This window comes from Paraburkholderia sp. J69-1, from assembly GCF_905220255.1.
In the GTDB taxonomy this organism is placed as follows: Bacteria; Pseudomonadota; Gammaproteobacteria; order Burkholderiales; family Burkholderiaceae; genus Paraburkholderia.
In genome coordinates this window covers 1-115,343 of record NZ_CAJMZG010000021.1, presented here as the reverse complement: position 1 = coordinate 115,343, position 115,343 = coordinate 1, and the positions used below count along the sequence as shown (strand labels likewise).

The 115,343-nt window shown below is 59.7% G+C and carries 101 protein-coding genes, 4 pseudogenes and 1 riboswitch (1 of these 106 running past the window's edge); of the genes and pseudogenes, 43 read left to right on the top strand and 62 right to left on the bottom strand.

The features are described 5' to 3' along the window. From U5A67_RS30980 to U5A67_RS30970, 3 genes and pseudogenes are all read right to left on the bottom strand, one after another. Positions 1 to 2,957: the 5' portion of a type VI secretion system Vgr family protein gene (locus U5A67_RS30980; protein ID WP_321817335.1), read on the bottom strand. Its footprint begins 706 nt before the window's first position; 2,957 of the gene's 3,663 nt are visible here — the first part of the coding sequence; the start codon lies at positions 2,955 to 2,957; the stop codon falls past the left edge of the window. Continuing rightward, complete coding sequence (locus U5A67_RS30975) at positions 2,948 to 3,541, bottom strand: hypothetical protein (protein WP_321817334.1); 594 nt, start codon at positions 3,539 to 3,541, stop codon at positions 2,948 to 2,950. Before U5A67_RS30975 ends, U5A67_RS30980 begins: the two co-directional genes overlap by 10 nt. A gap of 326 nt (positions 3,542 to 3,867) precedes the next feature. Continuing rightward, positions 3,868 to 6,588 (bottom strand): annotated as a pseudogene (locus U5A67_RS30970) (type VI secretion system Vgr family protein); the annotation flags it as partial. 441 nt (positions 6,589 to 7,029) lie between these two features. Between U5A67_RS30970 and U5A67_RS30965 the strand changes: the two are divergent. Both U5A67_RS30965 and U5A67_RS30960 read left to right on the top strand, forming a co-directional pair. After that, positions 7,030 to 7,290, top strand: a complete 261-nt coding sequence (locus U5A67_RS30965) for a PAAR domain-containing protein (RefSeq protein WP_027821146.1) — start codon at positions 7,030 to 7,032, stop codon at positions 7,288 to 7,290. Beyond that, on the top strand, positions 7,287 to 8,717 hold the full coding sequence (locus U5A67_RS30960) for a hypothetical protein (RefSeq protein WP_321817333.1): 1,431 nt from the start codon (positions 7,287 to 7,289) through the stop codon (positions 8,715 to 8,717). Before U5A67_RS30965 ends, U5A67_RS30960 begins: the two co-directional genes overlap by 4 nt. Positions 8,718 to 8,752: 35 nt before the next feature. On the opposite strand, the gene tssF is transcribed toward U5A67_RS30960, so the two are convergent. From tssF to U5A67_RS30940, 4 genes and pseudogenes are all read right to left on the bottom strand, one after another. Beyond that, entirely contained in the window at positions 8,753 to 10,585 is a 1,833-nt protein-coding gene (gene tssF, locus U5A67_RS30955; RefSeq protein ID WP_321817332.1) for a type VI secretion system baseplate subunit TssF, read from the bottom strand. Positions 10,586 to 11,492: 907 nt separating this feature from the next. Next, positions 11,493 to 12,518: a pentapeptide repeat-containing protein gene (locus U5A67_RS30950; protein ID WP_084162356.1), complete on the bottom strand. Its 1,026-nt coding sequence runs from the start codon at positions 12,516 to 12,518 to the stop codon at positions 11,493 to 11,495. Positions 12,519 to 12,543: 25 nt separating this feature from the next. Beyond that, positions 12,544 to 14,049 carry a hypothetical protein gene (locus tag U5A67_RS30945; RefSeq protein WP_321817331.1) on the bottom strand — a complete coding sequence of 502 codons (1,506 nt, stop codon included), beginning with the start codon at positions 14,047 to 14,049 and terminating at the stop codon, positions 12,544 to 12,546. A 191-nt stretch (positions 14,050 to 14,240) separates the two neighbouring features. After that, positions 14,241 to 14,534: pseudogene (locus tag U5A67_RS30940) on the bottom strand (contractile injection system protein, VgrG/Pvc8 family); the annotation flags it as partial. A 746-nt stretch (positions 14,535 to 15,280) separates the two neighbouring features. Between U5A67_RS30940 and U5A67_RS30935 the strand changes: the two are divergent. Further along, a pseudogene (locus tag U5A67_RS30935) lies at positions 15,281 to 15,796 on the top strand (contractile injection system protein, VgrG/Pvc8 family); the annotation flags it as partial. Between the two features lie 721 nt (positions 15,797 to 16,517). On the opposite strand, the gene U5A67_RS30930 reads toward U5A67_RS30935, so the two are convergent. From U5A67_RS30930 to U5A67_RS30920, 3 genes are all read right to left on the bottom strand, one after another. Further along, complete coding sequence (locus U5A67_RS30930; protein WP_321817330.1) at positions 16,518 to 17,546, bottom strand: tetratricopeptide repeat protein; 1,029 nt, start codon at positions 17,544 to 17,546, stop codon at positions 16,518 to 16,520. Positions 17,547 to 17,701: 155 nt separating this feature from the next. Continuing rightward, positions 17,702 to 19,069: a sensor histidine kinase gene (locus tag U5A67_RS30925; protein WP_321959776.1), complete on the bottom strand. Its 1,368-nt coding sequence runs from the start codon at positions 19,067 to 19,069 to the stop codon at positions 17,702 to 17,704. Then, on the bottom strand, positions 19,066 to 19,776 hold the full coding sequence (locus tag U5A67_RS30920; RefSeq protein ID WP_321817328.1) for a response regulator: 711 nt from the start codon (positions 19,774 to 19,776) through the stop codon (positions 19,066 to 19,068). Before U5A67_RS30920 ends, U5A67_RS30925 begins: the two co-directional genes overlap by 4 nt. A gap of 334 nt (positions 19,777 to 20,110) precedes the next feature. On the opposite strand from U5A67_RS30920, the gene U5A67_RS30915 reads away from it, so the two are divergent. Both U5A67_RS30915 and U5A67_RS30910 read left to right on the top strand, forming a co-directional pair. Next, positions 20,111 to 20,965, top strand: a complete 855-nt coding sequence (locus tag U5A67_RS30915; RefSeq protein WP_321817327.1) for a MipA/OmpV family protein — start codon at positions 20,111 to 20,113, stop codon at positions 20,963 to 20,965. A gap of 256 nt (positions 20,966 to 21,221) precedes the next feature. Continuing rightward, complete coding sequence (locus U5A67_RS30910; RefSeq protein ID WP_321817326.1) at positions 21,222 to 21,767, top strand: hypothetical protein; 546 nt, start codon at positions 21,222 to 21,224, stop codon at positions 21,765 to 21,767. A gap of 185 nt (positions 21,768 to 21,952) precedes the next feature. Here U5A67_RS30910 and U5A67_RS30905 read toward each other — a convergent pair whose 3' ends face one another. The 4 genes from U5A67_RS30905 to U5A67_RS30890 form a co-directional block, all read right to left on the bottom strand. Further along, the gene (locus U5A67_RS30905) at positions 21,953 to 22,195 is read right to left on the bottom strand and encodes a hypothetical protein (RefSeq protein WP_321817325.1); all 243 of its coding nucleotides are present in this window, start codon (positions 22,193 to 22,195) and stop codon (positions 21,953 to 21,955) included. 142 nt (positions 22,196 to 22,337) lie between these two features. After that, a complete protein-coding gene (locus U5A67_RS30900; protein WP_321817324.1) occupies positions 22,338 to 22,808 on the bottom strand; it encodes an RES family NAD+ phosphorylase in 471 nt (156 codons plus the stop codon). Further along, positions 22,805 to 23,305, bottom strand: a complete 501-nt coding sequence (locus U5A67_RS30895; RefSeq protein WP_321817323.1) for an antitoxin Xre/MbcA/ParS toxin-binding domain-containing protein — start codon at positions 23,303 to 23,305, stop codon at positions 22,805 to 22,807. Before U5A67_RS30895 ends, U5A67_RS30900 begins: the two co-directional genes overlap by 4 nt. 204 nt (positions 23,306 to 23,509) lie before the next feature. Further along, positions 23,510 to 23,725, bottom strand: coding sequence for a hypothetical protein (locus U5A67_RS30890; RefSeq protein WP_321817322.1), 216 nt, complete (start codon positions 23,723 to 23,725; stop codon positions 23,510 to 23,512). A 110-nt stretch (positions 23,726 to 23,835) separates the two neighbouring features. On the opposite strand from U5A67_RS30890, the gene U5A67_RS30885 reads away from it, so the two are divergent. Beyond that, positions 23,836 to 26,325, top strand: a complete 2,490-nt coding sequence (locus U5A67_RS30885; protein WP_321817321.1) for a TOTE conflict system archaeo-eukaryotic primase domain-containing protein — start codon at positions 23,836 to 23,838, stop codon at positions 26,323 to 26,325. Here U5A67_RS30885 and U5A67_RS30880 read toward each other — a convergent pair. Next, positions 26,322 to 26,726 (bottom strand): PIN domain nuclease, encoded by a 405-nt coding sequence (locus tag U5A67_RS30880; protein ID WP_321817320.1) that lies wholly within the window; start codon positions 26,724 to 26,726, stop codon positions 26,322 to 26,324. The genes U5A67_RS30885 and U5A67_RS30880 overlap by 4 nt on opposite strands. After that, positions 26,723 to 26,917 (bottom strand): type II toxin-antitoxin system VapB family antitoxin, encoded by a 195-nt coding sequence (locus U5A67_RS30875; protein WP_321817319.1) that lies wholly within the window; start codon positions 26,915 to 26,917, stop codon positions 26,723 to 26,725. Before U5A67_RS30875 ends, U5A67_RS30880 begins: the two co-directional genes overlap by 4 nt. A gap of 622 nt (positions 26,918 to 27,539) precedes the next feature. On the opposite strand from U5A67_RS30875, the gene U5A67_RS30870 reads away from it, so the two are divergent. After that, the gene (locus tag U5A67_RS30870; protein WP_321817318.1) at positions 27,540 to 28,496 is read left to right on the top strand and encodes a universal stress protein; all 957 of its coding nucleotides are present in this window, start codon (positions 27,540 to 27,542) and stop codon (positions 28,494 to 28,496) included. Positions 28,497 to 28,523: 27 nt separating this feature from the next. Then, complete coding sequence (locus U5A67_RS30865) at positions 28,524 to 29,765, top strand: MgtC/SapB family protein (RefSeq protein ID WP_321817317.1); 1,242 nt, start codon at positions 28,524 to 28,526, stop codon at positions 29,763 to 29,765. Between the two features lie 66 nt (positions 29,766 to 29,831). Here U5A67_RS30865 and U5A67_RS30860 read toward each other — a convergent pair whose 3' ends face one another. The 4 genes from U5A67_RS30860 to U5A67_RS30845 all read right to left on the bottom strand — a co-directional run bounded on the left by U5A67_RS30860 (position 29,832) and on the right by U5A67_RS30845 (position 33,445). After that, the gene (locus U5A67_RS30860) at positions 29,832 to 30,818 is read right to left on the bottom strand and encodes a zinc-dependent alcohol dehydrogenase family protein (protein ID WP_321817316.1); all 987 of its coding nucleotides are present in this window, start codon (positions 30,816 to 30,818) and stop codon (positions 29,832 to 29,834) included. Between the two features lie 30 nt (positions 30,819 to 30,848). Beyond that, a complete protein-coding gene (locus tag U5A67_RS30855; protein ID WP_321817315.1) occupies positions 30,849 to 31,304 on the bottom strand; it encodes a universal stress protein in 456 nt (151 codons plus the stop codon). A gap of 661 nt (positions 31,305 to 31,965) precedes the next feature. After that, a complete protein-coding gene (locus U5A67_RS30850; protein WP_321817314.1) occupies positions 31,966 to 32,424 on the bottom strand; it encodes a universal stress protein in 459 nt (152 codons plus the stop codon). Positions 32,425 to 32,482: 58 nt separating this feature from the next. Beyond that, the gene (locus U5A67_RS30845; protein ID WP_321817313.1) at positions 32,483 to 33,445 is read right to left on the bottom strand and encodes a 1-phosphofructokinase family hexose kinase; all 963 of its coding nucleotides are present in this window, start codon (positions 33,443 to 33,445) and stop codon (positions 32,483 to 32,485) included. Between the two features lie 150 nt (positions 33,446 to 33,595). On the opposite strand from U5A67_RS30845, the gene U5A67_RS30840 reads away from it, so the two are divergent. Then, entirely contained in the window at positions 33,596 to 33,820 is a 225-nt protein-coding gene (locus U5A67_RS30840; RefSeq protein ID WP_321817312.1) for a hypothetical protein, read from the top strand. A gap of 42 nt (positions 33,821 to 33,862) precedes the next feature. Here U5A67_RS30840 and phbB read toward each other — a convergent pair whose 3' ends face one another. Next, positions 33,863 to 34,609, bottom strand: coding sequence for an acetoacetyl-CoA reductase (phbB, locus tag U5A67_RS30835; protein WP_321817311.1), 747 nt, complete (start codon positions 34,607 to 34,609; stop codon positions 33,863 to 33,865). A gap of 288 nt (positions 34,610 to 34,897) precedes the next feature. On the opposite strand from phbB, the gene U5A67_RS30830 reads away from it, so the two are divergent. The 3 genes from U5A67_RS30830 to U5A67_RS30820 all read left to right on the top strand — a co-directional run bounded on the left by U5A67_RS30830 (position 34,898) and on the right by U5A67_RS30820 (position 36,939). Next, a complete protein-coding gene (locus U5A67_RS30830) occupies positions 34,898 to 35,920 on the top strand; it encodes an Acg family FMN-binding oxidoreductase (protein WP_321817310.1) in 1,023 nt (340 codons plus the stop codon). 388 nt (positions 35,921 to 36,308) lie between these two features. After that, positions 36,309 to 36,605 (top strand): c-type cytochrome, encoded by a 297-nt coding sequence (locus U5A67_RS30825; RefSeq protein ID WP_321817309.1) that lies wholly within the window; start codon positions 36,309 to 36,311, stop codon positions 36,603 to 36,605. A 169-nt stretch (positions 36,606 to 36,774) separates the two neighbouring features. Then, complete coding sequence (locus tag U5A67_RS30820) at positions 36,775 to 36,939, top strand: hypothetical protein (protein WP_321817308.1); 165 nt, start codon at positions 36,775 to 36,777, stop codon at positions 36,937 to 36,939. 97 nt (positions 36,940 to 37,036) lie between these two features. Here the strand turns inward: U5A67_RS30820 and U5A67_RS30815 are convergent, their stop codons facing one another. The 8 genes from U5A67_RS30815 to U5A67_RS30780 form a co-directional block, all read right to left on the bottom strand. Further along, the gene (locus U5A67_RS30815; RefSeq protein ID WP_321817307.1) at positions 37,037 to 38,074 is read right to left on the bottom strand and encodes a zinc-dependent alcohol dehydrogenase family protein; all 1,038 of its coding nucleotides are present in this window, start codon (positions 38,072 to 38,074) and stop codon (positions 37,037 to 37,039) included. 184 nt (positions 38,075 to 38,258) lie between these two features. Beyond that, positions 38,259 to 39,143, bottom strand: coding sequence for a potassium channel family protein (locus tag U5A67_RS30810; RefSeq protein WP_321817306.1), 885 nt, complete (start codon positions 39,141 to 39,143; stop codon positions 38,259 to 38,261). Between the two features lie 135 nt (positions 39,144 to 39,278). After that, positions 39,279 to 39,506 (bottom strand): hypothetical protein, encoded by a 228-nt coding sequence (locus tag U5A67_RS30805; protein ID WP_321817305.1) that lies wholly within the window; start codon positions 39,504 to 39,506, stop codon positions 39,279 to 39,281. Between the two features lie 16 nt (positions 39,507 to 39,522). Next, positions 39,523 to 40,173 carry a BON domain-containing protein gene (locus U5A67_RS30800; RefSeq protein WP_321817304.1) on the bottom strand — a complete coding sequence of 217 codons (651 nt, stop codon included), beginning with the start codon at positions 40,171 to 40,173 and terminating at the stop codon, positions 39,523 to 39,525. A gap of 76 nt (positions 40,174 to 40,249) precedes the next feature. Continuing rightward, positions 40,250 to 40,492, bottom strand: a complete 243-nt coding sequence (locus U5A67_RS30795; RefSeq protein ID WP_321817303.1) for a hypothetical protein — start codon at positions 40,490 to 40,492, stop codon at positions 40,250 to 40,252. A 180-nt stretch (positions 40,493 to 40,672) separates the two neighbouring features. Continuing rightward, the gene (locus U5A67_RS30790) at positions 40,673 to 41,362 is read right to left on the bottom strand and encodes a CBS domain-containing protein (protein WP_321817302.1); all 690 of its coding nucleotides are present in this window, start codon (positions 41,360 to 41,362) and stop codon (positions 40,673 to 40,675) included. 102 nt (positions 41,363 to 41,464) lie between these two features. Continuing rightward, the gene (locus tag U5A67_RS30785) at positions 41,465 to 42,766 is read right to left on the bottom strand and encodes a divalent metal cation transporter (protein ID WP_321817301.1); all 1,302 of its coding nucleotides are present in this window, start codon (positions 42,764 to 42,766) and stop codon (positions 41,465 to 41,467) included. A gap of 20 nt (positions 42,767 to 42,786) precedes the next feature. Further along, positions 42,787 to 43,437, bottom strand: a complete 651-nt coding sequence (locus U5A67_RS30780; protein WP_321817389.1) for a BON domain-containing protein — start codon at positions 43,435 to 43,437, stop codon at positions 42,787 to 42,789. A 238-nt stretch (positions 43,438 to 43,675) separates the two neighbouring features. On the opposite strand from U5A67_RS30780, the gene U5A67_RS30775 reads away from it, so the two are divergent. From U5A67_RS30775 to U5A67_RS30760, 4 genes are all read left to right on the top strand, one after another. After that, positions 43,676 to 44,509: a universal stress protein gene (locus U5A67_RS30775; protein WP_321817300.1), complete on the top strand. Its 834-nt coding sequence runs from the start codon at positions 43,676 to 43,678 to the stop codon at positions 44,507 to 44,509. A gap of 43 nt (positions 44,510 to 44,552) precedes the next feature. Beyond that, positions 44,553 to 45,359 carry a universal stress protein gene (locus tag U5A67_RS30770; RefSeq protein ID WP_321817299.1) on the top strand — a complete coding sequence of 269 codons (807 nt, stop codon included), beginning with the start codon at positions 44,553 to 44,555 and terminating at the stop codon, positions 45,357 to 45,359. 135 nt (positions 45,360 to 45,494) lie between these two features. Beyond that, on the top strand, positions 45,495 to 46,619 hold the full coding sequence (locus U5A67_RS30765) for a PAS domain-containing sensor histidine kinase (protein ID WP_321817298.1): 1,125 nt from the start codon (positions 45,495 to 45,497) through the stop codon (positions 46,617 to 46,619). Positions 46,620 to 46,702: 83 nt separating this feature from the next. Continuing rightward, positions 46,703 to 47,233 carry a cytochrome b gene (locus tag U5A67_RS30760; protein ID WP_321817297.1) on the top strand — a complete coding sequence of 177 codons (531 nt, stop codon included), beginning with the start codon at positions 46,703 to 46,705 and terminating at the stop codon, positions 47,231 to 47,233. A 45-nt stretch (positions 47,234 to 47,278) separates the two neighbouring features. Here the strand turns inward: U5A67_RS30760 and chrA are convergent, their stop codons facing one another. Further along, a complete protein-coding gene (chrA, locus tag U5A67_RS30755) occupies positions 47,279 to 48,514 on the bottom strand; it encodes a chromate efflux transporter (RefSeq protein ID WP_321817296.1) in 1,236 nt (411 codons plus the stop codon). A gap of 114 nt (positions 48,515 to 48,628) precedes the next feature. Continuing rightward, positions 48,629 to 49,000, bottom strand: a complete 372-nt coding sequence (locus U5A67_RS30750) for a hypothetical protein (protein ID WP_321817295.1) — start codon at positions 48,998 to 49,000, stop codon at positions 48,629 to 48,631. Between the two features lie 298 nt (positions 49,001 to 49,298). Here U5A67_RS30750 and U5A67_RS30745 point away from each other — a divergent pair, with 298 nt between their 5' ends. The 4 genes from U5A67_RS30745 (at position 49,299) to U5A67_RS30730 (ending at position 54,560) form a co-directional block, all read left to right on the top strand. Beyond that, positions 49,299 to 50,723 (top strand): MBL fold metallo-hydrolase, encoded by a 1,425-nt coding sequence (locus tag U5A67_RS30745; RefSeq protein WP_321817388.1) that lies wholly within the window; start codon positions 49,299 to 49,301, stop codon positions 50,721 to 50,723. A 158-nt stretch (positions 50,724 to 50,881) separates the two neighbouring features. After that, positions 50,882 to 52,885, top strand: a complete 2,004-nt coding sequence (locus tag U5A67_RS30740) for a PAS domain S-box protein (RefSeq protein WP_321817294.1) — start codon at positions 50,882 to 50,884, stop codon at positions 52,883 to 52,885. Continuing rightward, entirely contained in the window at positions 52,882 to 53,529 is a 648-nt protein-coding gene (locus tag U5A67_RS30735; protein WP_321817293.1) for a response regulator transcription factor, read from the top strand. The genes U5A67_RS30740 and U5A67_RS30735 overlap by 4 nt, the downstream gene beginning before the upstream one ends. A 278-nt stretch (positions 53,530 to 53,807) precedes the next feature. Then, positions 53,808 to 54,560 (top strand): helix-turn-helix domain-containing protein, encoded by a 753-nt coding sequence (locus tag U5A67_RS30730; protein WP_321817387.1) that lies wholly within the window; start codon positions 53,808 to 53,810, stop codon positions 54,558 to 54,560. Positions 54,561 to 54,708: 148 nt separating this feature from the next. Here the strand turns inward: U5A67_RS30730 and U5A67_RS30725 are convergent, their stop codons facing one another. Then, the gene (locus U5A67_RS30725; protein WP_321817386.1) at positions 54,709 to 54,996 is read right to left on the bottom strand and encodes a hypothetical protein; all 288 of its coding nucleotides are present in this window, start codon (positions 54,994 to 54,996) and stop codon (positions 54,709 to 54,711) included. A gap of 120 nt (positions 54,997 to 55,116) precedes the next feature. Further along, entirely contained in the window at positions 55,117 to 55,551 is a 435-nt protein-coding gene (locus U5A67_RS30720; protein WP_321817292.1) for an Hsp20/alpha crystallin family protein, read from the bottom strand. Positions 55,552 to 55,837: 286 nt separating this feature from the next. Between U5A67_RS30720 and U5A67_RS30715 the strand changes: the two genes are divergently transcribed. Then, a complete protein-coding gene (locus U5A67_RS30715; RefSeq protein ID WP_321817291.1) occupies positions 55,838 to 56,683 on the top strand; it encodes a universal stress protein in 846 nt (281 codons plus the stop codon). Positions 56,684 to 56,750: 67 nt separating this feature from the next. After that, a complete protein-coding gene (locus tag U5A67_RS30710) occupies positions 56,751 to 57,257 on the top strand; it encodes a universal stress protein (protein ID WP_321817385.1) in 507 nt (168 codons plus the stop codon). Between the two features lie 1,140 nt (positions 57,258 to 58,397). Here the strand turns inward: U5A67_RS30710 and U5A67_RS30705 are convergent. The 5 genes from U5A67_RS30705 to U5A67_RS30685 all read right to left on the bottom strand — a co-directional run bounded on the left by U5A67_RS30705 (position 58,398) and on the right by U5A67_RS30685 (position 61,641). Next, positions 58,398 to 58,631, bottom strand: coding sequence for a hypothetical protein (locus U5A67_RS30705; RefSeq protein WP_321817290.1), 234 nt, complete (start codon positions 58,629 to 58,631; stop codon positions 58,398 to 58,400). Between the two features lie 505 nt (positions 58,632 to 59,136). Next, positions 59,137 to 59,460: a DUF190 domain-containing protein gene (locus U5A67_RS30700; protein WP_321817289.1), complete on the bottom strand. Its 324-nt coding sequence runs from the start codon at positions 59,458 to 59,460 to the stop codon at positions 59,137 to 59,139. Between the two features lie 13 nt (positions 59,461 to 59,473). After that, positions 59,474 to 59,863 (bottom strand): fluoride efflux transporter CrcB, encoded by a 390-nt coding sequence (crcB, locus tag U5A67_RS30695; RefSeq protein ID WP_321817288.1) that lies wholly within the window; start codon positions 59,861 to 59,863, stop codon positions 59,474 to 59,476. A gap of 3 nt (positions 59,864 to 59,866) precedes the next feature. Next, positions 59,867 to 60,268 carry a DUF190 domain-containing protein gene (locus U5A67_RS30690; protein WP_321817287.1) on the bottom strand — a complete coding sequence of 134 codons (402 nt, stop codon included), beginning with the start codon at positions 60,266 to 60,268 and terminating at the stop codon, positions 59,867 to 59,869. Continuing rightward, positions 60,265 to 61,641: a voltage-gated chloride channel family protein gene (locus tag U5A67_RS30685; RefSeq protein ID WP_321817286.1), complete on the bottom strand. Its 1,377-nt coding sequence runs from the start codon at positions 61,639 to 61,641 to the stop codon at positions 60,265 to 60,267. Before U5A67_RS30685 ends, U5A67_RS30690 begins: the two co-directional genes overlap by 4 nt. Before the next feature lie 80 nt (positions 61,642 to 61,721). After that, a riboswitch (Fluoride riboswitch) is annotated at positions 61,722 to 61,790 on the bottom strand. A 468-nt stretch (positions 61,791 to 62,258) separates the two neighbouring features. On the opposite strand from U5A67_RS30685, the gene U5A67_RS30680 reads away from it, so the two are divergent. Together U5A67_RS30680 and U5A67_RS30675 are read left to right on the top strand one after the other, a co-directional pair. Continuing rightward, complete coding sequence (locus U5A67_RS30680) at positions 62,259 to 62,981, top strand: YafY family protein (protein ID WP_321817285.1); 723 nt, start codon at positions 62,259 to 62,261, stop codon at positions 62,979 to 62,981. Positions 62,982 to 63,015: 34 nt separating this feature from the next. Continuing rightward, complete coding sequence (locus tag U5A67_RS30675; protein WP_321817284.1) at positions 63,016 to 63,390, top strand: VOC family protein; 375 nt, start codon at positions 63,016 to 63,018, stop codon at positions 63,388 to 63,390. Positions 63,391 to 63,635: 245 nt separating this feature from the next. Here U5A67_RS30675 and U5A67_RS30670 read toward each other — a convergent pair whose 3' ends face one another. The 3 genes from U5A67_RS30670 to U5A67_RS30660 form a co-directional block, all read right to left on the bottom strand. Further along, the gene (locus tag U5A67_RS30670; protein WP_321817283.1) at positions 63,636 to 64,586 is read right to left on the bottom strand and encodes an alpha/beta hydrolase; all 951 of its coding nucleotides are present in this window, start codon (positions 64,584 to 64,586) and stop codon (positions 63,636 to 63,638) included. A 139-nt stretch (positions 64,587 to 64,725) separates the two neighbouring features. Further along, positions 64,726 to 65,283, bottom strand: a complete 558-nt coding sequence (locus U5A67_RS30665; protein ID WP_321817384.1) for a TetR/AcrR family transcriptional regulator — start codon at positions 65,281 to 65,283, stop codon at positions 64,726 to 64,728. 192 nt (positions 65,284 to 65,475) lie between these two features. Beyond that, positions 65,476 to 65,790, bottom strand: coding sequence for a hypothetical protein (locus U5A67_RS30660; protein ID WP_321817282.1), 315 nt, complete (start codon positions 65,788 to 65,790; stop codon positions 65,476 to 65,478). Between the two features lie 82 nt (positions 65,791 to 65,872). Here U5A67_RS30660 and U5A67_RS30655 point away from each other — a divergent pair, with 82 nt between their 5' ends. Together U5A67_RS30655 and U5A67_RS30650 are read left to right on the top strand one after the other, a co-directional pair. Then, on the top strand, positions 65,873 to 67,090 hold the full coding sequence (locus U5A67_RS30655; RefSeq protein WP_321817281.1) for a hypothetical protein: 1,218 nt from the start codon (positions 65,873 to 65,875) through the stop codon (positions 67,088 to 67,090). Between the two features lie 669 nt (positions 67,091 to 67,759). Then, positions 67,760 to 68,518 carry a TerC family protein gene (locus U5A67_RS30650; protein WP_321817280.1) on the top strand — a complete coding sequence of 253 codons (759 nt, stop codon included), beginning with the start codon at positions 67,760 to 67,762 and terminating at the stop codon, positions 68,516 to 68,518. Positions 68,519 to 69,175: 657 nt separating this feature from the next. On the opposite strand, the gene U5A67_RS30645 is transcribed toward U5A67_RS30650, so the two are convergent. From U5A67_RS30645 to U5A67_RS30600, 10 genes are all read right to left on the bottom strand, one after another. Beyond that, positions 69,176 to 69,706, bottom strand: coding sequence for a DUF4410 domain-containing protein (locus U5A67_RS30645; protein ID WP_321817279.1), 531 nt, complete (start codon positions 69,704 to 69,706; stop codon positions 69,176 to 69,178). A gap of 634 nt (positions 69,707 to 70,340) precedes the next feature. Beyond that, positions 70,341 to 70,622 carry a hypothetical protein gene (locus tag U5A67_RS30640; protein ID WP_321817278.1) on the bottom strand — a complete coding sequence of 94 codons (282 nt, stop codon included), beginning with the start codon at positions 70,620 to 70,622 and terminating at the stop codon, positions 70,341 to 70,343. 425 nt (positions 70,623 to 71,047) lie between these two features. Next, positions 71,048 to 71,422 (bottom strand): hypothetical protein, encoded by a 375-nt coding sequence (locus U5A67_RS30635; RefSeq protein WP_321817277.1) that lies wholly within the window; start codon positions 71,420 to 71,422, stop codon positions 71,048 to 71,050. Continuing rightward, entirely contained in the window at positions 71,413 to 72,219 is an 807-nt protein-coding gene (locus U5A67_RS30630; RefSeq protein WP_321817276.1) for a hypothetical protein, read from the bottom strand. The genes U5A67_RS30635 and U5A67_RS30630 overlap by 10 nt, the downstream gene beginning before the upstream one ends. Continuing rightward, positions 72,219 to 73,139: a hypothetical protein gene (locus U5A67_RS30625; RefSeq protein WP_321817275.1), complete on the bottom strand. Its 921-nt coding sequence runs from the start codon at positions 73,137 to 73,139 to the stop codon at positions 72,219 to 72,221. Before U5A67_RS30625 ends, U5A67_RS30630 begins: the two co-directional genes overlap by 1 nt. Next, on the bottom strand, positions 73,136 to 77,866 hold the full coding sequence (locus U5A67_RS30620) for an AAA domain-containing protein (protein WP_321817274.1): 4,731 nt from the start codon (positions 77,864 to 77,866) through the stop codon (positions 73,136 to 73,138). Before U5A67_RS30620 ends, U5A67_RS30625 begins: the two co-directional genes overlap by 4 nt. A gap of 85 nt (positions 77,867 to 77,951) precedes the next feature. Further along, positions 77,952 to 79,181: a hypothetical protein gene (locus U5A67_RS30615; protein ID WP_321817273.1), complete on the bottom strand. Its 1,230-nt coding sequence runs from the start codon at positions 79,179 to 79,181 to the stop codon at positions 77,952 to 77,954. 203 nt (positions 79,182 to 79,384) lie between these two features. Further along, positions 79,385 to 79,537, bottom strand: a complete 153-nt coding sequence (locus U5A67_RS30610) for a hypothetical protein (RefSeq protein ID WP_321817272.1) — start codon at positions 79,535 to 79,537, stop codon at positions 79,385 to 79,387. Between the two features lie 122 nt (positions 79,538 to 79,659). Then, complete coding sequence (locus U5A67_RS30605; RefSeq protein WP_321817271.1) at positions 79,660 to 80,709, bottom strand: NAD(P)/FAD-dependent oxidoreductase; 1,050 nt, start codon at positions 80,707 to 80,709, stop codon at positions 79,660 to 79,662. Continuing rightward, positions 80,679 to 83,198 carry a hypothetical protein gene (locus U5A67_RS30600; RefSeq protein WP_321817270.1) on the bottom strand — a complete coding sequence of 840 codons (2,520 nt, stop codon included), beginning with the start codon at positions 83,196 to 83,198 and terminating at the stop codon, positions 80,679 to 80,681. Before U5A67_RS30600 ends, U5A67_RS30605 begins: the two co-directional genes overlap by 31 nt. Positions 83,199 to 83,658: 460 nt before the next feature. Here U5A67_RS30600 and U5A67_RS30595 point away from each other — a divergent pair. After that, a pseudogene (locus U5A67_RS30595) lies at positions 83,659 to 83,825 on the top strand (ATP-binding protein); the annotation flags it as partial. Positions 83,826 to 84,113: 288 nt separating this feature from the next. Here the strand turns inward: U5A67_RS30595 and U5A67_RS30590 are convergent. From U5A67_RS30590 to U5A67_RS30540, 11 genes are all read right to left on the bottom strand, one after another. Further along, positions 84,114 to 84,260 (bottom strand): hypothetical protein, encoded by a 147-nt coding sequence (locus U5A67_RS30590; RefSeq protein WP_321817269.1) that lies wholly within the window; start codon positions 84,258 to 84,260, stop codon positions 84,114 to 84,116. A 230-nt stretch (positions 84,261 to 84,490) separates the two neighbouring features. Beyond that, a complete protein-coding gene (urtE, locus tag U5A67_RS30585) occupies positions 84,491 to 85,186 on the bottom strand; it encodes an urea ABC transporter ATP-binding subunit UrtE (protein WP_321817268.1) in 696 nt (231 codons plus the stop codon). A gap of 39 nt (positions 85,187 to 85,225) precedes the next feature. After that, on the bottom strand, positions 85,226 to 86,011 hold the full coding sequence (gene urtD, locus U5A67_RS30580; RefSeq protein ID WP_321817383.1) for an urea ABC transporter ATP-binding protein UrtD: 786 nt from the start codon (positions 86,009 to 86,011) through the stop codon (positions 85,226 to 85,228). Between the two features lie 84 nt (positions 86,012 to 86,095). Then, positions 86,096 to 87,292, bottom strand: coding sequence for an urea ABC transporter permease subunit UrtC (gene urtC / locus U5A67_RS30575; RefSeq protein ID WP_321817267.1), 1,197 nt, complete (start codon positions 87,290 to 87,292; stop codon positions 86,096 to 86,098). Between the two features lie 2 nt (positions 87,293 to 87,294). Further along, positions 87,295 to 88,914: an urea ABC transporter permease subunit UrtB gene (gene urtB / locus U5A67_RS30570; protein ID WP_321817266.1), complete on the bottom strand. Its 1,620-nt coding sequence runs from the start codon at positions 88,912 to 88,914 to the stop codon at positions 87,295 to 87,297. A gap of 75 nt (positions 88,915 to 88,989) precedes the next feature. After that, positions 88,990 to 90,291 (bottom strand): urea ABC transporter substrate-binding protein, encoded by a 1,302-nt coding sequence (gene urtA / locus U5A67_RS30565; RefSeq protein WP_321817265.1) that lies wholly within the window; start codon positions 90,289 to 90,291, stop codon positions 88,990 to 88,992. A gap of 191 nt (positions 90,292 to 90,482) precedes the next feature. Further along, positions 90,483 to 91,199: a GntR family transcriptional regulator gene (locus tag U5A67_RS30560; protein WP_321817264.1), complete on the bottom strand. Its 717-nt coding sequence runs from the start codon at positions 91,197 to 91,199 to the stop codon at positions 90,483 to 90,485. Positions 91,200 to 91,234: 35 nt separating this feature from the next. Then, the gene (uca, locus tag U5A67_RS30555) at positions 91,235 to 94,834 is read right to left on the bottom strand and encodes an urea carboxylase (RefSeq protein ID WP_321817263.1); all 3,600 of its coding nucleotides are present in this window, start codon (positions 94,832 to 94,834) and stop codon (positions 91,235 to 91,237) included. Between the two features lie 13 nt (positions 94,835 to 94,847). Continuing rightward, positions 94,848 to 96,692: an allophanate hydrolase gene (gene atzF, locus U5A67_RS30550; protein ID WP_321817262.1), complete on the bottom strand. Its 1,845-nt coding sequence runs from the start codon at positions 96,690 to 96,692 to the stop codon at positions 94,848 to 94,850. 646 nt (positions 96,693 to 97,338) lie between these two features. Further along, positions 97,339 to 97,671: a DMT family transporter gene (locus U5A67_RS30545; protein ID WP_321817261.1), complete on the bottom strand. Its 333-nt coding sequence runs from the start codon at positions 97,669 to 97,671 to the stop codon at positions 97,339 to 97,341. A gap of 32 nt (positions 97,672 to 97,703) precedes the next feature. Next, positions 97,704 to 98,816: an alanine racemase gene (locus U5A67_RS30540; RefSeq protein WP_321817260.1), complete on the bottom strand. Its 1,113-nt coding sequence runs from the start codon at positions 98,814 to 98,816 to the stop codon at positions 97,704 to 97,706. A 643-nt stretch (positions 98,817 to 99,459) separates the two neighbouring features. On the opposite strand from U5A67_RS30540, the gene U5A67_RS30535 reads away from it, so the two are divergent. From U5A67_RS30535 to U5A67_RS30460, 16 genes are read left to right on the top strand one after another with little or no spacing between them, the layout of a single operon-like run. Then, positions 99,460 to 100,512 (top strand): DUF6001 family protein, encoded by a 1,053-nt coding sequence (locus tag U5A67_RS30535; protein ID WP_321817259.1) that lies wholly within the window; start codon positions 99,460 to 99,462, stop codon positions 100,510 to 100,512. A 10-nt stretch (positions 100,513 to 100,522) separates the two neighbouring features. Further along, entirely contained in the window at positions 100,523 to 101,080 is a 558-nt protein-coding gene (locus U5A67_RS30530; RefSeq protein WP_321817258.1) for a DUF6031 family protein, read from the top strand. Positions 101,081 to 101,115: 35 nt separating this feature from the next. Continuing rightward, a complete protein-coding gene (locus tag U5A67_RS30525; protein WP_321959775.1) occupies positions 101,116 to 102,336 on the top strand; it encodes an aspartate aminotransferase family protein in 1,221 nt (406 codons plus the stop codon). A gap of 11 nt (positions 102,337 to 102,347) precedes the next feature. Continuing rightward, entirely contained in the window at positions 102,348 to 102,812 is a 465-nt protein-coding gene (locus U5A67_RS30520; protein WP_321817256.1) for a type II toxin-antitoxin system RatA family toxin, read from the top strand. A 1-nt stretch (position 102,813) separates the two neighbouring features. Continuing rightward, a complete protein-coding gene (locus U5A67_RS30515; protein WP_321817255.1) occupies positions 102,814 to 103,911 on the top strand; it encodes an SDR family oxidoreductase in 1,098 nt (365 codons plus the stop codon). Positions 103,912 to 103,956: 45 nt separating this feature from the next. After that, positions 103,957 to 104,955, top strand: a complete 999-nt coding sequence (locus U5A67_RS30510) for a fatty acid desaturase family protein (RefSeq protein WP_321817254.1) — start codon at positions 103,957 to 103,959, stop codon at positions 104,953 to 104,955. An 18-nt stretch (positions 104,956 to 104,973) separates the two neighbouring features. Next, complete coding sequence (locus tag U5A67_RS30505) at positions 104,974 to 105,492, top strand: dCTP deaminase domain-containing protein (protein WP_321817253.1); 519 nt, start codon at positions 104,974 to 104,976, stop codon at positions 105,490 to 105,492. Next, positions 105,489 to 106,088, top strand: coding sequence for a dCTP deaminase domain-containing protein (locus U5A67_RS30500; RefSeq protein WP_321817252.1), 600 nt, complete (start codon positions 105,489 to 105,491; stop codon positions 106,086 to 106,088). The genes U5A67_RS30505 and U5A67_RS30500 overlap by 4 nt, the downstream gene beginning before the upstream one ends. A 35-nt stretch (positions 106,089 to 106,123) precedes the next feature. Next, entirely contained in the window at positions 106,124 to 107,986 is a 1,863-nt protein-coding gene (locus tag U5A67_RS30495) for a PEP/pyruvate-binding domain-containing protein (protein ID WP_321817251.1), read from the top strand. A 15-nt stretch (positions 107,987 to 108,001) separates the two neighbouring features. Continuing rightward, complete coding sequence (locus tag U5A67_RS30490; RefSeq protein WP_321817250.1) at positions 108,002 to 109,180, top strand: hypothetical protein; 1,179 nt, start codon at positions 108,002 to 108,004, stop codon at positions 109,178 to 109,180. Positions 109,181 to 109,199: 19 nt separating this feature from the next. Further along, entirely contained in the window at positions 109,200 to 110,309 is a 1,110-nt protein-coding gene (locus U5A67_RS30485; RefSeq protein WP_321817249.1) for a hypothetical protein, read from the top strand. An 8-nt stretch (positions 110,310 to 110,317) separates the two neighbouring features. Next, a complete protein-coding gene (locus U5A67_RS30480; RefSeq protein WP_321817248.1) occupies positions 110,318 to 111,376 on the top strand; it encodes a hypothetical protein in 1,059 nt (352 codons plus the stop codon). A gap of 13 nt (positions 111,377 to 111,389) precedes the next feature. Then, entirely contained in the window at positions 111,390 to 111,974 is a 585-nt protein-coding gene (locus U5A67_RS30475; protein ID WP_321817247.1) for a hypothetical protein, read from the top strand. Continuing rightward, positions 111,971 to 113,593: an alkaline phosphatase family protein gene (locus U5A67_RS30470; protein WP_321817246.1), complete on the top strand. Its 1,623-nt coding sequence runs from the start codon at positions 111,971 to 111,973 to the stop codon at positions 113,591 to 113,593. Before U5A67_RS30475 ends, U5A67_RS30470 begins: the two co-directional genes overlap by 4 nt. A 53-nt stretch (positions 113,594 to 113,646) precedes the next feature. After that, positions 113,647 to 114,429, top strand: coding sequence for a TIGR01458 family HAD-type hydrolase (locus tag U5A67_RS30465; RefSeq protein ID WP_321817245.1), 783 nt, complete (start codon positions 113,647 to 113,649; stop codon positions 114,427 to 114,429). A 30-nt stretch (positions 114,430 to 114,459) separates the two neighbouring features. Continuing rightward, entirely contained in the window at positions 114,460 to 115,257 is a 798-nt protein-coding gene (locus U5A67_RS30460) for a phosphodiesterase (protein WP_321817244.1), read from the top strand. The last annotated feature ends 86 nt before the right edge of the window (positions 115,258 to 115,343 follow it).

Here is a 115,343-nt window from a genome sequence, read left to right as displayed (position 1 = left end):
GTGGTGGTGGCGGGTGAATATTCGATGTCGAACGTTCCCGAGGAGGCCGCGTAGGGCAACAGAATGCGCTGGCCTTGCTTGTCCAGGACCGCGTGTCCCGCTGCGTCCGTTTCGTAATAGTCGGCACTGCCCATGCTGACCGTGTAGTCGTTCTCCTTGACCGCCTGCAACTGCTGCGCACACACGCTGGGTTGCTGCGCGGGCTGCTTCGAGGGCGGCCCGGACAACTCGCTGCTCACGGGCACGTAGGGCTTCGTGCCGGTCGCGCCGGAGAGCATCAAGGCGAGATCCGATCCAGACGGGGCGTCCGCTGCGGGGGCCGCAGCCGCCGCCTGGGGCGCCGCCGCTGCGCCCGCCGTTGGCGTTGCCGCTGCCGCTGCCGCTGCCGCCGTTGCCGAACGCGCTGTCCCGCTGCCGGTGGCCCCCCCGGCAAGAAAATCGCACGCCTCGCCCGGCGGCGGAGAAATCGGCAGGACGGGCAAGGCGGGCGATGCGGACGCCGGGCCCGGGAACGGATGCGAGCCGGCTTTCACGGCGAACCGGCCAGGCGTCTCGATGGTGATGTCGGCACCTTTGAGCGTGATGCGGTTCGGCCCCTGCTGGAGCACGATGGCGTCTTGCGCCAGCACGTCGAGCCGCTCTTCGGTCGAGACGATCTGTACCGACTGATCTGCGAGAATCTCCATCGCGGCGGTGTGTGACTCAACACTGACCGGCCCCTGGCTCGCGATGGCCTTGAGGCCACCGGCGGCGCTGAACAGACTCACGGCGTCGTTCGATGCGCCCGCCACCGTTGCCCCCGCACCCAGATGCGCATCTCCCTGGGCAGTCAGGTGCACGTACCCGGCAGCATAGGCAACCGCGCTCGCCGGCGTGGTCAACGCGATGCTTTCCGGCGATTCCAGCACGACGACGGGCATCGCGAAGCGCTCCACCGGATCGCCGCCGTCGCGCTGCGTGGCGGTGGGCCGGGTCGCGCTCTGACCGTTGACAGCGCCCGTGTATTTGCCGTCTTGCTGCGGATCGATCGCCTTCAGAAAATCGGCCTGGGCGGCGTTGCCCGCGAGGCCGCCCGCCCGCGCTTCGGTCGCCGCACCATCGAGCCGCCCGGCCGTGCCGAGCGCCTGCTTCAACTGCCCCACGCTTTCACCGAGATCCATCTGCGTCGAACTCGCCTGCGCGCGCATGGTGCTCGACACGAGCACGCCCTCGCCCGCGCGCACCACGCTCCACCCTTGCGTGGCCAGTTCGAATCCCTCGCCGCGATACGCGCCGCGCACGGCGCCTTGCTGTGCGATCAGATAACCCTGCGCGAGTCCGCTGTTGGCGACCGTGTTGAGCACTTCGTGACGCGATTGACCGGATGCATCGTCCATTACCCAGCGGCTTGCGGACTGACCGTCCAGCGTCTGGGTCTGCAAGCCCGACAGCGTGCCCGGATGGTTCGCACGGCTCCCTTCGCCGGCGGCGAACGGTGGCTGGACGCGCCCGCCATAGACCTGCCCCAGCACGACCGGCATGTCGATGTTGCCGGAGTCGAAACTCACCACCACTTCCGCGCCCACGCGTGGCGTGAAGCTGTGCCCGAAGTTGGGACCGGCCGTTTGCTCGGCAAGACGCGCGACGACGCCCGATTGATGATTGCCAGGTGCGTGACCGGCCGGATTCGAGTGGCTCGCCGTATCGGTCAGCCCGCCTGGCAGCGGTGCCGCGCCGCGCATCCACGGAAACTGGATGCGCACCTGATGATCGCGCGTGCTGCTGACAACACTCCCCGGCTCGCCGACCACGATCGCGGTCTGCACGCCGTGTACCGTGGGCCGGTCCCGGTACGGCGGCACGATGGGCACACCAGCGGGCACCGCGACGAAGCGATTGCGGTAGTGCCCCTGCTCCAGTTCGCCGCGCTCGAGCAACTGTGCGATCTCGGCGCCAAGGTTGTTCACGGCCTCGTGTTCGATCGACAGCGGCACGAATTCGATCGTTCTGTCGAGATAGCCGGTCAGCGTATGCACCTTGCCCGTCTCCAGCGTGCGCGACGAGCCCTCGCCGTGATGAGTCAGTTTCGGCAAGCGCAACGCGTCCAGGCGTTGATCGGCGTAGCGCTGGGCAGCGTTGCTCGTGTCGAAGCGGCCAGCACGCTGACCATCGAAAATTTCCCGCACCGGCATGACCGGCGCGCCCTCTTCGGGAGGTTCATGCGCGTGTCCCGCGAGCGCCAGCAACTCGCTCGCTTTCCAGCTCGTCGCCACGACCCGGTCGGGCACGATCTCATGACGTTCGGTGAAGCGGGTCATCACGCCATCGGGATCGCCCACGTCCTGTTGATTGAACGCGATCGTGCTGCCATGGCCAAATTTGGCCCTGCGGTCGAACACCACGACCGTGTGCGCGCCCGACGGCGGCTCGCCGCTGTCCTGGGTGTGTTCGATGCGAAAGGACAAGCCCGCTTCCGCGAGCTGGCGCAGCACGAAGGAAAAATCGGTCTCCCGATACTGCCCTCGCAGCGCGAAGGTGCGCAGCGGCTCGCTGAGTTCGTAGCGGCGCAGCGCCTCGGGATAATCGCCGAACACGCGTTCGCAGATGCCCGCGGTATCGAGATCCACGAAATAGAGGCAATTGCGCCGCAGCCGCAGCAAGGCGAGCCAGGACTCCAGCGTGAGCCGGTAACGGGTGACTTCGCCATCGCTGTCCGCATAGGCGGCGTGCGTGATATAGCCGTTCCAGCAACGCTCGCCCGCGGCGCTCGCAAGTCGCAGGCGGGCGGCGCTGCCGATCAGCGGATTCAGGTCGAGGAACGGCTCGCTCGACAACACGTCGACTTCGAAGCGAAACGATTCGTTCACCGCTTCACGCCCGTGAAAGCGTTCGACCGCGAACTTGCCCGGCAAGGCGGTATCGATCTGGATATGACGGGTGGCCTGCGAATAGCCCGTTAATGCAGCGACTAGATCCATTTCGGTCCCCGTGTTCGTCCGCGACAGCGCGCGGCTGGTGTCTCTAGTATTTCGAGCAGCGACTTTTCATAGCGGGCAAATTTCAAGCCCTTGAGAAACTCAAGGATGTTGCCCTTGATGAAGCGGTTGAGGAACCGGACCATCTCGGCCAGCTTTCCGGACTCTTCGATCAACATGAGCATCACGGCGCGCAGCGCCGCCGCGAGTTCGTCGCCCACGATGCCGGTGACCGCCGCGCCCACGCCCGCGGCGACCGCACCGGCGGCCGCCATCGCCAGCGGCAGGGCCAGGGCCAGGGCGATCAGGCACGCGCACAACAGAATCCACTCGGTCACTTCCTTGCACCGCTCGGGATGTGTCGAAAGGCGCACGATGATGGCAATCGCATCTCGCGCGCTGGTGACGATCATCACGCCGGGCACGAAGTTCGCGAGCATTTCCGCGACGATCACGGAGAACGGCCGGTCGGGCACGAACTCGCCTAACAGAAAATCCTTCAGCCAGTTGAAGGTGGCGGCCGTGTCGCCGAGCACCTCCGTCCAGATCGCATCCAGCAGGCCGCTGCTGCTTGACGATTCGCTCATGCTGCGGCACCCGCATCGGAGCCGGCCGGCGTGCCGGTGTCGGCGATCGGCCCGGCGGTGACATCGATCGACTGAAACTGGCTCCAGTCGGAATCGGCCGTGATGGCCACTTCCGAGCGGGGCGCGGTCGTATCCGTCAGGTATTGGACTTTCGCGGTCGTGCCGACCGGTACGTCACCGATCTTCGCGTAACCATCCGCATCCAGCACGCCATGCCTGAGCGTGCCGTCGCTGAGCATCGTCCTGTATTCCACGCCGGGGCTGGGACGCCCATAGGGATCGACGAGGCGAAACTCCAGATCCGTCGGGGCCGCCGCGCCCTGGTGGAAATGCGGCATCGCGAAGTTATCGCTCCCGGGTCCGTCGAACGCATGCTCTGCCGCGTGGACGGTCAGCGCACCGGGACAGCCGAACGTGACATTGCCGCCTTCGATAGTCAGGTGCGCCCCGCCGCTCACCGCGAGGTGCACGGTCTTTTGCGCGGCGAGTTCGACATCCGCATCGATCGACGCCACCTTCAACAGGTCGCGCGCGCGCAGCGCGAGGGTATCGTGCTGGGCTTGCAGTTGCAGGTTGTCCTTGCCGGCAATCATGCTCAGACCACCGCTATTCGAGGCATCGGCGCCGGCCAGCCAGCCTATCCCCTGGCCACTGTGCACGCGCAGCGCCTTGTTGACGGCAATGTTGAGGTCGCGCCCGCTGCCCACGCTCAAGGTTTCCGCGGCGGCCCACTGCAGCGCCTGGCCCGCCAGCACGCCCTGGCCGCCTTGCGCCTCCAGCCCCAGCACAGCGTCTCCCGTGTGGGGCAGCGCCTTGTCCGTCGACCGGTTCGCGGCGTCGGCGACGGCTTGCTCGAAACCGTCGGCGCCAACCGTGGTGCCGAAACTTTGCGCGAGCGCGTCGAGCGGCGCGGCCTGGCGATTGATCATGGATTGCCCGGCGCTTGTCACGCCCCGTTGCGAGGCGAACGGCAGCGTCAGATGCGTCCCGGCGCTGCGGTCGAGCTTGCCCGCCAGCGCGATGTGCTGCGCGAGCAGCGAATGCAGCGCGGGGATGGCGCCCGCAGGCCGGCTGGCGCTCGACTTGTAGCTGCTGATCAGCACGCCGCGCTCGCCACGCACGGCGCCATATGCGTCCGAGCGCAACTCGACGCCCTGACCGCGAAAACTGCCGAGGTAGTTGTCGGCCTGGTAGCGTAGATGGCCGAGGTTGAGTTCGGTCGCGGCGTGCGTCGTGCTCATTTGCAGGCGGCCCATGCCATCGCTGTCGTCCGCCACGAGCTGGTTGGCGCTTTGCCCGTCGAAGCCGCGGCTTTTGAAGCCCGAGAGCGCGCCCGCGTGGTTGTGGCGGTTCGCGCCACCGCCCGCGCCGTGCCAGGCCGGCGCGTTGCCGCCCGTCAGATTGCCCTGGGCGCTCGTCGTCTGGTCCGCCGCCTGATGGTAAAGGGATTCGTCGAGGGGCTGCCCGGGCTGGCCGGCGGGCGTGGGCGCTTCGCCGCCCTCGCCACGGCCGTTGTACAGACCGCCAAGGATGATGGGCCGATCGATCAGGCCGTGATCGAACTGGACGAGCACCTCCTGGCCGATCCACTGCATCTGCTGCAAGCCATGTCCGTCGCTGGCAAGCCGCTGCATCGTGCGGGTCGGCCAGGTGCCGTTGTCGGTGTCGGCTTGCCAGTGAAAGCGCACCCGCAGGCGGCCCTGGCCATCCATGTGTACCGGACCGGCCGCACCCGGCGCCGACTCGCCCTGAGGCCCCGCCACGATCGCGGTCTGCGCGCCGAGCGCGGTGGCGACCGGATTCAGTCGTTGCCCCGTGCCGTCCTCCAGCGTGGGGCGCCACGCCTGTGTGCGCGGCACCGCTTCGAAGCGATTCGCGTAACCGCCTGCTCTCGCCTGCTTGAGCAGGCGCGGGTCGAGATCCGCGCACGGCAGGCCGCCGAGATTCTGTTCGAGCGCCGCCATGGCGGTCTGCGGCAGATTGTTGATGCCGACATGCTGCACTGCGCTCAGCAAGAACGCGTCGGGCACCTGCGTAGCGCCCCCAGCCTGCTCCCATGGCGTTCGGGTTGGCCGCAACGCCCGGCCGGATGTCGCAGTGTGCAACGTGCTGTAGCCCGTCCAGAAACGCGCCACCGAGACGATGGCCTCAGCCTGCCGACGAGCCGTGTTCTCGGCCTCGCGCAGGCTGGCGAACGCCTCCGGTCCAACGTCGTCGTACAGTTCGCGGCCACCGCGAGAATTGCCCAGGCTCGCCGCCGCTGTGGTCGACTGGTTGCTGCGGTAGTCGCTGCTGATGAGCGTGAGCCGGTCGGCCGTGAGCGACAGCGACTGGCCCATGCCGAGAATCGTATTGTCGGTAGCCGTCGTCATGTCGCTCAGGCGTTGCGGCACGCCCCCGAGCCGTGCGGAGGTCTCGTCCTCGGGGAGCTGGGTGCTGTCGTCGAAAATCAACAACGTATGGCCCGATGGTGCATCCCCGTCTTCGACGAAGCCAAAACCCAGGCCCGCCGCGGCAAGCAGATGGCGCACGAAATCGTAGTGACTGGACCCGCGGTACTGGACAACATAGCCGCGCGTACCCAACGACTCGATGCGCTGGTTCGCATCCGTCGTGAAACGCCAGCGCGCGATCGCACTGTAGTCGTTGAATACCTGCTCCAGGATCTCGGCCACCGTGCAATTGACGAAGGTGCGTTCGTCACGGCCATGCGCCAACGCCGCGAGCCATGGCACCAGTTGCAGGTGATAGCGGGCTAGGCCGCCGTCATAGCCCACGCATTCGGCCTCGGCGACCAGGCCGCTACGCGTCGTGGACGGCGCATCGCCCAACGTGGTGCGAATCGTGGCGCGCTGGCCCAGCATGGCCTGCAGGTCCAGCGACGGACTCGTCGCCAGCGCGTAAATGTCCCATCGATAGTTTTGGCAAAGCGCCTCGTCGCCCGTCCAGCGCTCGATCTGCATGGCCGCGAGCGGCCCCGCCCCTTCGAGCGAATAAAGACGATTAAATGTGCCAAACAAAGACGCGTATTGCGCAATAACGCTCATAAAGCCCCCGCTCCCGGGTTGCGACCGTATTTTATAAGTACATATTGCCGCATCCGGAATGCGCAATTGCATTAATCGGTCGATATGACCATCATCAACCACGTCTAGGAATCACTTACGGCTTCGGGACGGCAGTTTCAATTCTTTTCGGAGCCACATTCTAAATGAGGCTCCAATATTTGCGCTATTGGAAACCATCATTTTTCGGGAGCGTCGCCAGAATCGATGACGTATCATTTGTGCAGCGGGCGCGGGAGAATAGTATTTATGAATTCCGCATAAAAGATTGCCCATGCTTTGCAATACAGCGATTCGAATCTCGCCCATCGCGGCCATTATCAACCGGAAGAAGCGGAAGCAAGTAGAATCAGGGCGCTTTAAATCGGTCGATCAATCCAGATCCGGCAAGCGGGCAGATAGACAAAACGGGAAAACCAGCACATGGCACGTCCATTCATTGTCCTCGGCGACAAACACAGTCACGGAGGCACAGTCACGAGCGCGGCCGTGAACGCCAAAATCGCCGGCAATCAGATCGCTCGCCGCAACGACACGGTGAGCTGCCCCATTCACGGCCCCAATCACATAGCCGAAGGCGACGACACGGCCATTGTCGAAAACGAAGCCGTAGCCCGCGACGGTCATAAAACCGCCTGCGGCGCCACGCTGATTGCCAGTCAGACGAGCACCGGCGGCGCATGAGCGCCACGCAGCCGGCCGCAGGGCAAAGCCCGAGCCAACGATCGACGTTAAGCGGCGTCATGCCGATCGTGGCCATCTTCGTCGCGGTGTGGGTCGTCGCGCTCCTCTACTGGAAGACAGCCTCGCACGTGCCCGCGGCACGCGATCTGTTGCTATATGGCCTTGCATTGCCTACTCTCCTCGCCACGAGTTTCGGCCTCGTGCGCAAAGCGATTGCGCGCGAGGTTCCGCGTCCAGCCGCTGGGTCCGCTGCCGCGCCCGTCGGCGACGCACAGGCACAGGCACGGCCGTGCACGATCGCGCTGCTCGACTGCTGTTTGCGCTTGCCCGCCGGCATTACGCCCGAAGACGCGGGTGGCGCGGCGCGCGCCGCAAGCATCGTCGGTCTGCATACCGAATTGAAGCGCCGCAACGGCGTGAAGATTTTCGCCGCCAGCGTCGCTTCGATCGAACTCGACCAGTTCGACGAAACCCTGCTGGCCGAGGACCGCGCGCGCACGCTCGACGGTGAACAACGACGCGCGCTGCTACTCGCGGCTGAAGCACTCGACGAGTTGATGGAACGCCGCCCCATCGAACGCGACAGCACGGGCGGCAACGGACCCGGGAATGATGCGCGGGAAACCGCGCTGTATCGGCTGCATGTGGTGCTTCCGCAGCGCTGGCGAGCTCACGCGGGAACGCTCGCGGCATGGCTCGACGCGCGCCTTGCACGTGAGCGCTGGATGCCTCGCATCGAACGCGCGAGCCTCGTGTGCGTAACCGATCCCGTGCAGGCGCTTGCAGTGCTGGACGACCTGAGCGTCGCGCTCCAGAAGCAGCCTGCTTCCACGCCACACATCCTGCTGGCGCTGGACTCGACGCTTGGCCAGAGAACCGTGGACACGTTCGACAACCTCGGCCAGCTTTACGGACAGGCGCATCCCGACGGCCATGTCCTCGGCGAAGGCGCCTGCGCGTTGCTGCTCGCGCATCCAGACGCAACCGCCGCGGCCTCGGCGGCGCGCGTTCACCGCCTCGCTGCGGATATGCTCAGCAATCCTGCTGAACAAGCGGCGCAGCAACGCGGCGATACGATTGCGCAGTTGCTAGACGCGGCACGCAAACAGGCTGCGATGCCGGAACTGGAGATCGCGTCGTGCGCACTCGTGAGCGACGCTGATCAACGCAACAGCCGGCGCGCGGAAGTCACCAGCGTGGTGGAAGCGGGATGGCCGGACAAGAAAACGCGCGAGCACTGCCTGCACCTGGGTTTAGCGAATGGTGAAGTCCATGCAGCGCTGGCGTTGAGCACGATTGCGGTGGCCGGTGCGCACAGTCTTGCCGAACATCAACCGACTTTCGCACTTTCCAGCGCCGATGGAACCGCGCGCGGCGTCATGCTCGTCACCCCGCCGCCGATCCAGGCCGACGCACTTCCCGCCTAAGCGACGCCTGCCGTTGCCGAAACACGGATGCCGGATCAGATGAGATGGCTACGCCCTGAGCGGCGCGGGCAGCGCAACAATTCCACGCCGTCATCACCCGATAGCAACACCAATTGCGTAAAGCCGTTGCTCGAAATAGACACGCTCAACAGCGTGTCGAGCAATTGCGCGAAAGCATGCAGGCCAGTCTCGGCCAGATGACGTTCGTTGACGGTCACGCGTATTTCAAGGCCGCGCACGACACTGGCGACGGGCTTGTCAGATACCCACGCCGTCACGGCTCGCCCAGCCACATCGACGAGCGCCTCCGCCAGTCGTGACGAGCCGGTCAGGTCGTGAAGCCGCAGCAGATCGCGAAGGGGCTCGGCACCACCATTGAGCAGCAGCGCATGGAACGACAACTGCGAAATCAGCCTCCACAGCGCGCCACGTTCGTGCCGGAAATACCGTGTCTGCGTAGGCCGATGCAACAGCGAGATACGCCGTGCGAGCGTGCCCCCCTCGATCAATAGATCGCCATTCTCCGCGCCCGGAACAAGCTGCTCCGGCAAATCTCGATTAGTGCAGGTGAGGCGGAGGCCCAACCCGTTTGGCGGCGACACGGCTTCGATCTGTTCATCGACGAAAGCAAGCGCAAACTCGTGGCCCGGCAGCGTGCTGGCCATCAGCGGGTCGCGATGCGTGCGCCAATACAACGCCGAACGCGTGTCGTGAAGTCGTGAGTGAAGCGAGGGAAATTCGGTGACCTTTTCGCCCTCGGGAGTCGCGCTCACCTGCGATACCGAATCGACCGAATACACTTCATATGCATGAGCGTTTTGCTCGTCCACGAGGAGCGGAAAAGCGCCGGCCATCGACGACTCGTCCAGCCGCTTGCCGAGCAAGCCCGGCGTCTCGAACAAATTGACGACGGGCGTGCACCCTGGCGTCAGGTGCTGAGGGCCAAACGACTCCAGCAGGCTGGCGGCCTGCGAGTCGGCCGGAATGTCTTTCAACAGCACATGCAGCGTGAACACGCGACCGCCAAGACGGCCAGCCTGACGCAAGTCGCAATCGAAGAAACCGAATTTCTCAGGGAAAGCGAAGAATTCCGTCAATAGCGGATAAGCGGCGTCAACAGCCTCGGGACTGGGAATCAGGCTTTCATCGCGATCCAGACCCGCCATCGCGAATGGAACGCTGTCCAGTGCGATCCAGCGACCGGTTTGCGCCGGTTCGACATACGCGCAGAGTGCGTGAATGGACAACGCATCGCGCAGGGCGGCACTGAAAAGCGGCTCGCCGTGCGCGTACAGCCGGATTGAATCGAGCGTCAGGTCGGCAACCGACGCGTGCGCCGACTGAATGGCGAACGTCACCGAAATCTGCGCGCTGGCGTTGAGCGGCAAACGCAAAGACTGCGGTGTCTGTGCGATGCGCTGAAAGCGGGCGTGACTTATATGGAGCGGCGATAACGTGACGTCGAAAGCAGTCCGGAAAAAAACTTTCGTTCCCCGCACCGGAGGACTGTAAAGTTGGGTTCCACGCGCAATCACAATGGACGTGGACATTTGCGCCGCCCGACTGCCGTCCAGTTCGAAACTCGCGATCGAACACGATGGGAACGGTCTTAGGTAGTGCGGGTACAACGCCTCGATGAGTCCAGTTGCAAATTCGGGGTAGTCGTTTTCGATATGCTGCGATGCCCGCGCGCCAATCAATGCGCACGATTCGAAGAGCCGTTCGACCGACGGATCCTCGCTCACGCATCCGACTCCGCTCGACATCGACAAGCGGCTCGCCACCTTGGGAAAGCGCTCGACGAACGTTCTTGCCGCCTGTCGAAGCAGCGTCAACTCGCGTTCGTAGAAAGGCAGCAAACCATCCATGGACGACTTTACGTAGTGGTAGAGAACGTTGTGCAGGAACTCCGAGGCGATTAAATTTACTACAATCTTACAGGACAGTCCACGCTACGTACGATCAACTGAAATGATGTGGATACGATTGGCGCTCGAACATTTGTGAAGGCAAAGGGTACGCACTTACCAGAATTCGATCCGAAAAAGTCTTAAGTTGCGCCTCGCCAGAACGCACTCAGAAATCCCGCAACAACTCCGCGAACTCGAACGACACGCCGCATCGAGCGATGCTTCCACCGGACCTGGAGTGAACCGCCTCGCTCGCCGTCCGCGTTCCAGTTGCAAAACGCGGCGCCGCTAGTGACCGCTGGGGACAGGAGAGCTGCTGCTCGCTCCAGGTTCAGCCGGACGGTGAAAGTGGGTCGTCTACGGAGGTTCAAGGCCGGATCGCCACTGAGACTCGGGTGGGCGACCTCCTGGTTCCGGGTGCGGCCACAACCTGACGTTCAGCGAGCGGACGGAACTGACGTAGGAACGACTGCACTACTCCGCTAACAGCCATTGCTCGCGTGCAATGACGAACGGCTGCAATGGGTTGACACCGGTCCGCTGGCGCGATTGCAATACGCTCGCTATTAGCACGGACAAGGCTCTGCGCCAAATCCGCTTCGCAACGCGTCGATCAAAACCTCTGGCGAACGCCAGTCACAACAAGCAGTTGGTTGCCAACCCCAGCGGCTCCAGCAACTCCTGCGCAGCGGTGTACTGGCGTCCGAACGTCATTGATCCCCAGCCATCATCTAGAACAAATAGGCCGTAACACGGGTCGCAAAGCTTGCCTGTTCCAGTTGACATCGGAATCGGTTTCCCTCTCCTGTTGACGTAAAACTTGCCGTTCGCGGCCGCCGTACCTGTGACGGGCCGCCCGTCGGAATCAGCCCTGATCGGCAGAGTTGTAACTCCAGATCACGAGCCCCCAGTTAGTCGACTTGATGTCGGGAAACGTCTCCCCCCTATTGAAATAGCGACGCCCCTGTTCGCTCCCGAGGGCCGGGCTAACCCACCATCCGCTCTGCGGTACCACGTCGCCGGGCTTGCCCTTCAATTTCAACGAGGCGACCTGCTGGGCGGGTGCGCTCGAACCAGGCACAGCGGGACACCATTCGACGGCATGCTGATTTTCCGTACTGCATGCGGCTACTGCTCGGCGGGCCTCCGGCGTATCGTCGAACCGCGTCCGGTATGTCGTCTCACCCTGCAGCACATCACCGAATGTCCCGCCGAGAAAGCGCACCCCCGTCAAATCCGCGCCCCTGAAGTCGACTCCGCTCAAATCACAATTCTCGAACGCGGCATCGATCAACCGCGCGCCATCGAACCGGGTTGCCGTCAGTCTGCACTCGACGAAACGGGCCGCCACGAAATCGCATCGCGTCGTCGTGTTCCAGCGCCATTTATTCCGCTCTGCCAGCAAGCCTGAAAAATTGCACGCAGTCATTTCCGACGAATTCACGTCTCCGTCTGACATCGTTACACCAGAAAAATCGGAGTTACTCAACTGCGCATACCCAATGAATGATTTCCGGAATCGCGCATGGCGGAAATCGGCACCATCGCCATAGACTGGAATCATCTGTGCCAGATAGAACTCGCATCCCCTGAAAAATGTGCCATCAAGGATTGCGTCCTGAAACCCGACCTCATCGAACTGCGTGGCGTCGAACACCCCAAAGCCGAGATGGCTGCCGGCCAGCTCCAGGTTTTTGAGCTTTCCGCCTCGCAGCTCCGCGCCGCGTAGGTCGAGCGTCGGCGATCCATCCACAGGATGAGTCAGGGAGTCGCACAAGGGCACCCATGCGTCGTCAGGCGACGCGTCTTTGATCGCGTCGAGCATGCTCTTGTACTTCCCGGCCCTCCATCGATCGCGCAATTCCCGCACATCGGCGTCGTTCATCTGCATGCGATTTCTCCGAACATATCTGCTATTACCTTGGCAGCTCACGCGCCCTCAATTTCCCTCTGATCATCACCACTTCGTACACCTGCTCCACTTGTTCCGGCTTGATTCTTCCTGGCACTGCGATCTCCACCTCACCGTGCACGGCGTTGCCGCCGAAGCTGCCGTCGGGCTTACGTACGCGCCCCTCAAGTGCAGCATTCACGTCGTAGCCCTTCACGTTCTTCAACTCGATCACAAAACCGTCTTCGTCGGCCCACAAGATCGCTCCGGCCTGACCATCGGGCGTCGCCATCATGACCGTTGTACCGCGAAACGCGCGATCGGATGCACCGCCCGCGTGTTCAACCAGATCAATATTGTCACCCCGTCCGGGCAGACCTTCTGAGTAGATCTTTGCCGCGACCTCCCGGGCCGGCATCTGCGCATCGACGCCGAGCGTGGCTCGGTCGGCCCCGTGATACAACTTGTGGTAGAGCAGCGGCTTGATCTTAGCGCCGTTCACCAGCGCATACTCCTCGCCCGGCGTATGCACCTCCTCTATTTTCACGTTCGGCTGAGCGGAGGGCGGCGGCGGTACGTCCGGCTTGTCCTTTAGAGCCGGCGCGGAACCCGTCCTCGCGGTTCCACCAGTGCGGTCGGCACTATGCGCCGCCGGATCGCGAAGCGTCGCACCGGGCGTGTCGTGGATCTCCTGCTTGAGCGGTGCGACGGGTTGCGGCTTCGTCGCCGTCACCCCTGCGGAAACCACGTGGCTATCCTTTGGGGCCTCCTGCGCCAGCAGCCGGTCGAGGCGCTGCTGCAACTCTGCCACGGCCCTCGGAATCTGCTGGATGCCTTCCTGCTGTACCGCGTAGAACCGCTGCTCCCACACCGACAGCTTCTGGATCAGAGTCTGGACCGACTCCAGATGATCCGCGACCCTGACATCAAACACCCGCGCGCCCAGCAGCTTGCCGCGTACTTCCTGCGCGATGCCGATCAGTTTGCCCGTGGTCTGCTGAAGAATTTCGAGCAGCGACTTTTCATAGTTGGCAAACTTCACACCCTTCAGAAACTCGAGGATGTTACCTTTGATGAATTTGTTGAGAAAGCGGACCATTTCAGCCAGCTTCCCCGACTCATCAATCAGCATCAGCATCACAGCGCGCAGCGCCGCCGCGAGCTCGTCGCCCACGATGCCCGTGACCACCGCGCCGACACCTGCGGCAACCGTACCGGCAGCGGCCATCACCAGCGGCAACGCCAGAGCGATCAGACACGCACACAGCAGAATCCACTCGGACACTTCCTTGCGCCGATCAGGGTGCGTGGAGAGGCGGACGATGACGGCGACCGCATCGCGCGCGCTGGTGACGATGATGACGCCCGGCACGAAGTTCGCGAGCATTTCAGCGACGATCACCGAGAACGGTCGGTCCGGAACGAACTCGCCCAACAGGAAATCCTTCAGCCAGTTGAAGGTGGCGGCCGCGTCGCCGAGCACTTCCCTCCAGATCGCGTCCAACAAGCCGCTGCTTGACGAATCGCTCATGCCGTCGCACCCAGATCAGGATCGTTGCTATTGCCTGCGTCGGCTACGGGCTTGACTGTAACCTTGATCGACTGAAACTGGCTCCAGTCGGAATCGGTCTTGATACCGACCTCCGACCTGGGCGGGTTCTTGTCCGTCAGATATTGGACTTTCGCGCTGGTGCCAGCAGGTACACCACTAATCTTCGCGTAACCATTCGACCCCAACCGTCGCGCCGTATGCACGTAGCCGTTGTGGGGTTGGTACGACTTGTCGGATTGCTGAATCCACAACGTCACGGGCTGTGCGATCAGCGTCTTAAGCTCGATGTCCCCAGAGGTGGAAACCACGTCGACGGTGAACTCGAAGTGACGCCCGAGACTCGAGCGCCCCACCACCCGCTGCGGCACAAGCTTGTTCACGCCTAGTGGCGTGTCGAGTTTTAGCAGGCGGTCACTTTGCGATACGCCGCCGGTGATTGTGCTGACTAAGTCCTGCGTTCCCATGCCGCCCCGCCTTTTCTATTTTGTACCGTACACGCATCCGCGTTAGCGCGGAGATTTTACAAAATAATCCAAGGGGGAATCAATTTAATATCCAATTTAAATAATTAAATCGATGCAAACGCTATCGTGTCGAATAAATATTTTACGCAATCCGGAAAATATTTCTCATTTAGCTGCATTGGCACTGCGCGCATGGCAATATTTGCGTGACCAAAAACGATGGATGACGGCGTTGGGTCACTTATGCCCGTTGCATGTGATGCGGACCGGAGGCGAGCAGACGTGCTTGGTCGTATGACGTATTGCGGCCGATTCTGTTGAAAAACTCCCCACAACTAGTTGAGCGAGGTTTTCAGGGGTCTTCTTACGCCTCATCGATGCTCACGAAAGGCTTGTGGTGCGATCTGTTACGTCGAATTCTCGCGGGGTTGTCCCGCGGCACGTGAGAGTGAGTTTCTCAACAGAGTCGGCCAGTTTGGGACATTCAACGCAGGTGCGTAGATCGTTGATAATCGATCCCTGACCGACGGTCACTTTAACAACTCCGGCATCGTCATTCATTTGAATACTGGACACTCGCCTGAAAAATCGTTGAGAGGATTGCGTCAATATGCTAAGTGCATGCTCGAATTGCGAAAAAAAGGTATTAGTGCGCTGCTGATATCAGCTATCCGGCTGATTAATCTGAATGTTTGTAGAATCGTACGATAACGGGATGATTCGATCAGTTACCGATATGAGGCGGCATGGGTACGCAAGATATAATCGAGGCAATAACTGGCGGAGTCGCCCAGAGTGACCGCCTGCTGAAGCTGGATACCTCCATTGACAACAGCACGCTGGTGCCCCAGCGGGTTGTTGGTCATTCACGAATTGGCCGTCACTACGAATTTACGGTTGATCTCGTTTCCACATCCGGCACGATTGAGCTCAAGACGCTAATTGCCCAGCCCGTGACACTGTGGATCCTGCAGACCGACAAGTCCTATCACCCTCAATATGGATACGTGCACATCGCTCGTCGCCTCGGATCGGATAGCGGACTCACGAGCTACCAGATCGCGTTTGCATCGTGGATGCATTTCTTGCGCCACCGTAAAGACGCGCGAATCTGGCAGGACAAACCCGCCGACGGTATCCTGACAGATGTATTCAACATGCATCCGCAGGCTCAGGGCGCATTTCGCTTTGCATTGACTAAGCCTCTTCCATCGCGCTCGTTCTGCATGCAATACGAGGGCGACTGGAATTTCGTGCTCCGGGCCTCTACATCACTTCGTACATGAACTGGCGTCTTGCAGAGCGTCGTGGCGAGAAGGTGCATCGGTTGCCTTTGCGGATCACGACCATTCCGGAGACAGTCTGCGCGGCATTCTGCAAACCAGCGGGCTCTTCAGTCAGGACGGTGATCGACGCAATCAGGCACGTTGATTTTAGGCGTCGCGGTCAGAGTAGTGAACGCGCGGGATGATCCCGGGCCCTCCCTTCTTTGTGGAATGACCACTCGCCACCGGATAACGGCCACACCAAGCATCATGCACCGATCGACTGCTCCGGGTCGAGTCGCGCCGGTCAGCTAAACCACTCGCGTGCGCATCGATGCAAACCACATGCGTCCGTGCCCGGCCACAACCTGTCGTTCAGCGAACAGATGGAACTGTCATCGGAACGACCGCACTACATCCGCTAACGGCCATTGCTCGTGTGCAGCGATGAACGGCTGCAATGGGTCCGACTAAGGTCGACGGCGTTAGCACAAAAGTACGTCGGCGATTCAAATCGGGAGCTGTCGTAAATTTTTTGAGTTGACGCCAGTCAGAAGCGGTCTTTGTACGAAAGCATGTTTTTTGACGCAATTTCTTACTTTTTTTGCTTAGGGCTTTCGTGAAAGGTAACCGCTGGGAAGGTAAGGCGCTTGGGGAAAGCGATGCTACAAAGCTAGAAGCGCGCATTGCGATCAGACGAGGCTCAGCTTGCCCATTTTCACGAAAGATTGCCGCAACAGAACTTAAATTTCGCTCCAGACTTGCAAGGACAAGGCGAATTGCGTCCAACATTTTTCTCCTTAGTCGAAAGGAGAGGCAACAAACCACGTATGGCAATTTGCCGATCTGACAGCGAAGAATTCGATGCGCAAAACAGCCAATCAAGAAATCCCACCTTCAACGCGTTGAGAGTCAACGCATCGCCTGCTTGCTTCAGCTGTAGAGCAAAAATCCAGGCAGTCTCAGTTGTCTGAGGATGCTTTTTCCCCCATGAATCACTTTGCTTTTGGAGAATGCCAGTGAGCACGCGAAGGGTTTTTTTCGAGTCACCTTTGGCGGTAAGAATTGTCGATATGTTGTTAGCTGATCGTACCGTCTCAGGATTTTCAATGCCAAGTCGATGGAGTTGAACCTCTAGAACGTCTACAAGTAAACTGTACGCTTCATCGGCTTCACCATGCTCTAAAAGTACAAGAGAAAGGTTATTCATGGATGCGAGTCGGTCCCCATGCTCCATGCCCAAGATTCTATTTTGAGTCAATAAGACTGACTCAAGAACACGGCGAGCGTCAAAAAATTCTCCGCGAGCATGAAGGACTTCGCCAATGCTTCCCAAAGTCCGCAACGTATCTGGATGTTCAGGACCGAGGGTATCGAGCTGCGATGAAAGGATTTCCTGAAGCAGGTTGTGCGCGGACGGTAAATCTCCGAGGGCTCTCATTACGCCAGCGAGGTTCGATCGTGCTCGTAGAGCTTGGTGATCATCGGCCCCCAGCTTTCGATCGAGCGTCTTAGAAACGGTCACCAACAGATTCCGCGCGCCCTCGGTGTCACCAATCAAACACAACGCCCCAGCAAGGCTATTCATGATTGTTAAAGTGTCCGAGTGATCCACGCCTGATTCGTTTCGACTCCTCTCCAGTGACTGCTCAAGAATTTTCAGTGACTTCCCAACATCGCCCTTTGCAAGGAAGCCTATCGCCAGATCGTTGAGTTCGCCGATGCTAGTATTGGGCGCGTTGTGCATATAAAAAGGAGTTGACCATCTACTTCACAGAGTCCGGGTAATTCGATTGAGGGCATGCCGAGGGCTGCAATGCAAGCTAATTCGAGTGATTGCATACTTTGTGCGAGCGGCTATCGCTCGCGACTGCGATTTTGGTTTGAGACATCCTTTCAAAGCTATTCGATTGCTTTCTGACGTTTATCGATGATTGGAACCGTAATGTACACGGTCAGGCCTCCCTCTTTTCGGTTCGAAAGTACGATATTTCCAGAATGAGCGCGAATCACAGCAAGAGCAGAAGTCAAGCCAAGCCCCATCCCTCCCGTCAATCGGTTCCGAGATTGCTCGATCCTAAAGAACGGCGTGAATACCTTGTCTAATGCGTCAACGGGAATCCCAGGGCCGTGATCACTGATCGTCACGGATATCTCGAACTGCGTACAGACCAGCTCGACTTCGGCAGTCCCGCCATACTTCACAGCGTTGTCGATCAGGTTCATGCACGCCCGTCGTAGCGAGAATGGCCGACCACTCATCGCGAAACGATCCGGCCCAACGTAACTTACAGTCGCACCTTGGTCGCAATAGTCGTCCGCAATGGTGCGGAGAAGGCCCGCAAAATCGAACACGGTTGCGCCCTCATCCTTGTAGTCATCGCGAAAGAACGATAGGGCCGAGTCTGCCATTGCCTGCAAGTCGTCTACATCCCGAAACAGGCGTGCACGCTGCTCGTCGTCATCGATAAACTCCCCGCGCAAGCGGATTTTTGTGAGGGGAGTTCTCAGATCGTGAGACATGGCTGCAAGCATCAAAGTGCGATCATCTACGAATTTCCGTAGCTGCCCCTGCAGCGAGTTGAACGCAGCAATTGCGGATCGCAGTTCCATCGGCCCTGTCTCTGGCACTGGCTTCGCGCGCGGGTCGCCGCCAATACGGCGAAGCTCGTCCGCGAATTGCCTGATCGGTCGCGCCAGAAAGTAAGTGGCAAGTAACGAGGCTGCCAGAATCAGCGCCGTGACTGACAGCAGCATAGTTGCCAGTCTGGTCGGAAGCAGATTTCCCAAGCGTCGATGATTGGCGATAAATAGTACCCAACTTTTGTCGTCGAGTTGCACCGCCATGTAATAAGCGTTCGGATGCGAAATACGGTCGAAGGCGACCTCTTTGGCTAGCGGGTCAGTTGACGTGAATATGACGGATTCGCGCCCGCGCTCAGTACCACGAAATCGTTCTGCCATGCGCGGGTCCAGTTCGTGCAGTCTTGCCACATCAAACTGCCCAGCGATCGATGTTCCAGATGGATACCAGATTGCTTTGTCGGCAATTGTGATCGTATCGGCTAAGCGCTGCCGGAAAGCAGGGGGAGCCGCTTCGATCATACGGATTGCGTCGTCAGCACGGTCCAGTTCCGCTCTCTCGGCTGTAGAGGGGCCAGCAAGGTGATCAAAGAGAACGCTCAGGGCAAGTACGCTCATGATCGCAGCACCGACAGTCAACGCGATCCGCCACGCGATTGTGTCGGCCAATCGAAGTCGCATCTTCATCGACGGCGAACCATCGGCGTGAAGATATACCCGCCGCCGCGGACAGTTCGAATTACCGACTCAACATTAATATCCGTGTCCAGCTTTCGACGTAAGCGTGCGACCTGCACATCGATACTTCGATCAAAAGCTTCATAGCTTTCGCCTCGGGTCATATCGAGCAACTGATCACGCGTCAGCATTCGTTGCGCATGCTCTGCAAACACCAACAACAGATCGAACTCGCCACTTGAGAGGATCGTCAAGGTGTTGTCAGCCGATCTAAGCTCGCGCTTGGCAATGTCGAGTCGCCATCCCGCAAACGTCAGCACAGGTCTTGTCGTGCTGCTTATCATTGTGTCAGCTTGGGTGGTCCTGCGCAGGACCGCCTTTACCCGCGCAAGAAGCTCACGCGCGTCGAACGGCTTCACCAGATAGTCGTCAGCGCCGATCTCCAAACCCACAACCCGATCGACGTGATCAGCAACAGCAGTAAGCATGATCACAGGGATTTTCGACGTGGCGCGAAGTTGCCGACAGAGGCTGAATCCATCCTCTCCTTGCAACATTACATCGAGAATGACGAGGTCGATTTGCTGATGTTCGATTGTCTCAAAAAGACTTTCTCCATCGGTTGCCACGCTGACTTCGTGGCCGTGTCTCCTAAAGAACCCTGTTAGCAAGGACCTGATGTCCTCTTCGTCATCAACTACAAGAATGTGCGGCATAGAAGTCATTTCCAAATGCTAACTGAAGCGGCGCGCAGCCTGATTTCAGCTTGCTGTCACCTGTATTGCGGCGCTGACACATTGTTTCAGCACCGCAACATAGTGCACATCATATCTGCGATTTCGATCCGTAAGCTGCTAGCCCTTGTCCGAGCATTCGTCAGCGGAATTCCCACCGGGCGCACAAGGCACACACGGGCCTGGTCCAGCGGTATGGCGAAGGGCTTTCGCTGGCATGCACGACGACTATCCCTGACCAGAAGGCTTCTAGAAGGGACGGACCGGCCTTGCGGTTTTCGATGACTTACTTTCTGCGCAGCCTTAGGAGAATTACATGCGTTTTTTGAAGCGCCCCGCCAGCGTGGGACGTTTTGCCGCCTTGACTGCGGCACTGGCTGCAAGCCCTGCGTTCGCTCAAAGCAGTACGACACCGGCCGCTCAGGCATCAGCAAACACGAGCACAAACACGAACACGTTCGATGATACTTGGCGATACTCGCTTGGTTTCGGTGTATTTGAAACACCCAAGTACCAAGGTTCAAGCGCGACCAAATTCCAGCCCGCACCAATCGTTGGCGTGAGCTACGGACGTTATTTCTTCGGCTCTGTTGCGGACGCGAGCGTTCCGTTTGGTCTTGGAGCATTCTTGTATCGCGACGATCACTTCCGCGTGGGTGTCGCACTCTCGTATGATTTGGTCACTCCGCGTGACTCATCCGATGACTTCCGTCTACGCGGACTGCCCGATATCAATCGCACCCTTCACGCGACGCTTTTCGGCAGTTACAACCGCGACTGGCTTTCGGTCGTCGGCGCCGTGTCACAGGATGTAGCGGGTGAGAAGGAAGGTGCCACGGCTTCACTGGATCTGTTCGGACGTTACAGTCCAGCCAGCAAATGGATGTTGTCCGCAGGCCCAGGCATCACTTTCGGTAGCGCTGAATATAACGATACCTATTTCGGCATCTCCCCGCAAAACAGTGCTCGCTCGGGCCTGAATTCGTATTCGCCAGGTGCTGGCGTCACAGCACTTCGAATGACTGCGAGCGCTACCTACCTACTTTCAAGACATTGGAATCTCGGCACGCGCATTGTAGCGACGAAATTGCCGGGTGCCGTGGGAAACAGCCCGGTTGTGGAAAAGAAGACGCAGATGACATACGGTGTATTCGCCGGTTACGCGTTCTGATAAGCGTTGAAAAAATGCGACGCAAGAGTTATGCGTAGTCTCGGGTCTGGTGCACAACTCGTTACTGTAGAAATGCAGTAGCCACGAAGTTTAAACCTTGAAACGACGACCTGCGATCGCCGAGAATACACCGTTTCCTGCCCTATATCGCTATGGCTAAGACTACCTAGCGTTCACTGGCGTCAGAATTATCTCTAAAAAATCGACCGATTCTGGCGAGCCGGTGAACGTTAAATATCGTAACGAAATTCGTTCTATGCCCTATTTTCTTGAATTGGCAAAATTTTCATTTTTTTGGATCGAGGCGAAGTCAGCCATCACGAAATCGAAATTTCTAACATTCCATTGGATTTCAGCCGTGAGTGTTTTGTGTCTTTCTGCAGGGTGTGTGAGTAACGTCAATCTTCCCTCTATGTACATCAACGGTGCCTCGGTTCCAGCACAGAGAGTCTGCATTGAAGTGAACGAGCAGGTTCCTGTCAGTAACATCGTCTCCGCTATGCAGGTAGCACTTCATCAGCAGGGTGTGGACAGCAGTCTCTTCAGCCGAGGAACGGTTCCGCCGGAATGCCACACCGTATTGAATTATTCAGTGATACTCGACCATGGCGATGACGGAGAATCGAGAGACAATGAATATTGGTCGACAGTCGATATCAATATTCTTCAAGATGGGGTAGTAATGGCGTCGGCACATTATGAGGCGAACGAGTACAAGAGCCACTCCATTGCCTCGCATATGTTGATGGCAATGATTCGTTCAGTTGTTGAACCGGTTCACCATGAAGCCGGGATCAACTAACTTTTTGCGTCAGGACGGTAACGGGAAACGAAAAGAGACGCGGCGCGCAGGAAAATCCGCGCGCTGTGTGGCTAGCGACCACTGCTTCCACACCGAGACGGCACACTAAATCTCCCTTCAACTGCAAGAAAATCATCATGGAAACGCACAATGTTCGCTCAAGCAACCGTGTACCTGATGAACCCTTAGCGCTCGATGCGCCCAAGTTTCGCGAGACGTGACTTTATTGCTCCATTTGTGCGACCGTGCAGTACCGCCAGTGCGGCCACGTCGGTGCCCCCATCGTAGGCCTTGATGAGGCGGTCGTCCTCCTCTTGCGGCCACGAGGCGCCGGCGTTTTGCGCCTTTTTCTCAGTTCTCGACTGCGCTGCCGGTTCATCGGACAGATATCCCAATGCCTGTGCGGCAGCGAACAGTGCGCGGATCACGCCCTGCTGGTTGAATGGGCTCTAATCGCAGAGCACTTCACCTGTCAGTGGGTCGATACCGTCAGCGAGCGTTCGAATGATGGGCAGGGCTTCTTGGGGCGACATGATTTTCGAGCAGGATATACAGCGAATTGACCGAGGTTTAGCTGAACAGTCGCGGGTCAATCTTGAACGGCTCCTTGCGGATCACGCGCACGCTGGACATCTCGGAGTGCAGCGGATTGAGCATCAGGTTGAAGTCGGCCTGACATACTACAGACGGCACGCGCATAGCGAGTTGCTCACCGTGTTCAAGCCATTGCCGGCCGATCTCCGCTGTAGCGCCCGGATCGCGGCCGAGTTCAGCCCAGTCCGGCGGCAATTCGGGCTGGTAAGCGTTCTCAAATACGACGTCCGGCACATCGAGGGTGGCAAGCAAAAATCCCCCCGCCGGCAGCAAACCTGACAAATGCACCAACGTTTCGAGCACTGCCGTTGAAGCGTTGCAACAGGAATACAGCACGCGTCTGCCCTTCGGATTCCATCGGCCGCCCGCGATCGCCGCGCCGTTGCCACTGAGATCGTCGGCGAGATAGAGACCGGGCTTTTCCTTTGCGAGACGGAAAACCTTCATGCGGGAATGCTAAACGTGGCGCGAAGCAGGATGTCGCGGACACGGTCATAGCCGGGCTGTGAATCGAGCACTTCGAGCGGCCTCAGCCCCCCAAGCTCTGCGTTCGCACGCTGCATCCATTCCGCCGCCAGATCTGCTTCTTCAAACAATTGCGTTGCCTGTTGAAGAACGTATAGGACGCGCGCAACCCGATCCGATTCCGCGACCGACAGGCGTTCCTGATTTGCAATTTTGCGCAGGATGGTCGAGGTCGGAAGGCTCAAGCCAACTAGCAGCGTTTGCAGCGGGACGTGCAGCAGTTCCCTTGCCACCCGCTCCACGATGATCGATTCCATACCATCGCGAATCGTCTGGCGCTGCGCCAGCGCGTCCATTTTTTCGAAGATCTCGAAATCGTGTGGTTTAGTGCCGAGGCCGTTGGTGCCCACGTAGGGTCTTGCCGCGCGCGAGGCCGGGCGCTTGGCTGCCGGATTACCGGCGTGGGTGCGCGTTGCCATGTTGGTCGACTCCCATGTGGGATGAGTCTAATTCCCATATGATAATACTCTCTCATTGGAGCGACAAAAAATATCATATGAGAGCCGAGTTGGCGTGAAGCGAAGTATCGTGCTCTCGGTGCGAAATTTCCCCACAAAATAAAGCGTGCCACGGATGCTCAGGCGTCCTACTCCGTCGACTGTTTCTAGCTGACTTTGGGGCGCCTAATCCTCCGCATCGCAAAATGTACGGGGCTCACGCGAGCGCAGGGTATTGACCGACAAGGTTTCTGCGTGACCGGCAAGGTACCCCGTAATCATGTCAGCGCTCGCGGGCAGAAAGCCGCCCCATTCAACCTCGAAATGCCGAAGCGCCGACTGGTAACTGCGCTGGGTGTTTTCTCGCGTCGCGGCTTCGACGTCGCGATCGATGGCAGACATGGCTCGTGGGTAAAATCAGGTGATCTGAATCAGAGACGATGGTATGCAACAACGAACGTGCGCGCCAGCCGGCGTGCTAGATGGAAGCGAGGGTTTCGGCCGGTGAAGCGATGAACGAAGGCAAGCTGCTACAGGCAGACTGGGAAAATTTCACACGCGAGGAACTGCTCACGGAGCTCGTCCGCCTGCAGGCCGAAATCGCGCAGCTCACCGCCTTGCTGCCGGCGACGCTGCAGGCGCAGGCAAAGCCCGTGCGGGTGGCCAGGAACGAACCATCAGCAGCAGTGCGAAACACGGGCGCCCCCATACTTTCGCCCGAGCAGAAGGTAAAGCTCTTCCGGCGGCTGTTTCGCGGCCGCACCGATGTCTATCCGCTACGCTGGGAAAGCCGCAATTCCGGAAAATCCGGCTACGCGCCAGCGTGCGCCAACGAATGGCGCGCCGGGATCTGCGAAAAGCCACGCATCCGGTGCGCCGACTGCGGGCATCGTGTGCTGCTGACGCTGGACGACCAAGTCGTCTATACGCACTTGGCCGGCGATCGCACAGTGGGCCTCTACCCGCTGATGCCGGACGGCACCTGTTACCTGCTCGCTGTCGACTTCGACGAGGACGGCTGGCGTGAAGATGCGCAGGCGTTCCGGCAATCCTGCCTCGAGATGGATGTGCCCGTATCGCTCGAAATCTCACGTTCAGGCAATGGCGCTCACGCGTGGATCTTCTTCTCATCGGCCGTTGCCGCACGTGACGCGCGGCGGATGGGCTCAGCCATCATCAGCCACACCTGTACCCGCACCCGTCAGCTCGAACTGACGTCCTACGATCGGCTCTTCCCGAACCAGGATGTGCTGCCCAAAGGCGGCTTCGGCAACCTCATTGCCCTGCCGCTGCAGAAGCAGCCGCGCGAGCATGGCTGGAGCGTGTTTGTCGATGACCGCTTTCAGCCGTACGCTGACCAGTGGTCGTATCTCGCGTCCGTGCAAACCATGGACAGCCGCGACATCGAGGGGGTGATCTTTCGCGCCACGGGCGGTGCGCACCCGCTCGACGTTGCGTTCATCGCCGAAGAGGACCAGGCCGAACCGTGGAAGCCGCCACCCGCACAGCCGAAGCGGCTGGCCGGAACGATGCCGGCGTCGCTCACACTGACGCTGGCGAACCAGCTCTATCTTGAAAAGGCGCAGCTTCCACAGGCACTGCTCAACCGGCTCATCCGGCTGGCCGCCTTCCAGAATCCGGAGTTCTACCGGGCCCAAGCGCGCGGCTTCAGCGTATGGGACAAGCCACGCATCATTGGGCGCGCCGAGAACTGCCCCCGCCACATTGCATTGCCGCGCGGATGCCTTGACGACGTCATGACGCTGCTGCGCGATAACGACATCGTCTGCGACATCCGCGACGAGCGCGGCACCGGCGAGCCGCTTGCAATTCCATTTGCCGGGACGTTGCGCGATGACCAGCAGGCGGCCGTTACCGACCTGCTGCGACACGACACCGGCATCCTGCATGCACCGACGGCGTTCGGCAAGACCGTGACGGCGGCCGCGATGATCGTGCAGCGCGGCGTCAGCACGCTCGTGCTCGTGCACCGCCGGGAACTGCTTGACCAGTGGCGCGAACGCCTGCAGTCGTTTCTCTCACTCAACGCGCGCGAGATCGGCACGATCGGCGGCGGCAAGTCGAAGGCGACGGGCCGGATCGATGTCGCGATGCTGCAATCCGTGGCACCCGATGGTGCCCGCGGAGAGCTGTTGCGGCGTTACGGCCAGGTCATCGTCGATGAATGTCACCACGTCTCCGCGGATTCCTTCGAGGCGGTGCTCAAGGCCGTTCATGCCCGCTATGTTCTGGGTCTGACCGCGACTCCGGTGCGGCGCGACAGCCAGCAGCCCGTTATGTTCATGCTGTGCGGACCGATCCGGCATGCGGCGAAATCCCCGGCCAGCGCGCCGCAGGAGCTCGAGGCGTTCCCGCAAAGACTCACCTCCGCAGTGGGCGTCGCGGCCGACGCGCCAATCCAGGCGGTGTTCGCTCAGCTCGCGCAGGACACCCCGCGCACGCAGATGATCACGGCGGCTGTACGTGAACAGCACAGGCAGGGGCGGAATGTGCTGGTACTCACCGAGCGGACGGACCATCTCGAAAGCTTGCAGCAGATGCTGCAAGAAACGGTACAACCGCTGTTCGTGCTGCACGGTCGCCTCGGCCGGAAAGCGCGGGTGGCCCAGTTGGCTGCCCTTGACGCGCTGGCCGGTGACACGCCCCGCGTGGTGCTGGCGACTGGCAGGCTCGTAGGTGAAGGCTTCGACCATCCGGCGTTGGACACGCTGGTGCTGGCCATGCCAATTGCGTGGAGGGGCACGCTGCAGCAGTACGCCGGCCGGCTGCACCGTGAGCATGCGGGCAAGACCGGCGTACGGGTGATCGATTATGTGGATGGTGGCCATCCGGTGCTGCAGCGCATGTGGGAGAAACGCCAGCGCGGCTACCGGGCAATGGGCTATCAGGTCCGCACGCCCGGAGAAGATATCCAGCCTGAAACCGGTGGTGCATTCGTATTCCGTATCGCTTCTTGCTGTTTGCCGTCACCGGCACGTTAGTCGTCGCGCATTGCAGACTGAAGACCGAGGTGCTCGACGAACAGATCGAAATCCCGGTCGCTGAAGAGCAGCGGCGCACCGTTTTCAATGCACCACGTCCCGATCAGGGTATCGATGGTTTTGCGGATCGTTACGCCCTGCGCTCGCAAGATGCGATAATTCTGGGCCGCCTGAATGGCGTTATCCGGCCCCGCCAGCGAGACGACATCGAATCGCGTCGTCATCAGCTGCCGAGCGGTATTGAACGCCGACTCGGCGGCAAATCCCTGTAGCACCTCGGCGACGATTAGGTCGCCGGTGACCAGCAACTCCCGGCCCTGCAGGGCATCCAGTCGGCTGGCTTGGGGTGAAGCCTGCCCCCGGAAGTAATCGATCCACACGCTTGAATCAACGAGTATCACTGGTCGCGCCTCATGGCATCCAGGTCGCCTTCCCACGGTAATTTGCCGCGGAACTGGCAAATCTGCTCCTGCTGCTTGAGCCGGATGATCGTTTTCAGGCCAAGCTCGACCGCTTCACGTTTGGTCCGGATGCCCGTTACGGCAAGCGCTTCGGCCATCAACCGGTCGTCGATCTCGATATCGGTAGGCATGGCGCGCCTCGAAAATTTGTATAGACCAATTGAATGATACACATCAAACGCTGTGGTCGACGCTTCGGGTTGCGACAGCCAAACTTGACCAGCTCGACCAGCAATCCCCCGGAAAATGATTTATCTTCGGGATGGCGATGCCGATACTGGACACATGCAGGTCAAGCCGCCGCGGTCGAAACCGCGCGTTGACCCGCTATTAACGCACATACATCACGCGTTAAAACTGGAGTCGGTCATGTGTGTCGAGTCCGTATGCGATGCCCCGTCACCCATGCCGTCCTCCACGCAAAGACCGCCGATCCTGGTGCTTCCAGTGCATCGCGCGGGCGGCCCTGGGTGCCTGCCGACGCGCTGCTCGACCTGTTCGTTGCGCGCAGTCTGCATGTCGGCAGATCTTTTCCGCATCGAACTCCGGCAACTCGATACCGCCGTAATCACGACGCGTCATGTGCGGCGTGGCGAAGCGCTCTTTCGCACGCACGATGTTTTCCAGAGTCTCCCTATGTCCGTCGACCGAGCAATCGACCACTCAAAAAGCGTTCGGTTGACCTCTGTCAATCGTGGTGAGGCATCTGCGTTTCAATGTAGACGTACGACTTGTCTACCGATCGAGACAGCGATGATTGCCCATACGAATGACTCCATGTCGCTACCGGTGATTTCAAACATCCTGGTGGCGGTCGATGCCTCGCCAGCATCAGTTGCCGCCCTACAATATCTCCGTTCGCTGTTGCGATCAAATATGACCGTGCATATCGTGAGCGTGGCCGAAGACCCACGCTCATTCGCACCATTTGGATCATGGACTGGTCAGACTTTAGACGCTGCGAGGAGCGAACTGCGGCGGGATGCTGAAGAATCTGTCAACGCAGCGCGCTCATCACTGGATCAGTGCGGCGCGCGCGTCGAAGGAGAAGTCATAAATCTCTGCAAGGAAGGCGGCAACATCGTCGAGGTACTCAATGATGTTGCCAAGCGCTACGCGGCCGACCTGGTCGTTCTCGGCAGTCACCAGCATCGACGCCTGATACGCTGGGTTTTCGGGGAAGTTTGCGCACCATTCACGAATTTGCTGCGCTGGCCCGTGTTAATCATCCCAGCAGGGTACAAACCAGATGCCGATGAGCGGCCCTCACGCATTCTGTTCGCCACCGATGGAAGCAACGAGTCGTTCGCTGCTCTCCCAATTGCGGCTCGACTTGCTACACGACAAGCAAACTGGCGAGTGATCTACGTGGTCGACAGACTCCTGGCCTTTGGCACAGGCAGCCTTGAAACCCGTCTTGAGGACGCGCTCAGAGAGGTCGGAAATGTGGCCATCGCGAACGCGCTCGCCAAGCTTGCTACCTATCAACAAAGCGGATGGCACATCGAAACTGCCGTACTCCGAACTAACAGTTCATTTGACGACATCCCGCACGCACTTAATCGTGAAGCACTGCGATGGAATGCACAGCTACTCGTTGTCGGGACACACGGGCGCCGTGGTTTGACGCGCTGGTTACTCGGCAGTGTCGCGGAGCGCATGACAAGCCTAACTTCCACTCCGATGTTACTTGTACCGCCAGAAACGTAGTCGCATGCGACCAGTGAAAACAATGCCATGAACTCGCTGAACGCCGAATACATGACTTTTGCGGTTGCGCTCGGCATCGGTCTTCTCGTAGGCGCTGAGCGGGAACGTCGAAAGGGAACCGGTGCAACGCGAGCGGCTGCAGGCATCCGCACGTTCGTTGTCGTTGCCGTAGTGGGTGCGATCAGCATGCGCCTAGGCGGCACGCTGCTTACGGTCGCGTCAACCCTGGCGTTGAGCGCACTCTGTACAGCGGCGTACCTACGACCAAGCGACGATCCTGGACTCACAACTGAATCAGCGATGATTGCCACGTTGTTGCTGGGCGGGCTCGCCGTTGTCGACGCCACACTGGCGGCGGCGCTGGGAGTAATCCTGACAATCGTGCTCGCCGCCCGCTCACAACTGCATGATTTTGTAACGTCCAGACTGGGACGTAACGAAGTCTTCGATCTGCTAACGCTCGCCGCGTCTGCCCTGGTTATCCTTCCGATGCTGCCCGATCGCGCCGTCGACATCTTCGGCGCCATCAACCCGCAGACCGTATGGCGATTCGCTGTGCTGGTAATGTTGATCAGCACCATGGGGCACATTTCCCAGGTTGCCCTGGGGCCGCGCATAGGTCTCGCGTTCGCCGGGCTTCTGGGTGGTTTTGTCTCCAGCGTTGCGACAATCGCCGCAATGGCACGTCGAGCCAAAGCGTCTCCTGCCACCCCATTGCCAATGGCTGCTGCAGCCGCTCTGTCCTCCGTAGCAACACTCACCCAGCTATGCGCGGTCGTCGGCGTCGTATTCAAACCCCTGCTGCTCCCACTCGGTCCGTCGCTCGCTGCCGGCACCATCGCGTCGCTCGTCTTCGGTCTTGCCGTGACATGGTTCGCGTCCCGAAGTCCGGCCCAAGAGGCAATGGTCGTTGGACGCGCAGTCGATATCAAGGCCGCCCTGATCCTCGCTACAACGCTCATGATGCTTACGCTGGCCAGCGTGCTGCTAACGCGTTGGCTTGGTAACACGGGGATTGCTCTCACCGCAGCTGTCGGCGGCCTGGCAGATGCCCATTCCACGGCAGCCACCGTTGCATCTCTGGCGGCTCAATCGTTGATTACACCAAAAGAGGCGGTTCTTCCCGTTCTCATTACGGTAACGTCGAATGCATTGACGAAATGTGCGGTAGCGATTTCTCTTGGCACCCGCAAATTCGCGGTGATCGTGATATCCAGTCAAATATTGATCGTCGCAGCTGCCTGGGCAGCTTGGGCCATCGAGCACTAACCTGACTTCCGGCCACATGCGCAAGACACACACAAGACAAGCATTCAAATGCTAAACACAGTACGCTCAATCCATCGTCAGTACCGCCGCGCCGGTCAGCCTGCCTTCTCGCAGATCAGCAAGCGCCTGATTGGCGCTGGAGAGCGGGTATTCCGTTACCTGTATCAAGAGCTTGTGTTTTCCGGCGATGTTCATGAATCGAGTGCCATCTTCGCGTGTGAGGTTGGCGACGGATACGATGCGTCGCTCCCCCCATAGCCACGCATAAGGGAACGACGGAATGTCGCTCATATGAATACCCCCGCAGACTACCGTTCCGCCTTTTGCGAGCGCCCGCAATGCTACTGGCACAAGGTCACCGACCGGGGCAAATAGCAGCGCGGCATCGAGTTCGACGGGCGCGCGTTGATCGCTGCCGCCTGCCCAGACTACGCCGAGCCGACGTGCGAATTCCTGCGCCGCGACGTCGCCGGGACTCGTGAAAGCATAGACATCCCGACCCTGATGCAGCGCTACCTGTGCCACGATGTGGCCTGCGGCACCGAAACCGTAAATGCCGATACGCTCAGCGTCACCCGCCATCACGAGCGAACGAAAGCCAATCAGCCCGGCACACAACAATGGCGCGCCCTCAGCATGGCTGTATTGACGCGGCAAGTGAAGGCAATAACGCGCATCCGCGACAGTACGTGTCGCGTAGCCGCCGTCAATCGTATATCCAGTGAACCCTGGCGCGTCGCAAAGGTTTTCTCGACCATGAACACAGAACCGACAATGACCGCATGTATGGCCGAGCCACGGTACGCCCACGCAATCGCCAATAGCGAAACCCGTTGCGCCACGTCCGAGTGCTGCGACCCGACCGACGATTTCGTGGCCGGGAATCAAAGGTCGCTTCGGGCTCTCCAGGTCTGCTTCGATGACATGAAGATCGGTGCGGCATACACCGCACGCAGCCACGTCGATCAATAGTTGCCCCTCGCGTGGCGAGGGATCCGGCAACTGGGTTTCACAAAGGACAGGACTCTCGCCATCAAAGACCATCGCTCTCATGATTCACTCCCAGGCGCAGCGTCACGAGGTTTAGCAACGCACAATCAAAACTGGACACGGCGAAATGCGAAGAAACTCCTCGGCAACACTTCCCAGAACCGCCCTGCTCACCCCGTGCTTGCCATGGGTTCCCATGACAGCCAGATCAGATTCTCGCATTTGCGCGCAACGCTTCAGGCAACGAGCGATTGAGTCGGATTTCCCAAGCGTCTCGCCGATCTCGACAGAAACCGAAACGTCCTGTTCGATTGCCGCACGCCTTACGCCTTCCAGCGCCAGATGGCCATCCCCGTAAAGCACACGGCCGAGCGCATCCGGGTCGTAATAGCCTGAATAGGGAGCAACGCCCCATTTCTGCACGACATACACAGCATGCACGTGTGCGTGCGCGAGCGCTGCCAGTGCGATGGCTTCCTGTGCGGCGCAGCGCGCCGATCCCGCGCCGTCGACCGCCAGCAAAATGCTTTGATAAACAGACGATATCATCGCCTAGCCTCCACAGTGCACGGCGCAACATGACGCGCACGCCCACAATACAGGTGCTGTCCTGAACGCAACTGACCTTGGTCAACTGGCCGCCAAACGGATCCCGTTTTAGCAGGCTGCTCTGCGCGCCCCCAAAACTGGTGACCGACAGCCCGAGATCACGAACCGCGCGCCAGCACGGGAGCGAGCACTTCCGTCGGGCAAAATGAGATTGCAGTGGAGTAATCGATCATGAACGATTGCCTTTGAGCGCCGGGCGCTGCTGCAGCATCTCGGAAGCGTCCTGGAAATGCTGACCAACGTGAAGGAACATAAGTATGAAGTGCAGCTTGTCGGGGAACTGATCCGCAAGTATCAGTCGCTCGCACAGACGGCACTACTCGACCATGTCGCCCAGACGATGTCGCTGCGCGAACTCGAACAGCGCGCACTGCATGCATTTTGTCACTGGCCGGCGCTCCTGCTCGAAGACAGACTCGTTCGCAGTGCGCTGGCTTCCCCGGTCAGGCAATGGCTTTCGACGATTATGACGCCGGATGGGAGTTCTATTGCGCGGCCCTGGCGGCCGATGTACCGTGGCTCACAGAGGCCGCAGCCGATGCGACGATGTGAAAGGACACCGAAAGCTCACTCACCGGTGTCCTGGCCTTGGCGGCACTCGTCACCGCGTCACATCGCGTACGAGCAACACCGGGCATTGAGCGATGCGCACGAACTGCTCGGCGACGCTGCCGAGCAAAGCGCGTTTGACTCCACGCCGGCCGTGCGTGCCCAGCACGACGAGTTGCGCGCCATAGTTCGAAGCGTCGCGTTCCAGACTTTGCGCCACGCCGTCGCTCATGTTCTGCACTTCAAGCAGTCTTGTCTCGCAGGGCACGCCTGCTGCCTTCGCTTCGCTGCTGGCCGTCTCAAGCATCTTCAGGGCGTCCACTCGATACGCGTCGATCATCTCCGCCGGCACATAAGTCAGTCCCGTGCCTATGCTCATCAGAGACACGACATCGAGCACGTGCACGATCTGCAGGTGCGCCCCACACAGGCGCGCGATTTTCAACGCTTCGGCCAAAGCCAGCTTCGACGTTTCGCTGCCGTCATACGCCAATTCGATCTTCCCGTACATATTGGACTCCTCGCGGGACTTGGCCCCGCACATCAGGTTCTGTACCGCCATCGTCGCGTCAACTAGCGCACTGCGTGAGGGCTAATAAGCGCGCCACTTCGTCGGGGTCGCATAGCGCCGTGCCACTCGACAACAACGTTGCGGAGGCAGCGGCCTGCGCAAGACGCGCTGCATCCAGGAGCGAATCGCCGCGCCGCAACGCGACCACCAAGCCCGCAAGAAAGCTGTCGCCCGCACCCGTCGCACCGGCTACCGGCACCTGAAGCGCCTGAAGACGGATCGTCTCATCAGACGAAACGAGCAACGCGCCGCGGTCCCCCAGGGTCAAAGCAACAATCTGCGCCCGGCCGTCGTGAACGATCTGCCGGGCGGCCTTCAACCAGTCGGATTCGGTGGGCAATGGACTCCCGATCAGGCTCGCCAACTCGGCAAGACTCGGTTTCACCAGATAGACGCCTGCATCAAGCGCGAGGGAGAGTCCCGGCCCCGAGCTGTCCAGCACCACGCGCAAGCCTCGCTGCCTCGCGCTGCGGGCCAGCTCGGCATAGGCCCCTGGCGGCAATCCTGGTGGCAGACTGCCGCTCATCACCAAATAGCTTGCCGAGCCAGACGATCCGTGCGCGGCTTCGAGCGCATCAAGCACCATGAGGGCGGCCTGCCATTCCTCTTCGCTGACATGTGGGCCCGGCAAAACAAAGCGGAATTCGCGGCCGGTCGCACGCTCAGTTACCGAGAAGTCCTCGCGCGTTTCGCCTGCGATGCGCAAGCGCCGGCTCTGAATGCGTTCGTTCGATAGCATCTGCTCAAGCCTTGCGCCCGCAGCGCCACCGGCAAGGTAGAGCGCGAGGCAACGCGCCTGCGCACCGTCGAGGCGCGTCACCACGCGCGCCACGTTGATGCCCCCGCCTCCGGGATAGCAACGCGCCGGCTCGCAGCGCAGCTTATGGGTATCGACAATCCGATCTACCGCCGTCCAGACGTCAACGGCAGGGTTCAATGTGAGCGTCACGATCCCGGTCACCTTGCCTCCTTTGTGTAGGCATTCCCCTACACGCCATGAATTGGCCTTACTCCAGTTTCAGCCACGGCTCATTGGAAGGCACGCTGACGCGTCCCATACTGGAATCGTCGCCCCACCCGGTCTAAGCCGTTCTCCTAAAGGAGTGTTGACATGTCCTCCGTGCAGATGCATCAGATGAACGCTGCCGCGCTACCCGCCATTGCCGCGGACGATCCCGAAACCCTGCTGGCGCTTGCCCGCAACGCCGTCATGCTCGTCACGCTGGACGGCCAGATCGGGCGCGAAAAGTACCAGAGTGTCGCAGGGTCACTGCTGGCATTCCAGCGCTTCGCCGCTGCACTGCGCGACGCTCTTGAGATATCGTGTGCGCGTTGAGCCATTGAGTGATACGCGTCGTTCATACCGTCGCACAGACGGCTATTGCATATGCATGCCGCCGTTGACAGGAAAATTGGCCCCCGTCACGGACGCTCCGTCGTCTGAACAGAGGTAGGCAATCAGTGAAGCGACTTCTTCCGGCCGGCCAAGGCGCCCTACCGGAATCTGAGGCAGGATGCGCGTATTCATGATGTCCGGTGGCACGGCGGCTACCATTGCGGTCGCGAGGTAACCAGGCGAGACGGTATTGACTGTCACACCGCATTTCGCGACCTCAAGTGCGAGCGACATCGTGAAACCGTGCATCCCCGCTTTTGCCGCAGCGTAGTTCGTCTGTCCGAACGCGCCACGCGATCCATTCACGGAACCAATATTGACGATTCGGCCAAAGCCCCGCTCAACCATCCCCGGTAGAAATGGCTTCGTAAGATTGAAAAGACTGTCTAGATTCGTACGCAGCACCGTGTCCCAGTCAGGCTTCGTTAGCTTCAAAAAACTCGCGTCGCGTGTGATGCCAGCGTTATTGATGAGGACATCGACGCCATCGAACTGCGCCACGACCTTGCGCGCACACGCGATGCATGAGTCGTAGCTCGATACATCCAGTTCGAATGCATGGAACGTGCGCCCCGCTTCCCGTTCGTGATGCAGCCATGTCGCGACATGATCGTTTTGCTGCGAATGCGACACGACAACGATGAAACCCGCGTCGTATAGCCTGCGGCTGATGGCCTCCCCGAGCCCTCCCATACCGCCGCTAATAAAAGCAATCCGTTCCTTTCGCATCGCATGCTCCTTTCGGACGGTAGCCCGGCCGCGCGTCGGCTCGAGCGAGATATCGGTTCACTATAAGAACCGTTCCTCTCCAGCGCTTGATGTGCATCAACTGATATCGTGCGCATCAATCCGCGTGTGTGTGCCGAATCGAATTGACGTAGATCAAATCTGGTGGGGCAATCGCCCCTACACTGATTCGCACGCAGAAGGCGCTTTCCGATTGACGATTCAGGGCGCCTCTATTTCACAGCGAATTCAAGTCGTGCGCCCCGCGTCATCACACAGGTTCCAGACATCATGCTCGATACTACGCAAGCGTGCGCAACCGACCGTGTACCCAGCACGCTCGGCGACGACTGTCTGCGTTACGTCTTGCATCAGGCAACACTCGCCCCGTCGAACCACAACAGCCAGCCGTGGCGCTTCGTGACCGATCACGAGCGGATCCTGCTGTGCGCCGACAGACTGCGTGCGCTGCCAGTCGTGGACCCGTTCGATCGCGAGTTGACCATCAGTTGTGGATCTGCGCTTTTCAATATACGCGTGGCTCTCGCGAGCCTCGGCATCGGCTATGCGATCACCCTTTTTCCTTCGAGCCTCGATCCAGATCTGCTTGCCGACGTGCGTTTGATAAGGGATCGAACCGTCGGTGCTGAACTAGCTCCGCTTGCCAGCGCGATCGCGCTTCGTGTCACTACACGCCATCCGTATTCTGCGCAGCCTGTCCCCAAAGAGGTGGAGAACGCGCTGATCGAAGCGGCGCTCGCAGAAGGCGTCGACGTTGCCTGCGCGAGCGAGGCGAAAACGCGCGAGGCACTCGCAGACCTCGTCGCCGAAGGCGACAAACGCCAGTTCGCCAGCCCAGGTTTTAGACGCGAATTGGCGAACTGGATCCATCCGCGTCGCACTGGCGACGGCATGCCTGCGTATGCTGCTGGCCTGGGTTCCATGCTCGACTTCGCCACACCGCTGGTCGCTTCGGCGATCCGCACGTTCGATGTTGGCAACGGCGTCGCTGCGACCCATCGCAGCCTGGCGGCCGGATCCCCTTTTTTGCTCTGCATTGCGACAGGCATAGACGACGCACACGCATGGCTCGCAGCCGGCGAGGCTCTGCAACGCGTGCTACTGATCCTCACCTCGCATGGACTGTGCGCTTCTTATCTGAACCAGCCGATTGAAGCGACTGAACTGCGCACGCAGTTGAACGCACTGCTCGACTTGCCGAAGTCCGCCTTTCCACAAATCCTGCTGCGCATTGGTTACGGTACGCCTGATGCCGCATCGCCACGCCGCCCGTTAAACGAAGTCGTGAAGTAAAGCGTGGGAAAACCGACGGCCAAGGCTTCTACGCCTCATTCCGGCGAGAGCTGTGGCACCAGACGAATTAGCTTCATGGCAGCGACGTTGCCGCTGCTTATAAGGTGTTGGTACGGTGTACCTCGGCCCTGAGGTATGCGTGGATTTACGGCGCCGTCTTTTTTTACAAACCCGCGGCATTCGGGCCATGCCCATTTGACACATATCAATGGCGCTGAACCCATGCCTGACACCATGAACTGACGACTCGTCGCGCTAGTTTCGCTACCCATCCCCAGGGAGATGATCAATGTCACCCACCTCGCTTACAGTCGCAACTGCTCCGGCAACGCTGCCATTGCCGTCACGTTCCACCTTGATCCTCATTCACGCCATCGCGACATGCGCGATGGCGTTTCATGGAAGCACCGCGCACGCACAGCTTCCCGAACCGACCGAACTCGTCGATCAGCAGCACTGCATGTTTTGCCACACATCAGACGCGCCTTTTCTTGCGCCGTCGTTTCACCAGATCGCGCAACGCTACCGCGACAAGCCCGACGCGCGGCTAATGCTTGAGGACAAGCTTCGGCACGGCGGCAAAGCGCACTGGGGAGATATGGCCATGCCGCTACCGGCGGATCGCGGTGGCCCGCTTTCCGCCGAAGATGCACATACGCTGATTCGCTGGGTATTGAGCCAGTAGTCGCAGCATGCTTCACCGGCGTGCCAGCCGCGACCGTCACGCGCGGCTATCGTGCGTGCTCCAGCGGCTGCCTCCCTGCGTCTGCCCTACACTGCGGATCGATGCCGGCACGCCAGCGGTCTTGCTTAACGTGCCGACTTATCTCCTGCTAGGTTTCGAACGCATGCCGATGTCTCAGATCGACCCACACCATGCCTTCACGCAGCCCTTCCAGCAAGGCCTCGTGCTCGGTTTTGAAAGTAAGATGATGGACGAATGTATGTGTGGCCCGCTGCTGAGCCGCCTCATGAGCAACGACGATTTCGCACGAAAAACCGCCTTCGGGTGCGGGTGACGTACGGGCATCAACGCTCCAGCCCGTAGCGTCAATATGTCCATTGAGTGTCACAGTACCAATCTCCTGGCTGTGCGCGCGAACACCAACTCGCGCATCACATCTCGATAATCACTTTCAGCGCATGCGTATCGGCAGCGCGAGAGAAAGTCTCGTAGGCCTTTGCCGCGTCTTCGAATGCAAATCGATGGGTAATCAGCCGCCCTGGATCGATGCGTCCGGCGCACACCGTCTTGAGCAGCATCGGCGTGCTGACCGTATCGACGAGCCTCGTGGTGATCGTGACGTTACGATCCCAGAGTTTGTCGAGAAAAATAGATGCGGGTACGCCGTGCACCCCCACGTTAGCAACGACCCCGCCGGGAGCCACAAGTTGCTCGCAAAGCTCGAACGTCGCTGGCACGCCAACGGCCTCGATCGCGCAGTCCACGCCCACACCGGCCGTGAGTTTCATCACGGCAGCCGCCACGTCGCCCGCACGCGGATCGATGCAGTCTGTAGCTCCAAATCGCTTCGCGCACGCCAGTCGATTGGGATCCATGTCGATCATGATGATCTGCGACGGCGAATAGAATTGAGCAGTCAGCAACGCGGCCAGTCCGATCGGACCTGCGCCGACAATGGCAACCGCGCTGCCCGGTTCTACCTTCCCGTTGAGTACGCCGCATTCGAAACCCGTGGGCAGGATGTCCGACAGCATGACGAGCGCCGCCTCATCTACACCTGAGGGTATCCGGTATAGGCTCGTCTGTGCGTGCGGTGTGCGCACATATTCCGCCTGCGTTCCGTCGATGCGATTGCCGAGGATCCAGCCGCCCGTTTTGCAGTGCGAGTACATGCCACGGCGGCAGTATTCACACTGGCCGCAACTCGAAATGCACGACACAAGCACGTGATCGCCCACCTTCAGCGTCGATACGCCGTTGCCGATTTCGTGCACGACGCCAACACCTTCGTGCCCAAGAATGCGACCCGGTTCGCAGCTCGGCACATCGCCTTTGAGGATATGCAGATCGGTTCCGCATATCGTCGTCTTCGACATCTTGACGATCGCGTCACCCGGTTCCTGCAGGGCAGGAACCGGGTGCTCTTGAAGCGCGAACTTCCCCGGACCGTTGTAGACCAGTGCTTTCATGTTCCCTCCACGGAATTCTGGAACCCAGCCGCCGCGATTGCAGCCGCCCGCGCGTGCGTCACAAGCGCGGCGCCTGACTAATGATGATCGTCGATGGATCTGCCAAATTGATCTCGGTCAAGCACCGGGATATTCGAAGAAACCTGCCATGGGAGTCTGTGCTGGAAGCGCTCCTTCGCCCAGATCAGTCGGCTCGCTCAATCCCCTTTTGCCTCGCGCACGCGTTTGGCGCGACTTCGGCGCCATCGCGAGAAAATGTATTGCCTGGCTTCGCGGTGACGGCTGCGCGCAGGCTCCTGAATTCCCTGCGCAGTGCCCGGATGTCCTCATGGAGTGTCTTGATATCCCGATGCATCTCTTGCCTGAGCAGCCGCTCCTCCTTGCCAATGAGCCATGCTGCAAGTCCGGCAAAGACCAGCGAAAACATACCGTAGCCAAGCAATACGACGAAAACGGCGAAGATGCGTGACGCCGGCGACGTGGGCGCGATATCACCATACCCTACCGTGGCGCTGCTCTCGAATGCGAGCCACAGACCTTCGGCATAACTGTGCACGCGGGGTTCCAACGCGTAAAAGCCCGCGCCGCCGAGCAGAAGAACAACCGTACCAGCTACCGGCAACCACGCGAGCCGGTTCGGTTCGACGTAGATGCGCAAGGCAATCGCAATACGCAGCGCAACCATTGCCATGAACGCGAGCCTGAATATCCATTCGAAAGATGACCAGGGCGTCGCGCCACCGATCATGCTGAGTAAGGCCCCGCAAGCGATGGCGAGGTCAAACCCATAACGGCCGTGTAGCAGTTCGTGTGCGAGACCTGCCCTTGCCAATTTGACAAGCGCTGCTGAGCAGGCCGTGGCCATCACGGCGTAGAGCGAGCGGGCGAAAAGCAGCGTGGACTGCGATGTCGCGAGCAGTTCGATATAGAACGCGGGAATAGCGATCAGGCAACCCGTGAGGAACGCCCAATACGTAAATGACAGTACATGCGAGACGCTTCTCCTGTCCGAAGAATGGCCAGCTTTCGTTGTCGTTGCGTGGGCGCCACTATTCATTTGCGTGTTCATCGTTGAGCGAAACTTGCCGGGCTACGAACGGGGGGACAGCAACCCTGTCCTGTGTCTCCCCGTCAGCCCGCCGGGCAAGACTGCTCTCGATGCATTCCGCCACTATCGTGACAAGACACCCACGCACAATGCCGTTCATTTGCCCGCTTTGCGTCTGGCTATCAGATAATTGCATGAATCAGGCCGGTTCGCCGCGCCACACACCAGTCCAAATGGAAAGCCCGGCACGGCATGCCGGGCTTGACTTTCAGGGGATAGTAAATCTCCGTAGCGATGGATGATTAGTACACCAGCACAAATGATCGCCGAAGCGGTGACGATACCGAACGCCAACCGTTCGAAACGACAAAAGAAGCGGGACATGAAGCGTCTCGCGGCGTCAGATGACTCTCAGGAGATTCACGATTGTATGAACACCCTGCGTCGACCTGGCGGCGCCGTGTACGAGCTGGCGTTCTGCGTTGGAGGCAACGTTGCCGGTTAGCGTAACCGTGCCGCTGGTGATACTGATCTCGACGTGCCTCGCTTCCCGTTCGCTGTGTCGCTCTATCGCGGCACGAATTGCGCGCGCGATGTCTTCAGCGGAAGTCGCGCCGCGAATGCGGATGTTATTGCTCACTGCCGTCACGCCAAGCAAATGACCGATCGCCTGCTCAGCAGCATGACTCTGATATCCCAAGTCACACTCGCCAAGCAAGGTCACGTGGCCTTTTTCCACTTCAACCTGGATATTCTGATTGTTGACGCCAACCGTCCATTCAAGGATGGCGCGCACCGTATTCGCAATATCTTCGTCGCTGCGCGCTTCATCCCGATGGATGTGCACCTCCAGCTCGAGGACAATGCCGCGCACGCCGGCCACGCGCTCCGCTGCTCGCTGGATGGCCAGCTTTGCCGCGTAGCTTGCAGGATGGCCCGACAACGTAACGACGCCGTTCGACACCTCTACCCCGACTGCAGCGGGCTGGATTGACCGATCGCTGGCCAGTTCGGCTTCGATGTCACGTTTCAGTTCGAGGTCGGATTTCATGGAAGTCCACTCCTGATTGAGACATTATCGTCACGCCACCGGTACGGAGGCAAAGTGCCCGCGCACGAATTTCCCGTCACGGCTTGCCTGACGAGGGAAGCGTCGCGAATCTTTCGAGACGACCCAGCAAATCGACCGCCTCGCGCTCCAGAATCAGGTCACACCGCCATTCAGATATAAGTTGCCTGATTCTCGCCTGCCAATACGCTGGATCAGCGACTGGTCCCCACATGGACAGATAAGCCCTTGTCTGCTCCAGCATGGAGATTGCCGCCTTGATATGCGACAGGTCACGTTCAAGCTCAAGATAAGAGCGCATCCAGCGATTCCTCTCGGTTCGTTGGTCATCAGGTAGCCCGGTCAAAAATGCGGAATGCGAGCACGGCCCAATAACCCGGTCTGCCTCAGATTTGACCGGGATGAAGCGCCACATCGATTCCGCTCTTGCTTGCGCCCGCGCAGCATACGGGCACAGCCACTGCCCTGATGCTACTGGCCGTTACATCGGCGTGAAATAGGTGGGATAGCCCAAATGGTCTTCAACACCCTTGACGCCCATCACGCGTTCAGCGCTAACGCAGATTGCCCTGCGCTCTTCCTCCGACGTTACCGTCCCCCAGAGGTGGACTACACCATCCTTAACCACCACATTTTCTGCAGCCATCGCCCAGCGATGACCATCGAGCACTTGTAGCACGTGCTGGCGCAGCGCCTCATCTGAAGCGATCGCGTCTGAAGGGCCGTGCGCAGCATGCGCAAGGGCCTGCACAAGATTGGAGCGGCTCACGATCCCGAGTACCTTGCCGTCGACAACGACAGGCACCCGCTTGATGTGATGTTGTTGCAGGAGATCTGCCACTTCCGCAAGCGGCGTCGCCGGCAGGACACTGACGACGTTCTCAGTCATGACGTCACTGATTTTCAGCGCGTGCTCCTTCAGATACTCCGTCGCCAGTCGGCGCGTCGAATGGAGAAACTCTGCAAGCCACGAACGTTGCGGCTTGCCTGTGCCCGTTTCAACACGGTGCAGGAGGTCACCCTCGCTCACCATGCCGGCGATTTTTCCATCCTCTCCAATCACAGGCAGACCGCTGATGTGATGTGTGGTCATCAGATTGGCCGCGTCAAAAACGCTCGCCGAAATAGGCACCGAAACGACTTCCGTTGTCATGATGTCCGAGGCTTGCATGAGCATTCTCCGAGGGTCGAGTGGGTTCGTTACGCTCCCAATGTAGCGATCAGCCTGCTTTTTGCAATTGACCTCAATCAACCGACTCGCGCAGGAGCATCGTCAATGTGCGGCCAGCATCGCAATGGCGGCAACCCCCATCACCGCACTGCCCAGCCAGCCCAGTGCCCGGACCCGCCATCCCGCCGTAAAATTGCCCATCACGGACGGTTTCGACACCAGCAGGATGATTACCACCATGAGCGGCACAGCGACGACGCCGTTGATTACCGCACTGATGAACAGGGCTCGCATGGGACTGACCGGCGAATACTGCAATACGAGCCCGAGCATTACGCTTACCGCGATGATTGCGTAGAAGCCGCGGGCATCCGCTACCCGGCGCTCCAGACCTTCCTTCCAGTCCAGCGCCTCAGACAGCGCATAGGCTCCGGAGCCAGCCAGTACAGGCACCCCGATCATGCCGACACCGAATATGCCAGCCGCAAACAGCGCATAGGCGAAGTCCCCGGCAAGCGGGCGCAACGCGCTTGCGGCCTGCGCTGCCGTATCGATCCTCGTCACGCCGGCGACATGCAAGGTCACGGCGGTCGCGAGCATGATGAACCAGGCCGCGAGATCGGAGTAGAACATGCCGCTCCATGTGTCCCAACGAATGCGTCGCAATTCGGTCGGCGCGGCACCGGGATCGCGCACGAGCGGCGCGCCTTCGCGCGCGTTCTCCATATCCTCGATTTCTTCTGCGGCCTGCCAGAAGAACAGATAAGGGCTGATGGTCGTACCGAACACACCCACGATAACCGCTGCCGAGGACGAATCGGGTGTCAAGATCGGCCAGAACGTACGCAGAGCGACCTGGCGCCACGGTACGTGTACGGTAAACAGCACCGCGGCGTAAGCGAGCAGCGAAAGCGTAAGCCACTTAAGGAAGTGGACATATCGGTGATAAGGGACGAAAACTTGAATCAGAAGCGTGGCGAACACGAAGCAAGCCGTCATCGCATGGCGGTCAAGGCCGGTTACGAGCTCCGCGACCTCACCCATCGCCGCAACGTCTGCGGCAATATTCAACGTATTGGCGATGAGCAGGAGCGCCACCACGCCATAGAGTACGAACGGCGGAAATGCGGCCTTGATATTGGCAGCCAGCCCCCTGCCCGTGACACGACCGAGATCGGCGCACATTGACTGGATGGCAGCCATCAGCGGAAACGCCAGCGGCATCGTCCACAACAGCGCAAGTCCGTACTGCGCGCCGGCCTGAGAATACGTGGCGATGCCGCTGGGATCATCGTCGGCGACACCGGTGATCAATCCTGGCCCGACTTTGGCGAGTGGATGCGACTTCAGCCTGTCAAGACATGCCTTCAGGATGCCGGTCCGGGGCGCTTCATCAAGATCCATCGGCTCTTCTCCAGGCAGGCTCACTCTACAGTCAGGTCGTCGACCACTGCGCCTACACCCGGCGCGGCCCACGCCGCACCGCGCGCCACGGCGCGCTCCGCATACGAATGAACGGTTCCCGATAATGTCACCGTACCCTCGCGAACCGATACCCGGATGTGCCGTGCTTCGCGGTCTGCATGACGGTGCATGGCGTCCAGAATGTCTTTGCTGATTTTTTCCGGCTCGGCGAGATGCCTGACTTCGATCTGGTTCGAAACACCAGTTACGCCGCGCATCTGGGCGATCGCCCGCGCTGCCGCCCGGCTCTGCCAGGCATAATCGACCGTGCCTTTGAGCACGACATGGCCATGCTCGACCAGCACGCGCACCGCGCCCTCGCTCAAGCCTGTTGTCCAGCGCAACATGCTGTGCGCGAAGTTCGCGATTTCACCGTCGCCTCGAATTTCCTCTTCTGGCAGACGCACCACCAGTTCAATTGTGAGCGCCCGGACACCTCCGACGCGCTGGGCAGCCTGTTCGGCGGCAACCTTCTCGGCCAGACTCGCGAGATGGCCCTTGAGCGTCACGACACCATTCTCCACCTCTACGCTGATGGTGGATGCTGCCACGCCAGGTTCCCAGTCCAGTTCTGCTTGAACGTCCTGCTTGATCTGAAGATCGGATTTCATCATTGCCTCCATCAGGTCCGACAGATACCGGTTTTACGTGCCGAGCGTGGCATGGCCTTGCTTCTTTCGACTGATCTACGTCAATCTCCGTCATCACACTCGCCCGCTTTGCCACCACGAGTCACCCAACGGGAAAGGCTCGCGCCGGATTGATTCAGGTCAATTGCAGTCCCGCATAGACGCATAGAGTGAATCGCTAAGTACGCCGCGGGTCTTTCTTTCGCTGGGAGTGTCGATCATGGAGTACCGCAGCATTCTTGTTCACCTCGATAACAGCGAACGCGCACGAGTTTGCGTCGATGTCGCGCTGCAAGTGGCACAGCAACATCGCGCGCACGTGAGCGCCCTATACGCACCGGCATTGATCGAACACCGGCTGGACTACGTGTTCACGTTCGGAACCGAATATTGGGACCGGCAAATTCGTGAAGAAGATGATCGACGACGTGCCCTGGAACACTATTTCCTGTCGCGGCTCGCAGACTTAAAGCTCACTGGAAACTGGCACACGGCTCAGCAACCCGCGGCGCGGGAAATGATCGCGCGCTCCCGGTTAGCCGACCTGGTAGTGTTGCGTCAGAGCGATCCGGAAGATCCGAATGCATCCCTGGGCAACCGCTTTCAGACCCACGTCACCTTAGCGGCGGGCAGGCCAGTTCTATGGGTGCCATTTACCGGCAAGTTTCCGGGCGTGGGAAATCAGATCGTCGTTGCATGGGATGGAGGCCAGTCGGCCACGCGTGCGCTCTACGATGCCTTGCCCTTCATGCGGCTTGCACAACAGACCTCACTCGTCACATTCACACTCGAGAACAAGGAACGCGACCGTATTCCGGGTGCCGACATTGGACTCGTACTGGCCCGTCATGGCATTGCAGTTGAAGTGGCGGCCTTGCGTCCGCCTCCGACGGTTTCCGTTGAAGCCGCCTTGCTGTCGCGCGTGAAAGACAAGGGCTGTGATCTGCTCGTGATGGGCGCGTACGGTCACGCCCGGTGGAGGGAGATTCTGCTTGGAGGCGTCACGCACGCGGTGATGGGAGCGATGCCTGTTCCTGTTCTGATGTCGCATTGAGCGTATCCGCCAGAACGGCGCAAAGGTCTTGAGGGAAATGGCGATGGATTTCAAGAGTCTGCTTGTGCATCTCGACGACACCGAGAGATGTGCTGTGCGCGTCGCGCTCGCGCTCGATCTGGCCGATCGATTCAATGCGCATCTCGTCGGTCTTTATCTGCCCTTTTCGCCTATCGACGGCGCCGATGAGGCACGCGCCGCGGAACAACGCCGCGCCAATGCCCATGCGAGCTTTCTCTGCGCAGCCGAGCGCGCCGGCCGTATTGTCGAATGGCGCGCTCCCGAACCGGCCGACCTGCAGTGCGCAACGCTCCATGCACGTCACGCCGACCTGCTCGTACTCGGTCAACATGACGCGCAAGGCCGGTCCGTCAATGTCACCGGGGATTTCGTCACGGATCTGTTGATGACGTCTGCCCGCCCTGCCGTCATCGTCCCGTATGCCGGCGCATTTTCGTCATTCGCGCAAAACATCCTGATTGCCTGGGACGGCAGCCGCGAGGCGGCGCGCGCCACTTCGGACGCGTTGCCACTACTGGTTCGCGCTCCGCGCGTATCGATCGCTGTCGTTGCGCTTCCAGGCAGCACCGAGCTCGCACGGGCCACGGACGCTGCAATCGATGCGTCGACGTGGCTCGATCGCCACGGCGTTAGCGCCTCGTTCCACGAGAGCGTCTGCGAGCATCGTGTCGAAAGCGGCGTGACCCTGCTTAGCCGCGCAAGCGATGTAAACGCCGACCTGCTGGTCGCAGGCGCGTGGGCGCACTCGCATCTGCGCGAACGGGTGCTGGGTGGCGTCACCCGCACCCTGCTCGAATCCATGACGCTGCCAGTCCTGATGTCGCATTGAAGCATCGCCCTTTGGAGTGAGGCGCTCGCCTGTCGCGCATCTACGATCTCCTCCGGACTTTGGCCTACTATTGGCACTGTCGACGTGCAAACTACGTCGACTCCCGCATTGCCGCCAAAGTCACCGGAGCGCTTCATGCAAAGGGCTAAGCCGGCGTCCTGGTATGGGCGCAACAACAGCAATATCGCGATCGAGGAGCGCTATCGTCTGCTAATCGAATCTGTCCATGATTACGCGATCTTCATGCTGGAGCCGACCGGCTGTGTAGCCAGCTGGAATCAGGGCGCACAGCGAATCAAGGGCTATACGCCGGAAGAGATCGTTGGCGAGCACTTTTCGCTGTTCTACACAGCGGAGGACATCGCGGACGGCAGGCCCGCGCGACTGCTTGATGCCGCAGCGCGGCTGGGACGAGTGGAAGACGAAGGATGGCGCGTTCGGAAAGACGGTAGCCGTTTCTGGGCAAATGTCATTATCACGGCGGTCTACGACGAACATGCCGCGCTGGTTGGCTTTGCCAAGATTACCCGAGACCTGACAGAACGGCGCAGGCTCGACGAGCTTGAGCGCGCCCACATGACCTCGGCACTCGTGCAGCACGCGCGCGAAAACGAGCAAAAACGCCTCGCTCGCGAACTGCATGACGACCTTGGACAGCGGCTGGTTGCCCTGAAGATGGCGTTGGCCCGCCATCAGACTGAACTCCTCGAAACATCACCCGAGGCACATAGGGCACATCTGGCCTCACTTGGCGAAATCTCCGCGCAACTCGACGAGCTAACCGTCTCGGTGCGCCGCATCGCCGCCGACCTACGCCCCCTGCTCCTGGACGACTTTGGCCTGGAAGCCGCGCTTGAATCGATGGCACATGACTTCGAGCATCGTCACGGCGTGACGGTGCAGTGCGATCTGGACCCGCATATGCCGCAGCTCGATGAACCCGCCTCAACCGCGCTGTTTCGCGTCGCGCAGGAAGCGCTGACCAATATCGCACGACACGCCAACGCGCGCACCGTGACGCTTGGCCTGACGGGCAACGGTGCGATCATCAGGTTAAAAATCCGCGACGATGGTAAGGGTTTCGATACGCACGCGGCTGCGCGGCCCGACGCGTTCGGCCTGACCGGGATGCGGGAACGCATGCTGCAACTGGGCGGCACGCTTTCGATCGAGAGCGCGCCTGGAGCCGGAACGGCGATAGTGGCCGAACTTCGTTTGACAGCCGCACAGATTGTCCGGCTGACTGAACCCGGCGCTTGATTTCAGGCGCTTAATCTTCGGTTAAGTTGAGGTCTTCTAGAATCGCGCTTTCGACCGGCTTATTTTCCCAGGAGAGACTGGCCATGCAAAATGCCGCCGATTCGCGCTACGACAAGACCGCACGACTGCTTCACTGGCTCGTCGTCATACTGGTTGCGGCCCAGTTCGTGATTGGCTGGACGATGCCCGACGTACATCGCGATACAAAGCCCATTGGCGAAATCGCATGGCATCTGGGCGTGGGCACCGCGCTCATCGCCGTCATGGCAGGTCGTATCGTCTGGCGCGCGACTCACCAGCCGCCGACGCAAAGCATGCCCAAAGCGTTGCGCGCCGTCTCGGCTCTCACGCACGGCGCACTCTACGTGCTACTGCTCGCCGTGCCGCTGCTTGGCTGGATCAACGCGTCGTCGCGCACTTGGGTCGTCAAACTGGGCGGCCTCGTTGCGCTGCCTTCGCTTTCAGCGTCCGGCTCGTCGTTCGGGCATGCAATGGGCGATGTACATAGTGCGCTGGCATGGGTACTGCTGGTGCTAATCGGCTTGCACATCGCCGGCGCGCTCTATCATCGCTTTGTGCTCGGCGACGGCGTGTTACAGCGCATGCTGCCTTGAGTCATCTAGCCCGTCTGCGGGAGCACGTGAACTCGCGCAGCGCGCCTAGTTGAGCAAGGCGTTCCTCGCCATTCCCGCTAGCGTGCAAAAGAGTACGACCGCGAGGGGCGGGGACCTCCACTTCACCAATGCCACGAAGCCGCTGGCGGCGATCGCAAAATCAAGCGGCGAACGTACCGCACTTGTCCAAACCGGCGAATACAGGGCAAACGCTAGCAGGCCCACCACGGCGGCATTCACGCCAGCAAGCGCCGCCACTACGTGTGGACGCGTACGCATCGCCTGCCACCACGGCAGCGCCGCGACGACGAGCAGTAGGCCAGGCAAAAAAATGCCGATGACCGCTATGGCTGCGCCGTACCAATGACCAGGTCCTGTCTGACTAACCCAGCCGAGAAAGGCTGCGAACGTGAACAAGGGCCCGGGAACCGCCTGCGCAGCACCGTATCCCGCGAGAAACGCCGCAGGCGACACCCATCCCGATGCGACCGTCTGCTGCTGAAGCAAAGGCAGCACGACGTGGCCGCCGCCGAATACCAGTGCACCCGCCTGATAAAAGGCGTCGAAAAGGCGCCCCCCCTCGCTGCCCGAAGCCGCAAGCACCGGCAGGCCGGCGAGTAGGCCCAGATAAAGCGCTAGCGCCATGCCAGATACGCTGCGCGACCCTCGCCATCCAGAACCCTCTCCTGCCCCCGGCTCACAGGCCTTTGCCGCGGTCCCGCCACACAAGCCAATGCCGAGCAACGCTCCCACGGCGATCACCAGCACCGAGCCATACGCCGTAGCCAGTACCGCAAGCATCACGATTGCGAACAGCGCGATGCCAGCGCGACGACCGTCCGGGCAGAGCCTGCGCGCCATGTCCCAGACCGCCTGCGCTACGACAGCCACCGCAACAAGCTTGAGCCCATGCAAAGCGCCATCGCCTGCCCAGCCCCCCAAGTCCGGCGCTGCGGCCGCAAAGACGATCATCAGCAAGACCGAAGGCAGCGTAAAGCCGAGCCACGCGGCAAGGCCCCCGCGCCAGCCGGCCTTGAGCAGCCCGATGGAAAAGCCAACCTGACTGCTCGCCGGTCCGGGCAGAAACTGGCACATGCCGACAAGATCACTGAAGGTGTGCTCATCCAGCCAGCGACGGCGCTCAACAAACTCGCGACGAAAGTAGCCGATATGCGCAATCGGCCCACCAAAACTCGATATCCCCAGTTTCAGGAAAACGAGCAGAACCGCAATCGCCGAGTGCTCTCGAGTCGAGGGTACAGACGGGGTGTCGAGGGACATGAAGTGGCGCCAGTGTGTGCGAAATGAAAGAAGGACACCGGTCCGACAGCCAGGAGCATGCCGTTTCGCGTCCCACAGGGCAAGGCTGTCATCGTAACCGCTGCCGCCGGACGCTCAGCGCGCGACGCCCACCTCACGCGCAAACTCGATCTGAGCCTCACGTAATTGCGCCGCGCAGCTCCGATACGTCCAGCCCGGACCGCCGTCGACGCTGTACATACCGCGGCACAGTCCTTTAAGCCGGATGACGGTCGTCCCGTCGTCCGCAGTGCGTCGCGTCGCCCAGAAATACGCCACGCCAAACTCGTGAGGGATGCGGGTTTCGATGCTGATGTCGTCCAGGCGCTCGATCGGTGTCACGGAATGCCGCTGCACGAATAGACGCGCGCGGCCCCAAGCCTGCTCGCAAGCCGCGTAATCGGTGCATTCGACCTGCGCCTGCTCGCGAGCGGCCTCCAGATCGGCTTCGGCGCGTCGGAACGCCAAGCGGCTAGCGTCAGAGGCACACGCAGCAAGCGTAAGCGCCAGCACAAGGGAAAGCGCGAGTGAAGCACGCGGCATTTTCAGCGATTGCTCCCGCAGAGCCATGGTCGGGTTTCCACAAGAACCAGGCCGGGTCGGATTTGGCCGGTGCCTCCAATGTATGAGGGGCGGCCCGCTCGCCATTGATCTGGCTCAATTCATCCGGCAAGCGCACCTTGCTGACACAGATCAAACGCCCTTTCTTAAAGCGCGCTCCAATCGATCTCACTAGCGCCGCAAGGCGCGATGCGAGGAGAACATGATGAAGCTGACCTTCCTTGGCGCGGCGCAGACAGTCACAGGCTCGCGCTACCTGCTGGAAGCGGACCACAAGCGGGTGCTGATCGATTGTGGCCTGTTCCAGGGAACGAAAAACCTGCGTCTTCGCAACTGGGAACCGTTGCCCTTCGCGGCCGACACGCTCGACGCCGTCATCCTCACACACGCCCACATCGACCATTGCGGCTATCTGCCCGTTCTCGTGCGAAACGGCTATCGAGGACCTGTGTTTTGCACCCCCGGCACCGCAGATCTGTGCGATGTGATGCTACGCGACAGTGCCCGGCTGCAGGAAGAAGACGCAACGTTCGCCAATCGTCACGGGTTCTCCAAACACCATCCGGCGCTGCCGCTCTACACCACCGAGGACGTGGAGAGGACACTGCGTCTGGTCGGGCCTCGCGAATTCGACGAGCCCGTAGCGCTGAGCAACCGGCTGTCTTTTCGCCTCTTGCCCGCTGGCCACATTCTGGGAGCGGCCAGCGTCGTGCTGTGCTGTGGCCACACCGTGATCGCATTTTCCGGCGATCTTGGCCGCCCTGAGGATCCGCTCATGCGCGCGCCCGCGCCTCCCGCGCATGCGGACTACCTGGTGGTCGAATCAACCTATGGCGACCGCCTGCACGACGCAATCGATCCCGAGGACGAACTTGCAGCAATGTTTGCGCGTACCTTCGCGCGCGGTGGGATCGTGGTGATACCGTGCTTCGCGGTGGGTCGCGCGCAGGAGATTCTCTACTACATTGCACGGCTGAAAGAGGGCGGCCGCATGCCGAACGTGCCCGTCTATCTGGATAGCCCGATGGCGATCAGTGTCACCGACCTCTACCGCCGTCATATGGGTGAACATCGCCTGACTGTCTCTCAGATGCACGCGATCGACCATGCCGCATTTATGGCCCGCACGGTCGAAGATTCGAAGTCGATCGCCTCGCGCCGTGGGCCTATGGTCATCATCGCGGGCAGCGGCATGGCCACGGGCGGCCGCGTGCTGCATCACCTGAACCTGTACGCGTCTGACCCACGCAATACGATCGCGCTCGTCGGCTATCAGGCGCCCGGCACACGTGGCGCGGCTCTGGAATCGCATGCGCCAGTGATCAAACTGCACGGCGATTATGTGCGCGTGCGTGCCGAGATTTCTTCAATTTCATCCCTGTCCGCTCACGCCGATTATCGCGAGACCATCCGCTGGCTCGCCGGCATGAACTGTCCGCCAGTACGCACCTTCGTGACGCACGGCGAGCCGGCAGCGGCCGACGCGCTGCGTCGCCGAATCGTCGAGACGCTGCACTGGGATTGCAGCGTGCCGGAATATCGCGATACGGTGGAACTCCCTGAAGATCCGGCTCGCGAACACCCTTGTCCGCCCTGCGAATCAACGCACATCCCGGGCATGACAAACTGACCCGCCACAGAAGCGTGGCGCATCTGATCCTGAGGCCATAATATTGAGACGCACTGCATGTGTCCTCGTGCGCCGGGCAGTCTCACTCACGTTGCCCGTTTGCAAACAAATCACTCCCGACTCGCCTGCCCACGAGCACTTCGTTACAGACGGCTGCCATGACATGGGTCACTGATGCGCCACTGAAGGAGCAAAGCCGCCAGCCAGCAGTGGCGGCGGTCGCTGCGTTTGTTGTTGTATTCGCCCTCGCCGGGGCGGTAGCTGTGTTCGTCGCACAACAATGGCAAAGCGCTGCCGAGCAGCGCTTCGGTCGCCGCGCCGAAGCCCTGCGCGAATCCATTCAACTCTCGCTGATCGCCAATGAAGCCGTGCTGCGCGGTGCGAGAGCGCATCTTGCCCGGATGCCGCTGCCTGACGCCGCGAGCTGGGCGAACTATGTCTCCGCCCTCAATCTGGACAGCTCGCACACTGCGGTTGTTGCGCTCGGTTATGCCCCCGACGAGTATGGTGCCCCGCTCTGGGCTGGGCCCGCAGCCGGCGCGGGCAATTTGCCCGCCCGCCCCGGCGACGCTTACTCAGGTCAACCGGACGACGTTGTGCTGACTGTCGCCAAGCCCGGCCCCACTACCTTGGCGCCGCTAACTCTATGGCTTCCCGTCTACGACAAATCGGCGTCAAAAGGCAGCGATACACAAAATCCAGTCGGCTTCGCTGTCGCCGCGCTCGATGTCCAGCGGCTATTTGAGCCGCTCCTGGCAGCCCAACCGGGGCTCGAAATCGCTGTGCGTGCACATCATCCGCCATTCGACCTTTACCGGAGCGTGCCAATTGAAAGGGACGAAGTCCTCTCTTACCAGCGGTTTGAACGCAGCGACCTGTTGCTTGCGGGCGGCACGGCGCTGACGATCGAGACACGCGCAGACGGCAGCCCGCTGCTCACGGGTGCGGCCAGCAGCGCTGCCGCGATCCTGCTGGCAGGAGCGCTCGTAGCAACAGCGTGCGCATGGCTCGCATTGCGGCTTGTGGCGGCACGCATGACACCATCCGCAAGCATCAGCGACGCACGCCTGAACGAAGTACGCATGATGGCGATTATCCGTTCGTCGATGGAGGCGATCATCACGGTCGACGAGACACAAAAAGTCGTCATCTTCAATCCGGCCGCTGAATATGTATTCGGGTTAACGGCGATGGAGGCGATAGGCTCGCCGCTTTCGCGCTTTATTCCCGAGCGTTTTCGCGCAGCGCATGCCCAACATGTCGACCAGTTCGGCGTTACGGGGGTGACGGAGCGCCAGATGGGCCGTCAGCAGCGCGTGCTCTATGGTTTGCGCGCGAATGGCGAGGAGTTCCCGATCGAAGCGTCGATCTCGCAGATCCGCGAGGCGTCCGGCAGGCTCTACACGGTCATGTTGCGCGATATCACCGAGCGGCTGCAAGCCGAGAACACGCTCAAACGCTCGCGCGAAGAACTGCGCGAGCTCTCAGCCAATTTGCAAAGCGTGCGCGAAGCTGAAAAAACCCGCATCGCCCGCGAGCTGCACGACGATCTGGGGCAGCAACTCACTGCGCTCAAGATCGACCTTTCATCGCTGGGGCAGCGTCTGGGCCCAAAGATGATGCCCGACATCGCGACCAGTCTTGCGGGCATGAGCACGCTCATTGACGCGATGGTTCGAGGCATACGCCGCATTGCCGCCGATCTGCGCCCCGTCATGCTCGATGACCTCGGGCTCGTATCGGCGATCGACTGGCTCGCCAATGATTTTTCAAGTCGATACGGAATCAAGGTGCGCAAGTGCCTGGAGACTGGCAGTGTGGTGTTCTCCAACACGGCGGCCTCTATGCTGTTTCGCATCGTTCAGGAGGCGCTAACCAACGTAGCGCGCCACTCGCAGGCAAACAGGGTAGACCTCAGTCTGGAAGTGAATGCGCAGCATTGCATCTTGCGCATTGCCGACAACGGTTGCGGTACAACGGGCGAAAGAAGCGACGCTCCCGATCCGGCGCGACACGACAAAACCTTTGGATTACTGGGCATACGCGAGCGCGCCCACATGTTCAACGGCGTCGTCGAAATCGATACGGGGCCTGGTGAAGGCTTTTCCCTCTCCATCACGTTTGATCTCGATGCCCTTCAATCCGACGAGACAACTTCATGATCAAGGTCCTGCTCGCTGACGACCATACACTCGTGCGCGACGGCCTTCGCCGTATTCTCGAAAGCGCACACGACTTTGAAGTCGCCGGAGAAGGCTGGGACGCGGCGACCACGCTTGCCCTTGTGCGTGATCAGGCCGCCCAGGTGCTGGTGCTCGACCTGTCTATGCCGGGTCGCAGCGGCGTGGATCTCATCAAGCAGATCAAGGAAGAAAAACCTGCCTTGCGCATCCTTGTCCTGACCATGCACGCTGAGCAGCAGTACGCCGTGCGCGCGTTCAAGGCGGGGGCTTCAGGTTATCTCACTAAGGAAAGTGCCAGCGCGGAACTCGTGAACGCCGTTACGAAAGTCGCATCCGGTGGCGTCTACGTCAGCACGACAATGGCAGAGCGCTTCGCGCTTAGTCTGAACGAGCCCGCCGACTTGCTCCCGCACCAGCGCCTCTCCGATCGCGAGTTCGACGTCTTCCGCCGGATCGCGTCCGGAGAGACCATTACCGAAATCGCCCACGCCTTGTGCGTGAGCAGCAAGACCGTGAGCACCTACAAGGTCCGCATTCTGGAAAAAATGCAGATGCCTCACGAAGCGGCCCTGGTTCGCTACGCGCTGCGTCACAAATTGATCGACGATCAGGACGAGGTCTAGCCCTTGCCCAGACTGGCGTCTGCCATGCGCGACCATCTCCCGATGCGGCATAGCATCGCACCGATGTAGGAATCGCCCTACATAACTTCCGTCTTGCGTACACCAGTTTCCACCACCGCTGATTTATTTCCGGGATGGCGATGCCGATACTGGACGCATGCAGGTCAAGCCGCCGCGGTCGAAACCGCGCGTTGACCCCGCTATTAACGCACGTACATCGCGCGTTAAAACTGGAGACGATCATGTATGCCGAGTCCGTATTCGATACCCCTTCACCGATGCCGTCATCCACGCAAAGACCGCCGATCCCGGTGCATCCAGTGCATCGCGCGGGCGGTTCGGGCTGCCTGCCGACGCGCTGCTCGACCTGTTCGTTGCGCGCAGTCTGCATGCCAGCCGATCTTTCCGGCATCGAACTCCGGCAACTCGATACCGTCGTACTCACGACGCGTCATGTGCGGCGTGGCGAGGCGCTCTTTCGCACGCACGATGTTTTCCAGAGTCTGTATGCAGTGCGAACGGGATCTTTCAAGACCATCGTCATGCACCGCGACGGGCGCGAACAGGTGATCGGCTTCCAGATTCCTGGCGAACCACTGGGCCTCGACGGCGTCTGCTCGGGCACCCATAGTTGTGAGGCGATCGCGCTGGAAGACAGCACGGTGTGCATCATCCCGTTTGCCCAGTTCGAATTGCTTTGCCGCGAAAGCCGCCGCATGCAACGCCATCTTTATTATCTGATGAGCAGCGAAATCGTGCGCGAGTCTAGCCTGATGATGATGCTCGGTACGATGACCGCAGAGCAGCGGCTCGCCTCGTTTCTACTCGATCTCGCGGCGCGCTTTCGCGCAAGAGGCTATTCCAGCGCAAAGTTCAATCTGAAGATGAGCCGCGAGGAGATTGGCTGCTACCTCGGACTAAAACTTGAGACAGTCAGCCGCATGTTCTCGCGCTTTCATCGCGATGGTCTGGTCGAACCCAAAGGCAAGCAGATTCATATCGTCGATGCACAGGCCCTCGCACGCGTATAAGCCCATGAATGCCTGAAAGCTGTAGACAAAGGCGTTGCGTTACGTCGTGTGGGCCCAGTGCATGCACATTCAGCGCTCCTTGATGGAGCGCTTTTTGCCACCATCGGCCGCCCACTCGCCGACAAGGGAAGCTCGCTTGTGCTTCACATCATGCTGACTTTGCCTCGAGTTCGTGTTCGGCTTCATCAAAAGCTTCACGCATAACAACGAGTGGATCAGTACCGCAATGATGGGCAACCGGACTGAAGCCGCTCGATATTGTGACAAGATCGAGACGTACATCGTAAGTCTGTGACGCGTCGAGTCCATGAACCTCTTCAATCGCCAGGTGACAGGACTTCAACGTCTTGCCGAAACGCTCCAGCCGCAACAACTGTACGCCCGCCTCCGCCTCGATCGCGGCCGTTCCCGCGAAACCCAGATAGACCATCTGCATTCCCAGTCCCATCGTGTGGCCTCCCTCGCCGGCAGGGTGCCGACCGCTGAGCATTCCGCCTGTTTTAGCGGTTTCGTTCAGCCAATCCGCATCGGTTACTCTCTCAGCGATCACCATGTGTTAATCGATCTGCACGCTTTTTTGGGCAGCAGGTACCTTCTTGGGCAGGTTCAGGGACAACACGCCGTCCTGATACTGGGCGCTTGCTGCCGAGTCGTCGATCTCGTTTGCGAGAGAAAACGTGCGCGCGAATGAGCCGCTATAGCGCTCCCTTCGAATCCAACGTTCCCCCTCTTTCTGCTCGGTCTTGCGCTCTACCTTCGCATGAATCGAGACCGTGTTGCCATCGACTTTTACGTCAATGTCCTTCTTGTCCACGCCAGGCAGCTCCGCCTTCACCAGATATGCCCGCGGACTTTCCGTCACGTCGAGTTTGATGGACGAAAGATCGCTACTATCGGCGGCAGGAGCACCACGCAACGGGCGGAAAAGTCCTTGAAACAGTTCAGAAACTGGCTCGGTCCCGAACGGATCGTAACGGGTCAGATTGTTCATCTTTCACCTCTGCTTTGAATAAAAAAGGGCAGCGCGCTATACAGGAAGCGGCCCACGTTGCGCGCTGCGCGCTTTGACACGCCCCAGTTCCACTGTAAAAACTGATCGCGGTTTGCGATTGATCTGCCTCAATTGTCTCGCTCGGGGGCACCCGTCGCGGCCGATGGATAACGAGTCCTCGCTTGATCCAGGTCAACGGCAAACAGAGACCCGTTTTTAAACTCAGATCAACTCGCTGTCTGCCCTGTGTCGGGCCGCGACGTCTTCGTTCTACTGGAGATCCGTAATGAGCTACAAAACCTTGATGGTTCATCTGGATTCGAGTACACGTGCCAACACGCGCGTTTCGCTTGCGCTCAAACTCGCGCGCTCTTTCGGTTCGCATCTGTATGGCGTCTTCGCCGCTTTCGAGCCGCATCCGCGAGAGTTCTATGTCATGGCCGGAACCGCAGACTATTACGACGTGCATCGCAAACTTCGTGCAGAGCAGCGTGCCGCCATCGAGCGACTGTTTCGGGCCGAATTGGCACGGGCGCAAGTCGTCGGCGCGCTGGTCGACGTGGATACAGATACCGATCCTGTTGCCTCGATCATGCGTCATAGCCGCAGCGCGGACCTGACGATAATTGGACAAGCCGATCCCGACGATCCAGAAACATTTGTCGCCGATCACTTTGCCGAGACGGTCGTCCTGGGTGCCGGAGGCCCTGTACTGCTCGTTCCGAACACCGGGCATTTCGAAAAAGTCGGCACCCGCGTGCTGATCGGCTGGAATGGCAGCCGCGAGGCAGCGAGAGCAGTGCATGACGCGACCCCCTTCATCGTCGGTGCCGCACACGTCACGATCGCAGCCTCGTCGACGACGTTTTCTCCTGCGCCCTCTCAGGCCTCGTGCAGCGAACTGGCCGCAACGCTCGCGCGGCATGGCGCGACCTCGGTTGACATCGTGCGCTTTGACCGCCATGCCACCGAGACCACCGGCGATGCCCTGCTCAACTTCGCACTTGGCGGTGGATTCGATCTTCTTGTCATGGGCGCATATGGTCACGCACGATTGCAGGAGCTCGTGCTGGGTGGCGCGACACGCTCCGTCCTGCTGACAGCGACATTACCGGTACTGATGTCGCACTAGCGCCTTTGACACGGCGTTGTTGGCTCAACGTCAACCCGCTCATTAACGAGTTGTCATGGAGCATCCTATGTACTCTCGCGTTCTGGTTGCAATCGACGGCAGCAAGACAGCTTCGCAAGCGCTCGACATGGCGATCCGCCTCGCGCTGGATTCAAAGGCAGTACTGATGCCACTCTATGTAATTGACCTGCCTGTGATGGCCTACGATGTGCCGGGCTTCGATCCGTCGATCGTACGTGACGCCTACTTCGAGGAAGGGCGACTCCTATGCGCAGATGCACAGACAAAGATGCTCGCGTCCGGCGTGCAGGGAATAGCCCGTTCGGTTGAGGCACATTTAGGGGCGGAAGATATCGCACATTGCATCGTGCGCGTTGCCGCAGAGTTCAATGCTGATCTCATTGTTATGGGTACGCATGGGCGGCGCGGTGTAAGACGCCTTGTATTAGGTAGTGTTGCTGAACGGGTGCTGCGCAGCGCTCGATGCCCGACCCTACTCGTGCCTTCGCACAAACTTTTACCAGAATCCGCCACGCAGACACAGACCAAAGACATCTCAAATCTTAGAGGCTGACTGCTTTAGATCGGAAACGCCAACGGCTCCTTCATTCAAGATGCCGACGAAATCATTCGACAGGAAACGGCGGATACCTGTTTCGGGGCGACGTGCGCCTCTCGTTGCCCCAGCGATCGCTCAGCAAATGTCTTTCGGGTGCCTGACGCCGCAATTGCGCGTTTACTGACGTGAGCTACGCCTGTGATCCTCCAGTTCAAGGACTGAGCGGATTTTCCGTATCCATTGCGGAAATTGCGGACGCTGCTGTGGCCGAAGCCAGTTGAGGCACTACGAGGACGATCGTTCAGAGCACGTGCCCGGCTGGAACTGGACAGACCAGGTGGGACGCTATCGCCGACGGCCGCGTCGGGTTGATGCAGCCTTCTATATCAACCGGCTATCGGAACTCATTTATGGGGCCTGGTTCTCGGACGCATTAGTAACAGACGGGTTGTGGCTTCAATACATTTCATCGAACGTAATCCGGGTCAGGCAACTGGCCTGGCGTTCGTGGATGCTACCAGCCGCTACATGCAGTTCCTTGCTGCGGCGGCCCGATGCCCGACCTACTCGATCAATCGACCACACCCCGAACTCGTCGAATATTATCGCGACAAGGGATACAAGCGAGAGTTGACTAGAGGGTCGCGCCTTATCCGTCTCGAACAGGATTTGCCGCACGACATGCTACGCGCCGCAGGACTTGACGCAAATAGTCTGACGTGATAATTCTGTTTGTAATCAAGGAGAAACTCCATGCGAACCAAGCTAACTAGCCGAAAGCGCCTGGCGTTGCCACCGACGGAAACATCGGAGCAGCTCCGGGCTCGGCTGCGTCACTTTGCTGTGCTCACGCGCTCGGAGGCGACGCGATCGTCCGACGTACCGTTTCCAGAACATGTGACGGTACTCGCCGGACCTTTGCGCCGACGTTCTCAAGCAAGGTAACCAGGATCTCTCGCCCGCCCTGTTTATCGGGTCCGGCTAGTACGCAACATACGAAGCCCCGTTCTTACGGGGCTTTTTTTACGGCAGATACTGTTTAATCCCTATTTTTTCCGTCGCGACGAGTTCCTTCGCAGGGATAACTGGTAACTCTTCAGGGTGAAACGGCGCACCGAACCGATTGGTTTGAACCCGTTGCATTACGGAATAACACTACCGTGCGGGGTGCATAGAAGGATGGAGCGATTCCGCTTTTTCCTTGCCGACAGCCATGGCAGCCACGCTTGCAAGGCCGGGATCAGGCGCATTTGGACACATCCCCTCGAAGATAGGCACGCCACGCGGATCATCACATCGGGCAACTGCGTAGCGACCGTACCAGACGCCGCTCGGCTTTCTCCTGACAATCGTCGTTACCTGGAAAATCCCCACGATTTCGGTCGCCATACTGATTTCCCCTTTTCCGAACCGAGAAAAAATCCTAGCACAGCAGAATAACGGCTGATCTCTTCGTGGCGGTTGTTAATTGTTTACTAACACTCACCAAAGATACTCAATATAACATCGCGCATCAATCGCTCGGAGCCTTTCCAGCAAAGGGTTTCGGCGATCTGTCCAGAGTAAGAAGTGCGCGAACAGGCCGGTTTCCACGCGGCCCAAATCGCCGAATTTCACTCGATTCAAAGCGTGATATGGCACCAATTAAGCTATTCGGATTGCCCAGAGGGATGGCGTCCTGAGCGATCGCTTCTATTTCTCCGCGTCTACCGCAGTCGTTGCCCACCAGCGCAGCCAGTCGCCTAAGCAGCGCTCAGTTTCGCACGACGCCCTCTCCCCATTGTCGGCTGTCGGCCCGTAAGGACACTCTCACGCCCACGTTGCCAATGCTTGTCATCAATGTGCTTCAGGAATGCGGGGCCTGTTGCTTTCGCCTGGCAGCGGTCTCGACTTTTCAGGCAGCCGCGCGTCCAACACGACCGAATTCGACCGGAACCTTTACATAGGTGAGGTCGACGTCTTCTTCCGCGAGCGCGCTCATCAGACGCTGATACGCTTGTTCATCGACGGAAACAGTGACAGCGACCGGTTGATCTGCAAGTTCGAAAAAACCGGCCGAATGGAATCGGCCAGCGTGATCGAAACCTTCTGCGCCCGTGACAAGGGTCCCGCCCGAAGCGCCGTGTTGCTCGGCAACCCTCAGCAGCCAGTCACAGATCGGCTGATGTCCGTGCTTGCGCTTCTGTTCCGTGAAAAACGTCAATTGATAGCCTTGCATGGCGAACTCCCTTTCAGGTGTGACGGCTTAGTGAAATGGTGGCCATGCCCAGCGCGGTCATGGCCAATGAACCACCGACGTGCAGCGCGAGCATCCCTGCCGACCAGCCGAGCCGACCGTCCCTGAGCAAGGTCAGCAACTCCGCCGAGAAAGTCGAGAAGGTGGAAAGGCCACCGGCCAGACCGGTGATGACAAAAAGTCGCCAAGCGACTGAAAGACTGACTGTCGAACCAAAGAATGCGATCCCCGCGCCGACGATATACGCGGCGATGAGATTGCTCGCCAGCGTTCCCATCGGAATGTTCGGCACGAGCGCGTTCATCGCGAGGCTTAGCCCATAGCGGCTGAGTGCACCGAGCATCGCCCCGATGCTGATGGCAATAAGCGAATAGGCTCCGGCCATAGCTCACCCGTTAGTCGAGGTCGAAAGCGCATTAGCCGTGCGCCGATGCCCGAGAGGCAGTTCGCAAAGCAGCAGCACCGCGTGGACCTTGCGCAATTCCTCTGCGTGGTCGCGCATGAACTGACGCAAGCGAGTCTCGGTATCCACGAGTTCGAGGCACTGCGGATGGCGCATCCCGTTGACTTCCGGATGATGATGCGAAAGCCGCTCGCCGGGCATATATCCTGCACTGACGTGATGCAACATCGCCTGCATGATGTTGGACCGCTTCGCAACCGCAATAAGGTGATGAGCGAGTGCTGGCGCGCTCAGGCGATGCCAGAACCGCGTTGCTCTCGCGCGGGTCGCAATTGGGAAGTAGAGCCGCAGCGCCGCGATGTGTTCGTGATTGTTTTCCGAAATCATTGGCTGCTTTCCTCTGTCGTCAGAACCGTATCAGGAGATCTGCCCACTTGGTCTTCGGTTGAAGGCGGAACTGCGGCCGTGGCCTTTGGTTTACGGAACCGGCCCAGCTCTGCGATCCGTGTCCCGTCCGGCACAATAAGGCGGTGCCTGCGATGTTTACTGTGTCCGACGCGCTGCGCGTGGTAGATCCCTGTATGACCGGAGAACAGATAAGCCGTCACACAACCAATCGCGGCAAACGGACCGATGCCCGTGCCGAATAACTCCATGGCCATGATCGTGGTAGCTATAGGTGTGTTGGCAGCACCTGAGAACACTGCTACGAAACCGATTGCAGCCATCAGCGCGAACGGCATGTGTAACAGTGGGGCCAGTGCGTTACCCAGCGTCGCACCGATGTAGAACAACGGCGTGACCTCGCCACCTTTGAACCCCGTGCCGAGCGACGCAACGGTAAAGGCGAACTTGCCGAGAAAGTCCCAAGGCTGCATCGGCTGCTGAAACGACCGGACGATGTCCGGAATGCCAAGGCCAATGTAGTGATACGCATTGAGTGCCCAAACCGTAGTGGCGATGACGATCCCGCCCACGAACGGTCGCAATGGCGCATACACGATCTGGCGTTTTACCAGCGCGCCGAGCTTGTGCGTGCTAGTGGCGAACGCCATGCCTACCAGACCGAATGCAATGCCCGCTACGACGGCGGCGACAACGCTCCATGCGTTGATCGGCGTGATCGTCCCGACGGCGTAGTGGACGTGGTGGACGCCCCATGCAAGACATACCTGATCAGCGACAATGCCCGCCACGATGCAGGGAAACAGCGCGTCGTATCGCATCCGCCCTATTGCAAGCACTTCCAGACCAAACACTGCGCCCGCGAGCGGTGTTCCGAATACGGACGAGAAACCCGCACTCATACCGATCATCAGCAAAATGCGACGATCTTCGTGTTTGAGGCGGAACGCGTGGGTCAGTTGGTCCGCAAGTGCCCCGCCCATCTGCACCGCCGTACCTTCACGCCCAACCGATGCGCCGAACAAATGCGAAATGATCGTGCCCCCGAGTACGAGCGGCACCATGCGCAGCGGCACGACATTCTTAGGGTCGTGGATCTCATCAATGATGAGGTTGTTGCCGGCATCAACCGGCTTGCCGAGCCGGTAGTACACGTAGCCGACTGCGAAACCGGCCACAGGCAGCAACCAGATTACCCAGCGATGAGCCTCACGCCATGCGGTCGCATGATCGAGGGCGAGGAGGAAGAAGGCTGACGCGCTGCCCGCAAGCGCCGCGGCGACGCACGCGATCAGAAACCATTTGCCGAGATAGGGCAGCAGTTCCAGTTGTTCGAAGCGATGGATTTTTTGCATTGGTCAATGTGCCGATGTTGCGTGGCCTGACCAACGGGAAGGATGTGGACGCGAACGCCTACAGCCCCAACGAAAGTCAGGTAACTGTAGGCGTCATTAACCGCGGTGAACGCGATGGTTAAAGGAGGAACGCCATCTCCTTACGGCCAACTATACAACACGTGACTAAAACGAACAACAGACATCAGTGTCTCTGGGAAAGCCCCATCGGTTCTGGCGCATTGGGACGCGGTCAACGAAGACTTGAAGTTTTCCTTGGTGTGGCTGCCGCGTTGACGCAACACTGCGCGAGCATCTTGGCGTCAGATTTCATCGGGTCAACGACCGGATGATGGCATATACAGCCGGGACGCTTTCTGCTGCGCATGTGAGCTTGCAGGAGATGAGCGACAGTTTCAGAGCGCGGCAAACGTCTCTTACTTGTTCCAATGGGCTGGCCGCCGCCGACGCCCTTGAAGGCGTCGATGCAAATCACCCGAGTCTTCAGGCCACCGCATTGAGACGTTCGACAAGGTTGCATGGATCGTGAACAATGCATTGCCTGTGCCGAACGGCATGGCACTCAGCCCACGTAATCAGTCGCGCCGGTTTCCTTCCGTAGACTTCAGGATTCATGCATGTCCCGCGCCGAACGCCTCCTTCAACTCCTCCAGATACTACGTCGCCACCGCCGCCCCGTGAGCGGTCAGGCACTCGCAGACGAACTCGGCGTGAGCATCCGCACGCTATATCGGGATATCGCCAGTTTACAGGCGCAAGGCGCAATGATTGAGGGCGCGCCGGGTATCGGCTACATGATGCGCCCCGGCTTCATGTTGCCACCCATCATGTTCAGTTCAGAGGAGCTCGATGCCCTTGTGCTAGGTATGCGCTGGGTGGCTGATCGCAGCGACAAGACGCTGGCGGCGGGCGCGCTAAACACACTTGCGAAGATAGCGGCCGTACTGCCTGCTGAATTGCGTCGCGAACTCGAGGAATCTTCGCTGTTGGTCGGCGCACCATTGACGCGACCGTCCCATACAATTTCGCAGGACCTCTTGCGCACTGCTGTGCGCGAGGAACGAAAGCTCGAAATCATTTATGTCGACGGAAGTGGAACTGAATCGCGACGCGTCGTTTGGCCCTTCGCCCTGGTGTATTTCGACCAGTCTCGGGTGCTGATGTGTTGGTGCGAGCTTCGCAGGGATTTTCGGAATTTCCGTTCGGACAGGATCTTAAGCATCGCGCACATGGCAGAGCGCTACCCGAAGAGGCGCACCACACTACTGCGTGATTGGCGCAAGCTGAATCAAGTGGCCAATCGGACTATACTGCCAGAATCTGACAGCATTGGACTGTAGGCTGAAGCTCCTTTTCTTGCGAGGAGCTTAAAAAATGAAATTTGCATCGATTCGTGTTGTAACGTCGGACGTTGAAAGGCTGGTCCAGTTTTATCAAAGGCTTTCCGGTATGGAGCCTACACGTCTAGCCGATGGATTTGCCGAAGTGCGTTTCGCTGGCGCCACGCTTGCGATATCGTCCGAGCACCTGATCAAGCTTTTCAACGTCGGTGCTGCCACTGCGGCCGCCAATCAATCGGCAATTCTGGAGTTCGAGGTGGCGGACGTTGACGAAGTGTTCGAACGAATAAACACGTTCGCAGCAAACATCGTCATGCCGACCACGATGATGCCATGGGGCAATCGCTCACTGCTCCTTCGCGACCCGGATGGAAACCTCGTCAATGTATTTTCCCGCCCGGAACGCTGAGAACTCGACCCGGAGTTAATCGCAGCCATTTGCTCGTCACCTAAGGCCACTTCGAGATACACGCTTACGCTTCCTCGAGTGTCGGCCTGCGGTGCTCTCTGTAGACAATTTTTGCTAGATAGCGCCCCGAGCTTCAGCGTTTGTCGGCCCGGTTTATGTCAAACATCGTCCAGCAGCGCGAGGGCCTGCGTATGCAGCGCCCGGCTGCGCACGACGCCCCCTCATCGGCAGCCGACCAATCTCTGTCACTCGTCTCCGATTCCAAAAAATGCGGCGAGCTCGTCGGCAACCGCATGCGGTTGCTCTTCCGGCAGGAAGTGTCCACAGTAACTGATGGTGCTCCCCTGTACGTCAGCGAAGAAGGCGCGTAGAGGTGTTGCCATGTCGGCGATCGACCCTTGATCGGAACCAAGGGCCAGTAATGGAACGTTCAGCATGCCACGTTCCTTCAATTCGCAGTTCTGATGCGCAGATACATGCGCGGCACGGTAATACGCAAGACCGGCGCGCAAGCCACCGTCTTTCTTGAAAATTCGCAGATATTCATCGAGGTCCGATTCACTGAAAGTATCGGGATTCGCCGTCTTTCGACGCAGAAACCAGTCGAGATACTCACGTTCCTTGCCAGCTATCAACGTCTCTGGCAGGTCCGGCAGCAGGTGAAACGCAAAATGCCAGGTACGCCACACACGGTCGGGGGCGGTCGGCAGGGCGGTCGGCAATGTGATGCCCGGAATGCCCGCATCCAGTAGCGCGAGTCGGCGGATTTCATTGCCAAACAACGCCGCGTAAGGATAAGCGACCCATGCGCCTACATCGTGCGCAGCGAGGAAGTACCGGGTCACTCCAAGTTGCTCAAGCAAGCCATGAACATGCTTCGCAAGCGTCTTAGTGTCATAGCCGTCTGCCGGGCGGTCGGAATCACCTTGCCCTGGAAGATCCAGCGCGACGATTCTGTACGTCGGCGCAAGCAATCCCATAACTTTGCGCCAAGCAAACCAGCTCTCAGGAAACCCTGCCAGCAAGACAAGCACATCACCGTCCGGATTACCACCCGTGACGTAGTGCAGTCGAAGCCCGTTTACGGTCTCGAAGCGATGCTCGAATCCTGCCAGCCCCGTAACAGGCCTCGATGCTGGCAATGTGTTTGCAATTCTGGAACTTCCTGACGCAGCCAACGAAGGATGTGCTGTCACGAATGAAACTCCTTTGGGTTGTGGTGACGAAAGCATTGATGTTTTTTGCTTGTCTCCTGCACGGCCAATTAGGAAATATACGCTCCCTAATTGGCCGTGCAGGAGGCATTAAAGAATGCGAATTTACGCCTTCTGGCGCTTAGCTAATTAACCGCATGGCCTGATCTGCTGCGGCCGTCATGTGTGCCCGTGAACGTCCCGTTTTGCCGACGATTCTGAAACCCTGTATCAGACTCAGCAGAACGCAGGCAGAGGCCTCTGGGTCCAACGTGGATGTGATGGAGCCATCTGTCTGACCAAGGCATATCAAGCGGCACAACAAAGTTTCAAGTCGTTGCAAGGCCCCTACGACGCGACCGGCGACCTCGCTGTCAAACGTAGCGAGGTCGGTCGCGCTTCCGGCCACAAGACAGCCTCGCGTGCCCTCCACGCCATGCGCCGACTCCGCATAGAACAGCAGAACAGCCCGCACCCTGCCCCCACCAGTGAGCTCTGCATCGATCAGGCCCTGCAACTGCGCATTTCGCAGGTAGATATAACGGTCGAATGCGGCGATGAAGACCGCGCGTTTATCGGCAAATGCCTTATAGATACTGCCGGCCGTAAGCCCCATCGCTGCGCCAAGATCGCCGAGGGACGTCGCATGGTAGCCGCGCTCGCGAAAAATCTGGATTGCGCCATCTAGCGCGACCTCCATGTCGAATTCGCGTGGGCGCCCCGGAGCACGTGGCTGTTTTACAGGATGGTTGCGGGCAGTCATGGAGCGATTATAGGAAATGATCACTTCCTAATCAAGATATTCTTATGTACCGAGTTTACGTAGCGAGCATGCAACTCTCCGTTAAATGCATTTTTCTTAACCCACGAAGCCCCCTGCGCGGCTCGTCTCTCAACAGGCAGCATTCGTTGTATGGTAATTTTTTGCAAGGTTCACTGACAATTTAGCGGTGACTTTAGCGCTGCGCGCATCGATACTAATGCGCGCGACAGCATCCCGCATTCCCGCCAGTGGAATGCCAGTGTCGCGATGATGTCTAAAATGAATCTGAGTCGATGCAGCATCAATTCGTGCAGTACGCGATTTGTCCAATGCGCTCGGGATATACTCATTTTTGTTCTGGAATGCATCGATGTCCTTGATATATCGAACGAGATGTTCGTGCCAGCCTGTAACGAGCTGATCAACAACAGCCGCCTTGTCCAAGTAGGGGAATCGCCAGTTATCGTCAGTACTATGCCCCGCCGCCCGACCAAAGCAGACCATATATTATTGAAAGAGGTTTCTTGTGGCATTCACTCCAAAATTCAAGGTTCCTGCAATCTTCGCAATGGTGGAACCCAAAATCTTCGGCAATAAGAAAAGTACACGCTGCGCATTAACAGGAACACCAATCGACTATGGTGCCTTGATGTATGTCGTGAAATTCAGCGCCTACAACGACGCCGAGCGCTTCTCCGTCTCAGAGGCAGCGTCATTGCATCCAGGGTTTCAGGCCTCGGTTGATAATCTGGAACGCTGCGCCTATCCAACGGACCTGATGTTTTACAGCGACCTTGAACGCGCGGAGATGGTCGATCAAATGTGGGCGAAGAGTCAGAGCCGTCTGATGATGATGGAATATGTTCAGGAAAAACCATCACTCGAGGCTCAGGAGAGTTGGGCTCAGTACTATTTCTCGATTTCGCGAGCAGAGATGCTGGAGGAGCAAAAAAGACTAACTGCTACTAAAGATAAATATCTATCTGGAGATCAGATATGGAAACAATTATTAAAGAATATTAATATCCTAGAAAAAGACGTAAATTCGGAAGAGGTCGATAAAGCTTGGAGTCTGCTTGGAGTCATTGTCCTGTGCGATCTCCATCCTCGTTTGGTTGAAATATACAATAACCTGACTCCAGAGTTGAGGGTCGTGCTCTCGTGCTCGGACAATCCCATCTTCGCAAAGCTTGCAGAAGATAGTGGTTTATTACCCAATTGGACTACTATTTTCGAGATCATTGGGCATGCCCGTCTGAGCCTCGCAGACATGCTAGCTCTAGCCAAATGGGGGAAAAGTAATCCAGATTCACTCGCCCTGCTGTGGAAAACGCACATGAAGTTCGGTCTTCTGAGTTTTAACATTGCCCCAAAACTTGGCTTCCGAAAAATGTTGAGCAACGGGCACAGTGCCTATCTACTTTTCCTATTTTCTAGCCGTGAAGATTTGTGCCCCATGTTACGGTACTTTGAGGTAGGAAAGTATCATCAAAATCAAAATTTTATAGATCAATACTTTTGCTTTGTCCCGAGCATCGCTTATCAAAGCCCCTATCTGTATCGTTCCAAGGCTATCTCGGCACTACTCGATGGTCGCCTGGAAGAGGCATCAAAAATCGCAGTGCTCATGCGTAAGCATGTGCAGCATTACATGCACGGCAGCCCCACTGGCTTTATCAATGCTACGGAAAAGATGGTTAAAGATTACAGAAGAAAGATCGAATCCCCTAAAAATCGTCGCTGAATTTTATCATCGAAAACACAAGGAAGTTTGTTTAGATAAAGAAAGCGGAAGGTGCAATCTCGATTCACCTTCCACATCTAGAAAATTCGGATGAGGGCCCCAATACGAGCAGGAAATCATCCCGGCTTTATCTGCGGCTTGATATGGGAAGCGCCAATCGAGAGGCATTGCGAATTCGGATCGAGCTGGAGCGCGCACGCAATCGGAACGCCGACCGCGCAACTTTATAATGCCTCGTCCACGCGACTTTGCTTACAGAGCTTCTTTGCGATACGAGATTGGGCGCATCTCCCCTTCGTTTGATCTCGCGAAGGCGAAGGCGGGTCTGGCGGCATTGCTCGAACAGGCTTCTGAGGATGGCCCATATGCGTTCTCTATCGACCTGCTAAGCACGCTGACTGCGACCGTCAATGCACATGAGCAACAATTGCTTGAAGTTCGTCTGAGCTCAATCGTTGATGCCACAGAACGCCTGGAATCTCGGCTATCTAGATCCCCCTCTTTGAGCGCTCTCCTCATAGCTTAGCAGACGCAGAAGGGGCGCCTGCGCTTAAAATGGCACGCATTGCTCAAGACGCAAAAACGAGCGATGCATGCAGATAGCATCTGACTGGTAATTCGCGTCCCGTCTTGCTCTTGGTCCGATCCATCTCGCATTCAGGGAGAGTCATGGAGAATTTTTTCGTGCTTGCGGCAGATCCTGCAATCTGGGCTGCCCTCGTGACGTTGGTCGTTATGGAGATCGTACTTGGCATCGACAACCTGATCTTTATCTCGGTTCTAACGAACAAGCTGCCACGCGAACAACGGGCGCGCACCCAGCGCATTGGGATACTTCTCGCACTCGTGCTGCGATTGGCACTGCTTGGCACCATCGCGTGGATTGCACGCCTCACCGAGCCGGCATTTAGTGTCTTCGATCATGGCTTCTCATGGCGTGATCTTGTACTTTCAGCGGGCGGCTTGTTCCTCGTCTGGAAGGCAACAACGGAAATTCGCCACCATGTCACGCCGTCCGCTCACGAAGAAAGCCCAGGAAATCCTTCGATCTCGAAGCAAAAGGCACTGTCGTTCGGCTCAGCGATCGGTCAAATCATCCTGCTCGATATCGTATTTTCCATCGATAGCATCATCACGGCCGTCGGGATGACCGATCATCTGCTGATCATGATCATCGCGGTCATTGTGGCCGTCGGTGCGATGATGTTCGCCGCCCATCCGCTCTCGCGCTTTATCGAGCGACATCCGACCATCGTGATGCTTGCACTGAGCTTCCTGCTTGTGATCGGCATGACACTGATCGCCGAGGGGTTCGGCACGCATGTGCCTAAAGGCTACATCTACGCGGCGATGGCATTTTCAGCCTTGGTGGAGGGATTGAATATGCTGGCGCAGCGAGCAAGGAGTGGCGGGCATCATGCGGATTGACTCCGCGCTCGCCGCTCTACTCAATGGAGTAACGAGTGGACAAGGTTGCCTGTACCTAATTGCGCGCTAGAAGTGTCAGGTTTCTTCCGAGAGTGCCCCCCGGTTACGGCCGCGCGATTTTGCGTAATACAATGCTTCGTCGGCGGCCTTAGTCTAAGAACGGAGCGTGCGACGTCTCCCGCATTCCGCTCAGGCCCTTCAACATTTCTTTGCCGTGCAGATCGCCGCATACACGCGCGGGTGGATGGACATTGAGTCAGAAGCTGACGCTGCTGAACTGGCCAAGGGCATCACATACCGACTCCCAGTGGAGTACGGCGCCCGCAAACGTGGTGCGGGATGAGCCCCGGCTCAGGTTTGCTAATTTGATGAGCCTTGTAATGCCTGCCCCATCAGCATTGACACGTCAGACATGTGGAAAACACGAAGCGACGAAGCGTGTCAAAAGGTGCTTGAGCGGGAGTGCTACTGGAATATCTCTCAGGTGCTCGCTTACACCGCCAGCCGCCGCCACTAGACTCCTGCAGCCCGGTAGCCAGCTCAGTCACTGGTTCAACGAGCGCTTTGCCGGTGAAGGCAAGCGGCTGCGGCGCATCAGTATGCGTGGAGCTCGCACGCTTTTATTTTCTACGCAGCTCTGGCGGCGTGGAGTTGCATCTAGTTTTGCTGATGAATTAGCGTGTGGAGTTGGTCTACGATTTCCGTGCTTGTCTGGTCAACTTCGCGCGCCTGCGTTTGCCAAATACCCGGCAGCACGCCTGCAGAACCGCCGACTATCCCAAGTGCCGGCCCCGCAATCACCGGCCCGAAAAAACCCACAACAGGGCCAGGAAGCGCACCGGTGCTGCTGTCTGTATTCCACGACGCTAGTTTCAGTGAAGCATCATCACCCAGATCAATTAGTTCCGTATGCGTGCGCAACATGCCCTTGCCGGCACCGAAACCCACCGCGAGCCGGAGTACCCGATTCCCCGCGTCCGCCCTCAGAATGAAGCAGCGTAATAGGAAGGTTCCAGGCGCATGGATCGGCAATGTATCGGCTGGTAGCGCTTCGATTTTCATGCCCGTTCGTTTAAGCTTCTCGACTAATTGGACTTGCAGTGCAACGGATACATTAAATATGCGAATCTGTTCGTCTGTGGGTAGCGCAGAAACGACTGGAGCCGGCAGGACGGATACGATGATCATATTGTGTTGCGACGTGGCTCGCTCCGGCGCTGATATCTGTAAATCCGATGTTTTGGTTCCTGCGCAACCGACTAATCCAACGATCGCTACGACTGCTATTCCCTGCAACCAGTGGATGGGGCGAGGCAGCCGCCGGTATTGACCAGAGACCAAGCTGGCGGTTCTTCTCAATGGAGCTCCTTTAACTGTCGACTGTTTACGCCGACTAAATCGGTATGGTAAAAAATTATTATCCGCTGTAATCGCCAATGGCATCGCAACGAATTTCTGACATTCTCTTGTCGAGGCACTCTTTGCGTGAGGCCTCTTTTCATCGCCAGTCGGGTTGATGGTTGTCAAGCGTTCGGTGCTAGAAAAATGTCACCGGGACGCGCTCTATTCTTCCCCGCTTGCCTTCTACGGCTTGTAGCAGTGCGACGGCAATCGGTAACCGACTCGTAGATGTCATGTGCGTGCCAAGGCAAGTTTCGATCGTTAGTCGCAGTCACCAATAAAGGGCAGCGACACCGGAAGCGCAACAATTGAGTTTTAGCTGGACCCCGCGGAACCGACGGTTACACGGCGGTATCCTAAGACCGCCTATACTCCTTCCAGCGCGCGATTCCACAAGGTTCGACCTCCGGGAGGCCAGCGCCTATCTCTTACGCTTGAGACGTCGCCATTCCACTGCTACGCAGAAGCTCCAGACGAGTGCCGCCGCCAGGATTAATGATGCGACAGCCGTGATATCCAGATAGAGATTGTCCAATGCCTCATCACCATAGACCCCTAGCACTCCGGCTGCTCGCGCATAGGCAACCGCGACTGGTTCGGAAAATGATAGTTGCCCAAATCCCCACATAAACAGGATGGCGAGACACAAGGTCAAAGCAATCGTCCCAACGACGATAGCTACTTTTGGTTTCCTGTTCTTCATGAGAGTGCCTGATTTTGAAAACCGCTGTGTTTCGGTCCTTTCTTTCTAGAAACCCTGTCCGATCAGCTCTGGCTTACTAAATTAATTCAAAATCACCGCAATGACATGGCCGTTGCCATCAAGAATTGAATGATAACCGGGTTATCTTTGCGATTCCTTCCCATTCGTATTATTATCGTACTTTGAATGGATTTCGGCAAAGCTGAAGATCAGCCCAGCGACTGACTGGAAGCGTCGAGAAACCCGTGCGAGGCGTTGACCTTCTACGTTTGCCACTACAAGCACCGCCAGCATCGAAGGCTTGTGGATCGTCTGCTTCTCCCTCCGATACGCACTCCAGCGCACGACCGCCGTCCGCGAAGGAATCAATCGAAGCAGGGAAACTGGTCCGGTAGCTTGCGGGCGCGGCTCAGACTCAAGAAACTTCAGGTACTGATCACCAGCACATCCTGCGCGCCGCGGCGGGCCGCAGCCCTTGCGGTATCCTCAAGCGCATCGGCAAAGTCACCGAACACCTCGTCCCCGAGGTGGGCGTTTCGCAGATCGTTCGCTAGCGCCTCGAGTTGGACTACGTCAACCGCGCTCAGCAGCACGGATCGCTCGGGAGCACTGTCGTCGCCCGTGATTGCGTCGAGGATAGATCCCTGGAGCGCGTCGAAGACGTCGCCTACCGCTTTCGAATTGAGGGAAATCACGGCAACGGACTTCGCACCGGCCGCGTTGGCAACCGCGCGTACATCGTTGAACGGGCGGCTTAGGGCGGCCGCTCGGACCGCGTAAAACTCGACGATTACGCCCATCCGGCATGGCCCATCCATTTGAAGTCGGAAAACACGGTTGTCGGCCACGCATCCTGCACGGACCGAACGGTCCGGGATGCGGCAATCGCCGACAGCGCTGCGGTCGGGAAGTCAACGAAGGAAGATGCTGTGACTGCACTGGCGCGCCCCCTATGTATCCGCTCGAGTTCCGCCTGAACTGAGGCCTCGACGGCCCGGTCAACCCTGTGTAGTGCCATGCCGACCGCTTTGCCCGAGCGTGTGAAATCTCCTCGGTTAATACGAATGGATGCCACCGCAAACGGAAGAAACCTGGCGATGCGCTCATCCGGTAGTTCCTGCCGGCGGCATGCGCCAAAGAGTGCCCACGCGTCGGACGTTGCCGAATTGGGATCAAGATCGCTCGTCGCCGCGAGAATTCGCGCGGCAGCACGAAGAGCATCAGGCGTCTCGGGCTCTTGCGCGTCGCGTATGATCGCGGCGATCGTGGCTCGACGGAGGTTTGCCGGTCCACCGATAATAGCCAGGCACAGGTCCACTAGCAGCGCTGCGGCAGGTACCTCGAAGCTCGCGAGCAGTTCGTCCGTGGTGCCCTGGTACGCGGAAACTGCAGCACGGAAGCGTGCGACATCCCGCAAGTAGTAGGCGGCGCCCATGTACTTGACCAGCCCGCGCTTCATCTTGAGAATTGGATCAGGGCGGTTCTGGCTCTTCGCGCTGGCCCGAGCGAAATCCACTCGCTCAAGCAGGGCTTCCGTTGATTGCATTTCGCTGCGACAGATATCCTGTGCTAGCGTGTCGAGGTTATCGCGTAGCATCACTGACAATCGAATATGTCCAATTGGGTAGTCTGCGCGCCGGCTTCAGATACCTTCCCCCGCACGGCGGCGTAGGCAAGGCGATCCTGTTCCCACGCTTCCATGATGATTTCGCCGGCTTCACGGCGAGCTATCTGGTGTGGGGCATTTTCCCGCTCGTTTCTCATGTACGCCGCGCGGGTCACGGCATACTCGATCTGATTCTGCTTCACTTCCTTTAGGCCAAGATCGTCCAGCACTCCCACGGGGCCTTTGACGTTACCGTAGGTGCTGGCGCCCCCTTTTGCCTCGCCGACCACGACGAGTGGAGACTTGCACCCCGAAATCTCGATACTGATCATCACGTTCACATTGTACGACCCTCCGGGTTCGAGATATATGAGCGCGTTTCCTGACCTCACCGCCGTCCATCTCGCGGCTAGCTGCTGAGGGTTAGAGAGTATCGTTGCCGAAATATCCTGACCAAGCAGCGCGGATACTTCGTACAGAAGCGCCACGATCCCGATCTCCTCCTGATATCGGCGCAGCGTAGCCTGCGAGCTCCCCGGCACGATCGCTGCGATCGCGTTAAGGGCACTCTGTGACCGCGCTGCAAACCCGGTAGCTGAAAGAGGATTGAGTGCCTTGAAGGCAGCCGCGCAAACCGCCATCGCGGCCTTATGGAACGCCTCAGTGAGCTTAAATGCGATTCGGGCGGAGAACAGCGCATTGCGCACATCTGTTGCCACCTGGATCACGTCCTGGCGACTCGCCTGCGTCGATTGCTCATATCGCGTAAGCGCGTGGAGAATCTGCCGCGCATTAAGATCGTTTCTCGCGAGATTGGTAGAGCCGAGTTGCCCGATCAAAGCGTGGATGCTGGCGAGGTCCGAGCCCCCGCCACCGCTGGTGCGCGGATAGGTAGTGAGTCCGCCGCTCAAACGTCAGCCCCTTTTTTGGGCTGAGGTTGTGGAGCCCATGCGCTATCTGGCCGCGGAATGATCAAACCGCCGGACGGCACTACCTGCGATGGCTTGTCCATCAACCGCTCGAGCTCTTCGAGCGAGTTCCAGATTCGCGGCGCGACCTCTTGCAGTTCTTCGTGCGAGAGAAAGTACCTACCAGCCCATCCGAGCACGTCGCGCGGGCCGACCTCGCCGCGCTCGATCGCATCGAGATGCCTTTCCAGCGTGCTTGAGAACTCGGGGGCCGAGAGGTCGGGCTCCTGCTCTTCCAGCGCAAGCGCGAGCCGAATTCCCGCTGTCGTGAGGCGAAGCGCGCCACCCGTGACAGGCAGCACGACCAGATTCTTATCAACAAGACGCTGCAGCGATCGTGCAAGCGAGGACGGCCGCCCAATCCCCAGGCGTTCGAGTTCGAGCAGCAGCGTGTCGAGCGTAATATCCCACCGAGCCGCTGGTTCTCGCGTGAGTTCAGGCACAACACCATCGAAAGCGTTGCGTCGCCATGCGTCTTCCAGCTCATCGAGATCGTTCCTCACGGCCGGGTCAGCGCCGAGTAGAAGCGCGCTCACCTCACTCGCTCCGACATCGGGTAGCGCCTCAGCTGATCGCGTGCCTGCGGGTTCGCACGCCGCCGCCCTGATGCGTACACACATCGCTGCGGCACCAGCGAACCGCAGGTCGAGCGTCGCGAACCGGACGTGGTAAGGGCCACGGCGCGATGCCTCGAACCTCTCCCAGACGAGTTTGTAGACGTATGCGAGGCCCTCGCTCGCAAACATCCCTTCGAGCACCTCGGGCGTGGACACCCAGTCCAGAGGCGTGATAGGCGGATGGCCCTCACGATCAATCGGTCTGATCGGCGACTCGGGCTCGTAGGAGCGTGCGCCTGATGAGTCGCTTCGCGCCGACCACGTTCCAGCGTAAAGCGCCTGCAACGCATCTGCCGTGTCCCAAGGTGCAAGGCGGTAGCGTCGGTAGGCCTGCGCCATCAGGGAAAGCGTCCCCGCCTCGGGCATCGTGGCACGATCGTGGGTGATAACTGGTGGGTCCGCGGGCACGAGCGCTCTGCCGCGCAGGGCTTCGACTGCCTCCGGATTGGACGTCGTTGCGCGATTCTCCCGTGTATGCACGACGTCCCCGTACAGGCTTCGGGCGCCGAGTCGGATCGTCGCGAGGAACCGGTACTGCTTCGAGAACGCGATCGCGGCTCGCGCTTCTTCAAGCAGAAAACGCACGATCGCGCCCTGAACGCGCCCGGCGCTCTGGCGGCGTTCGCCTTTTTTGTCGTCATCGAGCCCACCCAGCAACGCGAGTTCCGAGCAGATGTCGGTTGCACAGGAGACGCTTGCGGCGCTTGCGCGAACGGCGCCAAATCTTCCTGCAATCAGGCAATCGACAATCTCTCGGATAATCTCCGCAGTCACTTTGCGCGGATCGATGTCGCCGTGCGTATCGATCGCGTTCAACACGGCCGGGCGGGTAATTGCGCCCAAGCGTGCTCGCTGCAACGACTTCTTCTCAAAGCTGTCTTTTAGAAGTCGGCGAATCTGCCAGCTGATGTATTCGCCCATTCGGTCATCATCGGTCGCGAGCACCACTTCCTCGACACCATCCACACGCTGCGCCGCGAGGTCGAGAAAACGCGAGGCATCGCGCTCAAGTTCGGGACGAGGCACGAATCCCGCTCTGATGTCCACGCCCCCCGAAAGCGGCAGACGCGTGAGCGCACCGCCAGTCGCCTCGACCACGGAAGTTTTGCCCAGGATGTTGGAGAGCGTTTCCTTCTTGTTTCCGGCTTCGATGAATACGACGCGCTTCGGGTATAGCGCCTGCGCCCTCGCGCGATACCGCAAATGCACGCCCAGTTGCCGCGTGGGAGTTAGCTTCGAGAGGTCGTCATCGGTCAACTCCTTTCCTGCGCGTACAACCGCGTCGACATGCTCAGAGAATAAACGCTCGGGATTGGCAAAGATCACAAACGAACGCTTCGCGCGCGACACAGCGACGTTCATCAGGCTGGTGTCCGTGTCTATGAAGCTTGACCCGCCCTGCTCCGGACCCTCGACAAGGCTGAAGCAGACAATAGGCCGTTCAGCGCCCTGCAGCTTGTGCACGGTTCCAATGACTACCTTGCTGACGTCCGCCGCATCTGGCCACTCTTGTGCGTGCGTGGCGCGCGTCCGCAGACGATCGAACTCCCGCACCAGGGTCTCCCGCAGCAAGTCGGCCTGCGGTCGATATGGCGTAATCAGAGCAACAATTTCACGCAGCGACTTGCCCTGAGTCTCCGGATTCTTCTGCCAGTGCGGCCATCGCTCAACGACCCAAGAGACGATCTCGTTGACCTCCTTTCGATTACGCCAGGAGCCCCCGACGGGCTCCGGCGTTGCATCGACCGCCACCCACGCAAGTGGTGGCTCGGGACCATTATCGTCGTCCTTTGTGCGGGTCTTCAGCTTCCCACCGTAGGTCAATGTATTGCAGTACCAGATGATGTCCGGCTTGCACCGGTAGTGATATCGGAGAGTGATGCCGAGGTCGTCTGGCTCCCGCCATTTCGAGAGCAGACGCGCGATGGCCAGAATGCTACCTTTCGCCACTGACCTATGCGAGCGGATGATGTCTTCAAGGTAGGTGAGCGTATCGGTTTGCGAAGCGACACCGAACTCGGTCAGCGAGGTGTTGTTCCAGATCGGCGAGAGCTGCTTGAGGTCTCCGACAACGGCAGCGCGCCGCGCCAGCGCAAAAATCGCTGCGGCAAGCTCGGGCGCAGCCTGTCCTGCCTCATCGACCACAAGCAGGTCGATCTTTCCAAGTACATGTGTGAACGCCGGATCAACATCAGCCTGGAGATCCCTCGCGATTTCAAAGAGCCGAGGCGCGCTGTGCAACGTCGAAACGACGCATGGCGTCAGCATGCAGATGCGGCGGAGGGCTTCGACGACATTGTCCCGATGGCGCGACGAAAGCCGCTCTCGCTGTGCGAGCAGGAAGCGACCTTCCCAGTACCGTGCGGCCCAGTGAAACGCATCGGCGCGCCAGAGCAGGTCCTGTATTTCCTCGGCGGCGTCGCCGGGGGCATCGGACTGCAGCCTTGCGATGCAGTCGTCAACGATCTTTGCCCGCGTCGAGGACCAGAACGGCTTCGCAGCGGCCACCGTCGTCAGCACAGGGTTTAGCCACGGGCCGCGATTTACCCAGTCCTTGTGAAATTTCAACCGCGCAACCTCCGTCGCGCGCAGACATTCCCACACCACACGAATTGCAACCTCGAGCGATACGATATCCGGGCTTTTGGTGGCCCTGCGCGCGAACGCAAGATAGGCCTCCTCATACTCGATCACACGAAGCGGGTCCAGCACGTCAGCGCGATTCCAGTACCGGTACAGAAATCCCCCTGCCGATACGGCTTCAAGGCAGACAAAGCGCTCGACCTCGGCACGGTGCTCCTTGTTGCTCAGTCGGTCCTTCGCCGGCAGATACGCTCCGTAGCTCGACGCATCGACGATCCAACGTTGGGCGTGGGGCAAGGAGCTATCCGGGTGTGGCGCCTTGCCGAACGCTTCAATCACGTTTGTGACCGACTGGTTGGTTGCACCGCAGGCGACCGTAATCGGGCACTCGCGCTGCTCGAGGGCGGCGCTGACCCACTGACTCGCCACCACCGCGCGCAGCATTGAGGTTTTGCCGCTACCGGGGGGACCATTGACGGCCTGCATTTCACCTTCCTGCAGGGAAAGGATTGCGGCAACGGCCGAGCGTTGCGTACTGTCTAATGGAAAGAGCGGACGGCTCTGGGCGAGCTCGTCGTATTCGTCGATGTGCCCGGAAATGATGTCCCGCACCTGCGTTCCCGTCATCTCGCCAACAGGACGCGCACTTTCGGTCCCGCCAAGGCGAGCGAAAAGACCCACGCGGGCTGGATTTTCCTTGAGAGCGAGCTGTGCGGCATCGTATGCCGCCTTGATCTGTCCTCTTCCACCATCGTCTGCAGGAAAGACCATCGCACGCCATTCCCAGACTGGTGCGTTCCGTCCACAGGCGTCTTCACGAGCGAGCCGTTCAATCGCGTGATCAAGCAGTTGGGAATTCGTGTCTGCGTCGAGCAGTTCCCTGACAACGGAGAGCGCGGTTTCCCACCAGACTGCCCACCCTGGCGTGACCGTAGGATCGCTCACCATCGCGGACAACCGGGAGGTCATGCGCTCATTGGCCTCATCGCGCTCTGCGAGGCAAAAGCAGCCCGATTCAACGTTCGGCGCGAGGTACGAACCGTTGATGATGGGGGGAGCCTCTGTTCTAGGTACGAGCAAGTCGTCGTCCGTCAGGATCGCTGGGACCGCAACAAGGAAATGGGGGCGTGGCCACTCTTGAAGTCTTCCATGCCGCAATTGCGTGAGCGCCAGCACGACGTGGACGTTTGCCCCGGCTGCCGGCTGACCGTCCTCATCGGGCGCGGCAGAACGCTTGGGGACATCGTCGAGACTGTACGCGAGACGAGGCAGGCTGAAGTTCTTTCCCTTTCGGCCAAGTTCCTTGAACGAGACGTAGTCGAGCGCTTTCGCCCAATATCGCGCGAGCGCGTCTGGGGGCACCGCCGGTGTGCGGGGCGGCGCTTCGATGGGAACGTACTTCCGCTCGGGAATTACAGAGGCGCTCGGCCGCACAGGATCTGCCCTGACAACTACGCCATTGCCTGGCATATACTCGCCTGGGGCCGACCTTATGCGCATTTGCAGCGACGTTACCGGCTCACCGCGTAGCGTGCGCGCGAGCGCAGTGAGGAACTTACTCAGCCACATTCTCGTTATCAACCGTCGTCGTTGCCATATTCGATGGAATGGACCGATGCACGTGCGTGGTCTTCCAGTACTTGCTTTCTCGCTTGATCCGGATGGTTGCAGGCACACCTGGTTTGAGCCCTGCGTGTTTCACACACTCCTCGTCCGCGTACCAAGTGCTTGAACCGCGGCCAACCGCTTCTTGCTCGAAGCGAAAGCTCACCTTCTTCGGACGTGCGATGGGCTGCTGTCCACCGGCGCCTTCTTCCTTTCGCTTTTCAAGCGTTCTTGCGTCGTCCTCTACAGCCACGACCGTAGCGTCAACCCAATCAAACACCTCACCGACAGGGCCTTGCCGAAAAGTACCCGGCGCCAGCAGCCGATGGTATGCCCATGCAATTCCGTTCTCGGCTGGGACGACCTCGATCAACACGCGATCGATCTGAAGCGCATCGATCTCCTGCTCGCCACCCGCAATCAGGATTTCCGTCCATGCCTCAATACGATCCAGACTCTCGAGCGACGACTCCACTTCCGGCAATTCGCAACGATGCAAGTTAGGTACTCCTAGTGCACGGAGCGCTGCGACCGGAACATGCACGGCCGCATAGACGTCCGTGCCGTCGGAATGAGTGGCTGCAAGAAGTGTTTTCCGCGCGCGAGGTGCGGCGGGATCCCAGGAGTAAATCGGAAACGCAACCGCGACGCGGGGAGCATGCGCCTCATCAGCATCAAATTCCGGAAATGCATTCGACGCGAGGGGCTCGTGAAGCCTGCTGACCCGGTATCCCGTTCCGTCCTTCTCGAGGTCGACAGTAACGAGCACGCCCGGCTTGAGGTACGCGATCCGTGCGACGTCGTTGAGGTAGTTGGTGTAGAGCATCACGCGCCGCTCCGGCCAACCTTGCGCGCCGCATGACACCAGTTCGTAGCCCCATCCACCGGCGCGAATCAGCTTGCCCACCGTCGCCTGAATCTTCTCAAACGATACCGGGAGCCCCTCCTCGTCATCTTCAATCGAAATTACAGCCCAGCCCCGTGGCGTCTCATTGATTTCACAAAAGAATGGTCTGCCGAGTTCGGGCTTGATTCGCGTTGCGCTGGTTCGGAGATAGGCCCTCGTTGTTGGGCCGTCCGACACAACGTTGGCGAGTCCCCAAGGCCAGAGGGCATCTGGATTATTCCACGACGTTACCGTAGCCTGCACGCGGTAGGGTTTGGAAGGTACCTCGGTCATGTACTTCGGGCATCAGATTTGAGCGAGTACGCAGTCTAAGGGAATGAAGAGGATGAAGCCAGCGAGGTGGCATGGGTATTGTCCTTGCACAGAGCAGCGGGGCACCACTTTGTCCATCGGCAAGTGGAGAATCAGGCGCACCAGTGCGGCGGTACCGGCCATCGCGCCGACAATCGACAAGGGCTTCCCCGTTGAGCACAAGTTCAATCGAAGTTCGCGATTTCCTCATCGAATATATTTGCGTACTTTTGCGCATCAGTCAGCGAGCCTTCGATCATCATCCGCGCCTCAACGGCCCGTTCGAGCGTGACATCAGCAACTGCTGCGCCTGCAACACCAGCGCACGAGCTTTGCACTCCGTCTCCAGTTCGGCACGAGTTTCATGGAACTCCTTTTCGAGGCGCGGCATTACTTCCAGCGCGGAGCGCCGGCTTGTCAGGTTGTTCCAGCAGTCAGCAATAGGGCATGAAGAAAGCTTCTAATTTCGCAACAGCTTCTCATACCCCTCAATTCCAAGCTCCGCATAGAAGCCTGCCAGTTGCTGTACGTCGCTCGCAAACCAACCGCTGAGCCAGTCGTGATAGGCACCCGCAGCTTCATCCGCACAAGCGCCATCAACGAGAACTGCCTTGATAAGGTGTGCCGCAGTGATACCAGAAAGCAACGCTTTGAGCACGCCATGCGACGACGCTGGATCAAGCACCGCGGCAGCGTCGCCCACCATGAGCCACCCGGGGCGCGCCACTTCGCTGGCAATTCTCCAGGTGACATCAGCGCCTCTTGAGCCCCCCATCGGCGCGAGGTGACGCAGCGTTTCAGGCATCCAGTCGGAGGGGATTCTGCTGCCATTGAGGGAAACGCGCGTCCACTGATAAACGCCGGGCCGCACCAAGGCAGTCCATAGCCATCCCGATGCATCCGCGGTGATTTCGGGCGCGGCATCGCGTTCGGGATAGCTGCCGCTCACGTAGCCGTAGCGCGCGCTCAGACGCGGTGAATGGGTCGGCCTGTCGATCCGCAACTGCCGGCCAAGCCATTCCGCTCGGCCACTTCCATCGGCAACTATACGGGCCGTGACCGGTCCGTCGTCTGTCGTAACGCCGCGAATCACACCGTCTTGCACAAGCAGACCTGAAACGGCGCAAGAGCGCCTGACCTTCGCACCAAGTTCGGCCGCGCGGTCCAGCAATAATGCATCGAATGCCGGACGATGAACCTGAAAACCGCGCCACATCCCCTGTGAATCGCTACCGAATGCGTCAAAACGGCGCGCACCGTTCCACTCGATCCACACGCCTTCATGGCGTGCGCCCGTGACCGCCGCAAGTTGCGCCGAGTCGATGCCAAGTTGTGCAAGCAGCGGCTCGACACCAGGATGCAGAGTTTCGCCCGGACGAGCGCTCCCCGCGTCGTCACGTTCGAAGACACTTACACGCAGCCCTCGCGCGGCACACGCGATCGCCGTCGCGCTGCCGGCAGGGCCACCGCCGATCACGACTACGTCGGTATCGTATTGTCGACTGTCCACTTATCGTCCCGTTTCAGAATGACGTGTCTGCCGTCCGTGTACGCCGTCGCTTCCTCGAGGATATCGACGAAGACTACTTTCAGCCTTCTGGGATCGGAATGCCGCGCCCCCCAGCGAAACAGTTCGAAGCGATAGTAATGCCACGGAGAATTGAGTTGCGCACCTGTCTGCTCGACAATGCGCTGGAGCTCAGCGTCATGCTGAGGTACTCGTGTGAACGATAAGACCGCCCATGACGCCTTCTCGCGCAACACCATGTTGATCTCATTGCTGGATTTCGCATCGTCCTGAATGCCGAGACTCCAATACACAGCCGCCATTGAAAGCGTGCGAGCCTGATACTCGTGCAGATCGATACGCGAGGTGAGCGCCGCGGTCATGGTGCCCATCAGATCGATGTAGTCGACTCGCAGCTCATTCTCGTATTCGATGACAGGCTTGCCATTGAACATCGCGCGTCGCGGTCCGGGCACACCATCCCATGGAAGCAGCCGCCCCTTGAGCGGACCATTCGCCACTCGCGTAATACCGATCTCCTCGTCCGTGAACGGTACTGCGGTCGGCCATGGATAAGAAATGCCGCTGAGATGCTTGTCGGGCTGATATTGCCGGGTCGCATCGGGAGCGACACCTGGCCAGTAGCTTCCGAGCGCAGCACACAGCTTCGCATCTTCGATAAAGGGCGAGCCCAGCCCATGACTGACGAGAAAGCGCTTTAGTTTTCCACCCTGACTTTTATCCACACCAAGGCTTGTATCCCAACCCGGATCGAACAGACCGGGTGAACCATCCGGTAGTCCGACCTTATCGAAGCGCAATGAGCCATTGGCTTTCTGCGGCTCAGCTTCTGGCGAAATATTGTCCAGTCTTTGCGGCTGCGCAACGATCGCACTGACCGTGTCGTCGTCGATACTGAAGCCCGCCGGCAACTCGATATTGGCTGCGATTCGCGTCTGCGACAACGCAAATGGCGGCGTCGCCCACAACGCGGCACGCAGTGGCTTCGGCATTTCATTGTTCCACCACAACATCAGGTCGCGCTGCCCCACCTTCGGCAAGAAATCGGGCAGACCGATCATGCAGAATGCCGGCTTGGAAACCGTGATTCCCGCTTTGGCTAGTTCCGGGCACGTGGCCACGATCCAGCCATCCCCACTGAAATCGATGTAGTGCTGTGCCTGATAGTTGCCGCGCTCGAGGATCTCCATCAGATTCGGGCGATCGTTCAGATTGTCGATCTTGCCATCGACAACCCGATGGCGAATGTTGATGTATTCCGGCGCGGGCCTCGCCTTCCCCTGTTCGGCATCGTCGAAATATTTCGGAATGTGCGGCGGAGCACCACCGGGCAGCACGAATAGTGACGACATTTGCATGTTGACAGCTTTGCCCGAATAGTGCGGATCGACCGGGAAAGTCAATCGTGCACCTCTAAATCTCGCCTCTTCAACCAGCACGTTGGCGCGGGGAATCAGCACGCCCGGCCCGTACTCGCTATCCGTGGACAGCGAAGCGATCTTCTCATCGCGGATAGAAAACGGATATTGCTCGAGTGTTGCGCCTGTCCAGTTGTTCTGCAACTTCTGATTGTCAAGAAAGCGATGAAAGCTGGCGACTTCGTCGTTCAACATGCCACGCGTCGCAAGCACTTGCAAGTTCATGCCCGTGAGGCACTCAGAACCGTTAAAGATTTTATGCAATGGCACCCAGAACTGACGATCCTTGTCATCGGCCAATTTGTCCTGCGGTCCGAACCCGGGCGATGCGCCGGAATCCACCGGCATCTGGACCGCAAGGTAATGCGAAAAGCGGCGCGGCACAACATGGAAATCGAACACGTTGTTTTCGTCAGTGCCGACGAAACTGCGCAACTGCCCATCGTAGCGCGGCGCCAGATTGCCGATACGGCCCACACCAGAGCGGGAGAAACAAAGTTGTGCGTGCCGCCCGTTGACCGCCATGGGGGCGTTACGGTATTGAGTGGCAAACGTCACCACGGCTACCGGCAGCCCACTAAATTCGGCACGCAACGTATCGAGTGAAACCTGCCTGCTTGCGTAGATGTAATTTTCGACGTCATCGATCTCAGCGAGCGTCGGAAACGCTCTAAGCGGCGCGCCATTATGGTCCGCCACCACGGAGGGTGCAGCGAGCGCATGATAAAGGAGGCTATAGTCCGGTTGCCCAGGCTCGATGCCGCGGCGGCCGGCCAGCGCAAAATCGCCGAAGCCCTGATAGCGCCGGTCGATTCGTGATAGGTCCTTGGCGAGTTCCGTTTTAAGGTCAGGCGCAAGGATATCGAGCTGCCCTGCTGTTACGGCCATCAAAAGATCACGCCATCCCGCCTCGCCGAGACGTTTGCAGATCGTCTGAACGCGGTCGATCAAAGCCCCATCGGTTGCCGCCATCGTCAAACGCGCATGATTGGCGGCAAAAGCTAAGCCGAGCCCCGCGACGCCGGCCTTGAGAAAATCTCGACGTGTGCTCATGAGCGTTGCCCTCCGCAGAGCATGGCATACATGAGCAAATGGCTTTTCCGTACCTCGGCAGAAATCGCGTCCAACCAATAGGCATCCATGTTTTTCTTCCCGTCGTTGCGTTGGTTGTTGCACTTGAGTGCAATTTTTCTAACACGTCCTCAATTTTTATACCTGTTTTTATTTATAGAGCGAGTGAGGCAAAGAATTTATTCCAGATTGCATCAATCAGGAAGTGGGAACGGAAAACCGCTTTCCTTATTTAAATCAATCTTTCCGAATGATTTTAATAGGTAAGTCATAGGTACTGAGCCTCAAATCTTTGTCTTCTGCTCTCGCCGCTGCTTTTCCCCGTCATTCTATTCTTGCCTTACGCATGGACAGTCCTATCTGAACAGATAGGTATCGCGCGTTACAAAGTGTTTTGTTCTCGACTGGAAACTTCGTTTCGGAGCTTGCATTCGAACGAACCAATGCCTTGGGATTTAAAAAGGCAGCGGGCAAGCAAGGGCAGTTTGCGCACAAGATGATGTACGTCGATCTGGTGATCCTTGATGAACTGGGCTACCTGCCATTCAGTCACACAGACTGTAAAGAGTGTGCCACCTGTTCTCCAAGCTGTACGAACACACGAGCGTAGCGGTTATGGACGGCGACAATTATCTTAACCGGTGCATTGACTCAGGTTTTTTGTTACCGTGCTCAGTGCCACTTGTGATGCCCGAACAGATACCCGCGAAGTTGACGAAGGATTATCAGTTTTTCAACGCGGCCGTACGACGTAAGAAGGGCTTCTGGGGCGACCCATGTGAGCTGGTTGAAGTCGCTCGATGGCACCAGCGCGCGCATTGCAGGACAATCGCGCGCGTAATGCATGTTGCCCCCAACGGCTCCAACGTGCCGTTTATTTCGGAGACTTGCGGTCGCTCACGCGCCAGTTGAGACGCTGCGGTTGGACTGCTTGAGCCGGGTTGCGAATTCTTCGCAGACCTGCTGCTGCGTGGTCGAACCGATAGCGACACCGTCGCACTTGCTGACGTCGTTGGTCTGCTTTTGCAGGTCGAAGCCGGACAACCAGACCTTCGGGCGATTGCAATACCGCCTGAGCGCCTGAAAGCCAGGGCATCCTGAATTGACGGTGTCCGCATCAAGCCCTGCGTCCCGACATGCTTCGCCTTTTGCGGGCGACGGTATCCTCCCGCACGGCCTTCCTCTGCCTGCATTCCACGACAGACGGGCGGCCCAAATAAGCAGCGCCCAGGAGCGTTCGTGCCGCACGCCTGCCTCACCGAGATGACACGCACTCAGACGGCGATTAGCTCGCGAACCCCATTCGCCTCCATCTCCGATCCCGCACCACCCGCCACAATTTCTCCGCGGCTCATGACCCAATAACGGTCTGCAATGGCCTTCGCGAAATCGTAATACTGCTCGACCAGCAGCACGGTCAGATTCATCTCCGCAACCAGACTGCACAGCGTGCGCCCGATTTCCTGAATGATGGACGGCTGGATACCTTCAGTCGGCTCGTCGAGGATCAGCAGCTTCGGATCGCTCATCAGCGCCCGGCCGATAGCAAGCTGCTGTTGCTGACCGCCTGACAGGTCGCCGCCGCGCCTGGCCTTCATGTCCTTGAGCACGGGAAACAGTGCGTAGATGTGATCCGGCACACCCCCTGGCGCGTGCCTACGGCTCGCCGCACCCACCAGCAAGTTTTCCTCGACCGTCAGCCGCGGAAAGATATCGCGGCCCTGCGGCACGTAAGCCAGACCGTTCGCGACGCGCGCGTGTGTGGGCATTTTCGTGAGCGCGATGTCGCGCCATGCGATTGAACCGCTTTTTGTCGGCACAACGCCCATGAGGCATCGCAGAAGCGTGGACTTGCCCACGCCGTTGCGCCCGAGCAGCACGGTCAGTTCGCCTTCAGGCACCGTCATGGAGACGTCGCGCAGGATGTGGCTGCCGCCGTAGTACTGGTTCAGCGATTCGATTGTGAGCATTTCGATGCCTGTATTGCGTAAAAGCCTGGTGCTGTAGATTCAGCGGCCCAAATACGATTCGATAACGGCTTCGTCACGTTTGACCTCATCGAGTGTGCCCTGCGCAAGCACGCGGCCCTCGGCCATCACGGTCACGCGGCCCGTGTCTCCAGCGAGCGCGGCGACGAAGTCCATATCGTGCTCAACGACCATCATCGAGCAACTGCCGCGCAGGCGGTTAAGCAGGGCCGCAAGCTCCATGGTCTCGTCATCGGTAATGCCGGCAGCGGGCTCGTCGAGCAGCAGCAGTTGCGGTCGCTGCATGAGCAGCATACCGATCTCCAGACGCTGTTTCTGTCCATGCGAGAGTTCGCCCGCAAGACGCCGCGCGTCACTCACCAGCCGGATGGTTTCGAGCGTCTCCTCGATCTTTGCCTGCGCTTCGCGATCGAGCCTCGCGCGCAGCGTGGCGAACCAGCCTTTGTCGGCCTTCATTGCGAGTTCGAGATTCTCCCAGACAGGGTGCTGCTCGAACACCGTCGGCTTCTGGAACTTGCGCCCGATGCCCGCGCGGGCAATCGCGGGCTCGTTCATGCGCGTGAGGTCCAGCGTTTGACCAAGAAAGACCTTACCCGAGGCGGGCGTAGTCTTACCGGTGATGACGTCCATCATCGTCGTCTTGCCCGCGCCGTTCGGACCGATGATGCAGCGCAGTTCCCCCACGTCAATATCGAGCGAGAGCCTGTTGAGCGCGCGAAACCCGTCGAAACTCACGGTCACGTCTTCCAGATACAGGATCGTGCCATGTGAGGTGTCGATCGCTCCGGGCTCGACGACATGGCCCATGCCCGCAACGCCCGAGAGCGAAGGTGCACCTCGCTCTCCAAACACGGGTTTGCGCGAGCGGGTATCGATTGCATCGTCGTACATTTACTGCCCTCCCTTGCCCAGACGCTTCGCGACTAGCTGGATAAGCCCCATGATCCCATTGGGCAGCAGCAGCGGCACGAGCACAAAAATGAGGCCCAGAAACAACAGCCAGTACTCCGCGAAATAGGCGGTAAAGAAGCTCTTGGCGCCGTTGACGGCGAAGGCCCCAATGATCGGACCGATGAGCGTGCCACGCCCGCCCACGGCGACCCAGATCGCCATTTCGATCGAATTGCCCGGCGACATCTCGCCCGGATTGATGATGCCAACCTGCGGCACATAAAGCGCGCCAGCGATCCCGCAGAGCACCGCCGAGAGCGTCCAGATGAACAGCTTGTAGCCGAGTGGGCTGTAGCCGAGAAACATCAGGCGAGTTTCGCCATCCCGTACTGCGGTCACCACGCGGCCGAGCTTCGACGTTACAATCGCGCGCGCGGCCAGAAACGCAAGCACGAGCGTTGCGAACGTGAGCAGGAGCAGCACCGTGCGCGTACCCGGATGGGTGATGGGTGTGCCTGCAATGCGCTTGAAGTCGGTGAAGCCGTTGTTACCGCCAAAGCCGGTTTCGTTGCGATAGAACAGCAGCATCGTCGCAAACGTCATCGCCTGCGTGATGATCGAGAGATACACTCCCTTCACGCGCGAGCGAAACGTGAAGAAGCCGAACACCCAGGCGACGACGGCCGGCACGAGCACCACAAGCCCAAGCGCATAGGCGAGGTGATCGGTGCCTTGCCAGTACCAGGGCAGACTGTGCCAGTTCAGGAAGACCATGAAGTCAGGCAGGTTGCTGCCATACACACCGTCATGCCCGATCTCGCGCATCAGGTACATCCCGATCGCGTAGCCGCCGAGCGCGAAAAACAGCCCGTGACCCAGGCTCAGGATGCCGCAATAACCCCATACAAGATCAAGCGCGAGTGCGGCAATCGCATAGCACATGAACTTGCCCGCGATCGTCATCGTGTAGGCGGACAGGTGCAGTGCGCTTGACTGCGGCAGTACCAGCGCGCATAGCGGTACGCACACACCCATCACGATGATGAGCGCGATGAGCGCAAGCCACGCACGACGCGAAAGCAACGCCGGACGCGGGGGCAATCCGAGAGCGAAGGTCTCAACGGCGGCTGCGCGATGCCCGTGACTCGCTGAAGCGATCTCGCGCGGGGTGGAAGAAGGCGTAGTGACTGTCATCATTTTCATGCCTCGGCGCTGCGGCCTTTAAGGGCAAAGAGGCCTTGGGGACGTTTCTGGATAAAGAACACAATCAGCACGAGCACCGCAATCTTCGCAAGCACTGCGCCCCAGAACGGCTCGATGGCCTTGGACACGAGGCCGAGACCGAAGCCGCCGATCACCGTGCCTGCAATCTGGCCCACGCCGCCCAGCACGACCGCCATGAACGAATCGATGATGTAGTTCTGGCCCAGATCCGGACCGACGTTGCCGATCTGCGAGAGCGCGCAGCCACCCAGCCCGGCGATACCCGCACCGAACGCAAAGGCCCACGCGTCAACCCGCGCAGTGCGCACGCCCACGCACGCAGCCATGCGGCGGTTCTGGGTGACGGCGCGCACAAAAAGACCCAGACGCGTCTTCGTCAGCACGGTCCACGCGATGCCCACGACGATTAGCGAGAACGCAAGGATGGCGAGCCGGTTGTACGGCAGGATCAGGTTGGGCAGCACGGTGAGGCCGCCGCTCATCCATGCCGGGTTTTCTACCTCGACGTTCTGCGCACCGAAAATCATGCGCGTGGCCTGGATCAGGATCAGGCTGATACCGAAGGTGGTCAGCAGTGTCTCCAGCGGACGTCCATAGAGATGACGGATCACGAGCCGCTCGATCACCGCCCCCACCAGCGCCGCCGCGACGAACGAGGCGGGAATCGCCAGCAGCGGATACCAGTCGAACGCGCCGGGTGCGTAGCGCTGAAAGAGTGTTTGCACCACGTAGGTCGCGTAAGCACCGATCATCAGAAACTCGCCGTGCGCCATGTTGATGACGCCGATGAGGCCATAGGTGATGGCAAGGCCGAGCGCAGCGAGCAACAGCACGCTACCCAGCGACAGCCCGGCGAACAGCGTGCCTGCAATCTCGCTGCGACGCTGGATACTGTCGAGCGCGTCAATACCTACCTGCGCCGTTGCGCGCACGCGAGCGTCAGGCTCGTTGAAGGTGCCACTCGGGTTCTTCGCGACCAGCGGGCGCAGCAATTCGTACATATCGAGATCGCGGCGCGCGGCGACCAGCGTCACTGCCTCAAGACGCTTCGTCGCATCGGGATCATGCAGCGCCGTCATGGCCCAGAGCGTGTCGAGGCGGCGTTTGAGCGCGGGATCGGTCTCCTTCGCACGCGCCGCGTCGATCAGCGGCTTCATCGACGGATCGGGGTTCTTCAGCAGCTCGGCGATGGCCGCGCTGCGCGTTTCCACCTCTGGCGAAGCGAGCTGCAGGCCAGAGAGCGCGCCAGCCACTTTGGAGCGCAGCGCATTATTCAGCGTGACAGGTTGAGCGTTGGACGCGATGTTCGCGGCAACGGGCTTGCCCGTGGCTGCATCCTTCGCGGTGCCACCGTCCTGCACAAGCACTTCGCCGAAATCGGTCGCGCTCACGTTGTCCGCGGATAGCGCGTTCAGGAGTGCGAGCGAAGCGGCGTCGTGCGTGGCGATGAGCTTGTCGATAACTGCGGATTTGGCGTCGAAGTCATCGGCGCCAAGCGGAGCTACGTCGGCCGTGTCAAGCGCGAAGGCTGTCGTGCTCACGCAGACACACGCCGCCAGCACGGCCAAGGTGCGCAGGCAGGATAATGATTTCATGACGGGATCGGGAGAGGCGGCTGGATCGGGGCCCGCCAGACTGGCCTGCCCCGGGAAACAGACTCAGGTGCTCATTCAGGCAACACGCCGGCGGCGCAGGAAATCCGGGATCGAACTCACGACATCCGGCTTGCCCTGATTGCCCGGGATATACGGGCTCCACGGCTGCGCACGGATCGTCGTCTTGGTACGCCACACGACGTTGAACTGGCCGTCCGCGCGAACTTCGCCGATCATCACCGGCTTGTGCAGATGATGGTTACCGTCCATTTCCAGCGTGAAACCTGAAGGTGCCGCAAACTTCTGGCCGATCATCGCAACGCGTACCTTGTCGACATCCGTGCTCTTTGCCTTCTCGACGGCCTGCTTCCACATATGCATCCCAACGAAGGTCGCTTCCATCGGATCGTTGGTCACGCGCTTGTCGCCGCCCGCCAGGTTGTTGGCCTTCACCCAGTCGGCAAACATCTTCTTGAACTTCGTGTTCTCCGGATTACGCAGCGACATGAAATAGTTCCACGCCGCGAGGTTGCCCACGAGCGGCTTGGTGTCGATGCCGCGCAGTTCCTCCTCGCCCACCGAGAAGGCGACCACCGGCACGTCTGTCGCCTTCACGCCCTGGTTGCCGAGCTCCTTGTAGAACGGCACGTTCGAGTCGCCGTTCACGGTCGAAATTACGCAGGTCTTACCGCCCTGAGCGAACGTCTTGATGTTGGCGACGATGGTCTGATAGTCGCTGTGACCAAACGGTGTGTAGACTTCCTGAATGTCGGCATCCTGGACGCCCTTCGAATGGAGGAAAGCACGCAGGATCTTGTTGGTCGTCCGCGGATACACATAGTCGGTGCCGAGCAGGAAGAAACGCTTCGCGCCGCCGCCTTCGGCGCTCATCAGATATTCCGTCGCGGGAATTGCCTGCTGGTTAGGCGCTGCGCCCGTGTAGAAGACGTTGCGCGACATCTCCTCGCCTTCGTACTGCACGGGATAAAACAGCAGGCCATTGAGCTCCTCGAAAACGGGCAACACCGACTTGCGCGACACCGAGGTCCAGCAGCCGAACACCACAGCGACCTTGTCCTGCGTGATCAGCTGTCGCGCCTTTTCGGCAAACAGCGGCCAGTTCGAGGCCGGGTCCACCACCACGGGTTCGAGCTGACGCCCCATCACGCCGCCACCCTTGTTGATTTCGGCGATCGTCATGAGCGCCGTGTCCTTCAGCGACGTTTCCGAGATCGCCATCGTGCCCGAGAGCGAGTGCAGAATGCCGACCTTGATCGGGCCTTTGCCCGCACCCTGGGCAAAGGCCGACGGAATCTTCGCCGCAACCCCCGCCACCCCCGCTGCCGACGCCACCTTCAGAAACTCGCGCTTTTTCATTGATAGTCCTTAAGGATTGAAAGTTGTACTTCATCTTGGATACAAGACAACATTCAGCAATGCAACTTCCGGGCCAGGTGTTATGTGGCCGCAGAAAAAAGGAAATCAGCGAAATTGACGCGACCGGGAAGACTGATGACGGTGCGCGGCGGCGCCAGGATGGTGCGCCGCGCACGCGTCAGGGGATTGACCTATGCGTCTTCATTGTCTGCATACTGCGCACGCGCCGTCTGCATCATATAGAGCGTGATGCGCTTCACTTCGGCCTGGCTCTCGGCGATGTGCGCACGGATCATCTGCTGGGCGAGCCGCGCATCGCCCGCCCCTATCGCCTTGAGGATGTCGGCGTGCTCCGTATAGGTCGCCGATACGCGCGGTGCCTTGGTGAAATCGAGGCGGCGGATGATGCGGATCCGTTCGGTGACATCGGCATGCATGCGGGCCATCTCGAGATTGCCCACCGCAGCGACGATGCCCGCGTGAAACCCTTCGTCAAGCGCTGCCGCCCGCGCAGGATCCTGCTCGCGCTTTTTCGCTGCCACACACCAGATTTCGCGTAACGGATCTAGCTGGGACGAGAGCTTTTCCGCGACAATCCGGCCGATGGCCGTTGTTTCCATCATCACGCGGATTTCGTACAGGTCCTCAAAGTACTTGAAATCAAAGGCGCGAACCTGCCATCCACTCTTGAAATGGACATCCACATAGCCTTCGCGCTGAAGCCAGAACAGCGCTTGCCTCACCGGCGTGCGGCTGACCTGCATACGCGTGGCAATGTCCCCTTCGCTGAACTTGTCCCCGGGCATCAGGCGGAAATCGAAGATATCCGCCTTGAGCTGGGTATAGATTTGTGCAGCGAGGTTGCTCGCAATTTTCGCCGGGGCTGCCGGCACGCGGTTGTCCACCATCTACGGTCCCAGGTGCGTGTGACAAGGTAGGAAAATCATTCGAGCGACACCAGCGGATCGCCCGCATTGATCATCATACCCGGCCTGCAGTGGAACGATTTCACGATCCCGTCATGCGGTGCCGAAATGTGAAACTCCATCTTCATTGCCTCAAGAATCAGCAGGGGGTCACCTGCACGAACGTTCGCACCAGGTTCGACGGACAGCTTCCACACGTTGCCCGTGATATCCGCCGCGACAATCGAGCCGCTCACCGCGTCGCCCACGACGATGTCGTCACGCCCGCCCCCAACGTCCTCGACGTCGGCCTGTGTCGCCCAGCGCGCGACCTCCTCCTTGAATGCCTGTTTCTGGTTGGCCCGGAACCCCTCGAGTTCAGGCTGGATGCGCGCGAGGAAAGCGTTGTACTCCCCGAGATCGAAAGTCTCATGTTCGATGCATACGGTCTCGCGCCCCTCGAGGAAATCGATGCGCAAGCGGTCCAGCTCAACTTCGGTGACCGGATAGAAACGCACCTGGTCGAAGAACCGCAGCAGCCACGGCTTGCCATCGACGAAGACTTCGTTTTTCAGGAACTTGTTCCAGATCGGCAGCGTGCGGCCAACCAGTTGATAGCCGCCGGGCGAATCCATCCCGTAGATGCACATATACACGCCGCCGATGCCGACGGTGCCTTCGGCCGTATAGGTTCGCGCCGGGTTGTACTTCGAGGTGAGAAGACGGTGGCGCGGGTCGACCGGCACAGCGCAGGGTGCACCCAGATAGACGTCACCCAGGCCCAGCACCATGTAGCTCGTTTCGTAGATCGTATCCCGCACCGCATCCGCGGAATCCAGTCCATTGATGCGCCGGATGAACTCCGTGTTGCTGGGCAGCCACGGCGCCGTATCCTTGACGGACTGGCGGTAGCGCGCCACCGCATCCAGCGTGGCCGAATCCTCGTAAGCCATGGGAAGGTAGACGACGCGGCTCGGGACCTTCATTGTTGCAATCCCTTCGAGCGACACATCGGCCGCGACGAGCGCGGCGACGAGCGCATTCTGACGGACCACGCGGCTGTCGTAGTGCACCTGCAGCGAGCGCACACCTGGCGAGAGTTCGAGCACGCCGGGCACGGGAGAAGTTTTAAGCGCCTCCATCAAGGCGTGGATGCGGAATCGCAGGTTCAGGTCGAGCACGTTCTCGCCATACTCGATCAGGATGTAACGGTCGCCTGCCTGCCGGAGAACCGTCTTCGGCCGCTCGCCCTGTGCGGCGGCCTCATAAAGCACCGGGGTGCCGCGCGTGTCGGCAAGGACAGGCGCGCGTAGTCCCGAGGCATCCCAGTCACCGATGAACGCATCCTGACGCTGTTCGAGTGCGAGGGCTTGGTCGAAGGTCAATTCGCGAAAGCGGATACGGTCACCCGGCTTGACCTGCCCGACCTTCCACAACTCGCCTTTCGCGATCGTGGCAGCGCACACGAAACCGCCGAGACTCGGGCCGTCGCGCGTAAGGATCACCGGCATGTCGCCAGTAAAGTTGATGCTACCGATCGCGTATTCGCAGTCGTGTACATTCGATGGATGCAGCCCGGCTTCGCCACCATCGGTACGTGTCCACTCGGGCTTCGGACCGTTCAGGCGGATGCCCAGACGGTTCGAGTTGTAGTGAACCTCCCACTCGCTCGCAAAGAACGTTTCGATCGACTCCGCAGTAAAGAAGTCAGGCGCGCCGTGCGGCCCGTACAGCACGCCGATTTCCCACGTCTGTGCGTACACCGGCACCAGTTCGGGCGGCAGCGGCAACGGTGCGTGGATAGGCGCCAAATCGGCCGTCGTAGGCAGCGTCGGGTCGGCAATGGGCAGCACGTCCGAGGGACGTAGCGTGCGCCCGGCATGACCACCAAACTGGCCCAGCGCGAAAGTCGAGCGGCTGCCCAGATACAGCGGCATGTCAAACCCGTTGCGCACGGCCAGATAGGTCCGGCAGCCGCTCGTCGCCTTGCCGATACGCAGCGTCTGGCCGGCCGATACCTGCACTGGCGTCCAGAACGGGACAGGCTTTCCATCGAGCTCGGCGGCCGTCGGCGCGCCGGTGAGCGCCATCACCGTATCAGCATGGAAGCGCAATGTCGGGCCAAGGACCGTCGTTTCGATGCCGGCCGCCTGTTCGACATTGCCGACGATCCGGTTCGCGAGGCGGAACGCCCAGTCGTCCATCGGACCGGACGGCGGTACGCCGATGTCCCAATAACCGACGCGGCCCGGATAGTCCTGGATCGTCGTGTACGTCCCCGCATCGATCACTTCGACGACCGCTGGTCGATACGCAAAACCATCGAGATAGCCCGTGGAAACATCCCCGCTCGCAAAGCCTTCGCTGGCAACGATCTTGCGCAGATAGTCGAGGTTGGTCGTGATACCCGACAGACGCGTTGCCTCCAGGGCGCGCAACATGGCGACGATCGCCGCGGCCCGGTCCTCGCCGTGCACAATCAGCTTCGCAATCATGGGGTCATAGTGCGCGGAAACCTCAGTGCCCGTCTCCACCCAGCTGTCCACACGGATGTCGTCTGGAAAGCTCACTTCGTTCAGCGTCCCCGGACTCGGTGCGAAGTTACGCAGCGGATTCTCAGCATAGACCCGGACCTCGATCGACGCGCCGCGCGACGTGACCGGACGATCGAGCGCTGGCGGCTCGCCCGCCGCGGTCTGGATCATCCACTCGACCAGATCGATCCCGGTCACGCTCTCCGTGATGGCATGTTCGACCTGGAGACGCGTATTGACTTCGAGAAAATAGAACGCCTCCTTGGCGGAGTCGTAGATGAACTCGACCGTACCCGCCGAGCGATAACCCACCGAGCGGCCAAGGCTTTCCGCTGCGGCAAGCAAATGGGTACGCACGCTCTCTGGCAAGTTGGGAGCCGGAGTTTCTTCGACCACCTTCTGGTTGCGTCGCTGAAGCGAACAGTCACGCTCGCCCAGGGCCACCACATTCCCTTTTCCGTCACCGAAAATCTGAACTTCGACATGACGCGCGCGGTCGACAAAGCGCTCGACGAAGACGCCACCATTCGAGAAGAACGCCTGACCGAGCCGTTGCACGGACTCGAAGGCGGCGACGAGTTCGGCCTCGTTGTTACAGCGCGTGAGGCCAATGCCGCCACCGCCAGCGGTGCTCTTGAGCATGACCGGAAAGCCGATCGCCAGCGCAGCTGCCCGTGCGCTCTCGACGTCAGCCAGCAGCCCTGAGCCTGGCGTGAGGGGCACCCCCGCCTGCTCGGCCAGTTCACGTGCGGCGTGCTTCAGGCCAAACTGTTCCATCTGTTGCGGCGTGGGTCCGACGAACGCGATGCCTTCCGCTTCGCAGCGCGCGGCAAATTCCGCGTTTTCCGAAAGGAAGCCATATCCTGGAATGATGGCCTGTGCACCGGATTCTTTCGCCGCCGCGATGATGAGGTCTGCGCGCAGATAGCTTTCCGCAGCCGTATTGCCGCTCAGCGGCACGGCAACATCCGCGGCTGTGACATGCTGGCTGTCACGGTCAGCGTCGGAGTAGACCGCGACCGAGCGGATATTCATGCGTTTGAGCGTGCGAGCGATGCGACACGCGATCTCGCCCCGGTTGGCGATCAGGACAGTGTCAAACATGGGAACCCCGGAATCAGGAAAGGGACGGCGTGACGCCGCTGCGCAGACTTTCAAGGTAGTGGGCCCAACCACCGAACCCGGTGATTTCGCAGGCCCCCTGCAGGGCGTAGGGTTCGCAAATGAACCCCTTCACCTGTCTGCCGTCGGCAAGCGTGAGCGTCCCGATACCCAGCGGTGCCGAAATGCCTGCGACGAACGAACCGAACTGCGCAGCAGGCACATCCCACAGCTCGACCTTGATCGGCGAACCAGTGTCTGAGCGTGCGAGCCCCGGCTTGGGCGGTGTGGTGTTGGCGAGCGCGTACAGACGGTAGGTCGACGCGGTTGTGGTGGCCTCGACGAAGCGAGCTTGGCGCGACGTGAGCTCATGATTGAGTGGCATGCCGCGCAGGTGCGCCCCCACCACGGCGACGCGGATATGGCCAGTGTCCGTCACGTCAGTGGGTACAGCGCCGGACGGTGCGTCAGCGATCGCGTCGGACAGCAGAGGCAGGCCGAAAGCGCCACGGGTCAGGCCCGTAGCCTTGTGCCATCTCGCTGCGTAGTCCGCGAGTGCGAGCTCCTTCCACGCATCCCCAATCAGCGTGATGCCGAATGGCAGGCCGTCGTCGCGCAGATTCGCCGGCACGGCAATCGCGCTCCAGTCGAGCAGATTCACAAAATTCGTGTACTTGCCGAGGTTGCTATTCAGGCGAACGGGGTCGTCGAGCAGTTCCGTGATGCGATAGTGGGTCGGTGCCGTCGGCACCAAAAGCGCATCGAATTGCGACATCAGGGCGTCGGCCTGGCGCTTCAGATCCGCGAGACGATAAACTCCGTCGAATACATCGGCCGCCGAGAAATTGCGCGCCTTGAAAATGATGTCGCGTACAACCGGGTGAATGTCGGCCTCATGTTCCGAGGCGAAACTGCGGATTGCCGCGTAGCGTTCGGCGACCCATGCCCCATCGTAGAGCAGCGCGGTCACGGCGTCGAAGAGGGAAAAATCGGTCGGCACGCAGGTCGCGCCGAGTGCTTCAACATGGGCGACAGCGACTTTGAAGGCGGCCTCCGATCGCGCATCGCCAAAGAATTCGGGGCTGGCCGGGATTGCAAAGCGCGGCGACGCAGGCAGCGTCATGCTGCGTGCTTCCGATGGCGCCTCGCGGGACAGTCCGTCGGCAGGATCCAGCGCCACCGCGACGTCATAGACACGTATTGCGTCTTCGACCGTAGTGGCGAAAACGGAGACGCAATCGAGCGTGCGGCAGGCGGGCACCACCCCCGTATTGCTGAAGGCGCCACGCGTGGGCTTGAGGCCAACGATATTGTTCAGCCCCGCCGGCACGCGCCCCGACCCCGCCGTATCGGTACCCAGTGAGAACGGCACAAGGCCGCGCGCGACTACGGATGCCGACCCCGAACTCGAACCGCCGGCGATGTAGGCTGGATCGAATGCATTGGTCGGTATTCCATACGGTGAACGCACGCCAACGAGGCCAGTTGCGAACTGGTCGAGATTCGTCTTGCCGATCAGGATTGCGCCCGCGTCGAGCAATCGTGCGATTAGGGTTGCGCTTGCTTCGGGCGCGTAGGCAAAGGCCGGGCAACCAGCGGTAGTCGTAAAGCCCGCTGCATCAATATTGTCTTTCGCCGCGAAGGGCACGCCGTAGAGTGGAAATCGGCTAAGGCCTCCCCCAGCCGCATCGAGCCTGCGCTCCAGCGCCGACAGCTGTGTCTTGAGCACTTCGGGAGGCGCGAGCGAGATCCACGCTACGTCTGGGGCAGCAACCGCTTGCCGCAGCTCACCGATCAAGGTCGAAGGCGTGGCGCCCTTGCGGTAAGCGTTGAGCCAGTCTGAAATCGTCCATCCAAGCATCTCGTATCCCTTCTTGTGTACAAGCGAGACGAAACGTATTCAAGACTTATGCCAGAACTGGTTCAACCGAAAATACTGCGTTGCGCGGCACGCTCCCTGCGTGGACGACTAGGCACTCAGATCAGCGTTGCACAGAAGCCGCGCACTGCGCGGTTATAAAGAGGGCATCCGCGCAGCGCTGGTGCATCTCGCCACCCCGCGCTTTCATGCCACGAAAAGCGTGTAAGCTCCGCAAACACGTTGTGCGCGCCATCGACCCTTCCCCACAAGGCGGCCGCGCCAGTCGCAGATCGCCGGTGACATCACCGTCGGTCTTCCGCACCCTCGCCAATGATGAAAAGCGAGGCCGTGACTCCAGATGGCCTGCGCCGGCGTGATCGCGGCATTCTTCGCCGCTTGACCAGCACCAGCGGAGAAAGCCCGAGCACTCATCGTTGTTAGTCCACCACGACAGAAGATGCCAGGAAAAGAACCGTAGATCGGCGCTCTAATGCCTCGCTTATCGGCTCGAAAGGGCGTGCCGTGGCATTACGGGGCGTGTCATGAAAAACCAACTGAGTGTTTTCAAGGAAGTCGGAAACCCATTCATCGGCGATAGGGCAGTCGAATCGCCAGCACCGCCTCCGAGGCGCGTCCCGGACTCGACTCAGTGTCCCGGAACTGTCCCGAACAGATTCACAATTGTGATTCCGACGATGATCATGAAGATCCCACTAATCGACGCCACATTCGGCACCTGCTGATAGCGAAATGCAGCCACGACCGTCACCAGCGTTATGCCGAGACCAGACCAGGCTGACGATATGAGCGACATCGGCAAGCCCTTTTGCGCATTGGCAAGGCAGGCGATCGCAACGCCGTAACCGAGCACGACCAGCACAAGCGGAAGTGGCTTACTAAAGCCATCACTTTCTTTGAGCGCAAGGGTTGCCGTGGCTTCGGCGACGATGCCGAGAACCAGGACGAAGTATGCGGTCATGACAGGTCTCCGTTCGTTTGACTAGCGCACACTCATTGGCTGACATCGACGATGTCGTCGGCATAGAATCCATTGAACCGCGCTCGCAACGACACCGAATATGCTCCAGTGGATTGAAATTCCAGCCAGTCGCCCTCGTTGAGGTCCGAGGGTAGAGAATACGGAAATGCCAGCCTGTCCATGCTGTCGCATGTAGGTCCAAATAAGCGAAACGATGCTTGCTCGCTGCCCCCGTACGGCTCGCCACGACGCCACACACGCAGCGGAAATTGTAGCCATTGCTGCGCTGACAACAACCCACCGAAAATGCCTGCGCCGCAAAATATGTCCTCGCCTCGCCTAAGCAGGACTCGAGCGAACAGCGACATTCCTCCGTACACCAGCGCGCGACCCGCTTCGCATATCAGATCCAGTTCCCGAAGCGCTGGCGAAGCCTCGATGCACGAGTGAATCGAGGCAAGCAACATATTTGTATTGCCCTGGCTGTTCAGATAGGAGCCTGGAAATCCTCCACCGACATCGAGACTTCGAATGCGGTTATGTGTGCTGCTCACGATGCGCTCCGCATCCTGCAGTGCCTTCACATAAGGAGCCGCCTCGACGGCTTGGGAACCAACATGGAACGACAACCCGATATCCCAGCGCGTCGAGGCCTCGATAGTCTCGACTAGAGCAGCAGCTTCATTAACCGTCGCACCATACTTGCCGCGAAGATCGAAAACGCCGCCGGATTCGGAGGGTGCGTATCGTACGTACATTTTGATGTCACAGTCGGACGACGGCAGCACGTCACGCACCTTGCGCAGTTCGGCCTCGCTGTCCACCACGAATGCACGCACACCGTAGGTCCGGTACGCCATATCGATTGCGTGACGCGACTTGACAGGATTCATCAGGTATTGCGTTGAGTCAGGCACACGCTGCGCAACCTGCGCAACCTCCTCAAGAGAGGCAACGTCGAAATGCTGAATCCCGCCGCGCCTCAGTGCATCAAGCACAGCCGGCAGTGGATTGGCCTTGACGGCATACAGGACTTTGCCGCCGAACTGCTCGACGAACTGCCGCGCGGCCCGCGTGATCCAACCTTTGTCGATGATATAGAAGGTGTCCGGAGATTCGGTACTGAAATGTTTTCCGAGATTCATCGCAACTGTGTCTCATGAGGAAAGACCATTCCCAGCAACACTCATGCCAATTCCGAAAATCCATAAAAACCAATTCCAACATGGATAGCAAAAGCTTGTACACATGATGGAATCCCATTGCGAGTGCAAGAATTAATTTCTCGCCAATAATTCGGGCAATGTCGCACTCAATTGGTGCTGTTTTCATTTTTATGTTTTAAGCATAATTTCAAATTTTTTTAAAAACGCAGTAATTTCAAAAGCATCCAGCTTACAACTTGGCATCAGATAGCAATCTCCAAGTCATCCTAACTACATGAATTTTTAACAATTTACGTACTTTCGTCGACTCTGAATAGGCCGATATTCCGCGTCGATACGGACTTGAATCGTTTTGAACAGAAACCAGCGCACTTCTCTGGCACGCACCTTGCGTGAAGATGTCGGAAAGCGATTCGCATCGCGATGCACATCGAGGCCGAAACCTGAGAGATCGAAAATGAAAAGAGTAATTTTCGCCTGCTGCCCATCCCGCACCATCCTTCCCAGCTGCTCTTGATCTAATCGAATAAGGCGAATTCACCTCCAATTCGATTTAATTTTTCCGGTCGCGAATTTTAATTCGCGACCGTCAACAAGCTATTGGTTGGTCGATATTTAAATTATGGACTATTCAACCTTTCATTCAGAAAATGTCGAGGCATTTCTTAATTCTCGAAAGCTTTCATTCTCCTCATTGGAAAACGTGGCGAAAGGTCAGTACAAAGACGTGGCGCACACCTTGGTCACCAGCTCTCCCGTTCACGGCGTCGCCAATGCAGCAAGTGACATCGATCTGATCTGTATCACTGCCGTGGAAGCCGATCGCGGCGCCATGGCCTCGCAGATCTATCACGATGGACAGCACCTCGAGACCGTCGCATTCGCATTGAGCGACGTGGATCTCGCGATGAGCACGCTCGCTGGCTATCGCACCGCCAGCCCGCTCGATACGCTTCGCGCATACCGGCGCTGGGACGATTCTCAGGCAGTGTCGCGCAAATATCTGGAGCGCATCGTCAGCGGCGTGGCGACGAATCGTGCAGTCCCCTACCTCGACTGGAATGCAGCGCTCGGCAGCATGTGGGCTGTCGCAGCCTACGACGCGTTTCGACAGTCGGCGGGCTTTGCGCTGCTTGCGCTGCGCGCCGGAGAAATGCGCGGCGCGGCGGCATACTCCGTCAATGCACTGCTGTATCTCATGAATGCGCTGCTATCCCAGTGCGGCTGGACAGTGTCAAACAAGAAGTGGACCTTGCTGCGCTGGCGACGCGCCGGTCGCGCACTGCTCGACAGTGGCGCGCTCGACTGCGCCAATAGCGTCGATGCACTGTGGCCCAAGGTCGGCGCTGCCTGCGTGCGCGGCCTCACAAGCGCCGATGCGTCGGAGCTGATTGAACTGGTCGAGCAGGCCGACGCCAGTACCGGCTTCGGCGCTGCATACGCAGTGCAGACACCAACGACCCGCCATACCGAAAGCGCCCCGTTCCTGCCCGGCAGCCGTGTCGTGCTGCGGGAGGACGGTCGGGCCGCCTTGCTCCCGAGCTTCGACATGCCGACCTCGTTGACAACCGCGCCTCGCGACCTCGCTGCCGTTTCCTCCGATCTTGCAAGACAGCTACTGCTGGGCGCGCGCGTCGGCGCGGTCGGCTTTTCATTGACGGATTCCCTTTCCTGAGGAGACCGACATGACTTCAAATCTCGAGACGTCGCCGCCAATCCACTGGTTCCCCCGACTGGCCGCTGGACAGGTTCGCGCCGCAGCAAGCCTCGCCGAAACGCTAGCGTCTGTTGCCTGGTTGCTAATGACCGAACTGCAGGCCTATCTCGAAGACCTTGAAGGTGCATCGGGCACCGCCGACGTGGTGGACGTGCTTCGCATCAAGATCGCGGAATTACTGAAGGATATCGACCATCGACTTTCGGACGCCGCCTCCCCGGACGAACTGCACGCCTTTGCCCTGTGCGCGGAATACGGATTGTCCGATGCTGCCTCGCTGCCAGGGGCCGCCGCCTTACGCATGCTCGGCATTGGAGACGCCAACGCATCGATCGAAGCTGGCGACGCGGCACCGTTGATCAGTCGGCTCGGCGAGGCACTCGCTGCGTTTCCCGGTGAATTGTTCAATCCACTGCTGCCAGGTACGCAGGGGCCGGTACTGCGCACCCTGCGCACCTGGGACAAGTTGTGCCGCCTGACAGGCACGGATGCGTCGTTCCTCGCCCCATTGATGAAATCGCTATGAGCGCTCGCACAAATTCGTCCGCGCCGGCCGCCACCATGCGCAAGACATCGTTCATCGAACGCTATGGCGCCTTGTTCGGACGCGAACAGGGCTTGATGCTTCGCATGGCCGGCCTCACCGCCGCCGAGTATTCGGCCGAAGGTGCATGGATCACAGACGACACCGGGCGCCGCTGGCTCGATTTTGGTTCGTTCGGTCTGCACCTGCTGGGCCACCGCCATCCGGCCGTGATCGACGCGCTCGGCTCGCAGCTCGGTCGCCTCGGTTTGTCCAGTCGAATTCTTGCAAACGAACAGGCGATTCGCGCCGGCGAAGCGCTAGTAGTCGGCGTCGGGCGCCCCGGCAATGGCGTGTTGTTCGCCAATAGCGGATCCGAGGCGATCGAGGCAGCGCTGAAACTGGTACGGATGGAAACCGGCAGGCGCAGAATCCTAGCCTTCAAGTATGCCTACCATGGCCGCACGGCAGGTGCGCTTGCGATCAGCTACGGGTATCGCGGGCATGATGCGCTGCTCCATCGCGAGGATGCGGTGTTCGTCGACATCGGCGACCTTGACGCCGTTAGAGCCGCGCTTGCTGCGGGCGACATTGCAGCTGCCATCTGCGAGCCGGTCCAGGGGGAAGGTGGCATCCGACCGGTCGACGGTGCATTTCTGGACGCGCTTGCCACGCTTTGCCGCCAGTACGGTGCGTTTGTTATTCACGATGAGATCCAATCGGGACTGGGTCGCGCCGGTGCCCTGCGCTGCGGCTCGCCGGCCGACATCGTGGTGTTCGGCAAGACACTAGGCGGCGGAGTATTCCCGGTCGCCGCCGCGCTCTACGATACCAGCAGGTTCGGCGCCCCCGCTCGCGACCCGGTCGTCCATGCATCGTCCTATGCGGGCAGCGCACTCGCCGGTGCTGTAGTGGACGCCGTGATGTCAGTCGTCACCGGATCCGACTTCCTGTCTCGGGTGGATGCGCTCGGGCGCCAGTCTCTCGAAATCCTTCGATCCCGCCTGGGCGATTGCCCGAACGTCGTTGACATCCGAGGGCGCGGCCTGATGCTCGGCATCGAGTTCGACTCAAGCCGCCCTGTCGCTCAAACTCTGATCGAGGCGGCGCATCGCGACGTGCTCATCGCGTTTTGCCTGAGCGCCACGCATGTCTTGCGCGTGTATCCGAGCGCGCTCACCAGTCCAGAAGATCTCGCAGCAGGCCTGCATCGATTTTGCGATGCCGTCCATGCCGCGGTCCGCTCGACCCATTCCTGACGGAGCGATCCATGCCTCAAGTTCTCAACAGCGTGTTGCTCGGCCGCTTCGAACGCGCCGACGTATGGCCGATTCTGTCGGATTTCGCGCGCTATCCTGACTTCATGGCAGACGTGCTCGAAGTTCAAGTACCAACGCACACGGCGGGTGAATTGCAAAGCACCTGGCGTGTTCTGCTCAACGGAAGCGAACTCACCTGGACGGAGGTCGACCGTCTGGTCGAAAACGAGCGCATTGAGTTCGAACAGACCGACGGTGATCTCGAGACCTGGTACGGCGAGTGGGTGTTGGTCGAGCGCGACGACGGTCTACACGTGGACCTGAACGTGACCTTTGACATCGGGATTCCCTCGCTGGCGGACGTGTTGCACCCGATCGGCGAGCGCGCGATTCGTGCAAACAGCCAGCAGATGCTGGCCGGCATCCGCGATCGACTCCACGCGCGGCACGCAGCCGTCACCGAATCGGAGCGCTGAGATGGAAACACTGATCGTGACCGGCGCCAGCGGCGCGCTTGGACAACGCTTCGTCGCCGACTGGCTGCGGACCCGCCCCGACGGGCGCGCCATTGTGCTGGTCCGATCCGAGACAGCCGCACGTGCGTGCGAGGCCGCGTGGCGCCATGCACAGCGCCACGCCGTGCGCTTCGTAAGGGCGGACCTGCTCGACGCGCAATCGATGCGCGACGCCGCACAATCGTTACCGCCAGTCGAGCACGCAGTAGCCGTCCATTTGGCGGCCGACGTCTCGTGGCACAAGAGTTTCGACGAGATGCGGGAGATGAACGTCGACGGTACGCTGCGTTTTGCCGAATTCGCCAGAAATGTGGCCCGGGCATGCCATTTCATTTATGTCTCGACGGCATTCACGCGCATGCACGACTGGGTCTATCGCAACGGCTACGAGGAAAGCAAGGCAGCCGGTGAACACGCTCTGCGTACTCAATTCGGCATGCAGTTTCCGATCTCGACGTTCAGTTGCAGCCTCGTGGTCGGAAGCAGCGTCGACGGTGCCATCAGCCGCTTCCATGGCCTGTATCCGCTGATCCGCTTCATCGCTTCGCTGGCACCGCCTTTTCTGGTCGGCAATCGCGTCGGCCGACTGGATATCGTCCCGATCGACTGGGTAGCCGATGAGCTCGTGCAACTGGCTCATCGTTGCGCGACAGGGATGCCCTTCTCCCAGGTCGTCGCCGCGGCTGGCGAGACTCGCCTGTCCTACGAACAGATCGTGCGACTGATCGAATCGCGCCTCGACGTCGCTCGACAAACGGCCGGACTGCCGAAGCTCGATCCCGTTCCAATCCTGCGCATGAGGCAATGGGCATTTCTCAAGCGCTCATTGTCGACGTGGCGTCCTGAAGGTATTTCGACTGCAGACTTCCGTTACTTCGAGCGGCTGCTGCAGATCTATGGTGTGTACGCCGAGAGCGAAATCGTTCGTGCACCGGAAAACACGACGCGCCCCGCACCACCCTGTGAGCACTTCCTGCCGCTGGCCGTTGACTATTGGCTGGCGCATACACCTGATTCTCAAGCGGGCCTCAAACGTCAGCTTGCCGCCGGCACGATCTGAGCATCGTTGCATCGTCGCATCGTCGCATCTCAAGGGAAGATTCCGATGATTCAGTCGCAACCATCCGCACCGCTCGCCGAGGCCCCACCGCACCGCGCCGCTCGGCGCAACGCGCTCGCTTTCACACACCAGCATCTGGTCGTCGACCTGAAAGCGCTCGCGCCGCTGCGCTGCGCGTGGCAGATCGCGACGCAATGGGTAGTCACCGGTACGGCGATTCTTGCCGCCGAGATGGCGCATTCGTGGCCCATCACGGTCCTCGTGCTGATCGTCGTGGCGACACGGCAACACGCGCTGCTGGTGCTCATGCACGACGCATCTCATTACCTGCTGAGCCGCGACAAACGTCGCAACGACCTGCTGGCGAACTTGCTGCTGACGTTTCCACTCACCATCAGCACCTCGCGCTATCGCGCGCATCACCTCGCTCACCACCGGCATCTGAACACAGCCGACGATCCCGATTACGCCGATGCGTTCGCGCCACCGACACGTGCGCTCCTCTGGCGTGCGTTGCTGCGCGACGTGACTGGCCTGTCAACGCTCCAGTCGTTGCGCAGCATGGACAGCTTCGGCGTATTCGGCCTGTTCGGCCGAAAAGATGAAGCTAGTCGCTCCGAGTGTCGCTGGTTCGTTGCGTTCGTCGTAGCAGTGGCCATCACAGCAACCATTGCGCACGCGTGGTCGGGATTGCTCATCTACTGGCTCGCGCCGATGGTGTTGTTTCTTCCACCGATACTGCGCATTCGCAGCCTCTCCGAACATGCCGGCCGTGCCGCAGAACCTGTCGCCAGCGACGCCCGAAGCGTCGCACCCGGCCTGCTCGAACGCCTGCTGTTCGCTCCATGCAACATCAATTGCCACTGGGAACATCATCTGTTTCCTCAGGTGCCAAGCTATCGGCTTGGCGTGCTGTCGGCAAGGTTGGCCGAGCATTTGCCCGAATCCGCCGCCACCAGGCGTACCCGCGGATACTTACTGGGGCACGCATCGATGCTGGCGGAACTGTATCCGCCGCCGCATGCCAACCGTCGTTTCCACTGACACGGAAAACGTATCGCCATGATCCTCACCGGCCCAGAAATTCATCGCATGCTCGACACGGGAAGCCTAGTGATCGAGCCATTCGATGCGTGCAATCTCGAAGTCAACTCGTATGGCTGCCATCTGGGGCCGACGCTGCTCGAGTATCGTGATTCACAAATTGATCCACACGATGCCTTGCACGTCATCGAGCACACGATTCCCGAAGATGGTTTCGTACTCCTTCCGAATCGATTTTATCTCGGTTCTACGGCTGAGCGAATTGGTGGCGTCGACTTCGCGAGCGAGCTGTACGCGAACCTGTCAACCGCACTGTGCGGCATGTTCATCCAGACCAGCGCTCCGCTAGGCCATACCGGGGCGGTGATCTGTTGGACCCTCGAAATCGTCGTGACCCAGCCGGTGCGCGTCTACGCCGGCACCAAAGTCGCAAAAGTGTGCTTCTGGTCCAACCTCGGCGTTTCGACGCCTTACACGGGGCGCTATCGGGGTTCCGATAACGTCGTTGCATCGAAAATCATTCAGGATCGAACATGATATTGACCGGTACCGAGATCGAACAGCGCGTGCATGCGGGAGACATCGTCATCCATCCGTTCCTGCCGGACAACGTGAATCCCAACAGCTACAACTTCCGTTTGCACGAGCGCATGAAGGTGTACGAGGACGGCGTGATCGACGTGCGCAAGGAGGCGCCCACTCGCGAGATCGTAATCGGCCCCGAAGGCTACGAACTCGAGCCACGCAAGCTATATCTGGCCGCCACCATCGAGACCATGGGGAGCACGCGTTTCGTGCCGACGTATGCGGCCCGCTCCTCTATCGCACGACTAGGCATGTTCATCAACCTGTCGGCGCCGCTCGGCGATATTGGCTTCGTCGGGCGCTGGACGATCCAGCTTTTTGCGTTGAACCGCATCCGCGTCTATGCAGGCATGAATATCGGACAGATGATGTTCTGGCGCGTCCAGGGCGAAATCAAGCTTTACACGGGCAAATACCAGGGCGCAACCGAGGCGTTCGCATCACGCATCTTCCTCGACTACCGAGCAGCCGCTGCAGCGAGCGACGCGACGGCTATTGCGCTCGATGCGAGCGACCCCGTGCATGCCGCATCCAGTCTGCCAGCCTGAACCGACTTGCGTCCCATTGATCGTCCCACTGAACTATGACCAGCAAATTCGATACCCTCAAGACGTTGAGCCAGCACCTGCCCGTGCCCAACTTGACCGCACTGACCGATGCCGATTTCGCGATTATCTGGCGCGATTACGAAGCGCGCGAGATCGCCATCGCAGACTTGCTGAGCTCGCTCCATGTCACCGCGGCCGCATTTCTCGATCAGCACATCGCGCGCATTGCGGCGCTCGCGGAACTCGAATGGAGCGATCAGGCGGACATGTTTCTCCTGGAACGTTTGGCCGACGCAGGTCTCGACGCGGACACGAAGCTCGCGGTACGTTCGTCGGCCAGCGTGGAAGACGGCGAACGCCACAGCTTCGCTGGTATTTTCTCGACACGGCTGGAGATCCAGGGCCTTGCAGCGCTCAAAGCCGCGATCCTCGACGTATGGCGCTCGGGCGTTTCGCGTGCGGCAATCGTCGAACGCGTGCGGGCCGGCCACGCCGACATGCGGATCGGCATGACTGTCATTCTTCAACGCATGGTCGAAGCGCGTGTTGCCGGTGTGGCATTCAGCGTCGATCCGCTGAGCGGTCAGCCCGACATCTGCATCGAGCTCGTGGAATCGCTGGGTGAGGCAATGGTATCGGGGGTCGAGAAGGGGCACCCGGCACGGCTCGCCTCCAATGGGCAACTCTACGCACCGGGCCTCGACGCGTACCATTCACTACTGCTCGAGATCTCCGCACTGGCACGCAAGGCTGCCGAATTGATCGGCGCACCGGCCGACATCGAGTGGGCGGCCGACGGTCGCCAATTGTGGCTGTTGCAGGCTCGACCGATCACGACCGTCGGAAGCACGGCCGAGGACGAAGCGCCGTGCTTCGAGTCCGTACCGCTTTACGCATCCGACGACGACGCGCTGACCGCTTACCGCCCGCTGCCGTCGTTCGCACAGTATTTCCGCTCCAAGCGCAAGCCGTTAGCCGATTTCGCCGCGCGGCACGGCGTGCCGGCTGGCAACGCGCTGCTGGTGCGGGCTAACCGCGCCGGCTTCGCTGCGGAGCCGACGCGGCGCGATGCGTTGCTAGCCCAGTTTCGCACCCCCGAGGTCGTGCTAGATTTCTCCGACTGCGTGCGTCAGCAAATTCTGCCTCGCGAAGCCTTACAGGGCCGACTGAACGAGTTGTTGGGCGAACGTGCGGATCGCTTCGTCGTGCGCGAGTTCGTAGCCGGCGACACCGGGCTGATCACGCAAGCCTGCGAGGACGGTTCGGTCGTCTGCGAATGGTCGGCGGATGGGCTGCTCGCGATTAATCGCGGCATCGCCGGCACTGCCTGTACCACCCTGACCGGCGCCCCCTCGCCGCACGTCCCCGACGCTCAACGTCTGTTTCACATAACCCGCGAGGCAGTCAACACGCTTGGCCCGATTCAGCTCGAATGGGTCCGCCTCTGCGATCGCCTGTACTTGATCGATTTCTCCCCGCTCGCCACGCTCGCCACGCTCGACGAGGCCGATGCGTGTCGAATAATCTCGCCCGGTTTTGCCGATGGACCTGCCGTCGTCATCGGCACGGACAGCCACATGGAGGACATCAGTGTGTCGGCTACCGTCTCGATCAACGCCATTCCCAGCGCCGAATCCCTTGGCCCGGCGTTATCGCAGCTTGAAGCCCGCCTGCGAGAACACGGGGGGCAGGCCATCGTCGTATCGCCGCGTCCCTATGCAGCGCTCGCCGCCCTGATCCCACATGCGAGGGGCTTCGTCTTCGAACAGGCCTCGATGCTGTGCCATCTGTCGATCCTGTTGCGGGAGCACGGGATACCGGCGGTCGAATCGTCTCAGCTGTTTCACCTAGGCCTGTCAGGCGCGCGAGTTACATTCGCGGCCACACGGCCGGCCTGAACGGAGTACGTCGGTATGCCCTCATCACCCGAGCTCTGCCTGCTGCTCTTCGATGCACAGGCTCGCCTTCAGTCCGGACCGCCAGCACTCCTCGCGATCGCGGAATTAGAAGCGCCGTCAATACGCCACGGCGCGAACGGACTGTTCATTCCAGGCGGCACACTGCAACTGACCGGCCTGACGACCGCGCAACGACGCGAGGTCATGCGCCACCCCATGCCATTCGATTTCCAGATTTTCAATGCCGAGTTGCGCAGCAGTACCCGAGCCACGCGCCAGTTGCTCGCCGACTTGGACCCCGCGCTTGCCGGGACCCTGCCCTGCGCGGAATTCGCGCTGATCAGGAACGGGAGCGGCTTCGACGTCTATCGTTACGTTCACGAGGGGGCGAGCGGCGCATTGTTCTTGCATAGGCTCGTTCATCCTCCTTTCGACGCATCGAACTGGCAAGAGGCATGCGCATTAGCGCGCGAGGCGTGCGAGTCCGACGTTGGTATCCGGGCACTGCTCAGCGACGACTGCTGGTACACACGCTGGCACCCGGAGATGGAGCTTGAACGGAAATTCACCTCGCAGCAGGCTCCCGATATGTGGCGCATCGGCACGGCCTTCCATTTCGCGGTGGCTAACGGCCACTTCGACAACCTGGTGCTTGAGATCGATCGGGACTTCCAGACGATGGATTACGAGTCGCACATCTTCGAAGTGAGTGGAGATCCCGTCGAAGCCGGATATATCTCGTTCATTCCTCAAGCAGACGGCCTCATGGCGGTTAAGCGCAAATGGTTCGTGGAAAACGCCGAACTGCGCCGCGAGGATTTCATTACCAATCAGCCAATCGCGTTCGCGACGATCGGCGATCGGGCACGCGCCATGACCTCCGCCAGCGTGCGGCGGCTGCAACCGTTTCGTCGCACCCGCATCGACGTGAATCTGGAGTCGCTGGAAACCGGCAACGGCTTCGGCGTCTATTTCGATCTGTGCGTGAGTCTCGACGGCGGCGCAAGATTCGCTCAGGTCGAAGTGGAATATTGCCGGAGTCGCACGTTCAAACCGCTGCGAAACATCGAACGCGATTTCGAGGAAATCGCAGGTGCCGTCGAACAATTTCTGAATGAGCACACGCCCGGCTTTCGCCACGATCTGTATTCGAAACTCGATTTCGCGCGCGAACTCAGCACGCGCGCCGCATGACCGACCACGGAGCACCCACATGTCATCCACGATCGCCCCGCCGGTCATCCTGATGGGGAGCTGGAAATTCAGGCACGACATTCCGTTCGACGACGTCGATTTTGCGTTGCGGGCGATCGAGCCAGGCAATCTCGCCGTAGGCGTTGCAACCGCTATCGCGGACTTGCGCGGCGAAAGACGCATGATTATGCAGTGGCGCGACGGGCGCGCCGTTAGGTCGGCCGATGACTTCGAGCAATGCGACAACCTGTACGGCCGCTGCATTCCACTCGCGATCGCGGTGCTCACAGACTCGCATGTCGAAATTACGCACCTGATGACACGGCTCGACACACATCGTGCAACCTTTGTGCGCCCACCTCATACGATCGTACAGGCCGACCACGTTGATGGCTTGCCAGCCGCGCTACTGGATGCATTTCGTCGCAACAGGCTCGCAGTCAACAACTGGGAATGCCGCTACGCAACCAGCGAAGCGACGTTCGAAACACGCTTCGATATCTCGGACCTAGGCGCGCCGCGTGCACTCGGCGAAGCTTGGTACGCCCTGCTCGACTCAAGCGACGCCGAGCCGTTCGTGGCACAAAGCGGCGACGCGTTTCGCCTGATCGATCACGACGTCACGGCATGCCAAGAAATCCCGACTGGCGAGCTCTGGATCGAACATTGGAGCCGCAAGCGCAAGGAAGACTTCGAACTGTCGCTCGCACAGGTCTGCCGAGTTGCGGCACATACCCCCCACCTCACCGACCGAATCGAGGCGCGCGTCGAGGCGCCCTTCGCCGAGTCGGCCGCAAGCCTCGTCGACCGTCCACTCAAGGCAATCGGCAGCTATCGCCGTGTTGCCTTTTCCACCGAATGCGAATCAATGCGCACCGGACATATCTTCACCGTCGCGTTCGAAACCTGCGTTTCGCACGACGACCCCGCTGTGCACACAACCCGAGGCAACGTGTGCTTCCAGAAGACGCGCGGCGAGCCTGACTCAAGTTCGATCTTGACCGAGCTCGCCGTACTGTCCAGCATTGTGGAGCGTTTCCTGCACACCTGCCATCTCGTTACCGAACCCGCCCGGCCGATGCTTGCATTCATGCAGACAACCGCCGGCGTTGACCGACCCATCTTGTGAGGCCCGTCATGCGAACCGAGTTGCTGTCCAATCAACGCTATACGATCGAACTGTCGCACCACAGTGTCAATCCGGCGTTGCCGACCCGTCTGGTGCAATTCCTGTTGCCATACTTCACCCCGTCGGCCGGATTCAGCGGCACCACGCCGGAGGCAGATCTCTACCTGGCTCTGCACGATCCCGACGCGTTCGATTCGAACTGGGTCGCGCTCTGCGACCGCCCCGCCACCATTCGCGAAACCACCGCACCCGGCTTTACGCTACGGGTGAACACTGCACAGTACGATGGCCTGCTCTTCGCGTGGGATTCAGAGCTGCGGGTCGGATACCGGTTTGATACAACCCAGCGTCGTGTCGACTTCTACGGCGGAACCAATGCGTTCATTCATTTGATCGAGTTGGTGCGTTACTACGGGTTGCTGGTCGAGCAGTCGAAAGGGACCGCGATCATGCACGCCTCCGCCGTGGCAACGCGCGCGGGCGACATTCTGGCCATCGGCGGCGTGAAGGGCGCAGGCAAGACCACGACCATGCTCGACTTGGTTGCCTCGGGCGACTACCTGTATTTCTCGGGTGACAAGCTACTGCTTGATGTCGTCGACGGCAAGATCCGGGCGCGTGGCTGGCCCGATTATCCGCACGTCGGTGTGGGAACGCTCCGCTCGCACCCGGAGCTCGCCGAACAGCTAGGCCTCGCCGGGATCGCTGCCGATCCGACGTTCGCCGACACTGACAAGCGTCTGTGTGCGCCCGAAGCAATGCGCGCCGCACTGCCAGCCAGCCCGGCGGGCTGTGGCAGGTTGGCCATGGTCTGCCTGCCGGATGTCAGCGCGCCCGGGCCGTTCCGCATCCACGCGCTGTCATCGGAAGAGATCGGACAGGCGCTGCGCACACCGGGGCTGTTCGAATGGCCGCACCGCTTCATCACATCAACCTGGCACGGACTCCCGGCGGCGCTGGCGAGCGTGGATTTCACCGACTCGATCCCGGACGCCCTGACCAACGCGTTCTCCTCCATCGCATGGCAATCCCGAGTCGGCTTGCCCAGACCTGTCGTTCTGAGCTAAGGGGGAGGATGCCATGTCCAAGCAACCACGTTTGCGCATCGCACTCGTCGCGCCGAGTGGATCTGGGAAAAGCACCACGGCCGGCCTGCTCAGGGAAGCGTTCGAGGCAGCCGGCAAACAGGTCGCCATTCTCAAGTTGGCTGCGCCGCTCTACAGCCTTCAACGCGCGTTCTATGATGCAGCCTGCCACGACATGCGGGAGGGCACCCAAGATCAGCATTTGCTCGAGCACATAGCGACGCAACTTCGCCGCATCGACAGCCACAGCATCGTCAAGAACTTCGCGCAACGTCTCGATCGCTGCGAGGCAGATGTGATCATCAACGACGATCTCCGTGACGACGTGACCGACTGGCCCTACCTTCGCCAGAAGCAGTTCGCCATTGTCAAGATCGCGACAGCACCCGCGGTACGGGCGAGCCGGCTACATGGGCGCAACGACGTCTCAATCGTCGAGAACAGTGCCCTCGACGTCCAGATGAGCCGGATACACGCCGACTATGTGCTACCAAACAACGGCTCTCTCGATGGGCTGAAGACCCATGTCGAAGCGCTCGCCGGCTGTCTGCTCGGCACGCTCGCGCTGGCAGCGGCATGAATGCCCTGCGCTCGCGGCTCGTGTGGCTCGTAATCGACGGTCTCTCGTGGCAGCTAGTCGAACAATTGGCGGATCGTCGCCCCCATTCGATCTTGACCCGCGCGCTGCGCGACCGTAGGGCGATACGACTGATGCCGCTCATCCCTAACTGCCAGACGCCGCCGTCGCTGTTCTCGATCTTTAGCGGCACGGACGTTACGCGTCACGGGCTGACCGGCTATCTTGTGCCGACGCCCTCAAACGATACGCCGTTCGGCTTCGCCGACGGATTCTCTCAGTGGCCGCGCAATATCCAAATGGTCTGGGACCGCTTGGCCGCCGCTGGGTACCGCTTGCGCCTGTGCGCTGCGCCGTTCGTACAGCAGGAGCGACTGGGCATTGCGCTGGTCGGTCGTACGAACGTATACGGCGGCTTCGCCGTCGCCCCGGAAGCGATGGTCGACGGAGAGCGCCTGACGATTCCGGCGCTCGATATCGACATGCGTGTTGAAGCCGTCGGAGGCGGATTCGCACTGCATGATTTGCGAAATCCGGACGAGTCGCCCAGCTTTGTTTCGATGGACGGCACCCTTGCACTACCGCTGGCACCAAACGTCCCATACGGAAATGCATATCGTGCAATCGCTCTGCACGCGATGCGAATCGACGGTGTGCCAACCTTGATCAGCCTGGGCTACCGAGCCGTCGATGTAGTCGGCCCCCCCGCGCCGCTGGCTGCATTTCCGGCCTGCGATCCAGCACGGCTATACGCCAACGGCCAGCTCGGTCGCAGGCTCGATGACGGCGGTGACGGTGCGGCCGAACACGCGCTCGTTTCGCTGATGCGTATCGTACACGACAGCTTCAAGACAGACATCGTTGCCGCGGTGCGCGCGACGGACAGCGATTGCGTAATTGGCTACGATCCTGTCATCGATCTCCTGTCGCACCATTTGCTCAAATACGTCGACCCCCGGCAGCCGGCGTCGCCAGCAGCGCGGGTGGTCGAGGCCTTGTTCGACACCGCGCTGGGATGGATTGATACGTTGCTCGATGAATGCCTCACAGCTTCGCCCGAACCGTTTCGCTGCATTGCTCACTCGGACCATGGCATGGCCCCGGTTCACCATGACCTATTTCCGAATGCATTTTTAGAGCAGGCTGGCCTGCTCGCCTACGACGAGTTTGGCAACCCCGATCCGCTGCGCTCGGCCGCGTTGTTTCATCCGGCAGAGAACGGCCTGGTCATGCTGCATCCAGTCAACCTTGGCGCAAAAGGCTTCGATCACGAGACGCTGGCCCAGGCATGGCGTGCCGCGTTGCCAGACTCGATGCGCGGGGGCTGGAATCATTTCATCGGTTTCGGCACAACTCCACTCGACATGCCCTCGGTGGCTGGTTGGCGCGCGCAGTGCTACTGGCAGGCACCGGCGGGCACGCGGCTGCGTTATTCGCGCTCGGCCGTGGTCGTTCAGGCGAGCCGCAAAGGTGGTGATCATGCAGTCTGGTCCGCCGACCCGTGGTTGCAGGGAATATTGGTCGACGTCGGCGGTGAACGTGTCGAGTTGCCCAAGCAGTCAGCGATGGCGTTGTCGGATATCGCTTCGCTCGTCTGCCCGGAGCATTTGACCAAAACGTAATTCGGACCTGGCCATTGATGCCGCTACATTCAGAATCTTCAGGAGCAACATTGATGATTGATACGCTGCTATGTGACATTGACGGTACACTGCTGCATCGCGGAGCCGCCATTCCCGGCGCCGCTGCGGCTTTGCAAGCCGCCCGCAACGCCGGATTAGGCATACGGCTGCTCACTAACATCACGGCCCAAACGCCGGAGCAACTGGCCAGCCAGTTGAGAGATGCCGGAATCGAAGCAGGCGCGCACGAAATACTCACCGCCACAACCGCGTGCGTGAGCCACCTCAAGGCACAGCGAGGCAAGCGTTGTCACCTGATCGTGCCCGATGGTGTGCGCACGGCATTCGAAGGCATCGACATTGATGATACGTACCCAGACTTCGTCGTGATCGGCGACATCGGCGATGCCTTCGACTATCCAAAGCTCAACCGTGCGTTCCGTATGCTGCGCAACGGTGCGCAGCTCGTGGCCCTGCAGAAAAATCTGTTTTGGTTCGACGTGGATGGCGAGCGGCTCGATTGTGGCGCTTTCGTCATAGCGTTGGAAGCGGCTACCAATACTCGCGCGATCGTTACGGGCAAGCCGTCGCCGGTGTTCTTCGAAGCGGCCTTGCGCCAGCTCGGAGCCGACAGCGCCAGTACAGCCGTAATTGGTGACGACCTGGCAACTGACATGGCAGGCGCACGCGCCATTGGCGCTCACGCGTTACATGTGCGTACAGGCAAGCACCGCCCGGAATGGCTCGAGCAGCATCGCGACGCTATCGACACCGTGCTAGACAGTATTGCCGATTTTCCGCTATGGCTTGAGCGCTTTGGTTCGCGTGCAGCCTGACTTCTTATCCCGTCCCATACTGAATTCGTCATGACGATCATTGCGCAACTTTCCGATTTACATATCCGACCCGCGGGCGTGTTGTATCAGGATGTCGTTGATTCGAACGCCATGCTGGCAAACGCCATCGCGACACTCAATGCGCTCGCACCGCGGCCCGACTTCGTACTGATAACCGGCGACCTGACCGATGAGGGAGCGCCGGAAGAATACGTCGAACTCAGGCGCTTGCTCACATCGTTGACGATTCCGTACGCAGTGATGCCGGGCAACCATGACCAGCGCGAGAATTTGCGGAACGCCTTCCCCGAACATGAATACTTGCCGAAGCAGGGCCCACTGCATTTCGCCCTCGATGTCGGCGAAGTGCGGATCATCGCGTTGGACACGTCGGTGCCGGACCTGCATCACGGCGAACTCGATCGCAACGCGCTCACCTGGCTCGATGCCGAATTGCACTCGAGCCACAATCGGCCGACGATCGTGGCCATGCATCATCCGCCATTCGATACCGGCATCCCGTATCTGGATATCTATGGGCTCCTCTACGCTGACCGGTTCTCGGCGACGTTGACCGCACATTCACACGTCGAACGCGTGATCGCAGGGCACGTGCACCGGTCGATGCAGACTCGCGTCGGACATGTGCCAGTACTCACTTGCCCCAGCACTGTGACGCAAATCGCCCTGCAAACCGACGCGGGCGCGCAACCGGCTTCGTATCTTGAGCCACCAGCGTTCCTATTGCATTGCTGTGCGCAAGGCAAGCCGTCGATCAGTCACCTAGTCTACGTCGATCGGTTTGAAGGACCATTCCCGTTTGCATGACGAGGTGAAGTACGCATCGGAAATCAGTAAGCGCTAGTTTAAGCACACAGGTCGATTGCCGAGCAGAGCGCGAACACAGAGGAATT

Coding starts and splice junctions, on each gene's coding strand:
- U5A67_RS30975 (WP_321817334.1), bottom strand. CDS start 3,541: ATGAGCGAATCGTCAAGCAGCAGCGGCCTGCTGGATGCGATCTGGACG.
- U5A67_RS30965 (WP_027821146.1), top strand. CDS start 7,030: ATGGCACGTCCATTCATTGTCCTCGGCGACAAACACAGTCACGGAGGC.
- U5A67_RS30960 (WP_321817333.1), top strand. CDS start 7,287: ATGAGCGCCACGCAGCCGGCCGCAGGGCAAAGCCCGAGCCAACGATCG.
- tssF (WP_321817332.1), bottom strand. CDS start 10,585: ATGGATGGTTTGCTGCCTTTCTACGAACGCGAGTTGACGCTGCTTCGA.
- U5A67_RS30950 (WP_084162356.1), bottom strand. CDS start 12,518: ATGCAGATGAACGACGCCGATGTGCGGGAATTGCGCGATCGATGGAGG.
- U5A67_RS30945 (WP_321817331.1), bottom strand. CDS start 14,049: ATGAGCGATTCGTCAAGCAGCGGCTTGTTGGACGCGATCTGGAGGGAA.
- U5A67_RS30930 (WP_321817330.1), bottom strand. CDS start 17,546: ATGCACAACGCGCCCAATACTAGCATCGGCGAACTCAACGATCTGGCG.
- U5A67_RS30925 (WP_321959776.1), bottom strand. CDS start 19,069: ATGAAGATGCGACTTCGATTGGCCGACACAATCGCGTGGCGGATCGCG.
- U5A67_RS30920 (WP_321817328.1), bottom strand. CDS start 19,776: ATGCCGCACATTCTTGTAGTTGATGACGAAGAGGACATCAGGTCCTTG.
- U5A67_RS30915 (WP_321817327.1), top strand. CDS start 20,111: ATGCGTTTTTTGAAGCGCCCCGCCAGCGTGGGACGTTTTGCCGCCTTG.
- U5A67_RS30910 (WP_321817326.1), top strand. CDS start 21,222: ATGCCCTATTTTCTTGAATTGGCAAAATTTTCATTTTTTTGGATCGAG.
- U5A67_RS30900 (WP_321817324.1), bottom strand. CDS start 22,808: ATGAAGGTTTTCCGTCTCGCAAAGGAAAAGCCCGGTCTCTATCTCGCC.
- U5A67_RS30895 (WP_321817323.1), bottom strand. CDS start 23,305: ATGGCAACGCGCACCCACGCCGGTAATCCGGCAGCCAAGCGCCCGGCC.
- U5A67_RS30890 (WP_321817322.1), bottom strand. CDS start 23,725: ATGTCTGCCATCGATCGCGACGTCGAAGCCGCGACGCGAGAAAACACC.
- U5A67_RS30885 (WP_321817321.1), top strand. CDS start 23,836: ATGAACGAAGGCAAGCTGCTACAGGCAGACTGGGAAAATTTCACACGC.
- U5A67_RS30875 (WP_321817319.1), bottom strand. CDS start 26,917: ATGCCTACCGATATCGAGATCGACGACCGGTTGATGGCCGAAGCGCTT.
- U5A67_RS30870 (WP_321817318.1), top strand. CDS start 27,540: ATGATTGCCCATACGAATGACTCCATGTCGCTACCGGTGATTTCAAAC.
- U5A67_RS30865 (WP_321817317.1), top strand. CDS start 28,524: ATGAACTCGCTGAACGCCGAATACATGACTTTTGCGGTTGCGCTCGGC.
- U5A67_RS30860 (WP_321817316.1), bottom strand. CDS start 30,818: ATGAGAGCGATGGTCTTTGATGGCGAGAGTCCTGTCCTTTGTGAAACC.
- U5A67_RS30855 (WP_321817315.1), bottom strand. CDS start 31,304: ATGATATCGTCTGTTTATCAAAGCATTTTGCTGGCGGTCGACGGCGCG.
- U5A67_RS30850 (WP_321817314.1), bottom strand. CDS start 32,424: ATGTACGGGAAGATCGAATTGGCGTATGACGGCAGCGAAACGTCGAAG.
- U5A67_RS30840 (WP_321817312.1), top strand. CDS start 33,596: ATGTCCTCCGTGCAGATGCATCAGATGAACGCTGCCGCGCTACCCGCC.
- phbB (WP_321817311.1), bottom strand. CDS start 34,609: ATGCGAAAGGAACGGATTGCTTTTATTAGCGGCGGTATGGGAGGGCTC.
- U5A67_RS30830 (WP_321817310.1), top strand. CDS start 34,898: ATGCTCGATACTACGCAAGCGTGCGCAACCGACCGTGTACCCAGCACG.
- U5A67_RS30825 (WP_321817309.1), top strand. CDS start 36,309: ATGGCGTTTCATGGAAGCACCGCGCACGCACAGCTTCCCGAACCGACC.
- U5A67_RS30820 (WP_321817308.1), top strand. CDS start 36,775: ATGTCTCAGATCGACCCACACCATGCCTTCACGCAGCCCTTCCAGCAA.
- U5A67_RS30815 (WP_321817307.1), bottom strand. CDS start 38,074: ATGAAAGCACTGGTCTACAACGGTCCGGGGAAGTTCGCGCTTCAAGAG.
- U5A67_RS30810 (WP_321817306.1), bottom strand. CDS start 39,143: ATGAACACGCAAATGAATAGTGGCGCCCACGCAACGACAACGAAAGCT.
- U5A67_RS30805 (WP_321817305.1), bottom strand. CDS start 39,506: ATGTCCCGCTTCTTTTGTCGTTTCGAACGGTTGGCGTTCGGTATCGTC.
- U5A67_RS30800 (WP_321817304.1), bottom strand. CDS start 40,173: ATGAAATCCGACCTCGAACTGAAACGTGACATCGAAGCCGAACTGGCC.
- U5A67_RS30795 (WP_321817303.1), bottom strand. CDS start 40,492: ATGCGCTCTTATCTTGAGCTTGAACGTGACCTGTCGCATATCAAGGCG.
- U5A67_RS30790 (WP_321817302.1), bottom strand. CDS start 41,362: ATGCAAGCCTCGGACATCATGACAACGGAAGTCGTTTCGGTGCCTATT.
- U5A67_RS30785 (WP_321817301.1), bottom strand. CDS start 42,766: ATGGATCTTGATGAAGCGCCCCGGACCGGCATCCTGAAGGCATGTCTT.
- U5A67_RS30780 (WP_321817389.1), bottom strand. CDS start 43,437: ATGAAATCCGATCTTCAGATCAAGCAGGACGTTCAAGCAGAACTGGAC.
- U5A67_RS30775 (WP_321817300.1), top strand. CDS start 43,676: ATGGAGTACCGCAGCATTCTTGTTCACCTCGATAACAGCGAACGCGCA.
- U5A67_RS30770 (WP_321817299.1), top strand. CDS start 44,553: ATGGATTTCAAGAGTCTGCTTGTGCATCTCGACGACACCGAGAGATGT.
- U5A67_RS30765 (WP_321817298.1), top strand. CDS start 45,495: ATGCAAAGGGCTAAGCCGGCGTCCTGGTATGGGCGCAACAACAGCAAT.
- U5A67_RS30760 (WP_321817297.1), top strand. CDS start 46,703: ATGCAAAATGCCGCCGATTCGCGCTACGACAAGACCGCACGACTGCTT.
- chrA (WP_321817296.1), bottom strand. CDS start 48,514: ATGTCCCTCGACACCCCGTCTGTACCCTCGACTCGAGAGCACTCGGCG.
- U5A67_RS30745 (WP_321817388.1), top strand. CDS start 49,299: ATGAAGCTGACCTTCCTTGGCGCGGCGCAGACAGTCACAGGCTCGCGC.
- U5A67_RS30740 (WP_321817294.1), top strand. CDS start 50,882: ATGACATGGGTCACTGATGCGCCACTGAAGGAGCAAAGCCGCCAGCCA.
- U5A67_RS30735 (WP_321817293.1), top strand. CDS start 52,882: ATGATCAAGGTCCTGCTCGCTGACGACCATACACTCGTGCGCGACGGC.
- U5A67_RS30730 (WP_321817387.1), top strand. CDS start 53,808: ATGCCGTCATCCACGCAAAGACCGCCGATCCCGGTGCATCCAGTGCAT.
- U5A67_RS30725 (WP_321817386.1), bottom strand. CDS start 54,996: ATGCAGATGGTCTATCTGGGTTTCGCGGGAACGGCCGCGATCGAGGCG.
- U5A67_RS30720 (WP_321817292.1), bottom strand. CDS start 55,551: ATGAACAATCTGACCCGTTACGATCCGTTCGGGACCGAGCCAGTTTCT.
- U5A67_RS30715 (WP_321817291.1), top strand. CDS start 55,838: ATGAGCTACAAAACCTTGATGGTTCATCTGGATTCGAGTACACGTGCC.
- U5A67_RS30710 (WP_321817385.1), top strand. CDS start 56,751: ATGTACTCTCGCGTTCTGGTTGCAATCGACGGCAGCAAGACAGCTTCG.
- U5A67_RS30705 (WP_321817290.1), bottom strand. CDS start 58,631: ATGGCGACCGAAATCGTGGGGATTTTCCAGGTAACGACGATTGTCAGG.
- U5A67_RS30700 (WP_321817289.1), bottom strand. CDS start 59,460: ATGCAAGGCTATCAATTGACGTTTTTCACGGAACAGAAGCGCAAGCAC.
- crcB (WP_321817288.1), bottom strand. CDS start 59,863: ATGGCCGGAGCCTATTCGCTTATTGCCATCAGCATCGGGGCGATGCTC.
- U5A67_RS30690 (WP_321817287.1), bottom strand. CDS start 60,268: ATGATTTCGGAAAACAATCACGAACACATCGCGGCGCTGCGGCTCTAC.
- U5A67_RS30685 (WP_321817286.1), bottom strand. CDS start 61,641: ATGCAAAAAATCCATCGCTTCGAACAACTGGAACTGCTGCCCTATCTC.
- U5A67_RS30680 (WP_321817285.1), top strand. CDS start 62,259: ATGTCCCGCGCCGAACGCCTCCTTCAACTCCTCCAGATACTACGTCGC.
- U5A67_RS30675 (WP_321817284.1), top strand. CDS start 63,016: ATGAAATTTGCATCGATTCGTGTTGTAACGTCGGACGTTGAAAGGCTG.
- U5A67_RS30665 (WP_321817384.1), bottom strand. CDS start 65,283: ATGGAGGTCGCGCTAGATGGCGCAATCCAGATTTTTCGCGAGCGCGGC.
- U5A67_RS30650 (WP_321817280.1), top strand. CDS start 67,760: ATGGAGAATTTTTTCGTGCTTGCGGCAGATCCTGCAATCTGGGCTGCC.
- U5A67_RS30645 (WP_321817279.1), bottom strand. CDS start 69,706: ATGATCATCGTATCCGTCCTGCCGGCTCCAGTCGTTTCTGCGCTACCC.
- U5A67_RS30640 (WP_321817278.1), bottom strand. CDS start 70,622: ATGAAGAACAGGAAACCAAAAGTAGCTATCGTCGTTGGGACGATTGCT.
- U5A67_RS30635 (WP_321817277.1), bottom strand. CDS start 71,422: ATGGGCGTAATCGTCGAGTTTTACGCGGTCCGAGCGGCCGCCCTAAGC.
- U5A67_RS30630 (WP_321817276.1), bottom strand. CDS start 72,219: ATGCTACGCGATAACCTCGACACGCTAGCACAGGATATCTGTCGCAGC.
- U5A67_RS30620 (WP_321817274.1), bottom strand. CDS start 77,866: ATGCCAGGCAATGGCGTAGTTGTCAGGGCAGATCCTGTGCGGCCGAGC.
- U5A67_RS30615 (WP_321817273.1), bottom strand. CDS start 79,181: ATGACCGAGGTACCTTCCAAACCCTACCGCGTGCAGGCTACGGTAACG.
- U5A67_RS30600 (WP_321817270.1), bottom strand. CDS start 83,198: ATGAGCACACGTCGAGATTTTCTCAAGGCCGGCGTCGCGGGGCTCGGC.
- urtE (WP_321817268.1), bottom strand. CDS start 85,186: ATGCTCACAATCGAATCGCTGAACCAGTACTACGGCGGCAGCCACATC.
- urtD (WP_321817383.1), bottom strand. CDS start 86,011: ATGGGCCATGTCGTCGAGCCCGGAGCGATCGACACCTCACATGGCACG.
- urtC (WP_321817267.1), bottom strand. CDS start 87,292: ATGATGACAGTCACTACGCCTTCTTCCACCCCGCGCGAGATCGCTTCA.
- urtB (WP_321817266.1), bottom strand. CDS start 88,914: ATGAAATCATTATCCTGCCTGCGCACCTTGGCCGTGCTGGCGGCGTGT.
- urtA (WP_321817265.1), bottom strand. CDS start 90,291: ATGAAAAAGCGCGAGTTTCTGAAGGTGGCGTCGGCAGCGGGGGTGGCG.
- U5A67_RS30560 (WP_321817264.1), bottom strand. CDS start 91,199: ATGGTGGACAACCGCGTGCCGGCAGCCCCGGCGAAAATTGCGAGCAAC.
- uca (WP_321817263.1), bottom strand. CDS start 94,834: ATGTTTGACACTGTCCTGATCGCCAACCGGGGCGAGATCGCGTGTCGC.
- atzF (WP_321817262.1), bottom strand. CDS start 96,692: ATGCTTGGATGGACGATTTCAGACTGGCTCAACGCTTACCGCAAGGGC.
- U5A67_RS30545 (WP_321817261.1), bottom strand. CDS start 97,671: ATGACCGCATACTTCGTCCTGGTTCTCGGCATCGTCGCCGAAGCCACG.
- U5A67_RS30540 (WP_321817260.1), bottom strand. CDS start 98,816: ATGAATCTCGGAAAACATTTCAGTACCGAATCTCCGGACACCTTCTAT.
- U5A67_RS30535 (WP_321817259.1), top strand. CDS start 99,460: ATGGACTATTCAACCTTTCATTCAGAAAATGTCGAGGCATTTCTTAAT.
- U5A67_RS30530 (WP_321817258.1), top strand. CDS start 100,523: ATGACTTCAAATCTCGAGACGTCGCCGCCAATCCACTGGTTCCCCCGA.
- U5A67_RS30525 (WP_321959775.1), top strand. CDS start 101,116: ATGCGCAAGACATCGTTCATCGAACGCTATGGCGCCTTGTTCGGACGC.
- U5A67_RS30520 (WP_321817256.1), top strand. CDS start 102,348: ATGCCTCAAGTTCTCAACAGCGTGTTGCTCGGCCGCTTCGAACGCGCC.
- U5A67_RS30515 (WP_321817255.1), top strand. CDS start 102,814: ATGGAAACACTGATCGTGACCGGCGCCAGCGGCGCGCTTGGACAACGC.
- U5A67_RS30510 (WP_321817254.1), top strand. CDS start 103,957: ATGATTCAGTCGCAACCATCCGCACCGCTCGCCGAGGCCCCACCGCAC.
- U5A67_RS30505 (WP_321817253.1), top strand. CDS start 104,974: ATGATCCTCACCGGCCCAGAAATTCATCGCATGCTCGACACGGGAAGC.
- U5A67_RS30500 (WP_321817252.1), top strand. CDS start 105,489: ATGATATTGACCGGTACCGAGATCGAACAGCGCGTGCATGCGGGAGAC.
- U5A67_RS30495 (WP_321817251.1), top strand. CDS start 106,124: ATGACCAGCAAATTCGATACCCTCAAGACGTTGAGCCAGCACCTGCCC.
- U5A67_RS30490 (WP_321817250.1), top strand. CDS start 108,002: ATGCCCTCATCACCCGAGCTCTGCCTGCTGCTCTTCGATGCACAGGCT.
- U5A67_RS30485 (WP_321817249.1), top strand. CDS start 109,200: ATGTCATCCACGATCGCCCCGCCGGTCATCCTGATGGGGAGCTGGAAA.
- U5A67_RS30480 (WP_321817248.1), top strand. CDS start 110,318: ATGCGAACCGAGTTGCTGTCCAATCAACGCTATACGATCGAACTGTCG.
- U5A67_RS30475 (WP_321817247.1), top strand. CDS start 111,390: ATGTCCAAGCAACCACGTTTGCGCATCGCACTCGTCGCGCCGAGTGGA.
- U5A67_RS30470 (WP_321817246.1), top strand. CDS start 111,971: ATGAATGCCCTGCGCTCGCGGCTCGTGTGGCTCGTAATCGACGGTCTC.
- U5A67_RS30465 (WP_321817245.1), top strand. CDS start 113,647: ATGATTGATACGCTGCTATGTGACATTGACGGTACACTGCTGCATCGC.
- U5A67_RS30460 (WP_321817244.1), top strand. CDS start 114,460: ATGACGATCATTGCGCAACTTTCCGATTTACATATCCGACCCGCGGGC.